Source organism: Peribacillus sp. NPDC097895, from assembly GCF_050277555.1.
In the GTDB taxonomy this organism is placed as follows: Bacteria; Bacillota; Bacilli; order Bacillales; family DSM-1321; genus Peribacillus.
The window spans coordinates 115343-230685 of record NZ_JBNNSH010000004.1; the positions used below are offsets into that span (position 1 = coordinate 115343).

Annotated in this window: 103 protein-coding genes and 6 pseudogenes (2 of these 109 running past the window's edge); 79 read left to right on the forward strand and 30 right to left on the reverse strand. The window is 36.0% G+C overall.

Annotation, left to right across the window (positions count from 1 at the left end):
- On the forward strand, nt 1-520 hold the 3' portion of the coding sequence (locus ACQKMH_RS19675) for an alpha/beta fold hydrolase (protein ID WP_427589106.1). It extends 215 nt beyond the left edge of the window; 520 of the gene's 735 nt are visible here — the last part of the coding sequence; its start codon lies off the left edge, out of view; it ends in the stop codon at nt 518-520.
- 308 nt (nt 521-828) lie between these two features.
- On the opposite strand, the gene ACQKMH_RS19680 is transcribed toward ACQKMH_RS19675, so the two are convergent.
- The 3 genes from ACQKMH_RS19680 to ACQKMH_RS19690 form a co-directional block, all read right to left on the reverse strand.
- Entirely contained in the window at nt 829-1125 is a 297-nt protein-coding gene (locus ACQKMH_RS19680; RefSeq protein ID WP_427589107.1) for a putative quinol monooxygenase, read from the reverse strand.
- Between the two features lie 97 nt (nt 1126-1222).
- Nucleotides 1223-1864, reverse strand: coding sequence for a nitroreductase family protein (locus ACQKMH_RS19685; RefSeq protein ID WP_427589108.1), 642 nt, complete (start codon nt 1862-1864; stop codon nt 1223-1225).
- Between the two features lie 76 nt (nt 1865-1940).
- The gene (locus tag ACQKMH_RS19690) at nt 1941-2369 is read right to left on the reverse strand and encodes a MarR family winged helix-turn-helix transcriptional regulator (protein ID WP_427589109.1); all 429 of its coding nucleotides are present in this window, start codon (nt 2367-2369) and stop codon (nt 1941-1943) included.
- Between the two features lie 449 nt (nt 2370-2818).
- Between ACQKMH_RS19690 and ACQKMH_RS19695 the strand changes: the two genes are divergently transcribed.
- Nucleotides 2819-3460, forward strand: a complete 642-nt coding sequence (locus tag ACQKMH_RS19695; RefSeq protein ID WP_427589110.1) for an NAD(P)-dependent oxidoreductase — start codon at nt 2819-2821, stop codon at nt 3458-3460.
- Between the two features lie 215 nt (nt 3461-3675).
- Here ACQKMH_RS19695 and ACQKMH_RS19700 read toward each other — a convergent pair whose 3' ends face one another.
- Nucleotides 3676-4308 (reverse strand): YczE/YyaS/YitT family protein, encoded by a 633-nt coding sequence (locus tag ACQKMH_RS19700; RefSeq protein WP_427589362.1) that lies wholly within the window; start codon nt 4306-4308, stop codon nt 3676-3678.
- Nucleotides 4309-4846: 538 nt separating this feature from the next.
- Here ACQKMH_RS19700 and ACQKMH_RS19705 point away from each other — a divergent pair.
- The 8 genes from ACQKMH_RS19705 (at nt 4847) to ACQKMH_RS19740 (ending at nt 13393) form a co-directional block, all read left to right on the forward strand.
- On the forward strand, nt 4847-5872 hold the full coding sequence (locus tag ACQKMH_RS19705; RefSeq protein ID WP_427589111.1) for a LacI family DNA-binding transcriptional regulator: 1026 nt from the start codon (nt 4847-4849) through the stop codon (nt 5870-5872).
- Between the two features lie 253 nt (nt 5873-6125).
- On the forward strand, nt 6126-6905 hold the full coding sequence (locus tag ACQKMH_RS19710) for an SDR family NAD(P)-dependent oxidoreductase (protein WP_427589112.1): 780 nt from the start codon (nt 6126-6128) through the stop codon (nt 6903-6905).
- Between the two features lie 109 nt (nt 6906-7014).
- The gene (locus tag ACQKMH_RS19715) at nt 7015-7638 is read left to right on the forward strand and encodes a cupin domain-containing protein (protein ID WP_427589113.1); all 624 of its coding nucleotides are present in this window, start codon (nt 7015-7017) and stop codon (nt 7636-7638) included.
- Between the two features lie 2 nt (nt 7639-7640).
- Complete coding sequence (locus ACQKMH_RS19720) at nt 7641-8336, forward strand: alpha/beta fold hydrolase (protein WP_427589114.1); 696 nt, start codon at nt 7641-7643, stop codon at nt 8334-8336.
- A 92-nt stretch (nt 8337-8428) separates the two neighbouring features.
- The gene (locus ACQKMH_RS19725; RefSeq protein ID WP_427589115.1) at nt 8429-9205 is read left to right on the forward strand and encodes an HpcH/HpaI aldolase family protein; all 777 of its coding nucleotides are present in this window, start codon (nt 8429-8431) and stop codon (nt 9203-9205) included.
- A 168-nt stretch (nt 9206-9373) separates the two neighbouring features.
- Nucleotides 9374-10615, forward strand: coding sequence for an ester cyclase (locus ACQKMH_RS19730; RefSeq protein WP_427589116.1), 1242 nt, complete (start codon nt 9374-9376; stop codon nt 10613-10615).
- Nucleotides 10616-10679: 64 nt separating this feature from the next.
- A complete protein-coding gene (gene hisD, locus ACQKMH_RS19735) occupies nt 10680-11933 on the forward strand; it encodes a histidinol dehydrogenase (RefSeq protein ID WP_427589117.1) in 1254 nt (417 codons plus the stop codon).
- 239 nt (nt 11934-12172) lie between these two features.
- Nucleotides 12173-13393: an MFS transporter gene (locus tag ACQKMH_RS19740; protein WP_427589118.1), complete on the forward strand. Its 1221-nt coding sequence runs from the start codon at nt 12173-12175 to the stop codon at nt 13391-13393.
- 450 nt (nt 13394-13843) lie between these two features.
- Here the strand turns inward: ACQKMH_RS19740 and ACQKMH_RS19745 are convergent, their stop codons facing one another.
- Nucleotides 13844-15580 carry a methyl-accepting chemotaxis protein gene (locus ACQKMH_RS19745; protein WP_427589119.1) on the reverse strand — a complete coding sequence of 579 codons (1737 nt, stop codon included), beginning with the start codon at nt 15578-15580 and terminating at the stop codon, nt 13844-13846.
- Between the two features lie 589 nt (nt 15581-16169).
- Here ACQKMH_RS19745 and ACQKMH_RS19750 point away from each other — a divergent pair.
- Nucleotides 16170-17180, forward strand: coding sequence for an ROK family protein (locus ACQKMH_RS19750; RefSeq protein WP_427589120.1), 1011 nt, complete (start codon nt 16170-16172; stop codon nt 17178-17180).
- 36 nt (nt 17181-17216) lie between these two features.
- Nucleotides 17217-18428 carry an MFS transporter gene (locus tag ACQKMH_RS19755; RefSeq protein ID WP_427589121.1) on the forward strand — a complete coding sequence of 404 codons (1212 nt, stop codon included), beginning with the start codon at nt 17217-17219 and terminating at the stop codon, nt 18426-18428.
- Between the two features lie 350 nt (nt 18429-18778).
- On the opposite strand, the gene anmK is transcribed toward ACQKMH_RS19755, so the two are convergent.
- On the reverse strand, nt 18779-19933 hold the full coding sequence (gene anmK / locus ACQKMH_RS19760) for an anhydro-N-acetylmuramic acid kinase AnmK (RefSeq protein ID WP_427589122.1): 1155 nt from the start codon (nt 19931-19933) through the stop codon (nt 18779-18781).
- Between the two features lie 166 nt (nt 19934-20099).
- Nucleotides 20100-21710 carry a family 10 glycosylhydrolase gene (locus ACQKMH_RS19765; RefSeq protein WP_427589363.1) on the reverse strand — a complete coding sequence of 537 codons (1611 nt, stop codon included), beginning with the start codon at nt 21708-21710 and terminating at the stop codon, nt 20100-20102.
- 303 nt (nt 21711-22013) lie between these two features.
- Between ACQKMH_RS19765 and murQ the strand changes: the two genes are divergently transcribed.
- The 11 genes from murQ to ACQKMH_RS19820 all read left to right on the forward strand — a co-directional run bounded on the left by murQ (nt 22014) and on the right by ACQKMH_RS19820 (nt 31791).
- Nucleotides 22014-22907 carry an N-acetylmuramic acid 6-phosphate etherase gene (gene murQ / locus ACQKMH_RS19770; protein ID WP_427589123.1) on the forward strand — a complete coding sequence of 298 codons (894 nt, stop codon included), beginning with the start codon at nt 22014-22016 and terminating at the stop codon, nt 22905-22907.
- A gap of 32 nt (nt 22908-22939) precedes the next feature.
- Complete coding sequence (locus ACQKMH_RS19775) at nt 22940-23245, forward strand: PTS sugar transporter subunit IIB (RefSeq protein ID WP_427589124.1); 306 nt, start codon at nt 22940-22942, stop codon at nt 23243-23245.
- 51 nt (nt 23246-23296) lie between these two features.
- Entirely contained in the window at nt 23297-24586 is a 1290-nt protein-coding gene (locus ACQKMH_RS19780) for a PTS sugar transporter subunit IIC (protein WP_427589125.1), read from the forward strand.
- Between the two features lie 74 nt (nt 24587-24660).
- Nucleotides 24661-24945, forward strand: coding sequence for a hypothetical protein (locus tag ACQKMH_RS19785; RefSeq protein WP_427589126.1), 285 nt, complete (start codon nt 24661-24663; stop codon nt 24943-24945).
- A gap of 49 nt (nt 24946-24994) precedes the next feature.
- Complete coding sequence (locus ACQKMH_RS19790; protein ID WP_427589127.1) at nt 24995-26326, forward strand: 6-phospho-beta-glucosidase; 1332 nt, start codon at nt 24995-24997, stop codon at nt 26324-26326.
- Nucleotides 26327-26408: 82 nt separating this feature from the next.
- Entirely contained in the window at nt 26409-26738 is a 330-nt protein-coding gene (locus ACQKMH_RS19795; protein WP_230159587.1) for a PTS lactose/cellobiose transporter subunit IIA, read from the forward strand.
- Nucleotides 26739-26762: 24 nt separating this feature from the next.
- Nucleotides 26763-27848, forward strand: a complete 1086-nt coding sequence (locus ACQKMH_RS19800) for a DUF871 domain-containing protein (protein WP_427589128.1) — start codon at nt 26763-26765, stop codon at nt 27846-27848.
- A gap of 67 nt (nt 27849-27915) precedes the next feature.
- Complete coding sequence (locus ACQKMH_RS19805; RefSeq protein ID WP_427589129.1) at nt 27916-28809, forward strand: N-acetylglucosamine kinase; 894 nt, start codon at nt 27916-27918, stop codon at nt 28807-28809.
- Nucleotides 28810-28833: 24 nt separating this feature from the next.
- Nucleotides 28834-29709, forward strand: coding sequence for a MurR/RpiR family transcriptional regulator (locus ACQKMH_RS19810; protein WP_427589130.1), 876 nt, complete (start codon nt 28834-28836; stop codon nt 29707-29709).
- 104 nt (nt 29710-29813) lie between these two features.
- A complete protein-coding gene (locus ACQKMH_RS19815; protein ID WP_427589131.1) occupies nt 29814-30542 on the forward strand; it encodes a GntR family transcriptional regulator in 729 nt (242 codons plus the stop codon).
- Between the two features lie 400 nt (nt 30543-30942).
- Nucleotides 30943-31791: a pentapeptide repeat-containing protein gene (locus ACQKMH_RS19820; protein ID WP_427589132.1), complete on the forward strand. Its 849-nt coding sequence runs from the start codon at nt 30943-30945 to the stop codon at nt 31789-31791.
- Between the two features lie 282 nt (nt 31792-32073).
- Here the strand turns inward: ACQKMH_RS19820 and ACQKMH_RS19825 are convergent, their stop codons facing one another.
- The gene (locus ACQKMH_RS19825) at nt 32074-32754 is read right to left on the reverse strand and encodes a DUF1796 family putative cysteine peptidase (protein WP_427589133.1); all 681 of its coding nucleotides are present in this window, start codon (nt 32752-32754) and stop codon (nt 32074-32076) included.
- Between the two features lie 292 nt (nt 32755-33046).
- Between ACQKMH_RS19825 and ACQKMH_RS19830 the strand changes: the two genes are divergently transcribed.
- The 4 genes from ACQKMH_RS19830 (at nt 33047) to ACQKMH_RS19845 (ending at nt 36898) form a co-directional block, all read left to right on the forward strand.
- A complete protein-coding gene (locus ACQKMH_RS19830) occupies nt 33047-33319 on the forward strand; it encodes a DUF4190 domain-containing protein (RefSeq protein WP_427589134.1) in 273 nt (90 codons plus the stop codon).
- Between the two features lie 320 nt (nt 33320-33639).
- Nucleotides 33640-35169, forward strand: a complete 1530-nt coding sequence (locus ACQKMH_RS19835) for a multicopper oxidase family protein (protein WP_427589135.1) — start codon at nt 33640-33642, stop codon at nt 35167-35169.
- 384 nt (nt 35170-35553) lie between these two features.
- Nucleotides 35554-36009 carry a GNAT family N-acetyltransferase gene (locus ACQKMH_RS19840; RefSeq protein WP_427589136.1) on the forward strand — a complete coding sequence of 152 codons (456 nt, stop codon included), beginning with the start codon at nt 35554-35556 and terminating at the stop codon, nt 36007-36009.
- A 115-nt stretch (nt 36010-36124) separates the two neighbouring features.
- Entirely contained in the window at nt 36125-36898 is a 774-nt protein-coding gene (locus tag ACQKMH_RS19845; protein WP_427589137.1) for a GH25 family lysozyme, read from the forward strand.
- A 47-nt stretch (nt 36899-36945) separates the two neighbouring features.
- Here the strand turns inward: ACQKMH_RS19845 and ACQKMH_RS19850 are convergent, their stop codons facing one another.
- Nucleotides 36946-37125 (reverse strand): small, acid-soluble spore protein, H family, encoded by a 180-nt coding sequence (locus tag ACQKMH_RS19850; RefSeq protein WP_427589138.1) that lies wholly within the window; start codon nt 37123-37125, stop codon nt 36946-36948.
- A gap of 251 nt (nt 37126-37376) precedes the next feature.
- On the opposite strand from ACQKMH_RS19850, the gene blaOXA reads away from it, so the two are divergent.
- Both blaOXA and ACQKMH_RS19860 read left to right on the forward strand, forming a co-directional pair.
- Entirely contained in the window at nt 37377-38171 is a 795-nt protein-coding gene (gene blaOXA, locus ACQKMH_RS19855; RefSeq protein WP_427589139.1) for a class D beta-lactamase, read from the forward strand.
- Nucleotides 38172-38477: 306 nt separating this feature from the next.
- Complete coding sequence (locus tag ACQKMH_RS19860; RefSeq protein ID WP_377358018.1) at nt 38478-39215, forward strand: TerC family protein; 738 nt, start codon at nt 38478-38480, stop codon at nt 39213-39215.
- 118 nt (nt 39216-39333) lie between these two features.
- On the opposite strand, the pseudogene ACQKMH_RS19865 reads toward ACQKMH_RS19860, so the two are convergent.
- Together ACQKMH_RS19865 and ACQKMH_RS19870 are read right to left on the reverse strand one after the other, a co-directional pair.
- A pseudogene (locus ACQKMH_RS19865) lies at nt 39334-39462 on the reverse strand (IS3 family transposase); the annotation flags it as partial.
- 109 nt (nt 39463-39571) lie between these two features.
- Entirely contained in the window at nt 39572-40990 is a 1419-nt protein-coding gene (locus ACQKMH_RS19870; protein ID WP_427589140.1) for a sigma-54 interaction domain-containing protein, read from the reverse strand.
- 319 nt (nt 40991-41309) lie between these two features.
- Here ACQKMH_RS19870 and ACQKMH_RS19875 point away from each other — a divergent pair, with 319 nt between their 5' ends.
- From ACQKMH_RS19875 to ACQKMH_RS19895, 5 genes and pseudogenes are all read left to right on the forward strand, one after another.
- Complete coding sequence (locus ACQKMH_RS19875; protein WP_427589141.1) at nt 41310-42344, forward strand: aromatic ring-hydroxylating oxygenase subunit alpha; 1035 nt, start codon at nt 41310-41312, stop codon at nt 42342-42344.
- A 199-nt stretch (nt 42345-42543) separates the two neighbouring features.
- A pseudogene (locus ACQKMH_RS19880) lies at nt 42544-43392 on the forward strand (BCCT family transporter).
- 445 nt (nt 43393-43837) lie between these two features.
- On the forward strand, nt 43838-44941 hold the full coding sequence (locus ACQKMH_RS19885) for an endospore germination permease (RefSeq protein WP_427589142.1): 1104 nt from the start codon (nt 43838-43840) through the stop codon (nt 44939-44941).
- Complete coding sequence (locus ACQKMH_RS19890) at nt 44913-46424, forward strand: spore germination protein (RefSeq protein WP_427589143.1); 1512 nt, start codon at nt 44913-44915, stop codon at nt 46422-46424. Before ACQKMH_RS19885 ends, ACQKMH_RS19890 begins: the two co-directional genes overlap by 29 nt.
- A complete protein-coding gene (locus ACQKMH_RS19895) occupies nt 46424-47563 on the forward strand; it encodes a Ger(x)C family spore germination protein (protein WP_427589144.1) in 1140 nt (379 codons plus the stop codon). The genes ACQKMH_RS19890 and ACQKMH_RS19895 overlap by 1 nt, the downstream gene beginning before the upstream one ends.
- Before the next feature lie 156 nt (nt 47564-47719).
- Here ACQKMH_RS19895 and ACQKMH_RS19900 read toward each other — a convergent pair whose 3' ends face one another.
- Nucleotides 47720-48859, reverse strand: a complete 1140-nt coding sequence (locus tag ACQKMH_RS19900; protein WP_427589145.1) for a LuxR C-terminal-related transcriptional regulator — start codon at nt 48857-48859, stop codon at nt 47720-47722.
- 267 nt (nt 48860-49126) lie between these two features.
- On the opposite strand from ACQKMH_RS19900, the gene ACQKMH_RS19905 reads away from it, so the two are divergent.
- Complete coding sequence (locus tag ACQKMH_RS19905; protein ID WP_427589146.1) at nt 49127-49879, forward strand: SDR family NAD(P)-dependent oxidoreductase; 753 nt, start codon at nt 49127-49129, stop codon at nt 49877-49879.
- Between the two features lie 53 nt (nt 49880-49932).
- Nucleotides 49933-50676, forward strand: a complete 744-nt coding sequence (locus ACQKMH_RS19910; RefSeq protein WP_427589147.1) for an SDR family NAD(P)-dependent oxidoreductase — start codon at nt 49933-49935, stop codon at nt 50674-50676.
- A gap of 631 nt (nt 50677-51307) precedes the next feature.
- Here the strand turns inward: ACQKMH_RS19910 and ACQKMH_RS19915 are convergent.
- Entirely contained in the window at nt 51308-52126 is an 819-nt protein-coding gene (locus ACQKMH_RS19915; RefSeq protein ID WP_427589148.1) for a M55 family metallopeptidase, read from the reverse strand.
- A 151-nt stretch (nt 52127-52277) separates the two neighbouring features.
- Here ACQKMH_RS19915 and ACQKMH_RS19920 point away from each other — a divergent pair, with 151 nt between their 5' ends.
- From ACQKMH_RS19920 to ACQKMH_RS19965, 10 genes are all read left to right on the forward strand, one after another.
- A complete protein-coding gene (locus ACQKMH_RS19920) occupies nt 52278-53288 on the forward strand; it encodes an asparaginase (protein ID WP_427589364.1) in 1011 nt (336 codons plus the stop codon).
- A gap of 40 nt (nt 53289-53328) precedes the next feature.
- Complete coding sequence (locus tag ACQKMH_RS19925) at nt 53329-54948, forward strand: glutathione ABC transporter substrate-binding protein (protein ID WP_427589149.1); 1620 nt, start codon at nt 53329-53331, stop codon at nt 54946-54948.
- Nucleotides 54949-55023: 75 nt separating this feature from the next.
- Nucleotides 55024-55944, forward strand: a complete 921-nt coding sequence (gene gsiC / locus ACQKMH_RS19930; protein ID WP_318290724.1) for a glutathione ABC transporter permease GsiC — start codon at nt 55024-55026, stop codon at nt 55942-55944.
- 18 nt (nt 55945-55962) lie between these two features.
- Complete coding sequence (locus tag ACQKMH_RS19935) at nt 55963-56868, forward strand: ABC transporter permease subunit (protein WP_427589150.1); 906 nt, start codon at nt 55963-55965, stop codon at nt 56866-56868.
- A gap of 18 nt (nt 56869-56886) precedes the next feature.
- Nucleotides 56887-57879 (forward strand): ABC transporter ATP-binding protein, encoded by a 993-nt coding sequence (locus tag ACQKMH_RS19940; protein ID WP_427589151.1) that lies wholly within the window; start codon nt 56887-56889, stop codon nt 57877-57879.
- Between the two features lie 3 nt (nt 57880-57882).
- Nucleotides 57883-58851 (forward strand): ABC transporter ATP-binding protein, encoded by a 969-nt coding sequence (locus tag ACQKMH_RS19945; RefSeq protein ID WP_427589152.1) that lies wholly within the window; start codon nt 57883-57885, stop codon nt 58849-58851.
- Between the two features lie 45 nt (nt 58852-58896).
- Nucleotides 58897-60648: a sigma 54-interacting transcriptional regulator gene (locus ACQKMH_RS19950; protein ID WP_427589153.1), complete on the forward strand. Its 1752-nt coding sequence runs from the start codon at nt 58897-58899 to the stop codon at nt 60646-60648.
- A gap of 28 nt (nt 60649-60676) precedes the next feature.
- The gene (locus ACQKMH_RS19955) at nt 60677-61753 is read left to right on the forward strand and encodes a P1 family peptidase (protein WP_427589365.1); all 1077 of its coding nucleotides are present in this window, start codon (nt 60677-60679) and stop codon (nt 61751-61753) included.
- A 1-nt stretch (nt 61754) separates the two neighbouring features.
- Entirely contained in the window at nt 61755-62579 is an 825-nt protein-coding gene (gene dat / locus ACQKMH_RS19960) for a D-amino-acid transaminase (protein ID WP_427589154.1), read from the forward strand.
- Nucleotides 62580-63438: 859 nt separating this feature from the next.
- Nucleotides 63439-63735, forward strand: coding sequence for a DUF4181 domain-containing protein (locus ACQKMH_RS19965; RefSeq protein WP_427589366.1), 297 nt, complete (start codon nt 63439-63441; stop codon nt 63733-63735).
- Between the two features lie 674 nt (nt 63736-64409).
- Here the strand turns inward: ACQKMH_RS19965 and ACQKMH_RS19970 are convergent.
- A pseudogene (locus tag ACQKMH_RS19970) lies at nt 64410-64595 on the reverse strand (YolD-like family protein); the annotation flags it as partial.
- Between the two features lie 612 nt (nt 64596-65207).
- Here ACQKMH_RS19970 and ACQKMH_RS19975 point away from each other — a divergent pair.
- Both ACQKMH_RS19975 and ACQKMH_RS19980 read left to right on the forward strand, forming a co-directional pair.
- Nucleotides 65208-65723, forward strand: a complete 516-nt coding sequence (locus ACQKMH_RS19975; protein WP_427589367.1) for an MFS transporter — start codon at nt 65208-65210, stop codon at nt 65721-65723.
- A gap of 307 nt (nt 65724-66030) precedes the next feature.
- On the forward strand, nt 66031-66162 hold the full coding sequence (locus ACQKMH_RS19980) for a hypothetical protein (RefSeq protein WP_427589155.1): 132 nt from the start codon (nt 66031-66033) through the stop codon (nt 66160-66162).
- 636 nt (nt 66163-66798) lie between these two features.
- Here the strand turns inward: ACQKMH_RS19980 and ACQKMH_RS19985 are convergent.
- Nucleotides 66799-67080 carry a hypothetical protein gene (locus ACQKMH_RS19985; protein WP_427589156.1) on the reverse strand — a complete coding sequence of 94 codons (282 nt, stop codon included), beginning with the start codon at nt 67078-67080 and terminating at the stop codon, nt 66799-66801.
- A gap of 323 nt (nt 67081-67403) precedes the next feature.
- Here ACQKMH_RS19985 and ACQKMH_RS19990 point away from each other — a divergent pair, with 323 nt between their 5' ends.
- The 3 genes from ACQKMH_RS19990 to ACQKMH_RS20000 all read left to right on the forward strand — a co-directional run bounded on the left by ACQKMH_RS19990 (nt 67404) and on the right by ACQKMH_RS20000 (nt 69495).
- Nucleotides 67404-68804: an MFS transporter gene (locus tag ACQKMH_RS19990; protein ID WP_427589157.1), complete on the forward strand. Its 1401-nt coding sequence runs from the start codon at nt 67404-67406 to the stop codon at nt 68802-68804.
- 244 nt (nt 68805-69048) lie between these two features.
- The gene (locus tag ACQKMH_RS19995; protein ID WP_427589158.1) at nt 69049-69300 is read left to right on the forward strand and encodes a hypothetical protein; all 252 of its coding nucleotides are present in this window, start codon (nt 69049-69051) and stop codon (nt 69298-69300) included.
- A gap of 15 nt (nt 69301-69315) precedes the next feature.
- Nucleotides 69316-69495 (forward strand): IDEAL domain-containing protein, encoded by a 180-nt coding sequence (locus ACQKMH_RS20000; protein ID WP_427589159.1) that lies wholly within the window; start codon nt 69316-69318, stop codon nt 69493-69495.
- A gap of 458 nt (nt 69496-69953) precedes the next feature.
- Here the strand turns inward: ACQKMH_RS20000 and ACQKMH_RS20005 are convergent.
- Nucleotides 69954-70052 (reverse strand): annotated as a pseudogene (locus tag ACQKMH_RS20005) (IS6 family transposase); the annotation flags it as partial.
- Between the two features lie 406 nt (nt 70053-70458).
- Between ACQKMH_RS20005 and ACQKMH_RS20010 the strand changes: the two are divergent.
- The gene (locus ACQKMH_RS20010) at nt 70459-71223 is read left to right on the forward strand and encodes a hypothetical protein (RefSeq protein WP_427589160.1); all 765 of its coding nucleotides are present in this window, start codon (nt 70459-70461) and stop codon (nt 71221-71223) included.
- Between the two features lie 401 nt (nt 71224-71624).
- On the opposite strand, the gene ACQKMH_RS20015 is transcribed toward ACQKMH_RS20010, so the two are convergent.
- The 5 genes from ACQKMH_RS20015 to ACQKMH_RS20035 all read right to left on the reverse strand — a co-directional run bounded on the left by ACQKMH_RS20015 (nt 71625) and on the right by ACQKMH_RS20035 (nt 77423).
- Nucleotides 71625-73298, reverse strand: coding sequence for a glycoside hydrolase family 13 protein (locus ACQKMH_RS20015; RefSeq protein ID WP_427589161.1), 1674 nt, complete (start codon nt 73296-73298; stop codon nt 71625-71627).
- 52 nt (nt 73299-73350) lie between these two features.
- Nucleotides 73351-74172: a carbohydrate ABC transporter permease gene (locus ACQKMH_RS20020; RefSeq protein ID WP_427589162.1), complete on the reverse strand. Its 822-nt coding sequence runs from the start codon at nt 74170-74172 to the stop codon at nt 73351-73353.
- Nucleotides 74172-75005: a carbohydrate ABC transporter permease gene (locus ACQKMH_RS20025; RefSeq protein WP_230162282.1), complete on the reverse strand. Its 834-nt coding sequence runs from the start codon at nt 75003-75005 to the stop codon at nt 74172-74174. Before ACQKMH_RS20025 ends, ACQKMH_RS20020 begins: the two co-directional genes overlap by 1 nt.
- A 46-nt stretch (nt 75006-75051) precedes the next feature.
- On the reverse strand, nt 75052-76281 hold the full coding sequence (locus tag ACQKMH_RS20030) for an ABC transporter substrate-binding protein (RefSeq protein ID WP_427589163.1): 1230 nt from the start codon (nt 76279-76281) through the stop codon (nt 75052-75054).
- Nucleotides 76282-76430: 149 nt separating this feature from the next.
- A complete protein-coding gene (locus tag ACQKMH_RS20035; RefSeq protein WP_339201775.1) occupies nt 76431-77423 on the reverse strand; it encodes a LacI family DNA-binding transcriptional regulator in 993 nt (330 codons plus the stop codon).
- A gap of 1071 nt (nt 77424-78494) precedes the next feature.
- Here ACQKMH_RS20035 and ACQKMH_RS20040 point away from each other — a divergent pair.
- The 9 genes and pseudogenes from ACQKMH_RS20040 to ACQKMH_RS20080 all read left to right on the forward strand — a co-directional run bounded on the left by ACQKMH_RS20040 (nt 78495) and on the right by ACQKMH_RS20080 (nt 86644).
- On the forward strand, nt 78495-78677 hold the full coding sequence (locus ACQKMH_RS20040; RefSeq protein WP_427589164.1) for a hypothetical protein: 183 nt from the start codon (nt 78495-78497) through the stop codon (nt 78675-78677).
- A 280-nt stretch (nt 78678-78957) separates the two neighbouring features.
- Nucleotides 78958-79683: a ThuA domain-containing protein gene (locus ACQKMH_RS20045; RefSeq protein WP_427589368.1), complete on the forward strand. Its 726-nt coding sequence runs from the start codon at nt 78958-78960 to the stop codon at nt 79681-79683.
- Nucleotides 79684-79706: 23 nt separating this feature from the next.
- The gene (locus tag ACQKMH_RS20050) at nt 79707-80759 is read left to right on the forward strand and encodes a Gfo/Idh/MocA family protein (protein ID WP_427589165.1); all 1053 of its coding nucleotides are present in this window, start codon (nt 79707-79709) and stop codon (nt 80757-80759) included.
- A gap of 62 nt (nt 80760-80821) precedes the next feature.
- A complete protein-coding gene (locus tag ACQKMH_RS20055; RefSeq protein ID WP_427589166.1) occupies nt 80822-81790 on the forward strand; it encodes a sugar phosphate isomerase/epimerase family protein in 969 nt (322 codons plus the stop codon).
- A gap of 134 nt (nt 81791-81924) precedes the next feature.
- Complete coding sequence (locus ACQKMH_RS20060; protein ID WP_427589167.1) at nt 81925-83064, forward strand: ABC transporter ATP-binding protein; 1140 nt, start codon at nt 81925-81927, stop codon at nt 83062-83064.
- Between the two features lie 468 nt (nt 83065-83532).
- Nucleotides 83533-84531 carry an ROK family glucokinase gene (locus ACQKMH_RS20065; protein ID WP_427589168.1) on the forward strand — a complete coding sequence of 333 codons (999 nt, stop codon included), beginning with the start codon at nt 83533-83535 and terminating at the stop codon, nt 84529-84531.
- Nucleotides 84532-84664: 133 nt separating this feature from the next.
- Nucleotides 84665-84847 carry a hypothetical protein gene (locus ACQKMH_RS20070; protein ID WP_133345271.1) on the forward strand — a complete coding sequence of 61 codons (183 nt, stop codon included), beginning with the start codon at nt 84665-84667 and terminating at the stop codon, nt 84845-84847.
- A pseudogene (locus ACQKMH_RS20075) lies at nt 84825-84950 on the forward strand (recombinase family protein); the annotation flags it as partial. The gene ACQKMH_RS20070 and the pseudogene ACQKMH_RS20075, both read left to right, overlap by 23 nt.
- Nucleotides 84951-85231: 281 nt before the next feature.
- Nucleotides 85232-86644, forward strand: coding sequence for a DHA2 family efflux MFS transporter permease subunit (locus tag ACQKMH_RS20080; RefSeq protein ID WP_427589169.1), 1413 nt, complete (start codon nt 85232-85234; stop codon nt 86642-86644).
- Nucleotides 86645-87029: 385 nt separating this feature from the next.
- Here ACQKMH_RS20080 and ACQKMH_RS20085 read toward each other — a convergent pair whose 3' ends face one another.
- The gene (locus ACQKMH_RS20085; protein WP_427589170.1) at nt 87030-87269 is read right to left on the reverse strand and encodes a hypothetical protein; all 240 of its coding nucleotides are present in this window, start codon (nt 87267-87269) and stop codon (nt 87030-87032) included.
- A gap of 491 nt (nt 87270-87760) precedes the next feature.
- On the opposite strand from ACQKMH_RS20085, the gene ACQKMH_RS20090 reads away from it, so the two are divergent.
- The 3 genes from ACQKMH_RS20090 (at nt 87761) to ACQKMH_RS20100 (ending at nt 91724) form a co-directional block, all read left to right on the forward strand.
- Complete coding sequence (locus ACQKMH_RS20090) at nt 87761-88858, forward strand: helix-turn-helix domain-containing protein (protein WP_427589369.1); 1098 nt, start codon at nt 87761-87763, stop codon at nt 88856-88858.
- Between the two features lie 1044 nt (nt 88859-89902).
- Nucleotides 89903-91321, forward strand: coding sequence for a competence protein CoiA (locus ACQKMH_RS20095; RefSeq protein WP_427589171.1), 1419 nt, complete (start codon nt 89903-89905; stop codon nt 91319-91321).
- Between the two features lie 205 nt (nt 91322-91526).
- A complete protein-coding gene (locus ACQKMH_RS20100; protein ID WP_387587461.1) occupies nt 91527-91724 on the forward strand; it encodes an IDEAL domain-containing protein in 198 nt (65 codons plus the stop codon).
- A gap of 279 nt (nt 91725-92003) precedes the next feature.
- Here the strand turns inward: ACQKMH_RS20100 and ACQKMH_RS20105 are convergent, their stop codons facing one another.
- Complete coding sequence (locus tag ACQKMH_RS20105) at nt 92004-92756, reverse strand: hypothetical protein (RefSeq protein ID WP_427589172.1); 753 nt, start codon at nt 92754-92756, stop codon at nt 92004-92006.
- A 1163-nt stretch (nt 92757-93919) separates the two neighbouring features.
- On the opposite strand from ACQKMH_RS20105, the gene ACQKMH_RS20110 reads away from it, so the two are divergent.
- Nucleotides 93920-94954 (forward strand): hypothetical protein, encoded by a 1035-nt coding sequence (locus tag ACQKMH_RS20110; RefSeq protein WP_427589173.1) that lies wholly within the window; start codon nt 93920-93922, stop codon nt 94952-94954.
- Nucleotides 94955-95290: 336 nt separating this feature from the next.
- On the opposite strand, the gene ACQKMH_RS20115 is transcribed toward ACQKMH_RS20110, so the two are convergent.
- Nucleotides 95291-96091 carry a hypothetical protein gene (locus tag ACQKMH_RS20115; RefSeq protein ID WP_427589174.1) on the reverse strand — a complete coding sequence of 267 codons (801 nt, stop codon included), beginning with the start codon at nt 96089-96091 and terminating at the stop codon, nt 95291-95293.
- Between the two features lie 375 nt (nt 96092-96466).
- Nucleotides 96467-96580 (reverse strand): annotated as a pseudogene (locus ACQKMH_RS20120) (AAA family ATPase); the annotation flags it as partial.
- Nucleotides 96581-96794: 214 nt separating this feature from the next.
- Between ACQKMH_RS20120 and ACQKMH_RS20125 the strand changes: the two are divergent.
- Complete coding sequence (locus ACQKMH_RS20125) at nt 96795-97274, forward strand: hypothetical protein (RefSeq protein WP_427589175.1); 480 nt, start codon at nt 96795-96797, stop codon at nt 97272-97274.
- Between the two features lie 298 nt (nt 97275-97572).
- Here the strand turns inward: ACQKMH_RS20125 and ACQKMH_RS20130 are convergent, their stop codons facing one another.
- Both ACQKMH_RS20130 and ACQKMH_RS20135 read right to left on the reverse strand, forming a co-directional pair.
- Nucleotides 97573-97719 carry a hypothetical protein gene (locus tag ACQKMH_RS20130; protein WP_427589176.1) on the reverse strand — a complete coding sequence of 49 codons (147 nt, stop codon included), beginning with the start codon at nt 97717-97719 and terminating at the stop codon, nt 97573-97575.
- Between the two features lie 69 nt (nt 97720-97788).
- Entirely contained in the window at nt 97789-97950 is a 162-nt protein-coding gene (locus tag ACQKMH_RS20135; RefSeq protein ID WP_427589177.1) for a hypothetical protein, read from the reverse strand.
- Nucleotides 97951-98241: 291 nt separating this feature from the next.
- Between ACQKMH_RS20135 and ACQKMH_RS20140 the strand changes: the two genes are divergently transcribed.
- From ACQKMH_RS20140 to ACQKMH_RS20160, 5 genes are all read left to right on the forward strand, one after another.
- Entirely contained in the window at nt 98242-98586 is a 345-nt protein-coding gene (locus ACQKMH_RS20140) for a YolD-like family protein (protein WP_427589178.1), read from the forward strand.
- Nucleotides 98587-98642: 56 nt separating this feature from the next.
- On the forward strand, nt 98643-98930 hold the full coding sequence (locus ACQKMH_RS20145; RefSeq protein WP_427589179.1) for a hypothetical protein: 288 nt from the start codon (nt 98643-98645) through the stop codon (nt 98928-98930).
- Between the two features lie 370 nt (nt 98931-99300).
- Entirely contained in the window at nt 99301-99486 is a 186-nt protein-coding gene (locus tag ACQKMH_RS20150) for a hypothetical protein (RefSeq protein ID WP_427589180.1), read from the forward strand.
- Between the two features lie 63 nt (nt 99487-99549).
- The gene (locus ACQKMH_RS20155; protein ID WP_427589181.1) at nt 99550-100041 is read left to right on the forward strand and encodes a hypothetical protein; all 492 of its coding nucleotides are present in this window, start codon (nt 99550-99552) and stop codon (nt 100039-100041) included.
- Between the two features lie 616 nt (nt 100042-100657).
- Entirely contained in the window at nt 100658-100912 is a 255-nt protein-coding gene (locus ACQKMH_RS20160; RefSeq protein WP_427589182.1) for a hypothetical protein, read from the forward strand.
- Between the two features lie 347 nt (nt 100913-101259).
- Here the strand turns inward: ACQKMH_RS20160 and ACQKMH_RS20165 are convergent, their stop codons facing one another.
- A complete protein-coding gene (locus ACQKMH_RS20165) occupies nt 101260-101526 on the reverse strand; it encodes a CRISPR-associated protein Cas2 (protein WP_427589183.1) in 267 nt (88 codons plus the stop codon).
- A 151-nt stretch (nt 101527-101677) separates the two neighbouring features.
- On the opposite strand from ACQKMH_RS20165, the gene ACQKMH_RS20170 reads away from it, so the two are divergent.
- Nucleotides 101678-101947: a YjcQ family protein gene (locus ACQKMH_RS20170; protein WP_427589184.1), complete on the forward strand. Its 270-nt coding sequence runs from the start codon at nt 101678-101680 to the stop codon at nt 101945-101947.
- 49 nt (nt 101948-101996) lie between these two features.
- Here the strand turns inward: ACQKMH_RS20170 and ACQKMH_RS20175 are convergent, their stop codons facing one another.
- Nucleotides 101997-102161 (reverse strand): IS3 family transposase, encoded by a 165-nt coding sequence (locus ACQKMH_RS20175; protein ID WP_427589370.1) that lies wholly within the window; start codon nt 102159-102161, stop codon nt 101997-101999.
- Between the two features lie 3 nt (nt 102162-102164).
- Between ACQKMH_RS20175 and ACQKMH_RS20180 the strand changes: the two genes are divergently transcribed.
- Nucleotides 102165-102791 carry a DUF1643 domain-containing protein gene (locus ACQKMH_RS20180; RefSeq protein WP_427589185.1) on the forward strand — a complete coding sequence of 209 codons (627 nt, stop codon included), beginning with the start codon at nt 102165-102167 and terminating at the stop codon, nt 102789-102791.
- Nucleotides 102792-103156: 365 nt separating this feature from the next.
- On the opposite strand, the gene ACQKMH_RS20185 is transcribed toward ACQKMH_RS20180, so the two are convergent.
- A complete protein-coding gene (locus ACQKMH_RS20185; RefSeq protein WP_427589186.1) occupies nt 103157-104794 on the reverse strand; it encodes a hypothetical protein in 1638 nt (545 codons plus the stop codon).
- A gap of 223 nt (nt 104795-105017) precedes the next feature.
- Between ACQKMH_RS20185 and ACQKMH_RS20190 the strand changes: the two genes are divergently transcribed.
- From ACQKMH_RS20190 to ACQKMH_RS20215, 6 genes are all read left to right on the forward strand, one after another.
- Nucleotides 105018-105599, forward strand: a complete 582-nt coding sequence (locus tag ACQKMH_RS20190; RefSeq protein ID WP_427589187.1) for a hypothetical protein — start codon at nt 105018-105020, stop codon at nt 105597-105599.
- 1248 nt (nt 105600-106847) lie between these two features.
- Nucleotides 106848-107669, forward strand: a complete 822-nt coding sequence (locus ACQKMH_RS20195) for a hypothetical protein (protein WP_427589188.1) — start codon at nt 106848-106850, stop codon at nt 107667-107669.
- Complete coding sequence (locus ACQKMH_RS20200) at nt 107632-110082, forward strand: DEAD/DEAH box helicase (RefSeq protein ID WP_427589189.1); 2451 nt, start codon at nt 107632-107634, stop codon at nt 110080-110082. Before ACQKMH_RS20195 ends, ACQKMH_RS20200 begins: the two co-directional genes overlap by 38 nt.
- A gap of 544 nt (nt 110083-110626) precedes the next feature.
- A complete protein-coding gene (locus ACQKMH_RS20205; RefSeq protein ID WP_427589190.1) occupies nt 110627-111784 on the forward strand; it encodes a hypothetical protein in 1158 nt (385 codons plus the stop codon).
- A gap of 642 nt (nt 111785-112426) precedes the next feature.
- Nucleotides 112427-114328, forward strand: coding sequence for a DUF262 domain-containing protein (locus ACQKMH_RS20210; RefSeq protein WP_427589191.1), 1902 nt, complete (start codon nt 112427-112429; stop codon nt 114326-114328).
- A gap of 451 nt (nt 114329-114779) precedes the next feature.
- On the forward strand, nt 114780-115343 hold the 5' end (the start) of the coding sequence (locus ACQKMH_RS20215; RefSeq protein WP_427589192.1) for a GmrSD restriction endonuclease domain-containing protein. The gene runs 615 nt beyond the window's last position; only the first 564 of its 1179 coding nucleotides appear in the window; it begins with the start codon at nt 114780-114782; its stop codon lies beyond the right edge, outside the window.

A 115343-nucleotide genomic window follows, 5' to 3' on the forward strand; every position in this document is an offset into this window, starting at 1 on the left:
GGTAGAGCCGGAAGCATACAGCTATTATGCAAAGGAATTAGCGAAAGATGGATATACAGTAGTTATTCCAGATGTGAGGTTCAACTTCGCTTTGTTTGATAAAAACAAAGCTAAAAAAGCAAAAAATGAATATCCATCTGTGGAGAAGTGGTACGTTGGCGGACACTCGTTAGGAGGAGTAGCTGCGGCCGCATATGCGTATGAGAATCCGAGAGAAGTGGAAGGGATTATCTTCCTCGGTTCTTACCCGAGTGACTCTAATGACTTTTCGAAAACGAAAGTTCCTATGCTATCGTTATATGCAGAATATGATGGACTGTCCAAAGTAGAGAAAATCGAGGAGACAAAGCATTTATTGTCTAAAGAGGCAAATATGCATAAGATAGCGGGGGGAAACCACGCCCAATTTGGCCTATACGGAAAGCAAAAAGGAGATAATGAAGCGACTATTTCAGCTAAGGAACAACAAGAAGAAATGATTGTCGTCACAAAAAAGTGGCTTCATGGAAATGGGGAGTAAGTAAGATTCTACATGAGCCTTGAGAGAAAAACAGGGGACTAAAGGAATTGGTTGAGGCAGGAAAAGTCAGCTATAAAGGCTGAAAATCGTAAACTCAATCAATAATAGTTTCAGAAAATTGATTATGAACAACTGGGCGACCTTCTTAAGTAAGAAGGCGTCTATTTTGGTATGTAGTGTTTATCCAAATCCGGGAGCTGTATTACTGGTAATTGTCTATTAAGAAAAGACACTTTTAATCGGGATTAAATAAACAAGGGTTACAGCTTGAGCTGCAACCCTTGTAAGAATTCGATATAGTTTTTATCTTATAAGCTTAAAGGTTGTCCATCATATGCTTTAACATCTAATGGCGCAGTGAGGAATTCTTTAGCTTTTCCAACAAACGAGGTGAAGTGCTCACTTGAATTATGGCTTGCTACCGCTTGTTTATCTTGCCAAATTTCAACCATTGTAAATTGATTGTCTTTCTCTGTAGCCTTGTGTAGGTTGTAAGAAACATTTCCGCTTTCCGCTCTTGAAGCTTCAATTAGTGGTTGAATCTCCTCTAGAAATGCATCTTGTTTTGCTGGGTTAATATTGAATACGGCATGAATGATAATCATTAAACGTCATCCTCTCTTTTGCTAAGCATCAAATTAATTATTTAAAGAAAGTAAAAATAACATACTTGTAAATATAGTGAATGGATTTATTAATAAATTACTTCCATTGAGCGACTTTATTAATTGGAAGACGAACAGATTGATGACCATTATCAGCTGCTTTACCGATTGAAATTAGCATGACTGGTACGTAGCGATCTTTTTCTAATCCAAAAGCTTCTGCAATTTTGTCTTTTTCATAGCCGCCAATAGCATTCGTATCATAGCCATAAGCACGTGCAGCAAGCATAAGTTGCATGGATACAAGACCGCCATCAACTAGAACGACGTCTTTCATCTGTTCATTAGTGATGTTTTCGAAATATCCAGCAAATGAGGCTAATATTCCTTCTTTTACATCTAAAGGCATATACCCCAGCTCTACAGCTTTACCGTAGATTTCTTCAGCGTTCTCAAAATTTTTCAAATCACCAAATACAGCAATTACAGCGGAAGACGTTTCGACCTGATTTTGGTTGAAGCGTGCAAGAGGTGCAAGTGTTGCTTTTGCCTCAGGACTTTCAATTACAAGGAATCGCCATGGTTGCATATTGATTGAAGAAGGAGCTTGTGTTGCTAAGGTAAGTATTTCCTCCATTTCTTCTCTACTGATTTTTACGGATTGATCATAATTTTTTATGGACCGGCGTCCTGTAACAATTTCTTTGAAGTCATTTGTTAATTGTACTGTTGCAGTCATAGTTGAAGTCTCCTCTTTATATCTATAGTAGTATTATTTTTAGTTATGCTTATTTCAAATGGTAATGAAGCGAGAATTAAACCTGGCTTATATTTTTTTGTATGCGTGTCAGCATATCTGTTAACTCTTGACGTTCTTCTTCGTTAAAATCTTTTAGCATCAAAGAGACAAAACGAGCCTTTTCGGCTTGATAGGAAAAAATTTGTTTTCGGCCATGATCTGAAAGACAGACAAGTGTAAATCGATTATCCTCCGGATCTTTGCGTCTTACAATCATACCAGTCGCTTCAAGTTGTTTTAAATGCCGTGTAATCGCTGCACCGTCAATGTTGACCTCTTTTTGAAGAGCTGTTTGACTCATTTCATCAGCTTGATAAAGCTGATATAAGATATCATGTCTTGATTGACTGATGCCCATACAACTTTCGAATTTTGAACTTATCTGTTTGTTAAGGCAGTTCATTTTATATAAAATAAGAGATTCATTAGAACATGAATTTGTCAAGAAACACCCTCTTTTCGGTTAGTGAAAAATAGTTGATGGCTCAATAGTTGATGCGTCAATTAATATACTACAGACCAAATAATATAGCAAGCATTTATGTGGTGCAATATTTTTGCCTACAACTGTATCCCATTTCAGATGCACTAATTCATATACTTTTATGTTTTTCATTTAGCCTTTTTCTAATTCCTTTAACTTTATCCTTTTGAAATTCCAGGCACCAATCTTTCAAGCTCACTGATTCGATTTGTTTTTTACAAATGCACAGGGTACTGATTTTTCATTTACCTGTAATGAAGTTCAAGACATGTAAATCCCTTTCTTTCCTATTGGTTCTGTTTTTGTGACTATGTTATAAAAAAATGACTACTTACAAATATTTAGCTACTAAAATAAAATAAGAATATGCTTAAACATAATCTAAAAAAAATCATTTGGAGGAATTAATTGTGATAATTGGAATCATTGGTGCAAGTGGAAAAGTTGGAAGACTTATTACGAAAGAGGCAATTGATAGAGGTTATGAAGTAACAGCAATAGTGAGAAATGCTTCAAAAATCACAGATACAAATGTTAACGCTCTTGAGAAAGATATTTTTTCTCTTTCTGCATCAGACCTTAGATCATTTGACGTTGTTGTAAACACATTTAAAGCACAGGATGGGGAGGAACATCTATATGTTGAATCTGGAAAAGTCTTGGTTTCAGCTCTTAAAGAAGCTCCAGATACAAAATTAATCGTAGTGGGAGGTGCGGGAAGCCTCTTTGTTGATGAAGAAAAAACAACAAAACTTATGGACACACCTGATTTCCCTGATTTTGTATACCCAACTGCATCCAATGCGGCGAAACAACTTGAGGAATTACAAAATGCAGATTCGATTACATGGACTTATATCAGCCCTGCTGGTTTCTTTGACCCAGAAGGAAAAAGGACGGGTTCTTATCAAGTAGGAAAGGATCATGTCATCTTAAATAGTAAAGGGCAAAGTTATATTAGCTATGCTGACTATGCCATCGCAGTATTGGATGAAATTGAAAAGCCACAACATGTTAATGAAAGATTTACCATTGTCGGAGAAGCAGAATAAATGAAAGAGCTGTGATTTGTATGGATCACAGCTCTTCATTTTATACAGAAAAACGCTAAGCTAGAGGGAGGAGAACCACTTTGCGAAGATTGATTTACGAGTTTTTTAAATCCTATGTCTATAATAGGGTTGTTTACTGTATTTGTTACATATATCGTTATCTTGACTTTAGCGATTCTTTACCTTTGCATAGAGTAGCGAAATGGAATAGGTATTCATGTGATAACTTGAGAATCTTTGTGTTTGCGTTCGGCTGTTTGCAGAAGTTTTCTGAAAAAAGCTAAAGAATATTGAAAAACTGGGCTTTGAATAAACGTATAGATAAAGGTCATGACAAAAACGGGTCCTCCCAAGAAATAACCTGCAATGAGAACCAGGCTTTCTACGATGATCCTAGCCTGGCTAACCGATAACCGTGTCTTATCGGAAAGTGAAAGCATAAAACCATCTCTGGGACCGGCTCCAAGCCCAGCTGCTATGTATAAACCTCCACCCATTCCAGTAAGAACAATTCCAGCTAAAAGGATCAAATAGTCCATCCATGTATGTGAAGCATTGGGAAGAATATCAGACCACAAGAAAAAGTCCGTAATGGGACCAATTAACATGGCGTTCAGAACCGTGCCGATATTAATATATCGGCGGTCTGCCACAAAAGAAACTGCCATGAGAAGCAGACCGCATATTATGCCCCAAGTTCCTATTGTTAAACCATGTTGATCATACAATGCAACATTCAAAACATCCCATGGGTGTAAACCGAGGTATTTTACCTCAACAGCCATTGCGGTTCCCAAACCAAATAGAATCAGGCCAGAAAATAAAAAAAGGTAGCGGTATAAAACCATCATTGTATTCACCTCTCAAAATGTATATGTAATTTAGTGTTTGTCTGAGCTCAAAGATGCAAGATAAAGGAATAGAAAAATACGCCTGGAAGGGCGATGCTTTGTAAGTAAATCTCATACCTCATGTTTCTTATGGGAATATGATATACACGCTAGTAACAAGTTCTTTTTACACGATGGCAACCTTTTAGCCCTGTTGGCATCAACGAAAAAATATTGAGTGTAAATAAAGACAAATTGCTGCTTAATGAAGAGCCACAAGGTACGATCGTATAGATTTGGGAAAGAACTAGTATTATCAATATCTTAAGGTGCTTTCCATACTTGCAACATAATTTGTCAAAGAGAAAAACGACACAATGTTCGAATTATTGAGGTGTTCTGTTAAACAGTTTTTAATCAAAGTGAAATTTTGAATATTATGATATATTATAAAGGAATGAAATTCATAAATGTTTACTTTTGTATAAATTATATAAAAAAGTTAATTTAGTTTTTAAGGATAACAATTACTATATAGAGAAAGGAATAATGAAGTATGAAAAGAATAACAACAGAAGATGTGGCAAAAATAGCCGGTGTTTCACAGTCTACAGTCTCTAGGGTTTTAAATGATTATCCATATATGAAGAAAAGTACGCGTGATAAGGTTCTTGCTGTCATAAATGAGTTGGGATTCACAAGGGACGAAATTGCCAGAAGTCTTGTTGAAAAAAGAACCAAGTCAATAGGTTTAATAATAGGGAGCATTTCAAATCCATTCTTTGCCGAAACTGCGGAAGCCATCATAGAAAGAGCCCAGGAATTAAAATATGATGTAATCATATACAATACTGGACATAAAGATGAAAACTTGGAGCAGGCCATAAATTTATTGATAGGTAAACGCGTGGAGGGAATCATCTTAACAAGTGTTAGTAAAAACTATACTGAAAAAATCAAAAAACTACATGATAACGGATTTCCGGTATTATTATATAATAGTTTCCTGGATATCAAAGATGTTAACTTTATCGTAATGGATAATAATAAAGGGGCAAGGCTTGCTGTACAACACTTATTAAAATTAGGACATAAAAAAATAGCGAAAATATCTGGTCCTTCCAAGTACTTAGCGACTTATGAGCGTACCATAGGTTATAAACAAGAGCTGACGGAGAATGGATATGAAATTGATGAGGATTTAATATTCAATAGTGAATTTTCTTATGACCGGATTTATTCATTTACAAAAAAATTACTGAAAAAAAATGACAGACCCACTGCAATTCTTGCTGCATCAGATCAAATGGCACTCGCAGTTTTGGATGCAGCATCAAGCCTAAACCTGAAAGTCCCCGATGATTTGTCTGTTGTTGGGTTTGATAATATTAGGTTGGCTGCCAATGAATTTATTGGATTAACGACTATATCCCAACAAATGGACCAAATGTCGCTAACCGCTATAGAAAAACTAATTTATCTTATAGAAAATAAAGATGCCTCATCTTCATCCATTCAAGTTTTCCTTAAGCCTGAACTAATTGTTCGTAAAACAACAGGACCAGCCCCAATACGAACTTAAGGGTAATAAGACCGGTTTTGGAATGGACCTTATACGTTCCTTTACATTCCTAAAAAAGAAATCGGTCATTTTTCTATGATTACAAATAGGCATTTTATATTCAAAAAATTAATTTTACTATTTACAAAAGTCAGATAATTGTTTATATTTTTATTTGTAAGCGAGTAAAGGTACCTGATATTCGATTTTGAATACGTATTCAAAACAGAATGCTTAATCCCGGTATTCAAAAAATCTCCTCAAAGAGGTAAAGATGGGTGATGGGTTGGAAGTAAATCAATTATTTAATTTAAGCGGAAAAGTGGCTATCATTACAGGTGCAAGCAAAGGCATTGGTAAAGATTTGGCCAAATTACTTGCACAAGCTGGGGCTAATATTGCCTTGGTCGCACGTAATAAGGAGCAACTCGAAGAAGCTGCACATGAAATTGGACAAACAGGTGTAAAAGTATTACCCGTTTCTTTTGATTTAACAAAGGTAGAAGAAACAGCTATCATAATGGAAGGAATATACAAACATTTTGGCAAGATTGATATTTTAATAAATAACGCCGGAGTCAACGTGGCAAAACCAGCCGAAGAGTTGACCTCCCAAGATTGGGATAAAGTACTGGACATTAATTTGAAAAGTGCCTTTTTTACGAGCCAAGCTGCCGGAACGTATATGATCAACCAGAAAAAAGGAAAAATCATAAATATGTCTTCACAGATGGCATTTGTTGGTTATTACAAACGGGCTGCATACTCCTCCAGTAAAGGCGGACTTACACAGCTTACGAAGGCGCTTGCAATTGAGTGGGCGCCACATCAAATCAATGTCAATGCCATAGCTCCAACCTTTATTGAGACACCGATGACCAAGCCGATGTTTGAAGATGAAACCTTTAAACATGAAATATTAAGTAGAATTCCACTTGGCAGACTTGCTAAAACGGAGGACTTATTTGGCGGTGTGTTATATCTAGCATCACCATGTTCCGATATGATGACAGGTCAAACACTAGTAGTAGATGGCGGTTGGACTGTCTGGTGATTTTTTTGAATACGTATTCAAAGGTAGCCGTCTTTACCCTCTAGATAGAAGTGGCATAGAAAAAAATGAATGTAAAACACATTAGCAAACAAGGAAGGGGAAATTAAAAATGACAGTACAAGAGCCAAAAGTAAAAAAAGCGGTAACGAATGAGGAAATGGAAAATAATTGGATTGTTCGTTTTGATGAAATGAAAGCAAAAGGAATCCCGTTAATGTTCATTGATAGTATCATTCCAGGACATCAACGTATCAACTATACTTTAATAGGGGATACAGCAAGTGAAAATGATAATTTTACACCTGAAATTACGGAGCCGCATGGTTTTCAAATTGGAATGGTGAAAGCCCAGAAAGGAAACGGTCCTGCATACCATACGCATGATTACATTGAATCCTTCCTTCCTCTATCAGGAAAATGGCGTTTCTACTGGGGAAAGGGCCCAGATGAAATTGATGGCGAAACCATTATTGATCAATGGGACTTAATTTCATTACCACCAGGTTTATGGAGAGGCTTTGAAAATATCAGTGATGAAGATGCTTGGATCTTTGCCGTCCTTGAACAACATCAAGTATTTGATGGAAAAGACCCTTACTGGTCGCCAAAAGTGATAAAAGAGGCAGGTAAATATGGATTCCATGCCAATGAATTAGGAAAAATGATTAAACCTGATAACTTTGAAGGTCTTGAAAAGGAAATCGCCGATAAACTAAAAATGGGTGAAAAATAACAATGGATAAAGTACCGCTTATTTTGCTTCCGGGTTCGCTTTGTGATGAACGTCTATGGGAAAAGGTGAATGTATCAAAGCATGCTGAAGTAAAAGTCTGTGATGTGTCGAAGGCAGATACCATAGAAGGAATGGCGAAATCGGTATTGGAAAAGGCACCTGATAAGTTTGCACTGGCAGGCTTATCACTGGGTGGCATCATTTCTCTTGAGATGATGCGTCTTGCACCTGATCGGGTCATGAAATTAGCATTGCTTGATACAAATCCCAATCCTCCTAGCCTGGAACAAATCGCAGGCTGGGAGAGGTTCATTGATATGGAAAATAACGGTCAGTTTCTGGATATCACAATCAAGCATCTTCTACCTGTTTTAATTCACCCCGATCGTAGAAACGATGAAACATTAGCTTCAACGATCATCGATATGGCTAAAAAAATTGGAAGCGAAGGGTATATCAATCAGTTAAAAGCAGTGATGACACGTTCAGATCAACGTCCCATCCTTCAAACCATTTCCTGTCCGACTATGGTTTTGGTAGGAAATGAAGACAAGGTATGTCCTGTTCATATGTCTGAGTTTTTAACAAAAAACATTCCTTCAGCGAGACTTGAAGTCGTAAATCAATCAGGGCATTTGATAACGTTAGAACAGCCTGTAAAAGTAAGCAATTTATTGAGAGATTGGTTGAAGTCTTAATGTTTAGCCAATTGGGTGATCGATATTTCCAGTTGCGTTCATGATCGGATTGGATGAGAGATAGTCTTTAAATGAGAAAGAGAGGGAAGACGATGAAGAAGAATGCCATAAAGGAAAAAATAAAACGTGGGGATCAAGTTCTTGGTGTATTTTTAGGGATAAATGCACCACCTTTAGTAGAAATGCTTGGTTATGCTGGCTTTGACTTTGTCGTAATTGATGATGAGCATGGTGCATTCAGTCCTTCAGAGCTCGAAAATATGATCCGCACGGCGGATTCTGTTGGGCTTGTCCCAATTGTTCGAGTTTCATATGACCCTTCAAGTATTCAAAAGGCTTTAGACCGAGGAGCAAGTGGTGTACAAGTACCAATGATCAATACGAAAGAAGAGGCTCTTGACGTGGTGAATCGGGCTAAATTCCCACCATGTGGAAATAGAGGGGTGTCATATTCGACTAGACCTGCCCGTTACGGAAAAAATAGTGGAAAACCATATTTAGATGAGAGTAATGAAAATGTTATGATAATTGTGCATATTGAAACGCCAGAGGCAGCTAACAATTTTGAAGCCATTGCAACAGTTCCTGGAATTGATTTAGCATTCATCGGTTCCACAGACCTCTCCGTGAACATGGGATATCAGCTTGAAGGGGCGGGTCATCCTGAAGTGCAAAAGGTCATAAATGAACTGTTTAATAAAGGGGAAAAACTGGGTGTGCCAATTGGTACCGTTGCTGGAAATAGCGATGCCGCCAATAGCGCATTTGACAAAGGCGCCAAATATGTTGGGGTCATATTAAATAATGTGCTTACATCTGCATTAAGTGACGTTGTCTCATCAAGAAATGCGGCTCAATCATTTCAATGATTTTCTAAAGATTTCTAATATAATGGTATATTGCAGAGCAACCACAGGGGAATTCTTACTAAAGGCCAAATCTATTATTTTAAGGGTCTACCTTGAAATAAACGGTTTTTTAAATAGAGAGAGTTTATTATTAAAAAATAATTTCTGTACGAAAAAGGGATGGGTATAATGGTAGAAAAAAAGCTGGATTCAATCGATGTTACTTCAAGTGGAAACAAAGTAGATTCAAAAAAAGCAAATCGGACTGTCAAGAAATCAGCAAACTTCATCTTCTATGCTGACGCTGATGACGTTAATATGCTAGATACAAAAGATGACTATGACTATATGAATATAGAAGAAACGAAACAAAAGAAACAGAGGATGAACGGTTTTAACCCAGAATACAATAACATCGTTGATTATATTGTGAAAATCACACGGCAAATCTGGAAAGAGAAAGACATCGGGCTTATTTACGATACGTATAGCACAAGCATATCTGTTCATAAAGGTTTGATAAATAGTCATGGGGTCAACGAGGTCATTTCAGGCACGCTGCAAACATTGCATGCTTTTCCGGATCGGAAAGGGCTGGGATGGAGTGTAATCTGGTCAGGTGATGATGAAGCAGGATTTTTTACCTCACACCGAGGGCGGTCCGTTGCAACGAATCTTGGCGATAGTTTATATGGTCCAGCTACTGGAAAGAAAGTCATGTTCAGAACAAGCGCGGATTGCCTGATTTTGAATAATAAGATTTACGAAGAATGGCTTGTGATGGATACCTATCATCTTATCCAACAACTTGGATTGGATCCGGTCGAGTTCGCTAAAAAAATGGCTAAAAGCACTCAAAATCTTGCTCCTTCTATTCAATTCGGATTTAAAGAGACAGCAGAAATGGGGCTTCCTCCAAAACTATTCACTCCATCTTCTGATGAGTTCGAGATAGGGGAGTTCATGCAGCTTGTATTCAATCGAATTTGGGCTCGGCGCTCATTTAATTTTGTCCGGGAATATTATGAAGAAAATGCGGTCGTACATTATGTCTGCAACAAGGATGTAATCGGAGTTAGTGAAATTCAAGGAATGTTCATGAGCCTTTTTGCCTCCGTACCGAATGGAAAAGTGATTCTTGAAAGGGTAACTTGTAATAGACGCGGATCTGACAGTGATTGGGATGTAGCGGTACGCTGGAGGATACAAGGAGTGCACGAAGGAACAGGGTACTTCGGGGCCCCTAGCGGAAAAGCCATTGATATTGCTGGAATCAGCCACTATAAAATCCGTAATGAAAAAATTTCGGAGGAATGGTTATTGTTTGATGGGATGGAAGTGTTGCGTCAAATTTATTTGCCTGACGAATACGAATCACAACAAGATGGCGAATCCACAATGGATGATGGGAATTTTACCGGCGTATCATGATTGATCAGTTGACGGCTGTGCTGCAGCCGTCTCTTCACTAAAAAATGATTAGGGGGAAAATAGGATGGAATATATGAAGAAAGCGGATGTATTTGAACAGACCTCTTCACATGAAGTAGAACAAACCGTGAAGTCGATTATTGAAAATGTAAAAGCGGGCGGAGATGATGCCGTACGGGAATATGAGAAAAAATTTGGTGATTCCGATCGTCCGGTCCGGGTTAGTGAAGAGGAGATCGAGCGTTGTATCAGGACTCTTCCTGAAGAGGTAAAAGTGCTGATTGACCGAGTCGTGGAAAGAGTATCCGAATTTGCTAAAGCACAGTTGAGCTGCCTGACTCCATTCGAAAAGGATTTTGGCGAGGGGATTAGGATGGGTCATAGAATCGTACCGATCGAAAAGGTGGGGGCCTATGTTCCAGGCGGGAGATTCCCGTTATTATCATCAGGACCCATGGTCGTTGCTCCAGCAAAGGTAGCAGGAGCAAAAAGAATCGTTGCAGCAAGCCCGGCCAATTATGAAGGCGGCATCCATCCGGCAGTTTTATATGGCTTGCTCCGCTCTGGTGCTACAGACATTTTTGCAATTGGCGGGGCGCAGGCAATTGCCGCCATGGCATATGGAACCGAATCCATCCCAGAAGTGGATATCATCGCTGGACCAGGAAACCGGTTTGTAGCAGAAGCAAAACGTCAAGTGTTCGGCAAAGTGGGCATAGATCTCATTGCTGGACCTAGTGAAGTGATGGTTTTAGCTGATGATTCAGCGTCACCTACGAAAATAGCGGCTGATTTACTTGCCCAGGCTGAACACGATCCGTACGCACGGGCCATTCTTGTCACAACGTCCCGAGCAGTTGCCGAAGAAACGGAAAAAGAAATCGAAGGCTTTTTGAAAACCTTCTCACCATCTTCCCCTGCACACGAATCATGGGAAAAAAGAGGGGAAATCATCCATGCCGATTCATTACAAGAAGGACTGGATATTTGCAATGATTATGCCATTGAACATCTACATTTGCATATCAAAAATAGCCGTGATTTGATGGATAAACTAAATAACTATGGATCATTATTCCTTGATGAAGGCAGCTCCGTCGTTTTCTCTGACAAAGTCTCTGGAACGAACCATACATTGCCGACACAGAAGGCAGCAAGATATACCGGGGGACTTTGGGCAGGAAGTTATGTGAAAGTTATGACACATCAGGAAATCAGAGGCCAAGGCATTCAATTCCTGGCATCCCATGCGGAAGATCAATCAGAAATTGAAGGCTTGGAAGGCCATAAATTATCGGCAACTGTCAGGATGACATGAGTGTGCTCTTAATGATAGGAATTGCTGAAAACGCATTCAATTAAGGACATGCTTCTGGTGCAGCCGCCAGGAAGAAACGGATAATCCCATTCTGCCTGAAATTGGTGTCAGGTGGATGGGCTGTATCTGCAGATTAGATTTTAGCCCTGGAAAATATATGAGAATATGTGTAAACATTAATAGCATCGCCTTTCTGTAATAAGGGACACGAAAGGGAGGGGAATGAAAGGGTGGAATATATGAACAAAACTAAATTTAATAATCGAAAAGAAACCATCTTATTCTTTATCATTAGCTTGTTGTTCTTTGTCACCATTACGGCATTTGATCCATTTATCTCCTCTTATGCTAAGGATCTGGGGTTCGATTCAGTTATTATAGGCAGTATAATCGGAATTTCAGGAATTGTGGCCTTATTGACACGACTTCCGATAGGCGTATTTTCGGATATGCTGCATAAACGAAGATTGTTTATCCAAATGGGGTTGCTGGTAACCATTGTAATGTGGACGCTAGCCTTTTTCATACCAAATGCAACAACATTGTATCTTGGGAAAATTTCGGACGGTTTAACTGGTTCCACCTGGGTTATTTACAATGTTATGTTCGCCTCTTATTTTGGTGTGAAGGAAGCTGCAAAAGCGGTGGCGATATTGGGTGTTGCATCGCCTGTAGGCTCCATTCTAGGGACAACCATTGGTGCATTAGTGGCCAATAGTTATGGTTATCGGTATAGCTTTTTAGTAGCGGTGGCCGCCGCCATACTTGCGCTGGCTTTAACATTTTTCACAAAAGACCTAAGTATTAAAGGGGTTAAAGTAAAATACGATAAGAAAATACTTGTGGAGCAAATCACTGATAAAAAAATCTGGGTCATTTCTGTTCTAGCAACGATTGCTTTGATGGTCACCATTGGAACAAGGGATACGTTCACACCTTTAGTTGCAACCGACCTTGGAGCAAACCCACTATTGATTGGCATGCTGGCAAACACTCACCTGATTATATATGGTTTAGCCGCTGGATTATGTGGAGCCCTTTTTTATAAAAAAATCGGTTTAATGAATACAGCGATTTTAGGAGCTGTTTTACAAGGGGTCATCATCATATTGATACCTTATGCTGAAAATTTAACGATGCTTTTTCTATTACAGGCATTTCAAGGTTTCGGTTACGGGCTAATCTTTACGGTGGTCACTTCCTGGGCTGTTGAAAATATACCTGAGATTAAACAATCCACGAGAATGGGCTTGTTCCAAAGTTTATATTCTGCTGGAATGTTTTTGGGGCCAGTACTGATTGGAATTATCATTGAAACATTTTCAATATCAACAGGTTTTTTAATTATGGGTATTTTGTCAATTGTGTCTATTGCGATTATAAAAATGGTTAAACCTGCAAAAAGAAATACATCTAATGAAGAAAGTATGAATAAGGATATAATTATGGAGAGTAATTAACCTAGTTTTCCCAATTTCCAAAATAATATAAATAGGAAGAATGAAAAATCTACCTAGCAATCACAAGGTAGTTTTTTCATTTCCAGAGGATGGAGAATAAAATAATCGAATAACATTAGGGTGTGGAGTTAAATGGAACACCCAATAGTGTTTGAATAAATTTTTTAAGATTTTCTCCAATTAAAATGCAAAATATGGGTGGGTTTTGATAATCCAAGTTTATCAAAGGTCACTATCGTTGAGAAAGGACAGCTTTAAGTAGCAGACCATTGTATAGTCATTTTGTTTCCCGATTTGGTCAAGAAACTTTAAATCTGTTCTTGCAGGTGAGTGCGGTAAAGATAGGTGTTGGTACTGTCTTCCCGTAACACATGGGAAGATAGAAAAGGGATTCTGCTAGACTAGCAAAATCCCTTTTTTGTTGTTGTAGAAGAGTAGTGGATAAAGGTATTACGCTTTAAACTGTTCAACAGATTTTTCTAGGTCATTAGCGAGCTTTACCATCGAAGAGGTTGAGAATGAGATGTCCTCCATGGATGTTGCTTGTTGATCGGTTGAATGTGCCACTTGCTTTGATACCTCAGCTGTTTCCTTTGTTAAACCAGCAAAATCCTCTATCGAAGCATGGATTTCTTGAGAACCTGCAGCCATTTGCTCTGTAATGGCAGATATTTCTTGAATCTGATCACTAACATGCTCATAAGATTTTATGGTCTGTTTAAAAGTTTCTCTAGTATTCAGGACAACCTTTGTCCCTTCTTCAACCTCTTTCGTTCCAGTTTCCATCATTGTCACTGATTTATTAATGATGGATTTAAAATTAAGCAGGGATTCTTGTATATTGATAGCTGATTCCTTGGTACCCACGGCTAATTTTCGTACCTCATTCGATACGACCGCAAAACCTTTACCTTGTTCACCAGCTCTAGCACTTTCAATGGCCGCATTTAGTGCTAGCAGGTTTGTTTGCTCTGCTATTCCTCTAATTAAATGTACGATATTCACGATCTCGTTTGCTTGTTCGTCTAGTTTTTTTATTTCTGAACTTGTTTGCAGCATCACATCTTTTACTTGTAAGATTTGATTGGAAAGTTCATTTAAATCTTCATTTCCAGTGGACATTTGAATAGAAACATGATTTGTTTGTTCGCTGACTTCCGACGAAGCTTCGGCGATTTTTTGTATCCCAATGGTCATTTCCTCTATGACCCTAGATGATTCTTCACTTCTGTGCAATTGTACTTCTGTAGCTCCTGCAACTTGCTGAATGCCTTTAACAATATATTGTGTGGAAGTATCCATTTCTTTGATTTTGTGTTCGATATCACTTGATGCTTCCAAAAGCTGTAGTGATGAGCTTTTCATGGAGTTAACCATCATAATTGTATTGGTAATCATTTCTTCGAATGATTTCACTAAAACTTTGATTTCGTCGTTCCCATTTACCCTAGTATTGTTGATCAGTATATTGGCTGTTATTAAATCCCCATTTGCGATTTCCTTTGCAGCCATGCTGACTTTGTGAAGAGGTCTTAACTTTCTAGTCAAGAACCATATTAAAGCGCCCACCACGATTGCCATTAAGATGACATTGATAATGATTGTTAAAGGAAGGATGCCGCTCAGAACCTTGCTGGCTGTAGAATCCACTTTGCTTGCATCAATATCTACCCCTAATATTCCAATGACCTCATTCCCTTTTTTTATTGGAACAAAGACGGATAAATAGTCACCATATTCAGTATCATGAACGATGGAAGTGGTAGAAACCTTTCCTTTCATAACGCTTTTTACATCCGGATAGGTAGTTGCTGTTGTAGGAGTAAAAATAGGAGATGCCTTTTTATCTCCCTTACTCATTCCATCTATAAGAATTTGAACCTTTTCGCTTTTTTCGTTAATCCCTAATGTATATACATACAACGCTCCAGTTTTTTGTTTATAATCGTTTAACTGTTCACGTATATCCCAATATGTTGTTGTTTCAGATTGATTACTTAAAAACTCCGCATAAGATATTGGATTTATTCCTTGAGCGATGTTGCTTGCTAAGTCTAAGCTGCTCATAGCTATTGTTTTCTCAACCGTATCATTGGTACTCTTATACATTAAAAATAAACTTCCAATCAATGTAACGATCATGCCTGTTAAAAGAACGAAACCTATTTTCGTACTTAGTCTATTCATCTTTGTTACTCCTTCTCGAAGTGATAAATTATCCAGCTTGTTGTATATATCGGAAACAATTAAATAGATTTAAAGAGACCTAACTAAAACATTCACGTTTTTTTCCTCTAGTTGAAATTAAATCGGATTGGGGGGTACTATCAGTATCCAGAAGATCCCTGGTAACATATGAGGGCAAATTTGAGGTATGTTAGGTCAAATTCGATAAGACCTGTAAATGTTAAAGACAAAAAATAAATCGCCAAAAATGTATTTTCTTTGGAACCTATATAAATAGCAACATCGGGAACTAATTTCAACCCCTTCATTAAGGGCAGTCAAATCGAAACCTTCATCAATAATGTGAAGGGAAATAAAAAAATTTTGACAACGAAAATCATTGATGATATGTTGGTTTTGCTTATTAAACCAGTTTAATAAGTTACGATAATCCATGTGAGATGTGGAACATGACAACAATATACGAAAAGATGATAAAAGGTGGGTTTAGACAATGCGGTTATTCGTCTCAGTTAGAATGATGAAACATGCAAGGAATTAGAGTGCATACATATACTTATTAAACAATTTAATTAAGTGGGTGATTTACATGGATGAACAATTGTATACCCCTAAAAACTTGAGGATACGGATACTTCACGGAATTCGATTAACTCTAATAAAGATGGGGAGTGCTACTAAGGTTGAACTTAGCCAGAAGTTAGACATCAGTTTTCCCACTGTCAGCAAAATGATTGTCCAAATGGAGAAGAGCGGGGAGGTACTTGTTGTCGGTTTGGATAAATCCAGTGGAGGCAGGAGAGCCCATCGTTATGCATATAACCCCGAGCATATGTTAGGAATGTCAATTTTATTGGAAAAGGAAGAAACAGCCATTACGATATTTAATTGTTTCGGTGAAGTTAAGGAACAAGGCGTGCATAAAAATATGATCCATGACGATCTGGATTCCTTAAAGAGATTGATTGGGGATACTCTTGCACAATTTCCGAAAATCTGCGCAATCGCACTCGGTGTACCTGGTTCCGTTAAAAATGGGCGAATCATCTATATTCCTGGTTATGAGAAGTTTCTTAATCTAGACTTACAAAGTTGCCTAGAAGAATCATTCACCATCCCAGTAGTATTGGAGAATGATATGAATGCGGCCGTTCTTGGGTATCATAACCGGACTGAAAAATTCCATGAAAACCAATCGATCGTTTATATTTACTCAGGACATAATGGACCGGGTGCCGGTTTGCTGATTAATGGAGATGTTGTTCGGGGAAGCTCCTTTTTCACAGGTGAGATTTCTTTCGTTCCATTGTATGATGATCTTAATTTTCTTCAGGCAGTGAAACAGGAAAAGGAATCAAAAAAGGGCGAGAACATTGAGTCTCTCAGTCGGTTAATTGCGTCGATGACAGCAATCATCAACCCTCATGCGGTTATTTTCAGTAAGGCAGAAATCAGTGTGGAAATGCTTGAACGGCTAAAGAAAGAATGCGCAAAATACGTACCAATGAAGCACCTTCCTAACTTTGCATTAAGTGAATGGCGGGAAGATTATCTTCATGGACTACAGCATCTTGCGCTTGAACACATGCTAAGTTTATAGAAAGAAAGTGATCAATCCGAAAGTGAGGGGAAATTCTTGGCTACTCTCTTATTAATTATGATCTATTTGGCATTTATTAGCCTTGGAATACCGGATTCCTTATTGGGTGTCGCATGGCCGGTTATGCAGTCGGATTTTGGGCAGCCTCTGGAGACTGCCGGTTTTCTTTATATGATCATCGCTGCAGGTACAATCCTCTCAAGCTTAGCTAGCGGGTGGCTTAATGACCGTATAGGGACCGGGAAAGTCACATTAATTAGTGTAATCCTTACGGCTGCAGCCTTGTTAGGCTTTTCCTATGCCCCCTCTCTCTATTGGCTTATCATATGTGCGGTGCCGCTAGGGCTTGGTGCTGGGGCCATCGATGCTGCATTGAATAACTATGTCGCACTCCATTATAAATCTCATCATATGAGCTGGCTTCATTGTTTTTGGGGTGTGGGAGCTAGTATAGGGCCAATCATGATATCTTATTTTATAGCAAATAAAGGTTCATGGAGAGATGGTTATTTTACCATTGCTTTTCTACAATTAGGCTTAGCCTGCTTGCTTTTATTGACTCTTCCCTTATGGTCAAAAGTTTCAAGAAAAAAACAAATGGAGGCTGAAGCAGGGCGTACAGAGTCTTTGCCGGATGAGCGAGCTTATGGGGTGAAACCGTTAAAAATTAAAGGTGTCAAATTTGCATTGCTTTCATTCTTCTTTTATTGCGGAGTTGAATCAACACTGGGACTTTGGGGAAGCAGTTATCTTGTTGGTAGCAAGGGTATTTCCGCAGCTGTGGCCGCGCAGTGGGTTTCTTTTTTTTATGGTGGAATTACACTGGGGCGGCTTATTACAGGGTTCATTACCTTTAGGGTCAGCAACGAGAAGCTGATTCGATCGGGACAAATTACAGCGATAATTGGTATAGTGCTTTTTATTTTGCCATTACCAGTTTACATGTCACTCGCCGGCTTCATTTTGGCTGGACTAGGCTTAGCTCCTATTTATCCATGCATGATTCATGAAACCCCAATTCGATTTGGAAAAAAGCATTCACAATCCATTATAGGTTATCAAATGGCTGTCGCTTACACAGGCACTACCTTTTTGCCGCCTTTGCTCGGGATATTGGCTTCGCATACGACAATCGGCATATTCCCGTACTTTGCACTAGCTTACATGATTGCCATGCTTCTTGGTTCCGAAAAAGTGAATCGAATGATGAGAATCCGTCCCCAAAAACTAGTTGAAAAAGAGCACTAGGTTCTTGATTAAACTCCAGATGGGAACATTACTGTAGTAGAAACATCCTATCTATTCTAATAGGCACAATCACATCAAAGGTTGACGAAATCAGTGGCTCCTGAACTTCCTGCCATAAACTAAAAACGGGGGTTCATTCTTTACAGAACAGCCGGCATATACTAATATCCCAAAATATAATCCGGCCTACAATCGAGATAATTCATCCTTCACCGAAAAGAATCCGACCGACAAACGATTAATTCGTCCCACAATCAAATAATTCGGCCTAATAAAGGGTACTCTTAAAGAAAATTCCCCTAAGATATATCATCTAAGGGGAATTGATTATTTTATAGTATTTTTTTTCTTCATTCAATGTTTGAAGGAGGGAAGGTGATGTTTCCAAGGATGACATCAGTTTTAGCGCCGGTTGCTTTGGGAACGTTACTTGGGTTACGGTGAAAGGTCTCATTTGCAAGCAGGGCAAATGCTACCGCTTCTTTTGCTTCAGAAGAGTATCCCAACTCTTCTTGGGTTAAGACTTGAATAGACGTTCCAAGTAAGGATTGGATCATATCTAATAATGTTTTATTGTAGCTGCCACCGCCGCCAATAATCACTTCTTCTATATCGGTTTTTGGAAAGATGAAATTGCGATAGTTCTCTACAATAGATTTTGCCGTAAACATCGTTACGGTTGCTAAAATATCATGGTTTGGAAGTGATTCGAACATCTTTAAAAGTTCGACTACATACTGCTTGCCAAACAATTCTCTACCAGTTGATTTTGGTGGAGGGCTCATAATATAAGGGTGACTCATACAATAAGATAATAGTTCATCATTAATGTGTCCTTGCTTAGCTAATTTACCACCGTCATCATATTTTATATGGAACAGTTGGCGGCATACTTCATCAATGATCATATTACCAGGCCCTGTATCAAAAGCATACATGTCATCCAGAGATGCTTGCTTGGGTAAGACGGTTACATTTCCAATGCCCCCTATATTTTGAAGTAATCTCCCCTTCGTTTCACTTCTATAAAGTATATATTCAGTAAAAGGAACAAGCGGAGCTCCTTGTCCTCCTGCAGCCATGTCCATCGTACGAAAATTTGATATCACCATAGTGTTCGTATCATGAGCGATAACAGCAGCTTCCCCAATTTGCAACGTTGAGGGTATCCAATTATGTTCCTGTAAAGGCTGGTGGTAAATGGTTTGACCGTGGGATCCTATAAGATCCAGTTCTTCAATTGGAAATCTAGCTTTATTACAAACTTCCTTTACCGCTTCGGCAAATAATTTTCCTAACTTAAAATTCAAACTGCAAATTAACTGCACATTGGATGTTTCTATGGACAAAGCCTGCATAATTTCATTTTCAATAGCTTTTGGAAAAGGATAGGTAATGAACTCAATCATTTCAATTTCAGTCTTTAGCCCACTATTATTCACTCGAACAAGTGCAGCATCAATTCCATCTAATGATGTTCCAGACATTAATCCTACTATGTACATTGTCAATCCACCTACCTCTAATTGTTGTCTTTTCCTTAATAACCAATCATTTTGCAAGAGTATATTATACACAAAAATTCTTGCATGTTTTATCCTTCACCATTGTAAGGGAAATACGCTTATTGGTTACTTTTCGGCCTCTATCATACTTTAATGATGTTGATGATTATTTTACTTTTATTATCATTTGCTTCGTTTGTTTGCTTTCATTATGGGTGCGATCCAAGGCTGTCACAACATATGTGTAAGTCTTTCCTTTTTCTACAGTGGGATCATTAAATAATTGACTTTTCATTTCTTTATGAACTGTTGTCAGCAAGTTCTTAGAATCTTCAATGTTTCCTTTTTTCTTTCCTTCAAAACGATAAATGGCATAATACGATGAATCTGAATGCTTGTGATCGGCAATTTCAAATTGTATGCCATCGCTTGTTTGTTTTACTCTGCCCAAATTTGGAGCCTTTGGGGCATTATCATCTATCCAAGGCATTGGCGGAACCAATGCGGGATATTTATAAATATCGTTGCTTAATCGATCTGCTATCCCCAGTGGATTATTACGAAGGTCTTTCGCACTGAAATGCATGCTTCCATCAAATTCTTTATAGGTCCGATTTAATTTTAACTGGTTTGGCATTTCCTCTGGATTAAACCAGTTTTGGACCCCGTTCGACTCTGTATTAATTTTATAGTCTCCTTGTCCAATATAGAGCTGAACGTTTTTACCTTCGACTTCTTTAGTCCACCAATCAAGGAGTTTTGCATAGTCGGCTACTGGCAACCCTATATTCCAGTATAATTGGGGCGCGATATAATCAATGTATCCATTATTGATCCAAGTCCTAGTATCCGCATATAAATCATCGTAATTCGTTTGTCCTGCAGCAGTGTCTGAACCTGTGGGATCGACTGCTTTGTTACGCCAAACTCCAAATGGGCTAATACCAAACTTCACATATGGTTTTTCAGCTTTGATTTGTTCATTAATATGCTTTACAAGATTGTTTACATTATCCCTGCGCCAATCTTCTATATTTGGAAATTTACTTGCACCATATTTTTGATAGGATCCTTCATCTGGGAAAGGTACTCCAGCAATCTTGTAAGGGTAAAAATAATCATCCATATGGACTGCATCGATATCATAATCTTTAACCACTTCCATAATTCCGTCAATCACAAACTGCTGTACTTCAGGAACGCCTGGGTTAAAATACAATTGTTGTCCATAGGGTATAACCCAATCCGGGTGCTTTCTAGCAGGATGAGATTCTGGAAGTTTATCAAGATCCGTTAGCTCAGCCGTTTTACCTAGAGGCATGGTAATGCGGTAAGGATTAAACCACGCATGGAATTCCATATTGCGATCGTGTGCCGCTTCAACCATGAATGCAAGAGGATTGTATCCCGGATCTTTTCCTTGAACGCCTGTTAAATATTGTGACCAAAGACCATATTCAGAAGGGTAAAAAGCATCAGCAGTCGGTTTAATCTGCATGACGACAGCATTCATCCCCATCGCTTTTTGTTCATCCAAATATTTTATAAATTCTTCTTTTTGAGTGGAAACAGATAATCCAGGTTTGGACGGCCAGTCAATGTTTAACACACTCGCAATCCAAGTTGCGCGCAGTTCCTGTTTTACATAAGTCGTTTGTTGTGGGAGTGGTGTTGACTCCGCACTTGCAATCAAATCAGTTGGAAGGAGAAGGGATCCTCCCACTAATGCAGTAAGTGCCAATGAACCTAATTTTCTCTTTGCAATTCTTCCATTCATCAATAGAACAACCTCATTTCATTTTCTAATTTTTATATGCGATTATTTGTAAGCGTTAACAAATAATGAATATACGCATGTCGTCACGATCAATAGAGAGATGTCTAGTAAAAACATCGAAATAGCTATTTTAATGTAAAACGACATTTTTAGTAGAAATGTAGCAAATAATTCAAGTAGATTACGTATATTCTAAAATTAATTTTTAAAAAAGTATATACAATATTGAAATTTATTTTTAGTAATGTTATATTCTCTATAGATAAAAGATATTTCAAAACCATCACTACTGAATTAAAAAGGATGATATGTATGCTAGAGCATTTAACGACAGAGCGTCGTAATGAAAAGACCATGTGTTTGGATGAAATGAAAACGCTTGAATTTTTAGAGGTGATGAACGAAGAAGACATAAAAGTTGCCCATTGTGTAAAAAAAGAACTTCCGCAAATTTCAAAAGCTGTTGAAATGATCGTTGCAGCAATGAAAAATAACGGCAGATTAATTTACATGGGTGCCGGAACAAGCGGGCGTATCGGTTTATTGGATGCCGTGGAATGTCCTCCCACATTCAATACTGACCCTAGTGAAGTAGTAGGTATAATAGCAGGCGGGGAAAAGGCTTTCATTAAAGCGGTAGAAGGTGCCGAAGACAGTTTTGAATTAGGTCCTGAAGATTTAAAGGGAATCGAATTAACAAACAAAGACGTTGTAGTAGGCATTGCGGCTAGTGGACGCACTCCATATGTCATTGCCGGTTTGGAATATGCCAATCAAGTTGGGGCAGGTACAGTATCCATTAGCTGTAACGAAGGATCAGAGATAGGGAAGATCGCAAAAGTTGCGATTGAAGTTGTAAGTGGGCCTGAGGTTCTGACTGGTTCTACACGTTTAAAAGCTGGAACATCCCAAAAATTAGTATGTAATATGCTTTCCACAGCTTCAATGGTTGGTGTTGGAAAAGTTTATGGGAATTTAATGGTAGATTTACAGCTGACAAATGAAAAGTTAGTTGAACGTGCAAAACGTATTATCATGGACGCTACTGACTGTAGTTATGAAGTTGCAGATGAATTTTTAGAAAAGGCACATTCTCAGCCTAAAGTTGCAATTGTCATGATATTAACAAATGTTTCATATGAAGAAGCATCAAATCGTTTGGAAAAAGCACAAGGATTCATTAGAAAAACGATTTAAGCTTTTAATAAAAAATAATGGGGGAATTAATTATGAAAGTATTATTCGTATGTTCAGGTGGAATGTCAAGTGCAATCGTTGTAAGCGCTTTAAAAAAGGAAGGAGAAAAACAAGGTGTAAATATAGAAGTGTTAGCAGTTGGCACACAGGAATTTGATGCGGAGGTTCGAAACGGTTGGGATGTTGCAATGGTAGCTCCTCAAGTCAAGCATCGTTTTGATGGCTTTAAGGCATCTGCCGATGAAGCGGGTGTCCCATGTGAAGCAATACCTGCTCAAGCTTACAGTCCTCTGGGTGGCCCTAAGCTATTAAAACTAGTAACCGACCTAGCAAAATAATAACCTAACGAGAATTTCTTATCTATCAAACGTAAAAGGGGAAAACAACCAATGGACAAGTTTGTAGCTTTTTTAGAAAATAATCTTTCAACACCGATGGCTAAATTGTCTGAGCAAAAACATTTGCGCGCAATTCGGGATGGTGTGGTTTCTGCGTTACCATTCATCATCTTTGGGAGTTTATTCTTAATCATTGCTTTCCCGCCTGTTTCAGCAGACTCTGCAATAGGTGAATGGGCAGCAAAACACATAGCAGAAATTTTAATACCGTATCGATTAACGATGTTTATTATGACGTTATATATTACTTTTGGTATAGGCTACAGTTTATCTCAAAGCTATAAACTTGATCCGCTTTCAGGAGGTTTACTATCTTTAGCAGCCTTCTTGTTCACAATAGGTGTAAAAATGATGGATGGTGTAGGGTTTGTATTGCCAATGACAAATCTCGGGGGCCATGGTCTTTTTGTAGGAATGCTTGTTTCCATTTTTGCTGTTGAAATTTTACGTCTATGTAAGACCAAAAATGTCACGATTAAAATGCCGGATTCCGTTCCAACTTCAGTAGCCCGTTCATTTGAAGCTTTAATACCGGTTACAATCGTACTGCTTGTCATGACCTTAATTACAGTCGTTTTTGCTGTTGATTTACATTCACTTGTTGATAAAGCGGTTGCACCTCTCATTAGTGCAGGCGATACATTGCCAGGTGTATTGATCCCAGTGTTCTTAATTACATTCTTCTGGTCATTTGGTATTCATGGCGTATCCGTAGTGGGTGCAGTTGCTCGTCCCGTTTGGGAAGTGTACTTAGCGAATAACTCTGCAGCAGTTGCAGCTGGAAAGGTAATTCCCCACGTAGCTCCTGAAACATTCTTCCAATGGTTCATTTGGATTGGTGGGTCTGGTGCAACATTGGGGTTAGTCATCGCCATGCTCTTAACGGCAAAATCTACCTATAGTAAAGCAATGGGGAAAGCAACAATTGTTCCAAGCATCTTTAACATCAATGAACCTGTTATTTTTGGGATGCCAATTGTATTAAACCCAATTTTGATCATTCCATTTATCATAACGCCACTAATTGGTGCGACACTTGCCTATATAGCAACGTCCATTGGAATGGTAAACCCCACTTATGTAATGGTTCCCTGGACATTACCAGCTCCAATAGGTGCCTACCTTTCAACAGGCGGTGATTGGAGAGCCATTGTTCTAGTCATGGTGAATTTAACAATTTCCGTTATTATTTATCTGCCATTCTTTAAAATGTACGATAAAAAGCTTTTGGCACAAGAAAACATGGTAGAAACAACAGATAATAAAAATATCGCTTTATAAGGAACACGCTTAAGGGGAGTTTGGACTAAATGCTCCAAGCTCCTTTTACTATAATAGAGAGAGGGAGGATAAACATGAATTCAACATCCAGAATTCACTTTTTTAGTTACAAAAGTGCCTTTCTATTTTTTAGCTTTATTCTTGTTTTTAATTTTATCTTTAACACAGTAATGAATGCCTTTGAGATAGATAAACAATTTTCACTGTACTTAGGAAATACCTTTGCCATAAGCGCAGGTTTGACGATGGTGGTTTGTTTGGTTGAAGGTAAGTTTAAAAACAAGAAACAAGCGTCACTATTATTCTTGTCTTTACTAGCAGTAAGCGCACTGGTTTGTTATGCCATTATTTATGTGTAATTGGCTAAAATGTTATTAAATATATGCTTGCTTATGAGGTGTTAGGAGAATGGAAAAGAAGAAAGGGCTAAAAGTTGCCACAATTGGTGGTGGCTCTAGTTATACACCAGAATTAATAGAGGGTTTCATTAAACGTTTTGATGAATTGCCTATTAGTGAACTTTGGTTAGTGGATATCGAAGCAGGAAAAGAAAAACTGGAGATTGTAGGAACCTTAGCAAGGAGAATGGTAGAAAAAGCAGGGATTCCAATGGAAATTCATCTTACATTAGATCGCCGTCAAGCCTTGAAAAATGCGGATTTTGTCACAACGCAAATGAGAGTCGGTTTACTTGATGCACGGGTCAAAGACGAGCGTATCCCGTTGGAATTAGGATTAATTGGCCAAGAAACGAATGGTGCTGGTGGATTGTCTAAGGCATTACGAACAATCCCCATTCTGCTGGAAATAGCAGAAGAAATGCAAGAGCTTTGTCCTAATGCATGGTTAATTAACTTCACAAACCCTGCTGGTATGATAACGGAAGCTCTTCTCCGTTATAGTAAGCATAAAAAAATCATTGGGGTATGCAATGTCCCATTCAATATGCATATGTCCATTTCTAACATGTTGGGTGTTGAAATGAAGAGAGTACACATAGATTTCGCTGGGTTAAATCATATGGTATTCGGGATACATGTGTTCGTTGATGATCAAGAAGTAACAGATAAAGTGCTTGATATGCTGGGTGACCCGGAAATACAGATGACGATGAAGAATATTGCTCCTCTAGCTTGGAACAGAAGGTTTTTGAAATCATTAGGAGTGGTTCCTTGCCCATATCATCGCTATTATTACAAAACAAAAATGATTTTAGAAGAAGAGCTGGAAGCATTCAAATCAGGGGAAACCAGAGCTGAAATTGTGAAAAGGTTAGAAGAAGGTTTGTTCGACCTTTACAAAGATGAAAACCTGGACATCAAGCCTCCACAATTAGAGCAGCGTGGTGGAGCTTACTATAGTGATGCAGCATGTAATGTCATTTCTTCTATTTATAATGATAAAAAGGACATTCAAGTGTTAAATGTACAAAATAAAGGATCGCTTACTGAAATTGATTATGATTCAGCAGTCGAGGTAAGCTGTATTGTCACCAAAAATGGTCCAATTCCCATCACAATGGGTAAATTACCCGTCCAAGTGCATGGCTTGATTCAACAAATTAAATCATTCGAAAGAATAGGAGCAGAAGCAGCTGTTACAGGTTCTTATGATAAAGCATTGTTAGCTTTAACGATTAACCCGCTTATCCCAAGTGATGATCTGGCGGAATTGGTTTTACAAAGACTGTTAAAAGCACATGAAGAATATTTACCTAAATTCTTCAATAAAAATGCGTGAATGATTTAGCGTTTATTTGGAAAACAGCTTTTTAATGAAAAAATTACTTTCAAAATCGAACATCAATAGGAGTGTAAATGATATGTCAATGGAAATGAATAATAATGAAATGGAAATTTTTGAAATAATATCACATAGTGGAAATGCGAGAGGATTAGCATTTGAAGCATTGTCAGAAGCGGAAGAATTCAATTTTGAAAAAGCAGATGAACTTATTAAACAGGCTCAGGATGAATTAAACTTGGCCCATAAGACTCAAACCAAGCTTATCCAGGCAGAATTGAATGGAGCTCCCAGTGAAAAGACTTTATTAATGATTCATGCCCAGGATCACTTGATGACGGCAATGAGTGAACAAAAACTAATTGAACATATGATTCGTATTGTAAAAAAGCTAGCCCCACAACAGTAATAAAAACAAAGAGGTGATTAAACAATGGGCAAACTAGGTATTTCCATCTATCCAGAGCATTCCACCGTTGAAAAAGACATGGAATACATTGCATTGGCACACAAATACGGATTCAAAAAGATCTTTACATGCTTGCTATCCGTCGAAGGTGATAAAGAGAAGATTTTAAAAGAGTTTAAAGAAACGATTTTTTTTGCCAACCAATTGAATATGGAAGTGATGGTCGATATTGCGCCTCGAGTATTTGGGGCTTTAGGCATTTCTTATAATGACTTATCATTTTTTGCAGAGTTAGGTGCGTATGGAATCAGATTGGACATGGGTTTTACTGGAAATGAAGAGTCGATTATGACACATAATCCATATGGCCTGAAAATTGAGATAAACATGAGCAATGCAACAAAATATTTAGAAAACATCATGGATTACAAACCTAATAAAGAAAACTTGGTCGGATCACATAACTTCTATCCACATCGCTATGCAGGGTTGAGCTATCCTCACTTTATAAAATGCTGTGAGTCTTTCAAAAAGCATAATATCCGCACGGGCGCATTCGTTAGCTCACAAGCAGCAACATATGGACCTTGGCCTATAACGGAAGGATTATGTACATTAGAAATGCACAGGGAATTGCCCATTACGACACAAGCGAAGCACTTGTTTGCGACAGGATTAATAGATGATGTAATTATTGCAAATGCCTACGCATCTGAACAAGAATTGAAACAACTTAGCATGTTAAACAGTGATCTGTTAGCATTTAATGTGAATCTTCATGAAACCATTACTGTTTTAGAGAAAAAAATCGTCTTGGAAGAATTTCATTTTTACCGTGGAGATGTATCCGATTATCTTATTCGCTCGACTCAATCACGCGTGAAGTATAAAAACGAAGATTTTAAACCAACATTTACGCCAGATATTAAACGTGGTGATATTTTAATTGAAAATGAGCTCTATGGGCAATATAAAGGTGAATTGCAGATTGCATTGAAAGATATGAAGAACTCAGGGAAAACGAATGTAGTTGGCAGATTAGCAGAAGAGGAAGTTTTTCTGCTAGATTATTTGGAGCCATGGGGAAAATTCCAATTCAATTTGAATTAGAATCTTCAAAGGAAAAAAGGGTAGGAAGATTAACATTCCTCCCTTTTTTCATGAATAGGAGAATGATATGAGTTATATTATCGGTGTTGACGGTGGTGGCACGAAAACCGAAGCAGTTGCCTATGATTTAGGTGGTCATAAAATAAGTGAAGGCAAAGCGGGATTTGGAAATTTGCTTATAAATGAAAAACAAGCCATTGCTAACATCATTTCTGCAATAGAACAATGCTTGGCCCCTATTCAAGGAAAGTGTCACTACATTTGCTTAGGATTAGCAGGGTTTGGAGGGGTAGAAAATTCAGAGGGGATAGAAAATGCATTAAGAAATGCATTTAATACCCCATTTACCATAGTAAATGATGGAATTATCGCTCATGCTGCACTACTAAAAGGAAAAGATGGCATTTTGACCATTTCAGGAACAGGTTCTGTAAGTATCGGCATCCATAATGGTACCGAGAAGATGGCTGGTGGCTGGGGACATATACTTGGAGATGAAGGAAGCGGCTATTGGATTGCGATGCAGGCTTTTATAAAAATGACCAAAGAAGAAGATGAAGGATTGAATTATAGCCACTTAACTAAGTCATTCCTTAAAAAACTAGGATATCACAGTGTATTAGAACTGAAGAAGTTCATTTATACTTCAACGAAAGCCGAGATTGCAGCTTTTGTTCCCCTGATTGTTCAACATGCAGATACTGGCGATGATTTCTCGCAAAATATTCTTAGACAGGCAGGTTACCACCTTTCTAAAAATACCCTTGATGTTTGCAGGAAGTTAAAGCTTAGTGAACATGTTACAATTGCAATAAAAGGTAGCATTTTGACTAATATCCCATTAGTGCAAAGCTCTTTTATTAAACATATTCAACTTGAAAAACCAGACGTAAATCTTGTTTTAGAAGACGTAACGTCCACATTAGGTTGCTATTACATAGCATTGAAACATTTAAGGTAATTAAAGATCAAGGGAGCAAATAATATGCACGTTGAAAATGTTTTATTAAAAATAGAAAGCTTATTAAATCAATTGCCCAAATCTGAAAGAAAAATTGCCCAATATGTATTAGAAAATCCTAAGGACACAATAAGGATGACGATACATGAATTAGCTGCTCAAGCCAATGCCAGCAGTTCGGCTGTAACAAGATTTTGTCGTTCCATAAAAGTTAACAGTTTTTCAGAATTAAAGGTATCTTTATCATCTCTTACTTCGCAACCAGAGAAAAAAGGATTCTATGACATTGAACCTAATGAAACGATTGCGTCAATTAAAAATAAAATAGTTTCTAACTCTGTCCAAGCTATACAAGAAACAGCACATTATTTAGATGAAGCCGTGCTAGACAATATAGTTGAAACCATGAGAAATGCAGATGTCATTTATGTCTATGGATTAGGAGCATCATGGCTCATTGCTGAAGATATTACACAGAAATGGTTGCGATTAGGAAAGATTGTGAGTGCCAATCAAGACCCGCATATTACGGCCACGGCGCTTGCTTCATCATCGAAGAATACCGTTTTTTTCTGTATTTCTAATAGTGGCGAAACGGAAGAAGTTCTGCAACTTGTTGATATAGCTAAAGCATATGGGATTAAAACAATTGGATTATCGCGCTTGGGGAACAATGGATTAACTAAAAAAGTCGATATGTCTTTACATCATGTACGTGCACCAGAGGCTAAGTTTCGAAGTGCAGCAACAAGTTCGCTGTTTGCACAATTGCTAACGGTCAGTATTATTTTCTATGCGTATGTTTCAAAATACTATAATGAAAATAAAAGTGGAATTGAACGTTCAAGGGAATCTGTATTAAAATTCACAAAAAGAAATCTAGATACTTCTGAAAAATGAGATCTAATCTTCAGGAATTATTTATCGTGAGTTTTTTACTTGAGATGTTCCTAATCAGGATGCCAGTCAAAATAACATCACGATGAAAGGAAGATGTACGCTAGATGATCCAAAAGAAATCTCCGCTTCCAATTTATTATCAACTTGAAGAGACAATTAAACAATCGATTCAAAAGCATGAGATAAAGCCAGGAGAAATGATCCCTTCAGAAAGAGAATACACTGAAAAATATCAAATAAGCAGAATGACGGTGAGACAAGCCATTTCTAATCTTGTGAATGATGGCTATTTATACAGGCAGCGCGGAAAAGGAACATTCGTTTCCCACCAAAAACTCGACCAACCCCTACAAGGATTAACAAGCTTTTCAGAGGATATGCGTTTAAGGGGACTTGAACCAAGTACACGTGTAATCAGTTTTACAGAGGTCAAAGCTGATCAGGATCTTGCGGCAAAGCTTGAGGTTGAAGCGGGAACAACTATTTTCGAGCTCAAACGTATAAGGCTTGCTGATCGGTTGCCGATGGCATATGAAAAGTTATATATTTCAAAAGAACTTGCCTTCGGTCTCACGGAAGAAATAGCTGCAACCTCCATATATAGCTATGTAGAAAAAACGTTTGGCGTAAAAATCCAACATGGCAGACAGGTGATTGAAGCCTCCATTGCTCAAAAAAGGGAGGCGGAAATGCTCGAGATTGCAGAAGGTTCCCCGGTAATGCTAATTGAACGAAGAAGCACCCTTGATACAAAAAAGCCACTTGAGGTTGTCAGATCCGTTTACCGTGCAGATCGATATAAATTAACAATTAATTTGGACCGATTATCATAATTAGCAAAACGAGTGTTCTAAAACCCCTTATACTGCAGTTCTAGAGATATAGTAGTTCTAATGGATCTAAAAGCTCCTCGAATCAATTGATTCGAGGAGCTTTTTAAAGCGATAATATCAAACTCAACAATAATGGCATTTAATAGTTATTAGCTGCTCAAACTTTGAGAAAGAGGAATTACAATTTATAAAGATAGATTTCTTGATTAAAACCCGCGGAGTGGAAATCAACGGTCTATTTAAATCCTAAAAAACTGTAGACAAACTCCATTATTATCGAGATTGTCTACAGTCTGAATAATCATAATGATGATTGTTTTTATATGGTATTATTCTTGTAGATGAACACTTCTCAAGATAAGCATTTAAAAGTAATTTTTCATTAAAGGATGTGTAAGTATTGTCTAGTCAATTGAATAATGACAATATTCAAAATGAATTTAGTGCAGACTGTAAAAAATGTTTTGGTTTGTGCTGTGTAGCTTTGCCTTATGCAAAATCAGCGGATTTTGCTCTTAATAAAGATGGAGGGACTCCTTGCAAAAACTTGCAATCAGATTATCGTTGTGGGATTCATAAAAATCTCAGAGTGAAAGGTTATCGAGGTTGTACTGTATATGAGTGCTTTGGGGCAGGTCAAAAGGTTTCGCAAGTGACATATCAAGGAAATGATTGGCGAAATAACCCAGCGTCAGCAAAGGAAATGTTCGATGTATTTCCAATTATGCAACAACTTCACGAGATGCTTTGTTACTTAAATGAAGCACTAAACTTAGAAGAAGCTCAACCTATTTATAAAGAATTGCAGGATGCATTGACGGAAACTGAACAACTCACTTTTCTAAATCCAAAATCTATCATGGAACTAAATGTACCAGCTCATAGAGCTATTGTTAATGACTTACTTCTACAAACAAGTGAATTAGTACGTGCAAAAGTTAAGAACAACAAAAGTCAAAGAAAAAAAAGCAAAATAAATAGGGGAAGTGACCTTATCGGTACTAATTTAAGAGGTGCTGACCTTAAAGGAACCGATTTAAGAGGCGCCCTGCTCATAGCCTGTAACCTTAGAGAATCTGACATGAGAGTGACTGACCTTATTGGTGCAGACTTGCGAGATGCTGATTTAAGTGGGGCTAATCTCACGGGAAGTATCTTTCTTACTCAAGCACAAGTAAACTCGGCTAAGGGTGATAGTACGACTAAATTACCACCTTCTTTAAGGATTCCTGAACATTGGTTAGCTTAAATTTGCAATAATCTATTTTAATAATTAATTAAATTAGACTGTAGACAAACGCAATTTTCAAAAAGTTTGTCTACAGCTTGAACCTCGGAGGACTTTTAAAAGGAAGGCCATCTAGTTTGCTCTCATCATTCTTCCCTCAGTTAGAAGCTTCCAGAATAAAGGAATGACAATCTTGGATGATCAAACCAGTAAAGTAAATGAAGTTCATCTTGTCCTATACCTCTGTCTTTCAAATAAGTAGTTTGTTTAAGAACTGCCAAGCAGTATTTATTCTTCTATTTATTACTTTGTTAGAGTTACTCCTTTAAGGACTTCATCCCAAATGGCATGATCATCAGGGTTTTGACTTGGAACCTGTACTAAACAAATCCCATTCAAACCCCAGTTCACTTCTTTTACCCCCTGTAAACCATCAACGCGCTCCATTATCAGGATATTTATTTTCCCCTTTGTTATTTCAGACAAGATAGATTGTAATTCAACGACTTCGTCAGCATTCGCCTTTTCCCATTCGTATCTTATGAATAAAATAGATTGACTTTGAGTAATATGTGTAAAAAATCTCTCAATCCGTTGCTTCAATTTTTCTTTATAAGAGGGATATTGAACAATCCAATCTTGATTGGGAACCTTAGGGAAATCATGGACGGAATCTATATGATAATAGCTATCTTGAATGAAATGTGCCTTGGCCGGTTCAGTACCTCCCTGCTCAAAGACAGTATTTCCTTCATCAACAAAATGTGCCAGTATATCTTTTTCAACCATATTTCCTAACTCCATATAGCCCTCAAATCTATTTTTTAACAATTTATTTACATCGGTGAGATAGGGGGATTGAACCCAATCAAATGGAAAGGAATTCCTTCTTAAATTATGACGTTTTGTGTGTAGTGCAGGACCACACCAAGAACCTAAACTAGCTACAAGGTCATATGATCCCTGTATTTCTCGTAAATTCATATTATTATTACCCCCACCTAATTTTTCTATATTTTACGCGTGCATGACTCCATTTGATTGGATAAGAGAGTAATTATTTGATGAATGTTTTCAAGCAACAATGGTGAAAGAGGGATTTTTTTTGAATTTTACTAACTTTTCTTCCTAACTGGGGCAGATTAGTTGTTGAACATTGAATGAACACGTATGAAAAGAAATGGTTACTTGTGCAGAAATAAAGAGGCCGGATGTTTAATAATAGATAGTCATTTTGAATACAATCTAAGAGGAGAATCGTATAGGGAGGGGAATTATGGAAGGTACTACAAATAGAAAATCTATTTATTCATTAACGCTAGGAATTTTGTCCATCATTATTCCTTATATAGGTTTAGTACTTGGTATTGTGGGGCTATTGCTCTCATCAAAAAGTATGAAAGAGATAGAAAAGTCCAACCAACAAGGTAGAAGGCTATCTTCTTCAGGAAAGATTTGTAGTATTGTAGGTATATGTTTGCAGGCTCTTCTGATAGTACTTTTAACGTTGTCAATCAGTGTATATTTTATTACGGATGTTTCACCATGATTTCCCAAACATGTTCTAAAGTCGAAGAACCAGCGAAGGCTTTTTCATATTGAACTATGAAGTGGTTAGCGGGATAGCTAATTTAGAATGATTTCTAGTAAATGAAACAGGTAATGGCTCAGCAACTTAAATCAGAAAAAGAAATAACGGTGTAAAGAACAGCCAACAGTAAGGGTTGCTGCGGTAATCCTTTTTGTAGCTAATAGGGCTGGATACTATTTTCACCCTAATATTAATTTGAATTGTCATACAGGACTAGTACTTTTAATAAAATTTAGAAAGAAGGTAATGATCAGCAACCGTTCAAAAGGAGCGAAAATATGATTCTCTCTAAATTTGTAGATGAACTCCCCATTCCCCCTATTTTAAAACCTCGATGGAAAGATCCGGTTCATACTTATTATGAAGTGAAGATGACGGAATTTAAGCAATCACTCCATAGTGAGTTAAATGATACAACTGTATGGGGCTATGAAGGCAGCTATCCTGGACCTACAATTGAGGTAGAGAGCGGAGAGAAAGTGTTTATTAAATGGATCAATAACCTTCCAGATAAGCATCTTTTTCCGGTAGACAATACGGTTCATGGTGCCCATGTTGACGTACCGGAAGTTCGAACGGTGGTACACGTACATGGCGCTAGTGTTGAATCGGACAGTGATGGCTACCCGGAGGCTTGGTTTACAAAAAGATTCGAACGAGTAGGACCTTATTTTAAAAAGGAAGTATATCAATATGATAATAACCAAAAATCTGTTACTCAATGGTATCATGATCATGCACTTGGGATTACCAGACTCAATGTTTATGCGGGACTGGCAGGTTTTTATCTTATCAGAGATAAAAAGGAACGTGTATTGAATTTGCCCTGCGGTGAATATGAAATCCCACTAATAATTCAAGACAGGTCCTTTCATGAAAATGGCGCTCTTTTTTATCCAAACCAGCCAGATAAACCGATCGGGGAATTAGAAACATCGATCGTTCCTGAATTTTTTGGGGACACCATTCTTGTTAATGGCAAAGTATGGCCCTATTTAAAAGTGGAACCACGAAAATACCGATTCAGGCTGTTAAATGGATCTAACACACGTTTTTATAGGATAAAGCTTGATTCAGGGCAACGCTTTTATCTAATCGGGACAGATAGCGGTTTAATGGAATATCCGATAGGGGTTAAAGAAATCATACTTGCTCCTGCAGAAAGAGCGGATGTCATCATTGATTTTACTAATCTTGCTGGAAAGAACATTATCGTGACAAATGACGCCCCGGCTCCCTATCCTGATGGAGATCCCGCTAATGCAGTTGGGGTAGTGATGGAATTCAGAATCACTCTTCCTCTTACAAGTATTGACACCAGCGTTATTCCGGCTTATATGATGCCACTTCCAAAAATGAATGAACAGTCAGCTTCCAAGATACGATATCTAACATTAAATGATAATATGGATAAGTACGGCCGTGAATTTATGTTATTGGATAATAAACAGTGGGATGCCCCCGTAACAGAAAATGCAAAATTAGGATCAACCGAAATATGGTATCTTATAAACTTAACTACGGATACACACCCAATTCACGTTCACTTAATTGATTTCCTGGTGATAGACCGAAGACCTTTCGATGTCGATAAATATAATAAGGAAGGTGTCATCCATTACACTGGCCCAGCAATCCCACCCGAACCACAAGAACGAGGAGGGAAGGATACAGTAAGAGCCAATCCGAGACAAGTAACGCGGATTATCATGAATTTTGGTCCTTATACAGGCAGGTATGTATGGCATTGTCACATCTTGGAGCATGAGGATTATGAAATGATGAGACCGTATTTCGTTATTTCATAAAGATGGGCACTGTTTCCTTTATATATTCAAAAAAAGAAAACCTCTGAAATTGAATTTTCAGGGGTTTTCTTCTAATGTTTAAGTAAAACTAGCTAGCTGCTTTAACTTACGGAAATGAGAATTGACATGAAAAACCCCCTTGCCTAATAAAAGTGTCCTGGAGATTGCCAAATTATTAAAACCTGGAGGGCTATCATGAATGATATGGACAAAGGCAGCTGTTAGGGATCATGGATATATGGTGTGTCCCTGCTTTTTTCTTACTGAACTAAAGGGTAGATTAACTCAATAAATAAAAAATGGTAAAATATGAATTGTGAAGGAGAGTGAACATGGAAAAGATTTTGGCACCATTTTCATTAGAATGTTTGGGAGGGTATTTTTATGGAAATTAAAATAGATGATTTAACTGGATATGAAGTGATTGAATTGGTGAGGGAGCACCTTCATGGTATGACCCTGCATTCTCCGCCGGAAAGTATACATGCTTTAAATCTAGAGGAATTGCGGAGACCAGAAATTACATTCTGGAGCGTATGGGATGGAGATGTTTTAGTTGGATGCGGGGCGCTTAAAGAACTTGATGGTCAACATGGAGAGATAAAATCAATGCGAACGGCTTCAGCACATCAAAAAAAAGGTGTTGCAAAACAACTACTTCAATACATAGTTGATGAAGCCAAGCGACGTGGATATCGGCGTTTAAGTTTGGAAACGGGATCAATGGATGCTTTCATGCCGGCAAGAAAACTATATGCAAGTTTCGAATTCCAATATTGTAAGCCGTTTTCCGATTACAAGGAGGACACGAACAGCGTATTTATGGCAAAGGAACTATAAGTTTCTTCAAGAAAAGTCACATATTATTATGGAATGACTTGAACGTGGAACACAATCTTATGCTGTAGAAATAATATGTCAGTGAATTTACGAAAAAGAGGAGGAGAATAATAATATGACTCGTTTAAAGGGGATTGATGTTTCGCACTGGCAAGGAAAGATTAATTGGGATAAAGTTGCAAAGGCAGGAGTGCAGTTTGTATTTATTAAAGCTACCGAGGGAACCAGCTATTCTAAGCTATCCTATTTTCAAGAAAATGCTCCTAAAGCTCTTCAAGCCGGATTAAAAGTCGGGGCCTATCACTATGCCAAGTTTGCCACTGTTGAGGAAGCAAAGGCTGAGGCTGCCTATTTTTTAGAGTCTATCCGTTTTGTTGCTTTAAATTACCCTATTGTTCTTGACCTTGAAGAAAATAAAAAAGAGGCTAAGAAAAAAACACTGACAGATGCTGCAATAGCTTTTTTAGAAGCTATTGAGGAAGCGGGACACACTGCTATGCTTTATACTGGAAAATCATTTCTTGAAAATACTTTAGATGAATCAAGATTATCGAAATACGCTTTATGGATCGCACGATATAACAGCACGTTGGGACGTCACACAGACATTTGGCAGCATTCAGATTCAGGTCAAGTAAGCGGCATCAGCACAAAGGTAGATCTAAATGTAGCCTATCGGGATTTCACAAAAACCGTAAATACCTTTAGGACAGCCAATAGCTCTTGTACATTAAAATCTCCATCTGCAAATTATACTGTAAAAAAAGGCGACACACTTAGCTTGATTGCAAAAAAACACAAAACAACCGTAAAATCCCTAGTTAGCCTGAACGGAATTAAAGACCAGGACAAAATTTATATCGGTCAAAAATTATTGGTGAATAAGTAAAAGCCCTTCTCTTAACGAGAGGAGCTTAATTTTAATTGAAGAGTTCTTTAAAATTCTTTAAGATCTTCAATTCCGACCTCAGATCTTTCCTCCAATGGCCCTCTTAGATGTACTGTAGCTGTTCTACCATCTGCATTTAAATTATCAATCCAAACTGAAGCTCCATTATATCTTACCTCAATGTCAGATGAAGAAGATAGAATCTGTTTCACACGATTAGCATCCACATAAATCCCTCCCTGATGATTAGTCTAATTATTATTAGGAGAATTATTGAATTTTATTCTTTATGAAAAGAAAGCAAAAAAATTAGATACCATAGTAAATTTAACTACAGATGTTCATTAATGTGGGGGATTCTCCCGGTTTTCCGAGAAGGCCGTTTCTAAATTCACATTCGTTTTTTTAATCTTAAAAATATTCGGTTAATCTGATAGAATGGAATAGATTGTAAATAAATGTATCGCGGTGATTATATATGAAAAAACGTAAGGTTCTGATGCTAATTGGTGCACTCGTTCTAATTACATGTATGCAGCAACCTTTTGGAGCTGATGCTGCCAAGGACAAGCCAAATATGAAGAAGCTAGACGTCGATGAGTTTTTTTCAGAAAGTGACGGAACCTTTATATTACGTGATATGAAAAAAGACAAGACTTTTATTTATAATAATGAACGAGCCGCTCAAAGATTTGCGCCGCAATCGACTTTTAAAGTACCCAATGCACTCATTGGATTACAGGTAGGAGCCGTAGAAGATGAATATGACATAAAATATTGGGATGGAGTGAAACGGGAAATCGAAATTTGGAACCAGGATCATACGCTCGGGTCTGGTTTAAGGAACTCTGTAGTTTGGTACTATCAAGCAATGGCCCGAGATATTGGAGAGGATCGTATGGAGGAGTGGGTTCAAAAAATTTCTTATGGCAACCAAGATATTAGTGGAGGAATTGATCAGTTTTGGTTAAGCAGCTCACTCAAAATTTCCCCTATTGAACAAGCGGATTTTATGGAATCTTTATATAAAGAGAATCTTCCTTTTGATAAGGATACCATCAAAACCGTTAAACGAATGATGGTTCAGACTGAAGGGGACAACTTTACACTTTACGGTAAAACAGGACAGGGATCAAACCTGGGCTGGTATGTTGGTTTTATTGAAACAAACGATCGCAATTATGTTTTTGTAACGAACATTTCCGGTACATCAGCAGACGCTAAAAGCATCACAATGGGCATTTTAAAGAAATATCATTTAATGGCACAGTGAGGAGAAATCTATACAAAAAAATCTTGATTATATACTTCAACGAACGCGGATGGTTGCAGGCCTTAATCAAGTTTTTTTTATTAGTCCACCAAGATGAAAAAATCCCAACGTATCCAAGTGGAACTATGTCTGAATAAGAGAATATATTATAGAGCTAACGGGACTGAAGTGTTGAATAAGGAAGTGGATACAATGGAACAATATTGGAATGAGAAAAAGTTCAAGGGTGACTTATGACTGTTAATGAATGCAAAATGTTCAAGATTATGTTTACTGGCTTATGAAGGGATATTTTAGGGGGGCAAAATGGAACTATCTTTGTTATTGGAGTATGGATGGGTTTTAATCATCTTAATTATTTTAGAAGGTTTATTATCTGCTGATAATGCATTGGTTTTAGCCATTATGTCAAAGCATTTACCACAAGAACAGCAAAAAAAAGCGATCAATATTGGATTGCTATTAGCTTTTGTATTTAGGATCGGTGCAATCTTCATCATTTCGTACCTTTTCCACGTTTGGCAAGTTCAAGCAATTGGGGCTGCATATTTGATTTTCATTTCCATAAAACATTTACTTAAAAAGGACCACGGGGAAGATGGAAAAAAGGGCAAAAGTTATCGTATGACTGTTGCGCAAATTGCATTAGCGGATATTGCGTTTGCCGTTGATTCAATTTTAGCTGCAGTTGCTCTTGTTCTTGCTTTGCCAGATACGCCAATGGGTGATATAGGTGGTATGGACGGAGCTAAATTCATTGTTATTTTAATAGGAGCAATTGCAGGCTTGATTGTCATTCGGTTTGCAGCAGGATACTTCGTTAAGATATTGACGGAACGACCTAGCCTCGAAACGGCAGCCATGTTAATTGTTGGTTGGGTTGGGGTGAAGTTATTAATGCATACACTTGCACATCCATCCCTGCACATCATCCCTCACGATTTTGTTGAAGGGCCCATTTGGAACATAATCTTTTGGTCAGTCATGCTACTTATTGCTTTAGGTGGATGGTTTTTATCTGGAAAAACAGAAAAAAACGATTAACAAAATGACTAACGTTATCAGATAAAAAAAGAGTTGAAATCGTTCAATTAATTCCCTATTTTCCTTAGGGTTAATTTTTGTTAGTGTTATGTTTGCTAAATAAGGATTTAAGACGACTTCAAATTTGAAGTGAACCCCAAAATTTTAGACACCAGGCAACCTTGTGGGTATGAACCCGGTAATCTACTGGGCTCATGCCTTTTAATTTCACTTTAATCCGTCGGTGATTATAATGATGGTTATATTCTAACCAGATCTGATCGGATAGGATCTTTTCCCATTTTTTATGTCTCCGCGCACGTGTGGATCATGCCGTTAACAAGCCCACTAATATTTATGATTTATTTTTTATGGAATCAATTATAAAGGTCTAAATCTTTACAGTATTTCCGCACTAACCGTGATGCTTTTGATTGGCTAATGGATAATTGATGAGCGACCTTCCTTGTATTCCTGAATTTTGTATAAGAAGTAACAATCAGGTTTCTTTCAAGTTCTTCTAAAGCTGTATCTAATGAATAATCTTGGAACATTTGATTTGATTGGACTTGGATTGTGCTGTTTTGACTAAGTGGTGTTTCTTGATTTGGTGTTTCTTGAGCATTTTTTTGTTGTAGTATTATTGGTAAATCAGATACCTGAATGATAGCATCACTCGTAACAACTAGGCTTTCTATTAAATTCTCTAATTGCCGTATATTTCCGGGCCATGGATAGTCATAAAAAATATCGAGGACTTCCTTCGAAATAATTCGATTAACTTGATACTTTTTATTGAATACTGAAAGAAAATAGTAAGATAGCGGGATGATATCTTCTTTTCTTTCCCTTAATGGCGGTATTTGTAAATTAACTACATTAAGTCGATAATATAAATCTTCCCTAAATCGTTTTTTCTGCACCATCTCAAATAAGTCTCGATTGGTAGCGGAAATAATACGAATGTCCACTTTCTTTAGTTCTCTGCCCCCGACAGGAAGAAATTCAAGGTCTTGAATAACCTGTAAAAGCTTAGCCTGAATATTTAACGGAACTTCTCCTATTTCATCCAAAAATACCGTACCGCCGTTTGCCATTTCAAGTAGTCCTTTTTTTCCGCCTTTGTTTGCCCCGGTAAAAGACCCATCCGTATATCCGAAAAGTTCTGATTCTATTAATTGTTCCGGTATAGTGGCACAGTTAATTGATAAGAAAGCCGAGTTCTTTCGTAGTCCTCTATTATGAATGTATTTAGCTAACACTCCTTTCCCTGTACCGGACTCCCCTTGAATCAAAATGGTCGCATCAACCATTGAAACCTTATCACATACTTCCATTACATTGTTCATCTGTTGGTTGTTCGTAATTACGTTTTCTCTATAAGAATTCTTTTCGCTTAGCTCTTCTGGTTCCTGTTCTTCTGGAATGCATAACCCTTTATAGTTTGGTTCTTGTGCTGTTGTAATAATAAGTTCAATTTCCTGTTCATCGTTGAGTAAAGGAATAGCTGTTGTAATCATTTCCTTTCCAATATATGAAACTTGTTTTATTGTAACCGGTTTCTTTTCTTTCAAAACAAAGGGTAAAATACTAGGTTTCCAATATCCTTTGGAGAAAATTTCATTATTATGCTTTCCAACTATTTCGCTTAACTGCTTTCCATAATGCCTTTCATAAGCTTTATTTGCGTAAATAATGCAGGCATCTTTATTAAGAACATAGATCTCATTAGGTGAATGATCTAATATTTTTTTCAATATCTCAGCACTCATTTCAATTTTTTCTTCATTATTCATTAAGTTTTGCATGAGTTAGCTCCCTTCATCTCCTTTTAAGATGTAAAATGAGTCAATAATAACTAAAATGAGTCTATTGTGGTTAAATTGAGTCAATTATAAACTGTTTTTATACATTAATGAAGGGCGAATTAGTAAATATCAGAAATAATAGGGAGCTTTCGAATTGGCATTATCCTTGCATAAGGGTTAGGTAAAGCATGCTACAGATATAAGGAAATATGATGCTAATTGGAAGAGGAGGTTTAAGAGTAATACCTGTATCCTTATTCAGAGCAAGTCTTTAATTTTATGTATAATTAAAGGAGGAACTTCCATTATGTCTACAAAAGAAGATATGAAAAAGTCGGAATTCACACTACCTTATAATCAGTATGTGGATCCTGAAGTCATGACGGAGGAAAGGGAAAATATTTTCTATAAAAACTGGATTATGGTTGGGCATACAAGCCAGGTAGAGAAGGTTGGAGACTTCTTTACATTTGATTTGGTTGGTGAGCCGATTATTGTAACACGGGCCAAGGACGGAGAGTTGCATGCTTTTTATAATATTTGCCCTCACCGTGGTGCGATAGTCGAGCGAACAGAGCAAGGCAATAAAAAAATTCTCCAGTGTATGTATCATGGATGGACATTCCATTTAGATGGTAAGGTGAATAGGACTCCAAATTTCAAAACAAATGATATAGAAAAGCCTAGCTGCATGACTTCAATTCGATTAGAAGTACATCAGTCGATGATATTTGTAAATTTAAATCAGGATGCCCCTGCTTTTGAATCAGATTATCAATCTTTTTTAAATAACATAAAAGAATTTACTTTTCTAAGTTCCTTAAAAAAGGTCAGGGAAAACCGTCGAATTGTTCATGCTAACTGGAAATCAATTATTGACAATTATTTGGAATGTGATCATTGTCAAATTGCCCATCCTAGCTTTTCGAAGGCCTTCGATTTAACTAAATATAGTATTATTCCTTGTGACAATTTTTCCTATCAGTGTACAACAGCAAGTGATGAAGATGAAGGTCCTGGTGCACGTTTTTACTGGGTATGGCCCAATACCATGATTAGTATTTACCCGGGTACTGGAAATATGACGACGAGCCATATTATCCCGGTAGATGAAAAAAGTTCATTGGCAATTTATCGTTATTATTTTGCAGATGAAAACTTAACTGATGAAGAGGAAGATTTAATTAAATTTGTAGATGAAGTGCGAGAAGAAGACTTCGAACTAGTTGAGTTATTACAAAGTGGATTACATTCTAGGGCTTGTGGAAGAGGAGTATATTCTCCGACCGAGCACGGCCTGAAACATTTTCATCAATTAGTCACAAAGGCGATGCAAAGCTAGTCTGTAATCGATAAAAGACCTATAATTTGATAAAAATGAAAGCGCTTTATATGTGTTGGTCATTTGTTAGGTGAATGATATAAAAGCTAGAGCTGAAAGTGTAGTTTTCATACGATCAAAAAGCAATGAAAGAGGCGTTCTTATTTTATGAAACAATCAAATGTTGATAAAGCAATCTTTTGGCCGGCTCTAGCTATTCTTGCTGCTTTGTCAATTCCTGTACTATTTCTGTGTTAGCACGTATTTTGGTCTGAAAAAAGGTCTGAAAAGAATGGCTAACATCAATACGTACCTTTTTCTAGCACTTTCTGCATTCGTTCTTTTAGCTGGTCCAACTTTGTTTATAATATCCAGATTTACGGATAGCGTTGGGATATTGTTACAGAATTTCTTTCGTATGAGTCTCTACTCCGACTCTGTTGCCAATTCTAGCTTTCCAGAAGCTTGGACGATATTCTACTGAGTTTGGTGGTTTGCTTGTGCTCCTTATATGGGCATATTTGTAGCGGAAATCTCGAAAGGCAAAACGATAAGACAAGTCATTTTTGCTGAATGTATGAGAGGAACAGTGGGGTGTTGGGCGGCGTTTTCTATAATGGGTAATACAGGTCTTTACTTTGAACTTAATAAACTTGTTCCTGTCATTGACATTTTAGAGAAGAAAGGTGGAGAAGCTGCCATTTACCAGGACCTTCCCGGCGGCAGTATTTCCTTGTTTGCCACTATCATTATCACCCTTACTTTTCTTTCTGCTACACTGGACTCTTCATTAGCAAGCGCAGCATCCAAAAAGTTGTCATTAGATCAAGAGCCAGATGGATGGAACAAATTGTTTTGGGCTTTGGTCATAGAGCTTGGAGGATTTTCAATGATGTTCGGTGGAGGACCACATGCTCTTCAATCAGTAGTAGTCAGTACTTCCGTTCCACTCATCTTAATAATGGCGATGGCACCGATATCGCTCATTAAATGGATAAAAGAGGATCAGGCAGAAAGCAGTAGCATAGAAAAAATGATCAATGAAGAACCTACAAAACTAACATCTTAATGTATCATTCAATCTGGGAGGATATAGGGAAGGTGCGGATGCTTAAAGGATAAAAAGGAACAGGCACTAGCTAAAGCTGGTGCCTGTTTGGCGTTGGCAGATGAAACCGAATATAACTTTGCTGGGATTTGATTGAAAAACCTAAAGGTATAAGTGATTTAACTTAAAGGACCCCAACCCTGCCAGATCTTTGCGATGAAGAGGATTGAACAGGAAAGAACAGGCAGTATTATTAATATTTCATCGGTTTCATCGACCTCATGCATCAATAAATCGACTCCACGGAACAGTGGGAAATCTATGGCGATGATAAATGGCGGTTGACTCAGCGGAGCGTATTAACGGGAGGGGCGTTCCATTACCTATCAGTCCATTAAAGAAATGATGCACCGTATGAATAAAAACAAAAATGCCTCCTCATATTAAAAGAGAGGGGATGTGTCACATGATAAAAAGTATCTCTACTTTTCAAGCAACAATTGTGCTGATTCTATCTATTGGGTTGATGAACCATGTTATCGTTTTACCTTCACTGCTTGGTGCATCCGGAAGAGATTCATGGATCAGTACTTTAGTCACCGGGATGCTTTTTCTATTTTGGCTTCCCATGGTTTATTGGATCATACATAAAACAAAGCAACAGCATATCATTGGCTGGCTTCATACTCACAGTCACCCGCTCGCTGCCTGGTCCATAAAAATCCTTCTTTTCTTATATATTTTATTAAACTTGTTTGTCACTTTATTTAGCACATTTTCCTGGGTAAACAGTACTTATATGATTCAAACGCCAGAATATATACTATTTATACCTTTCATCATCCTATGTTTTATTGCTGCCGAGGCTGGTATCAAAACAATAGCCATTGCCGGGGGATTGGTTTTGCCCCTTGTTGTGGCGCTTGGATTTATGATAATGACGGCAAATATACAGTATAAGGATTACTCCTTGCTTTTTCCTATTTTTGAAAATGGGATTACACCTGTATGGGACGGGGTCGTAATACTAGGTGGAGGTTTTACAGAGATATTTCTTCTCGTTTTGTTTCAACAGTTTGTAAAGACAGAAATAAAGTTCAGGAGTTTACTTTTTTTAGGCTTATTTCTTTTGTTTATCAGTATGGGACCCATAATAGGCTCCATTACAGAGTTTGGTCCGGTACAGGCTGCTAAAATCAGCAATCCTGCATACGCTCAATGGCGGTTACTAACCATGGGTAAGTATTTGAACCGCTTGGACTTTTTATCAATATACCAATGGCTTTCAGGTGCATTTATCCGTGTATCGTTATCGATTTTCCTAATGGGGGAACTGTTTCAAATTAAATCAAAAAAAATAAAAAATATTGTATTGCTTGCTATATCAGTCTCCTTAATCATTGCGCTTTGTATACCAATCGACATGCCAGCATACAGGGATTTTACAGAACGATATTACTTTAAATTGAGTGTGATTAGCATTTTGGTTATAACCTTTTTCATTAGCATAGTCATTTTTTTGAAAGAAAGGGTGAAAAAGAATGGAGCCTCTATTGAACAAGGAAAATAAGGGGAGTTCTTCGGAAATCCAACTAAAAACGGAGTATTTCAATGAATTATTCGGAATGAGCTCGGATGTAAAATTCCAAAAGCATACCATTACATCTGAAAGGAAAACAGATTCGCCCCTTATTTGTACTTTGATTTATTCAGAGGTGTTGGTCGATGTCAAAAAATTGTGGGAATCAGTCGCACGTCTTGAAGGTAATGTATTCATCAATGCCAAATTGAAGGAAAAAGAGGTTATAGAGGATCCGCAGGACGAATTTAAAGTCAGCAGGGTTTTCCCTTCCTCTACAACAAAAGAAGATGTGGAGGAAAACGTATTTTCCGGGATGGTCCTGATGCTATTTGAAGAATTGGAATTATTATTTATGTTTTCCCTACCAAGCATCCCTAATCGAAGTCCCGAAGAAACAAGTAGTGAAATTTCCATCCGAGGTCCACGTGATGGATTTATTGAAGATATCTCTGTTAATTTAGGGTTGATCAGAAAAAGATATAAAACCGCATCACTCGAAAATCAAGCATTTACCATTGGGAAAAGAAGTAAGACAAAAATCAATTTATTATATGTGAAGGATGTTGTTAATCAAGAAACCATTGAAAAGGTAAAGAGGAAAATTACTTCAATAAATACTGATGTCTTGTTGGGAACCACTGAACTTGAAGAATTTTTATCAGGCAGTAAGTTCAACCTGATCCCGCTTTTTGATTACACGGGAAGGCCGGATTATGCTGTAGCCAGTTTAAATAATGGACGTTTTGCCATTTTAGTGGATGGGTCACCAACTGCCTTAATTGGACCAGGTAATATTACATTATTGTTAAAAGCCGCGGAAGATCGTCATACTCCATCTTACTATACAAATTTCGAATATTTCTTTCGCATTATCGGACTAGTGATATCAATATTTCTACCAGGTTTTTATATAGCACTAATATCATTTCAATTAGATCAGCTCCCCTTCCCATTTTTGGCGACGATAACCGTATCTAGATTTGGGTTGCCTATATCACCTCAACAAGAGGCCTTCTTGATTTTGGGTTTATTTGAGTTGTTTCGAGAGGCAGGGATCACACTCCCCAAAGCAATCGGTCAATCACTGGCCGTTGTGGGTGGCTTAATTATAGGGGATGCGGCAATTAGAGGAGGGATTACATCCCCGACGATGTTGGTGGTGGCAGGTACCACTGCGGTAGCAACCTATACATTAATCAATCAATCTTTAGGTGGAATTGTAAGCATGGCCAGGTTTTTTGTATTATTTCTCTCTTCTGTTTTAGGTTTATTCGGATTCTTTCTCGGTGTATTCTCCATTGTCCTTTATTTATCAAGACTGCAGATTTATGGTTTACCCTACTTAGCGCCTATATCACCACTATCCTTAAAAGATCTTCTAGGGGGCGGTGTCTTTGTGAGGCCATATCTCTTTAGAAAGAAACGAGCCGAAATGCTGAAAACTAAGGACAGAACAAAAGGAAATCGCTAATGAAAATAATCCTTAGATTTATACTATTCGTAATGAGCCTTGCTTTTTTAAGTGGTTGCTGGGATGCTAAGGATATTCAAGATATTCAATATATAAGTGCAATGGGAATAGATTATCAAAATGGGCAGTATGTCATTTATGTGCAGGTGACGTCTTTTGCAGGTGTGGCTAAACAAGAAGGCTTGGAACCAAAACCAACACCTGTTTGGGTCGCCGAGGGACGCGGGAAAACAATGAATGAGGCCATGAATGACATTTATAAAAGGTCAAACCAGTATATTTATTGGGCTCATGTTAAATTGATCATTTTCTCTGAAAGCTTACTAAAACAGGGATTGGTCAACGTAAATGATCCCATTTTAAGATTTCAGCAAATTAGGGAAACAACTTGGTTATATGGAACCGATGATTCCTTAGAAAAGATCCTCTTTGTCAATAGTTTATTCGGCTCTTCAGTGCAAACAAGCATTTTCAATCCGGATGATATTTATAAATTAAGATCCTTTGTCGAACCCATCAGGATCCAAAGATTTTATACGCAAAATTATGAAACAGGAATGACAATAAAACTACCGAAGGTTTCTTTAAAAACTGAGGTGTGGAAAGCAAAAGAAAAAACACAGAATACCGTAAAACTATCAGGGGCTTATTTCATTAAAAATAATCAACTAAAGGGGGAGATAACAAATAAACATCTTGGGGGGATGAGATGGTTAACAAAATCAACGGTAAGGTCCCCGATTGGAATAAAAATCAACAAAAACAAAAATGTTCAAATATCTCTAATGAGGCCAAAATTCCATATAAAGCCAATCAATGTAAATAATAAAGTTGAATTCGATATTTCAATTGAAGTAGAAGGCGCCGTAATGGATATGGAAGAAAACATCTCCTTAAACCACCTTAAAGAAAAAATACAGAGGGCATTAGAGAAAGAAATTAGGGATACTTACAAATATGCTCTTGAAAAAAATATAGACATCTATAATTTAGAAGGAGTGATCTACAGAAAGGATTTGAAAAAATGGAAAGAAGTTTCTAAAGAGGATTTTAGCCTTAATGAAGAATCCATTCGTAATATTCAGGTGGATGTTACTATCGAAAAAACAGGCGATTATAAATATGAGTACATGAACTGATACCTTCAGAAGTGGATCGTAGGCTGCCATGACAGAATCTTTCTTCAAAGCCGTTTCCAATGATTATGATATGGCAGCTACTGTAAATGATATATTCAACAACTAACTATGTAAGGGTTTATTTTGACTTACATCACGATTAAAGGAAACTCGATTTTACTTTAATAGACCTAAGCGAAATCCATAGACTACGACTTGTGTACGGTTCTTGGCTTTAAACTTTGTCATTAAACTGCTTACATAATCCCTTATAGTATGCTCGCTTAATTGTAATAATTCGGCCATCTTTTTATTGTTATACCCCTCCGCCAGCAAGTTTAAAATCATGGATTCCCGTTCCGTCAATTGTAGATCGGTATCCATGGAAACCTCATCATCCTTTCTTGATAAATATAAACCTAACCGTTTTCCGACCTGTTCAAGTAAAGTTAGTTCATCTTTTGAATAATCGAATTCCTCTCCTAATTGATCAAAGGTCAGCCAACCGAAAACTTGCTGGTCATGAACAATCGGCACAAATATGACAGATGAAAGGTTAAACAACGTTATATGTTCCTTTTTAATATAATGATTGGGATTCTTTAAAAATACAGGTTTTTTTGAATTGAAAACAAAGGATTGCTTCAAGCTGAGTTGTCCTCTCATGCTTTGAATCTTAGGCAGCTCCAATCCAATGGTGCCGTAAAATTGATTGGACCAAGGAATATAAGCATAAAAAACACATCTTTTATAGTGAAAAAACTCTTCACATTTTTTTAGGATATGAGCAAAATCCTTGATTCCTGATGAGTTAATTAAAAGCTCATCTAATTGGTCTAATAGTTGCAGTCTTTTAAGTTCAGCATTTTCTTCGTGGGTTTTTGAAAGTTGCACTGGTTCGACATCCATCCATTTGTTATAGCTATGGATGAGGTGAGAGAAAATGGATAATAAGAACATTAGAATGGAAATGGTATGGGCATGTTTCAGGTTGGCCATTAAGGTAACGATGGACTTTTCAAAGATCAACCGGAACATGCTAAAATGGTTCACATTTAAAATGGGCAACTGTGATTGAAGCCAAGTTTCCAAATACTTATCGTATGTTTCATTTATGTCTTCGATGTTTGGAGCGGATAAAAATAGTAGAAATGATTCCAGTAATGTTTGTATCATCTCACGTTCATTTTCTAATATAAGGGGCTCTAGATTCAAATAAATATTGATATTTTCTTCAATCTGTTTGTTATGACTTTTTATGAATAATATGAATTGCTGAAACGATATCTCTTCATAAGCATGAGAGTGCTGGGTCATACGAGTCTCTTCTCCTTAAACAAAATACCCCTATATAAGGGGGATACTTACCCTATTATTATACAGCATATTATAGGATAGTATTTCAAATTGCGAGGAGTAAAATAAAGGCATAGACAGACAATGAAGCTTTTTTTAGCGGCATTCCATTTAAAGGGATGGACAATTGTTAAGTCAGCTTCATTTGCTTGTATAGGAATACTTGTCTAGTGAGAACCTCTAAGGATGGCAGTATCAGAATATAAGTAAAGGAGATCTGGTGAAATCATGAGACTTGAAAACAAAGTGGCAATCATTACTGGCGGGGGTACAGGGATTGGGAAAGAAACAGCTTTACTTTTTGCCAAAGAAGGAGCCAAGATCGTCATTACTGACATAAACCAAGAATCAGGTGATCAAGCAGTGAAAGACATTCAGGCAATAGGGGGAGAGGCCCTATACATCCGTCATGATGTCAGCAAAGAAGAAGATTGGAAAAAAGTTGCTAAGGAAACCATCGATACTTTCAAGAAAGTGGATGTTTTATTCAACAATGCGGGTATTTATATCATTAAACCAGTTGCAGAGATTGAACTGGAGGAATGGAATCGTCTCATGTCGATTAATGTGACAGGCGTATTCCTGGGAATGAAACATATCATGCCACTGATGGCCGAACAAAATAAAGGTTCAGTCATTAACGCATCATCCATTGCAGGCTTGATTGGCGCTCCAGGCCATGTTCTATACGGTGCAAGCAAGGGAGCGGTCAGGGTTATGACAAAAGATGCTGCCATCGAGTATGCTCCAAAAGGAGTCCGTGTAAACTCGATTCATCCAGGATACATCGATACCGGAATGGCAGACTATGCATCCGAACAAACGGGTAGTACAAAAGATGAATTGGGTAAAGAATTCCCGTTGGGGCATCTGGGAAGCGTCAAAAATGTGGCGAATACGGTGCTTTTCATTGCCTCGGACGAATCTTCCTATACAACGGGTGCCGAATTTGTGATAGATGGCGGAGCAACTGCTCGCTAAAATGCCTACCATTCCAGTAGATATTAGAAACTAAAACTAAGGAGTGTTTTAATATGAGATTAGAAAATAAAGTGGCGATCGTAACAGGGGGAGCAAGTGGGATTGGAGCCAGTACGGCTCAATTATTTGCAGAAGAAGGAGCTAAGGTCGTCATTGCAGATTTTGCCGATCATGGACAAGCTGTATCAGAAGAGTTGAATGGAAAAGGGTATGATACTCTTTTTGTTAAAACGGATGTGACGAATGAAAATGACATCAAGAATATGATCGAAGAAACCGTTAACAAATATGGAAAACTGGATATCATGTTTGCAAACGCTGGGATTGCCAGGGACGGAAATATTCATGAGTTAAGCTATGAGCAATGGCAAAAAACCATCGATATTAATTTATCTGGTGTCTTCCTTTCCGATAAATATGCGATAGAACAAATGCAAAAACAAGCTACTGGAGGCGCCATTGTCAATACAGGCTCCATCCATAGCCATGCAGGGAAACCGGGGGTAACAGCCTATTCTGCTGCGAAAGGCGGGGTCAAACTATTAACACAAACATTAGGTTCGACTTATGCGAAAGATGGCATTCGTGTCAATGCCGTTTGTCCTGGATATATTGATACACCACTTATTGCGGAAGCACAAGGTGAGATAAGACAAGGTTTGATCGATTTACATCCAATCGGCCGTTTGGGCAGAGCGGAAGAAGTGGCTAAAGCTGTTCTCTTCCTTGCAAGTGATGATGCTTCATTTGTTACAGGTACAAGTCTTATTGTAGACGGCGGTTATACAGCTGTATAATAAGGGCACATATAAGGATTATTCGCTGGTTCTCTCAAACAGTCAAAATCATTTGTTGCGATATTTACATGTAAAATAGAGCTTCTTCCATATGATGAGTGGTGTTCGTTTACTCCAATCATACGGAAGGGCTCTTTTTTACAAATAATGATAAGAAAAATCTTCACGAAGGTATAAGGATATAAAGCGTATTTATAGTGATTAATTCCAAAGTCCTCACTTTTTAGATTCATATATATCTATGTAAGAGGGAATATCCAAATTGGACAAAGAGGGTAATTATGCTGCCTGATTTAGCTACCGCAAAAGTCGAGCAGTTGAAAAGCCAATACGAACAGTTAAGATAAAAGAAAAAAACGTGTATATTTCATTTATCTATTAGGCTACTATTTGGAACAATTTATGAATTATCCTTATTTCACTTCGGACAGATTTTTCCGCTTTGGAGAAACTGTCTTTTTTTATCATATTTTTAAACGGATATTTTACTTAGAATAGACCGATTTGTATGAAAAATTTTTTATAAGAGCGTTCATGCCTTAGAACGGAGTATTTCCTTTCCGAGGCTCTTCACTCCTAGTTCCCTTCCTAATCCTTCGCTGGGAACTGGGAGTGGGAAAGAATATCTTACTTAGTTTAGTCCACCCGCAATTGCAATCAGACTGCGAATATACCGAAAAGCAATGATGAAGTCATCTGTCTCAAAGCGGTGGGTTGTAGAGTTCACTCTTTCGACGATTGGCAGAATTTCAGCCGCATCAGCCAGACCTGGATGTAGATAGGTGATTTCGACTAGGAAAGGACCTTGCAAAGAGACAGATTGAACCTTTGGAAGGCATGAAAGAGATGCAATCGTCTTTTCCTTAATCAGGCACCGCGCTTTTTGTGGGCTTAAGTTTTTTGCCGTTTGCCGGTTGATGGTGTGTTTGACGACAGCCGTTTCAATTTCCGGAATGAAGTCCAAAGCCTCTTTGGCTGCATATTGACAACCCGTGACAAGGACAACAGGTACTCCGAAAACCCCAGCGATTCCAGCATTCAGTGCGATTTCTCCCATGTCCTGGTGATTGATTCTGATATTCCGGATTACTCCTCCATGAAAGGTATGATTCAAAATACCGAGGTTTCCCATCCTAGAGTGGTAGCCCAAAAATATAGCAGCATCAAACTCCGGATTAATACCTTCCATCATCGCAAGCATTTTCGGAGAACCAGTGATATACTCCGCTTCCGGGTGCATGGCTTCTGGGATCAGATTGCGCATCGTTCCATGTGAATCATTCACGACAACTTCTGTAGCCCCCCACGACAAAGCACCTTCGATACATGAATTTACTTCTTCAGTCATCAGAACTCTTGCTCGATCATGTTCCCGTCCGTCTCGTGCAGTATGTTCACGATGAACGACTCCGGCTACTCCTTCAATGTCCGCAGAAATGAAAACTTTCATAACCATTACCTCCTATTTCAACCTATTTATTAATAATTCTATATCTTTATTGTTTTTCCTTCTTCAAAAAATAGGTTGAAATGGGTTGTATTGTATAATACAATTGACTAAAGATTCTGAAAATATATTTTTAGAGGAGAGGTGCAAAGTTTTGTATTCTTCAAAACTAGTGGATGTATACCGTGATGGAAGGGTAGAAAGCTCACATTCTGGACACATAGCTGTCGTTAGTTCGGACGGCAAATTGTTATATTCGCTTGGCGACCCAAATCGAGTAACCTACGCTCGGTCTTCTGTGAAGCCTTTACAAACGATTCCGGTAGTGGAAACAGGGGCTGGAGACCGCTATGGGCTGAGTGAATCGGATATATCGTTATGTTGCGCTTCACACAGCGGGGAGGCTCAGCATACCGATCGGGTACTGTCCATTCTTGGACGAGCAGGCATTGAAGACACTGCTTTACAATGTGGAACCCATATTCCACACGCGCAGGATACATATAAGAAATTGATCGCAGCGGGTAAGGATCTTACTCCTTTATATAGCAATTGCTCTGGTAAGCATACAGGAATGCTGGTGACCGCTAAACACTTGGGAGAAACGCTGGAAGATTACTATCTCCCCAGCCATCCAGTACAACAAAGAATTTTGAAAACCATTTCTGAGGTGGCTGATTATCCGATTGAAAAGATTGAAATGGGAACAGATGGCTGCGGCGTACCAGTGCATGCCCTGCCACTGGAACGGTTTGCCTATGCCTTTGCCAGAATGGCTCGCCCTGATTATTTGGGAGAAGAACGAGCTATAGCTGTAAACCGAATTACCACTGCCATGATGAAGTATCCGGAGATGGTAGGCGGGACAGGTCGCTTCTGTACCGATTTTATGAAAGCCGCTGGAGGTCGTTTATTTGGCAAAGCGGGAGCGGAGGCTGTCTACCTGATTGGAGATAGGGAAACGGGAGTTGGCATCGCGATAAAAATAGAAGATGGAAATGGACGAGCTGCCTATCCAGTAGCGCTGGAGACGCTAAGACAACTCGACTTCATCAATGATAAGCAGCTTAACAACTTAATGCATCATTACCGCCCTGTTCTGAAGAATGCCCGCCAAGAAAATGTGGGTGAATTGGTTCCATCCTTTACGTTACACAAGTGCTAAGGGGTTTTTTGTAAATAAAAATGATCAAGGGGGAAATAAAATGATAAAAAGAAAATACCTGGCCACCGTGCTTACTGGATTAATGGCCGTAAGCCTCGCGCTTGCAGGTTGTTCCAGTCAGTCCAGTTCGTCTGATGAGAGTCAGAAGCCGAAAACAGGGATAAGGCAGAAAGAACAACCGCTCGCGAAAAAAGACGGAAACAAGCTTACAATTGCAATCAAGGATAACCTCGTAAGCATGGACCCGCAGGACACAAACGATACGTTGTCCGGTTCCGTCCAAGCAACTATGTATGAAGGGTTGATTGGCTTCGACAAAGATATGAAAATGATTCCTGTATTGGCGGAGAGCTATGAAGCAAGCGATGATGCGAAAGTATTCACCTTCAAATTGAAGAAGGGAATCAAGTTCCACGATGGTACTCCATTTAATGCGGAAGCCGTGAAGGTAAACATCGATCGGGTCGCCAATCCGGATAATAAATTAAAACGATACAGCATGTTTGCACTGGTTGACAAAACAGAAGCCGTAGATGAGTACACCTTTAGAGTGACGTTAAAGGAACCGTTTGGAGCCATGCTAAATAACTTTGCCCATCCTGCGGCGAGAATCATCAGTCCTGAAGCTTTGAAGAAATACGGGAAGGAAGTCTCCATGCACCCTGTCGGAACAGGTCCGTTCAAATTTACGGAGTGGGATCCAAGTGACCATTTGACTGTTGAAAAGAATCCGGACTACTGGGAAAAAGGATTTCCGAAGGTAGATAACATCAAGTTTAAGCCTGTTCCGGAAAACGGAGCGCGTATTGCGATGTTACAAACTGGTGAGGCTGACTTTATTTATCCGGTTCCGACCGAACAGGCGGAAACCATCAATGGAAAAGACGGTATTGTTGTGGAAAATAAACCTTCCATTGTGGCCCGCTACATGACCATGAACACGAGTAAGAAGCCTTTTAATGATGTTAAGGTACGTCGGGCGATTAACTATGCGATTAATAAAGAAGCGTTCTTAAAGGTTGTATACCGTGGATATGGAAGCGAAATGGATTCGGTCATTCCGGCCGGTCTTCAATTCTATTCCAAGCAAAAAACTTACCAATATGACCCGGAAAAAGCTAAACAACTGTTGAAAGAAGCAGGATATGAAAAAGGTTTTGAGACAACCATATGGGGAGCAAACAACTCAGATGCGATGAAGTCTATGGAGTTCCTGCAACAACAATTGGGACAAGTGGGCATCAAAGTAGATGTAGTACCAATGGAGGCGGGTACACTTACGGATAAAATCTGGTCCGTTCAGGATGCGAAAGATGCCGGAGTCGAGCTCTACTATGGCGGCTGGTCTTCTTCCACTGGGGATGCTGATTGGGGTATTCGTCCGTTACTGGCAGGAGATGCAATTCCGCCGAAGTCCTATAATGTAAGCTATTACCAAAATGAAAAGGCGGATCAGCTAATTAACGCCGCGTTACAAACGGCAGATCCTGAACAGCGCCAAGCAGCTTACGCTGACGTACAGAAAATGATTTGGGAAGATGCACCTTGGGCATCTCTGATAGTCGAAGATACAATCGCAGGGAAAAAGAACTACCTGGAAGGCGTTTACCTGCTTCCTGATGGTTCTTTGAGTGTAAAAGAGGCAGAAATTAAAAAGTAGGGAAATAGTGGGCGGTCGCTAATTGACGATTGGCGATCGCCCTACTTGAAGATAGGAATCAGAAGGAGGCGGGGTATGTTTCGTTATAGTGTAAAGCGTTTATTGGGCATCGTTCCTATTCTGTTGATCGTTTCCATTTTTATTTTCATGTTTGTCCATATGATTCCTGGCGACCCTGCACGGCTTGTCGCTGGCCCGGATGCAGGTCCACAGGATGTGGAGCTTGTGCGCCAACAGCTTGGTCTGGATAAACCAATCACGACACAGTATATCACCTACATAAGCAATCTGTTCCAAGGCGAATTGGGTATATCCATGAAAACGAAGCGACCTGTATATGATGAGATTGCACAAAGATTTATGCCTACTTTTTGGCTGACAGTTTGGAGTATGGTCTGGGCAATCGTATTCGGTCTGTTAATTGGTGTAATCTCGGCAACAAAGCGGAATAAATGGCAGGATTACACAGGCATGTTTAGTGCAGTATCCGGCATTTCGATACCGTCTTTTTGGCTAGGTTTAATGCTGATTCAATTATTTTCAGTTAAGCTGGGCTGGTTTCCAACAGGAGGCAGTGACTCCTGGAAAGCGTATGTTTTACCGTCCATTACCTTAGGTGCTGGAGTAGCTGCCGTCATTGCCCGCTTTGCACGTTCTTCCCTGATGGACATTTTAAAAGAAGACTACATTCGTACTGGAAGAGCAAAAGGATTGAAGGAAAACGTGGTGGTATGGAAGCACGCTTTAAAAAACGCAATGATTCCCGTGATTACCATGACAGGATTGCAGTTTGGATTTTTATTGGGAGGATCCATCGTGGTAGAGACAGTATTCAGTTGGCCAGGATTGGGACGGTTACTAATTGATTCGGTATCATTCCGCGACTACCCAATGATACAGGCGGAAATGTTACTTTTTGCTTTGGAGTTCATTTTGATTAATTTACTAGTAGATATCCTGTATGGGGTAATGAATCCGCAAATTCGTTACGAATAGTGAAAGGGGGAATGAAAATTGGCAAATAGCGGTGTAGTTATTCAACCGAATGAACATGTTACTCAACAAGAAGTAGAGAAGGTACGCACCCCGTTTTTGGAGTTTTGTAGGAAGTTTAAAAAACAGCGATTGGCCATGATAGCTGCGTGCTTTATTGTTTTACTGTTTTTAATCGCCCTGTTCGGTCCTGCTATCGCTCCCTATTCTGCGGTGGAGCCGGACTACGATAATATTTTGAGTCCTCCCTCTATGGAACACTTGGCTGGAACGGATGCTTTCGGTAGAGATATATTCAGCAGGATTCTCGAAGGAACGAGAATCTCTCTCTTAGTTGGATTGACTTCCGTGTTAGTGGGAGCCATTGCTGGAACCATCCTTGGTCTAATCAGCGGTTACTATGGAAGATGGATAGACAGCCTCATCATGCGGTTTTGTGATGTATTATTCGCTTTCCCCGGAATTCTGCTTGCGATTGGTATTATTGCCATTTTAGGGCCGGGTCTGGGGAATGTCATTATTGCAGTAGCAATTTTTAGTATTCCGATTTTTGCACGAATTGTACGAAGTAGCACTCTCTCAATCAAATCTACCGTGTTTGTCGAGGCAGCACGATCCATTGGATCACCCCCGCGACGTATTATTTGGAAGCATATCTTCCCAGGTACAGTGTCCAGCATTATTGTGTATTTTACGATGCGGATAGGAACCTCGATTTTAACGGCTGCCAGCCTTAGCTTTCTAGGATTGGGTGCCCAGCCTCCTTCACCGGAGTGGGGTGCGATGCTTAGCTCCGGCAGGGACTTTTTGAATACAGCCCCGCATGTCACCTTTTTTCCGGGATTCGCCATTTTCATTACCGTACTTGCCTTCAATCTGCTGGGTGACGGTTTGCGGGATGCCCTAGATCCGAAGTTAAAAGATTAATAGACAGGGAGCGATCATATGAACAACAACAAGCTATTGGAAATATCCAATTTAAAAACCTATTTTTTCTCAGACAAAGGTCCTGTACCTGCAGTTAATGGTGTTGATCTGTATATAAACAAAGGAGAGACACTCGGAGTCGTAGGCGAATCAGGCTGCGGAAAAAGTGTAACATCCCTTTCTATCATGCGTCTGCTCACAGATACACCGGGAAAAGTGGTAGATGGTTCGATTCGATTCGAGGGAAAGGATCTTTTATCCCTGTCAGAAAATGAAATAAGAGAGGTACGCGGTAACGAAATTGCAATGATCTTCCAGGAACCCATGACCTCATTGAACCCGGTCTATAAAATCGGACAGCAGATTGGCGAGGCTGTACAGCTTCATTTAAAGTATGACAAGAAAAAGGCCAGGGAACACGTGATCAAGATGTTGAAATTAGTGGGAATCCCTCGTGCAGAAGAGATTATTGACGAGTTTCCGTATCAGTTGTCTGGCGGTATGAGGCAGAGAATTATGATAGCTATGGCGATGTCCTGTGACCCAACGCTGTTAATCGCAGATGAACCGACAACCGCTCTTGACGTGACGATTCAAGCTCAGATCCTGGAACTAATGAGGAAGCTGAAAGAAGAAAAAGGGACAGCTATTATGCTGATTACACATGATTTAGGTGTTGTAGCAGAAATGTGTGACCGCGTCGTGGTTATGTATGCTGGAAAAGTAGTAGAGGAAGCCGATATATTGGAGATCTTTGAAAATCCAAAACATCCTTATACCAAGGGGTTGCTTAACTCCGTTCCAAAGATGGGTCAGAAAACGAATCGGCTTGAATCCATTCCCGGCAACGTTCCTATTCCCACGAATATGCCAAAAGGGTGCAAATTTGCTCCACGCTGTTCTCAAGCAATGGACATTTGCCAGGAACAAGATCCAGATCTGCTACAAATCGCCGAAGGGCACCGATGTCGGTGTTTCCTGTATCAGAGCGAATTGGCAAAGGAGGCGTAATAAATGGCAGAGCTGTTAGTAGAATCCAGGAATTTAAAGAAATACTTTCCCATTAGCAAAGGATTGTTCGGGCAGAAAAAATCAAATGTCCGGGCTGTTGATGGGGTTTCCCTTTCCATTCAAAAAGGAGAAACACTGGGATTAGTTGGGGAAAGCGGATGCGGAAAGTCCACAACAGGGCGAATGATGATGCGGCTATTGGCACCAACGGAAGGCGAAATTTGGTTTAACGGGAAAGATATCAGCAAGTTAAACGACAAACAGTTGCGAGAAGTCAGAAAAGACTTTCAGATGATTTTTCAGGATCCTTACGCCTCCCTCAATCCTCGGATGACGGTCGGAGAAATCATTGCAGAACCTTTGATTGTTCATAATATGATGGCAAGAAAAGAGAGAGAGAAACGGGTTCACGAATTATTAGAGTATGTCGGCCTTACTCGTTATCACGCAAACCGCTATGCCCATGAATTTAGCGGAGGTCAACGACAACGAATAGGAATCGCAAGGGCTCTTTCCGTAAATCCGAAGCTCATTGTGGCGGATGAACCTGTTTCTGCGTTGGATGTCTCCATACAGTCCCAGGTACTGAATCTCATGCAGGATTTGCAAAAAGAACTCGGGCTGACTTATCTCTTTATCTCTCATGACTTGAGTGTGGTGGAGCATATCAGCGATCGTGTAGGCGTCATGTATCTAGGAAAAATTGTGGAAATGGCTCAGAAGGAATCTCTATATAAAAGTCCATTACATCCCTATACTCAGGCTTTAATGTCCGCAGTTCCCGTAGCCAATCCGCGTATGAAGAGAGATCGGATTATTCTGGAAGGGGATATTCCTAGTCCATCGAATCCCCCAACAGGATGTACGTTTCATCCTCGTTGCCGGTCATGTATGGAAATTTGTAAAACAACTGTTCCTGAACTGAAGGAAATCGAGCCTGGTCATTTTTCCGCCTGTCATTTGTATGTATAATAGGAATGATGATTGGTTTCTTTAAAGTTAGGAGTGAAAGATACTTTGGTTGATAAAGTAGTAACGATTATTTCAATTCAGGATGAATATTTGTCGACGATCTCAAAACAGATGATAGGGATTGCTGGGGATTTAATCAAGATTCGTCCGATTTCCATTAAAAACTTGGCGAGGGAAACGATTTCGGAAGATGAAATCGTTTTATTAGGAGCCAACTTCATTCACCCACTTGTTCGGCCTTTCTTGCCAAAAGGGGTAAGGACTATTGAGGCTAAAAGAGGGCTAAATTTTGTAAACATAAAAAAACTACTTTATGCTCCACAAGGAAAGAACATTTTAGTCGTAAATGATACGAAGCATACCACGGACGAAACGATTCAAGTGCTTCGGGAGACTGTATTTGAGCATAACTATTACGCATATGATCCCGATACTCCGATTCCGGAGCAAATCGATTATATAATTACCCCCGGAGAGATGCAGCTCGTTCCCGAAGGAGACATGAAAGTGATCGATATTGGCTATCGTGTTCTTGCTTTGGAAACCGTTTTTGAAATATTTGAGGCACTGGGATTAGATTGTCAGCAATTTTTTCTGGCCAATCGCTATATGAAATCCCTTGTCGCTTTATCCAATGGAAAAACTACTTTTACGATTGACTCTACTTTTAGCAAATGGACAGAGTATACAGGCGGAAAAACCGCCAAGTATTTCTTTAAAGACGTGATCGCACATAGTCAAGCGATGAACGATGTTTTATACATTGCAAGGAAGCTTGCTAAAACGAGTGACCCTGTGCATATATTCGGAGAAACCGGTACGGGCAAAAGAATGCTTGCGCAGGCGATGCACAACGATTCTCGGGTTAAGGCTGGACCCTACCTCAATATCAATTGTGCTGCAAGGCCAATGGACGTGCTGGAAAGGGAATTGTTTGGAACAGAATCCGAGGGACAGACATCTCCCGGCCTGTTTGAATTGGCTAATGGAGGAACGTTGTGCATTGAAGAAATTGATGAATTACCTGTTTCCTTGCAAGGCAGACTCCTGCAGGCACTTGAGGAAGGTCAAATTTTTAGGATAAATGGGCATTCTCCGATTCCTGTTCAGGTAAGAATCATTACGACCAGCGATACCGATCTTTCAATGTCAGTGGAGGAACACAAATTTCGTAAGGATTTATTTTATTATCTGGCCGCCTTAACCTACAAAGTTCCGCCTTTGTCAGAGCGCAAGGAGGATTTTGAGCCACTCATTCAAACGTACCTGCAGTCCCATTTGCATCGGGAGGATTTGGTTATTCCGCCCGATATGATAAGACTTCTACAACAATATCCTTGGCCAGGGAATGTAAAAGAATTGTTTAATGCGCTCTCATATATTGCCTGTTTGGAAGAAAAAGAAATAACTTTAGAGTTATTGCCATTTTATATGAAGGGTAGACTTCAAAAAGCAGCCGTGGAATCTATTCCGCAAGAAATGGCCGAGAGTGAATTAAATGAGCTGATTGTGAATATTGAAGAGCATGGTTTCCTGGAAGAAAGCCTGTCGATTCTCGAGGTGTTTGATCAAGGGAAGAAGCAACATACATCTTATGGCCGTGCTATCGTAAAGAAAAGACTTCAGGAAAAAGGTATTACTCTTTCCGAACAGCAGTTAAGATCGCGATTGGATGTGCTCAACCAATTAGAATTATTGAATGTACGTCAAGGACGGTCAGGAACGACTATTTCAAGAAAAGGAGAGTTGTTCCTTCAAACGCTATATACGAAAAATAAACTAGTCAAAGGTCAGTAAGCGCAGAAAAGTTTTGGTGGTGTAGATGATGATTAGAGTACGGCTTCGTGACCTTGGTATAAACATTGGAAGATATGAAACGGGAACGAATAATGCAATCACGGATGTTCCCGGAGTCAGGGTTGGACATACGACTCTTTCCTATAAAAAAGCAGAAGATCGAATCGTTCAAACAGGAGTAACCGCAATCCTTCCTCACTCGGGCAGTTTATTTCAAGAAAAGGTGTTTGGAAGCTCCTATGTGATCAATGGATTTGGCAAAACTGTGGGGATGATTCAGTTGCAGGAACTAGGTGTAATAGAAAGCCCGATTCTTTTAACCAATACATTTTCTATCCCGGCGGTCTTGGAAGGCACCATTCGTTATCTCCTCGACCAAAACCCTCAAATCGGTGATACAACAGGTACTGTTAATGTCATCGTAGGAGAATGCAATGACGGATACCTCAATGATATCCGTGGATTACATGTCAGACCGGAACATGCCCGTCAAGCGATTCAGTCTGCCAGCTCGGGAATGGTGGAGGAAGGTTGTGTTGGGGCGGGAACCGGGATGTCCTGTTTAGGATTTAAGGGTGGCGTAGGAACAAGCTCGAGAATTGCTTCCTTTGGAGAACAGTCATATACCATTGGAACGCTGGTGGTCAGCAATTTTGGCGAAGAGAAAGATTTGCGTGTCCCTGGTGGCGGCTGGTTACACGATTCAGGAGAAAAGGAAAAAATGCCTGATGGATCAATCATGATCATTCTCGCAACGGATGCGCCACTCAACGAGAGACAACTTGGTCGATTAGCTAAACGGGCAGTTTTCGGACTTTCTCGAGTCGGTTCTTATGCGGCCCATGGAAGTGGTGATATCGTCATCGCTTTCTCTACGGCACATCGAATCCCTCACGAACCGCATCAAGGAAATATATCCTATTCGTTTATGAGAGAGGACGGAAAGTGGATTTCCCAGCTGTTTGAGATGACCGTTGAGGCTGTGGAAGAGGCGATTTGGAATTCTATTTGCAAGGCGACTACAACTGAAGGAAATAAGGGAAGAGTTAGAGAGGCGATTCCTTATCATATTTTGTTGGAATCATCTACTAAGGAGGAGTTTTGAAATGATTTCGGCTTATTTTAACGGGAAATTTGTTGAACCAAATGAGTCGGTCATTCCTATTGATGAGAGAGGCCATCAGTTTGGTGACGGTGTCTATGAGGTTATTAGAATTTATGATAGCAAACCTTTTATGATGGATGAGCATCTGGATCGATTGTATCGAAGCGCTGATGCTATCAAATTACGTATTGATCCTAATCGGGAAGCCCTCAAGAACACCATGTTGGAGTTGATTCAAAAAAGCGGTTTAACGAATCTGGACCTTTATGTGCAAGTGACAAGAGGAATGGCACCGAGGAATCATCTATTCCCGGATGGTCCAGTATCTGTTTCGATGACTGCCAAACCTTTTCGAAGCACTCCGGTTGGGGATAAAGGAGCAAGTGTCATCTTGCATCCTGATGAGCGTTGGGAAAACTGCTACATCAAATCGCTGAACCTGCTACCTAACATTTTGGCCAAGCAATTGGCGTATGAACAAGGGTTTTTGGAAGCGATTCTGGTTCGAGATGGTAAAGTGACCGAAGGAACGAGTTCCACTGTATACATCGTAAAGGATTCCTCAATAATCACTACACCACTTTCCAAACATATTTTATCCGGAATTACGAGAATGGTAGTGAAAAACCTGGCAGGGTATCTCAGAATTCCATTTGTAGAAAAACAGTTTACGCCGGATCAAATGGTCAAGGCGGATGAAATATTCATTACAAGCACAACATTAGAAATCACACCAATCGTTCGCGTAGACGACAAACAAATCAAAGACGGCACGACGGGCACGGTTACAAAAGCATTGCAGGAACAATTCAAGACAATCTTCTAAATCGTGAAATCCCCTTTGAGCAAAGACTCGAAGGGGATTTCACGATTTAGGCGTGATAAACGTTATGTAATCGCACTCTTTTTTGCTGGAACTTTTTCTCCATTGGTGGGACTTGCAATAGGATTTCCTATCCATCTCTTAATAATACTTTCAAACATATCCAAAACTCTAGATGAGATAGCCAAAAAGCTTTATGAATAAAAGGATATTGCATAGTTTGTGTCAACTCAACAATAAGTTTTATAGAATTAACAGGTGTGTTAGTTTATAAGAAAGCCACAATTTGATGGTTTTTTGAATGTGTGGTTCATAACATTATCGTACATTCAATGTATTTTCGATATAATAATTGAGGAATTATTAAAGTCTTCGGATGCTTTGATTAGAATTCTTTGTCTATTAGAACGTCGTATAGGAAAAAGAACATTACTTAAGATGGAAGAAACCATTCTAAAAGAGCATGAACTTATTCAATATTTTTATAAACTACTTTGTGCTGTAGAAAAAAATATAAAAGTTATTAGATAGTTTCTAAAATAAGAAGCCTTAGTTCAAGATGAATTAAATATCTGTATTATCTACTTTTATATTAAAGACTAAGCTAAAGTGAATGTTAAAAATAATTAAAAAGAAGTTACTATGATATCTAACAGTAATTCCTTTATGTTTTTGAAAGCAAAAATAAATGACTTCATTATTTTTTACACATTAATATTACAAAAAAGTCCTTATCTGTACTGGCAGAAAGGAACTCAGGAAAGACTTTTAAATTAATTAAGGATATAATTGGTAGTTAGGGCAGGTGAGTTTTTTGTTAAATTACATCATTTTTATTATAGTTTTTTTTATCATTGCAATAGTGTTTGAACGTTGGTTGAAGAAGAAATTTAAGATCGAAAAAAGTAAGTGGTCTTTTTATAAAGGTGTCAATCCATTTCAGAGATGGACTGAAATGGCTATGATAATAGCATTTCTTATATCAATATGGTTTGTTGATAATCTTATCCCCTGGCTTATTGGCTACTTTCTTATTTCATCAAGTTTTCGTGCTTTCATGGAATGGAAATATAAAAGAGAAGAAAAAGAATACATCTTAACTTTATACTCTATGTTTATTTATCTTTTAGTGTTGGTCATAGGATTTAATTTAATTTAATATTATCTAAATAAAAACAGCCCCAATAAGGGCCTTTTTTTTACTGTGTCCATTATTTAGGGTTGATTCGGCAATTAGCGGTCGAAGACGGCTTAGACATTTCAGTTTTTGGGGAAACGGTCCGAGATCTGTTTTCCATTCTAGATGCCTCTTTTATGGAGGAATATAAGGAAATGTTTTACCCGCGACCATGGCTGCTCAAATTGAACATTCCATTAAACGTGAAATTTCAGCTCGAATTGAAGAAGATGAAGTTTTCTACACGTCACTTAAGAAAAAGTTGAAGATCTGTTAGGATGCTTTAAAGAGCGTCAAATGAATCGATGAATTATTAGAAAAGCTTTATTCTGCTCGAAATGAAATCTTGAAAAGGGTAGACGGACAAACTAAGAGTGGGTTAAAACCGGAAGAAGAGCCTTATTTTAATAAACTAGTAGAGGTATTTGATGGTCAAAAAGAAATCGCTGTGGTAGTTCACCAGTTTATAGAGGATCGGTCGATACCGGATTAAATCTGTAAAAATGATTATAAAGTAGGTATGGATGTTTCCCATCTGGTTAGATGGGAAAGTCCATACCGGAGGAGATTGACACTTATCTAGCTCTGTAAGCATCAAAATAAAGATGGATTTTCTTGAAAACCTCGATTTTCCTCTAAGGCCGTTTCTAGCTAAGTTAATGTATTTCCTTGATGTGTGATAAACGAATGGAGAAGATCTTTTGATTATTATCCTTTATGGATAGGGTTTGTTCATTAAGGTTAAGTTTATACATATTGCCTTTACATGTTTCTAAAAAACCATCTTTAAAATAAGTGATTGTCATTATCCCATTTTTTTTTAATGATTTTAATATCATCTGATCAGCTCCTTCCTGTTTGGCGTTATAAAAGTTACTTTTATGCTAGAAATCATTTATTTATGATGATTAGTAAAAAATACAACGTATCATAATATATAGTATACACTAATAACTGAAAGCGTTTTCATTAATATTTGAACGTTGTGTGAAAATATCAATATTTTTCTGTTGGATATTTAAAACTCACATAATGGCCTTAAGTCGGGCGTTGTTTCAGATAAACAATTCGTAAGATACTTATTAAAGGTTATATTGCAAAGTGACAATAAAGTCAGAAACACCTCGCTGGATTTCAACGAGGTGTTTCTAATCTCTTTGGTTCACTTTTCGATAAAGGGTCATTCGGGTCATACCGGTTTTGTCAGAGTTTCAGAGATTGTAGCTCCTTGATTAATTAGGTAAAGAGAGTAAATCAATCTTCTCATGACCCATTTTTATCTTCCTAAAGTTTGTTGCATAAGGGGACTTTATTAATCTTATTTCGTGGCAGTAAAATAAAAAAGTTATTATGTACAATGAGGTCATGTAGAAAAAAAGATAGATAACTGCTCATATGATCTGCAATAGAAAGGGGAGTGAGTTTAATTTAGGAAATAAGAATTTGGCCTCTATATTAAATGGTCTAGTGGTTGTCCAAATGGTTTCTATAACAGTGCTGCATATCTAGTTAAACGGTTTATAAAATCCCATACACAAATTATTGGATTGTCATTGGCAACCCTGGGTCAAATCATTATTAGGTTCGCTGGAAGTAACATCACGATGATTATTATTGGATGGACAGTAGCGTCACTAGGTAGGGGTATAACAGTTACTTTGCCTTTTGTAATGCTTTCAGATACAGTCGACTATGGCGAGTGGAAGAATGGTGTTAGAGCCAGCGGATTTTTGACAGCAGTGGGAATTTCTTTCTGTATTAAGTTGGGTGCGGGATTAGGCAGCTTTATTCCATCATTAATTTTAGGTGCTGCTGGTTATGTAGCAAATGCGGAACAAACGTCTCAATCATTAGCTGCCATCAAATTTTGCTTCACTTGGTTACCTGCAATTTTCTTTGCTGTAGGAGCAATTATTTTGTTTAAATACGTTAAATATAAAAAAATGAAAGCAAGATTAGACAGGAATTAGAGGCAAGATAGAAACAAACGCTTAATTTTTTTACGACTAAATTAAGAATGCATCATCTCTTAAAAATTTTTTGGAGATGATGCCTTTTTTATTAAGTTCATAAGTTTTGATGGGGATATTTTTGAATCATTACAAGAGCGGACTCTAAACGGGTTTGCTCTTATTTGGTGATTGAAATATGTTGTCCGCGGTCTGTACGGGATGTCTTTATGCTAGTTAGCGATGTGCTACATCCAGGTGAGGCGCATAAAATTTGGAGGCAAGTGTAAGCTAACATACGTATATAAGCTGCGGGAGGTGAGTAAGTATGAGTAATGATGCAGGCGGTTCTAAAAAAAATAAACGAAATGATGCAAACCATGTGAATGCTGAAACGAAAGCCAATCAAAGACGAATTTCAGAAAAGAATAACCAGGAGTATAATGACAAGAAAGAATAATGGGAAGGTTCAGTAGGGACTGATTTTTTTAATTCCACTATAAATTTCTTCTCATATAACAAATAAAGAATATAGAAAAAATTTTAACTAGAGAACTGATATATCGACATCAGTTCTCTTTATTGATTTATCACTCGAAAAAGAGGGGCATATTCAAGACCATGCACCTCGTTAGAATATATAATATTTAAAGTGATCTCTATAAATATAAGATAGTTTCCTTTTGTCCTAGAGTTACTGCCTAATTGAAACCATATTTTACATATGCTCTAGATTTATGATGAGAAAGAGAGTGTGGCAAATTATATCAGTAATCTTTGCGTAAAATATCTATTTTACGAAATATAAGAGTGACTAGAAGGAATGTTACGGTTTATTTGATATCCCACAATATTAAGAAGAGGTTAATTAATGGTCTCAAATTTTGAAATGGCTTGTTTTAATTCTTCGCACACCTCTTCGTCTTGTCCCTTTACTAATCTTACACGCACCCTCGATAAAACCACTTTACTACCAATACAACTTAAAGCAAAAATGGCGTAAGCTCTGATTTCTTCATTTAGGTCATCAATACATGATCGATAAAGGGTCAAGCAATCTTTCGTCAAGAAAGAATTGAGCTATTTCTGTTCCCCATTATCTTCTACCCTCATGTTTACTTTGAATTGCTTCGACTAAATGTGATACTACCTGATCATTAGTTAAATTTCTTAACACATCTACTGCATGATCAAATACTCCATAACAATTATCTATACTGAAGGTCATCATAATAGGTTCAATACAACTAACATGAGGATGTTCCTCAAAATACTCAATTGCACTTGCATACTCATCTATCATTTCCTCAGTTAAATCATCATCATCGGGAATAGGAGCGTATTTTTTAAGTATAGAAAGTACTTGCTCTTTGTTCATAATTTTCACCTCTGTTTCCTTGTATCTCATATACATCCTTAGTTCACATAACGACACAAGAAGAAAGCAGGGGACCTACCAACCAAAAGAGCTATTGTAAGCAAAAAAATGAATATTTTTCTGTTTTTGTATCAAAATAATTAATGTCCAAAGACTTTTCGATTTCTGGTGAAGTTAGTCTAATGTTGTTGGAACTGTTTTCATAAGAAGACAAAAATTTATTTAGGGTATTATAGGAAAAATAACCAAAATATACCTGTACTCCAGTTTGCCTTTATTTCTCATTCTTGCATAATGATATCCCATGGAGATGACATGATAAAATGAAATTTAACAAGAAAAAAATCAACGTTGTAGATATTCAAAAAGCGAAGAAAAGTGTGTTTGCTACAGGGGTAGGAAACGCTATGGAGTGGTTTGATTTTGGCTTATATTCTTATTTAGCTGTTATCATTAGTCAAAACTTTTTTAGTGCTGTTGAGAATGATGAGCTAAAATTAGTGTTCACCTTTGCAACATTTGCGATTGCCTTTTTAATGCGCCCAGTAGGCGGTATTATATTTGGTAAAATCGGAGATAAATTAGGAAGAAAAGTCGTTTTAACAACCACGATTATTTTAATGGCTTTTTCAACATTACTAATCGGTTTATTACCTACATATGATCAAATCGGTATATGGGCACCTATACTCTTATTAATAGCTAGAATTATTCAGGGGTTTTCAACTGGTGGCGAATACGCTGGTGCAATGGTCTATATTGCAGAATCTTCTCCAGACAATAAACGTAATATGCTTGGAAGTGGATTAGAAATTGGTACGCTCATTGGTTATATATTCGCTTCAATACTTGCCAGTACACTCTTTATCACTCTATCTGATCAACAGATGGCCTCATGGGGTTGGAGAATACCGTTTCTACTCGGCTTACCTTTAGGGCTTATTGGGTTGTACTTAAGAAAAAGTTTAGAAGAATCACCGATTTTTGAAAATGAACTTTCTGATGATGAAGTACAAGAGGAAAGCTTCCTATCTATTTTTAAAAATCACAAAAAAGATATTCTTGTATGTTTTGTAGCTGTTGCATTCTTTAATATTACAAGCTATATGCTATTATCATACATGCCTTCTTATTTAGATGAGATTATTGGATTATCTAGTACAGTAGGAACCCTATTAATTACGATTCTAATGATTATTATGGTGCCACTTACTTTAATGTTTGGAAAGCTCAGTGATAAAATTGGAAATAAGACTGTTTTCTTAATCGGTTTAGGCGGATTATCCTTATTATCTGCCCTTGCTTTTTATTTAATAAACTTGAATGCTTTAGTATTTATTTCGTTAGGTATTCTAATTCTAGGAGTTCTGCTTTCAATTTATGAAGGCACAATGCCTGGATCGTTACCAACCATGTTCTATACTGATATTCGATATCGAACATTATCAGTGACCTTTAATGTCTCGGTTTCAATATTTGGTGGAACTACCCCATTAGTTTCCACATGGTTAGTTCACCAAACGGGGAATAACTTAGCACCTGGTTTCTATCTAACAGCCGTGAATATTATCGGATTTTTAGTGATATTATTCTTGTTCAATAGTACCTCAGGAAAATCCCTAAAAGGTTCTTACCCAACAGTTGCTTCTAAATCTGATTATCAAGAAGCTGTTGAAAATCCAAAAGATTCCCTATGGTGGAAAACGGAACAAAGAGAAAAATAAATGGAATTAAAAAGCACCCATTCAATGGGATGACTACTCGAAATACAGACACTCAAACATGAGCGTCTGTATTTCGGGTTTTTGTTTTACTTATTGAGGTGTTCACGAATAATAAAGTTGTTTAAAAATAGAAAAAAGAATTAAAAGAATTAATCTACTTTAAAGCGAGGTATTCCTGAATGACATTTCCCCATACTTGATGGATGAAGAGTGGAAAGTCGAGGATTTACTGGTGATTTTGTTCATGGACTTTCTGAAAAGGATTAAAGAAATGGGAAACTCGAGCCAAGCCATGAAGGCCATTTTATTGAACTTTGAGGATTACTTGATAAGTGGACAAAAATTTGGAACAGAAAGAATAATTTCACACAACTATCCTTTTAAGGGTCTTTTGCCCGTTGTGATAATTCCGATGAAAATAGAAAAAGGAGCCAGACAAGCACTTTACAAAATAATAATAATCCTCAAGGTACTCAGTATAATAGAAAAAAGGTAAAGGAGTTTATTTCTAATGGAGAAGCAATTGCCTGGAACGCTACTGGAACCTGAAGTAATCGCTGAAATGGTACTAAAAAAAGCCCTTGCCGATTACAGGAAAGCCCAAAATGAAAAACAAATCGATGACACATTAAAAAACCGTAAAAAGGTAGAGTTTTTCCGATTAATAAATGAATTAAAACGCACAACATAAAATGCAAACAGAACTTAATAAAAAAGATAACTCCTAACTTCATTCTTTATTTAACAAGGTAAAAGGAACTCAATAAAGGAAATAAAATAAGAATAATGGATCAGGTAATGCTGCGTATTAACATCCATGTCAGTAGGTTCCTATATTCTTCAGGTGAATCAAACTCGAATAATCGATAATATTACGTAACTATTTTAGACTCACAAAAAAGGCAGAGCACAGTTCTTGCTTGCATTCCAAGTTAGAAAAGGAATTACCATCTAGCAAGTAAGAACTGTTCAGTTATGCTATAAAGGCTATAGAGTAAATGGTTTCCTGAAAGAAACTAATGTTGCTGTATTCTACAATCCCCTCAATTGTTAATTTCCAACATTCCTTTATAAAAGGGTTCTGGTGCAAAAATCGCTCGTTAGAAACAAAGTGTGATTCCATTAAATTGCTAACTTATGAAGCTAATCCTAACGTTTATGGATTTGTGCAGACTTCACCCCTTGATGAACCTGTTTCTTTTTAATCATATGCATGGCTTTTATGCCACTCAGTTTGTAAGTAGCTGAAATAAAATAGCCCAACTAGAAATTATAAAGAACATGGGAAAGGGTGAAGACCTAGGTATGGAAAAACAATTGCAAGAAAGTAAAAAAAACATTATATTTCAAATCGTTTATACAAGGATTTTAATTGAAATATGAAACGAGATAAATTTGGGGCATCCATTAAATTTGGTGCTTTTTTTATTAGGGAGAGATTATGAAATCAGGAGAGGTTAAAGAGAAGACTGTAAAGAAGAAAGATTGTCTATCCTTTGGTTAAGCGTTTTTTATCGAAGTATATTCTTTGTAAACTAGGCATACATTCTTACATGTTCACTAACAGTAAACGTTCCTTAATAGTCTTGGAATAAATACCGGTGAATAGTCCCTTTTGTCGAATTTAGTAGTCAAATAGGAGGGAATGAAGAGTATGAAAATATCAGACGTTGGATTTAAAGGTCAAGTTTTTGGATTTATAAAGTTCACACCTTTTGTGGAAAGTTTCTTGTCCGGAGATTTATATATGAATAATTTCAAAAAGTATATTGATATGGAAAATGCTTCAGGAGAAAAAGGTGTAGGAGACAAATTTGAAGCAGCACATGTTTTTACGGAATTAACAATGAATTTCTTTACTCAAGATACCCAGGAATTAAAAATGTCGGGACGAACTAAAAAGATGAATTTCAGAAAAAATATAAATGAAAAAAGACCATTATATTGTATGTTTGCAATTGTCGGCGATATGTTAAAAGTGGTTATGGAGGATGAAAAGTATTACTATACCAAATTTGATTTACCTAAAGAACAAATCGATAAAATGATCAGCGAGTTCGGAGATAGATTAATTTTTGTTACCCCATCGCAATTTATTGACAGAATTACTAAAACACTCAATGAAAAAGGGTATGCTTACAGAGGTGGGTTGGTAAAATATGATGATTATAACATCAATTCCACAGCTAGGATGAGCTCTTATAAAAATCAAGGGACAGATATTTATTTCTGGAAAGATAAGTACTTTGAAAATCAATATGAATATCGCATAGTTCTCACAGATCAAGAAGTTGACGAAGCTTTAATTGTGAATGTAGGTGATATTTCAGACATTAGTACTTTATTTAATGCCAATGAATTTTTCAGTGATAAATTTGAAATAAGATTACGAAAGAAAGGAAATCTAAGCATCCATTAAATGGGGTGCTTTTATTTGTAGGTGGGAAAAAGATGTTGAACTTTTTAAAGAATGAAATAGAAGAGTTAAAATAATCGCAAAGTCTCGGGTTATTACATCCACATCGTAAGGCAAGAAACATGAATGATAATAACCCATTTAAATTCACTAGTATTGTTATCGGTAATTTAAAATGAAAAAAAAGAAAAACTTACCTAATGGGTAAGTTTTTCGGATTTAAAGTTATTTTTTATTCCTATACACATGCCTTTTTAATCTGAAAGTATCCGTATATCTAGCTTTAGAATATTAATTGTAAGTCCTCGCACACGAACCTTACGATGCATATGCTTAAAAAGAATAGGTTCATCAAAAGGTGAACTCTGCATAAAGTCAAAAACGATCAAGGTTACTTTTTTTCGTTACTTCGAGAGATAAACGCGCGCTTCATAAGGTTTTAATGTATTAGAAGAAATTTCATCACTGTTTTGATCCGCGTAGTTATTGATTAGCAGTTGGCTAGCTTCACAGCTAATGTGTTCTGGTAATTCAAAGTAGGCTGCTTCCCCTGTAAAGTTGCAAATAACAAGTAATGTTTCGTTATCTAAAGTACGTATATACGCATAAATTTGCTCATTTTCTTTTAAAATAAGATCATATGCACCGTACACAATTACGTCATATTTTTTTCTTAACTTAATTAGTTTTTGATAGTAGTAAAAGATAGAATTCGAGTCTTCTAATGATTGTTTCACATTAATTTCTCTATAGTTTGGATTTACTTTTAACCAAGGAGTACTTGTTGTAAAACCAGCATTTTTACTATTGTCCCACTGCATAGGAGTTCTAGCGTTATCACGGCCTTTAATATAAATGGATTCCATTACTTTAGCTTTATCCTCTTGACCCTCTATAACTTTTTCACGGTACATATTCAGAATTTCAATATCCTTATAATCATCAAGACAAAATTTAACATTTGTCATACCTATTTCCTCACCTTGATAAATATAAGGCGTTCCCTGCATCATATGAAGGAATGTTCCAAGCATTTTTGCGGATTCTACTCGGTAAGATGTATCATTGCCAAAGCGAGAGACCATTCTTGGTTGATCATGGTTGTTTAAATAAAGGCTATTCCATCCTTTTCCTTCCAATCCTTTCTGCCATTTTGTCATGCATTCTTTAAGATCGTCCAGATTTAAAGGCTTTACATCCCATTTTCCGCCTGGTCCTGAGTCTAAATCCATATGTTCGAATGTGAAAATCATATTTAGTTCAGTACCTTCACTATTCGCATACTTAGTGGCATCTTCAACGGATGCCCCAGGACATTCGCCGACTGTCATCATGTCATATTTCGAAAGTACCTCACGATTCATCTCTTGTAGATACTCATGCACACGAGGACCATTCATAAAGAAATCGCCACCCCAGTCGTATCGCTTTCCGCCTGGAGTGCTGGGCAATCCTTCCGCTTTGGAAATGAGGTTAATCACATCCATTCGAAAACCATCAATGCCCTTATCAAGCCACCATATCATCATGTCATGAATTTCTTTTCTTACTGTAGGGTTTGCCCAATTTAAATCAGGCTGTTTTTTGCTAAACAGATGAAGGTAGTATTCATCTGTTTCTTTATCATATTGCCAAGCTGGACCACTAAAAACTGATGTCCAATTGTTTGGCTCTTTTCCATCTTTGCCGGGGCGCCAAATATAGTAGTCTCTGTACGGATCATCTTTTGATGATCGGGATTCAATGAACCATTTATGTTCATCTGATGAGTGATTAACAACTAGATCCATCATTAATTTCATATTGCGTGAATGTAATCCTTCCAAAAGTTCATCCCAGTCATTCAGGGTACCAAACTCATCCATAATGTCTTGATAGTCACTAATATCATAGCCATTATCATCGTTTGGAGATTTGAAAACAGGTGATAGCCAAACGACATTAACTCCTAATTCATTTAAATAATCAAGTTTTGAAATAATTCCACGTAAATCTCCAATTCCGTCCCCATTACTATCCATGAAACTCCGAGGATAAATTTGATAAACAACACTTTCTTTCCACCATTTTTTCTCCAATTTCATCTTCCTTTCACTTCTAAATTGTTTCTTAATCAGTCTCATATTTCCCTTATTTAACAGCACCTTTTGTCACACCACTAATAATCCATTTTTGAGCTATGATATAAACAAGGACCATAGGGGAGAGTGCCATTAAATAGGAGGCAAATGCTAAGTTATAATTTGTTGTAAACTGTGACTGGAATACATATTGAACAAGCGGCAATGTCATCGAATCACGATCACTTAAAATAACAAGTGGTAACATAAAATCATTCCATGCCCACAAACATGTTAAAATTCCGACTGTTGCGTTTATTGGGCTTAATAATGGAAAAATAACTTTCCAAAATACTGTCCAAATACTTGCTCCATCTACATAAGCTGCTTCTTCTAATGACTTGGGAATCGAACGTATATAGCCCACATAAATAAAAATATTAAAAGCCAAACCGTATACAATATACAGAAAGATAAGTCCTGTCATATTATTTAATCCGAATAGGCTAGTTTGCTTTACAACAGGCAACATAATGATCGGAAAAGGTACAAACATCGCACTAACAAAATAGTAATAAAGCAACTTAAAGAATCGTCTATGCATATTCCGTGCAATGGCATAAGCCACCATCGAATTTGTCAGTAATGTAAGAGCAACTGTAAAAACTGTAACGATAAAGCTATTTTTAATAGATTGAAAAAAATTCGTCAGGCGAATGGCTTCAGCGAAGTTTTCCCATCTTAATGTATAAGGCAGAGACAAAAGGGATTTACTCATTTCATCTGGTGACTTGAATGCTGTCACGACTGTTAGGTAGAGGGGAAATAAGATAACCAGTGAGCAAAAAATTAGCAGTATGGTTATAGGCCAATTTACTTTTTTACTTTCCATTACATATCCACCTCACGTTTTTGAAGGAATTTAATTTGCAGGATTGATATAACCACAATTAAAATAAAGTAGATCACAGAATTTGCTGCCTGATAAGCGAACTCCCCCCCTGAGAAGCCCCCTTTATATATCAATACCGAAATGGCTTCCGTGGATTGACCTGGACCTCCATTTGTCATTGCAATAATATGGTCAAATACCATCAAAAAGTTTTTCATCGCAAGCACCATATTTATGGTGAAGAAAGATGCAATAAGTGGAAATGTAATGTGTTTAAAACTTTTCCATTTTCCCGCACCATCTAAACTAGCAGCTTCGTACAATTCAGTTGGAATCGTTTGTAATCCTGCTAAATAGAGAATGGTATTAAATGCAACGGCTTGCCATACAGCCACAATCACAATTCCAACCCATGCTAAATCTGGGTTACCAAGAATATTTTGTGTTAAAGATGTGATGCCCAACTTTTCAGCAATTTGAGGGATAAAAAATGCAAATAAATAATTAAAGATAAACCCAACGATTAATACACTTAGAATATTCGGCACGAAAAACACAGCTCTAAGTGTATTTTGAAATTTAATCTTTGCATTAAGTCCTATGGCAATTGCCAAACTAATGATATTTACGAGTAAAGTGGAAACAATGGCAAATTTAAATGTAAAGCCATAGGAAGCCAAAATGCGTTGGTCTTGGAATAAATTCACATAGTTTTTTAAGCCAACAAAATTAAAATCCCCATACCCTTTATAATTTGTAAAACTATAAATCATTCCTTGAAAAACTGGAACTGTATGAAATACAAAAAATATTAAAAATGCTGGAAGCACCATCCAGTAATAGGCTTTGGATTGTTTAACCACTCGTTTTTCCCCCTTGTTATTCTCTCGCTTTGACTTTATTCCACTCATCATCCAGTTTTGAAAGGAACGGTTTGACTTCTCCTTTAATTAGAAAATCCTGTACTAAATTGGCTGCTTGCATACTAGCAGGGAAATAGTGTTCCGGAAAACTAGTGATTTTTTGTTGTACAAAATAAGGGTTTAACTCTTTTAAAGCTTCATCATTTTGTAAAACATTTTTAACTGCAGAAAAACTGTTTTGTTCTTTAATGTAATACTGTGAATTTTCCTTTTCTAATAAAAAATGAATAAACATTAACGCTTCTTTTTTATGTGGTGTATCTTTTGACATCGTTAATGCAGTATCTACACCTGATACGAGTTTGTTTTGAGATGAATCATTGGATGCAGGTAAGGGAAAGGAACCGAGTTTTATATTTGGGTTAATTGCTTTAATTGATGAGATTGCCCAGCTACCTTGGATATACATAACTGATTCACCATTTGCAAACGCCCGATTGCCTGCATTATAGTCACGGCCAAAATTATCCTTATGACCATAATCGAGCAATGTAAGCATTTTTTCTAAAGTTTCCTTGTAATGCTCTGTAAAAGTTGTTTTATTGGAATTGCGATCCTGGATAAAGTTGTCACCTTGCAAGTTTCCTGCTAAGGCATTAAATGAGACCATTGCAGTCCAAGCATCTTTATACGTAAAATAAAAAGGTAATTCTCCTTGTTTTTGAATCCGTTTTGAAACGTTAATTAGCTCATCCCATGTTTTGGGAACTTGTAACCCTAACTCTTTAAATTTATCCTTGTTATATAAAAGCATATTTGCATTCGTCGCAAAGGGAATTCCATTATCCTCATTATTCGTTCTACCTAATAAATTAAGCATATTAACATAGTCTGGTATAACTTTATTGATGGCTGAATCCTTTGAAAAATCATAAAATAATCCTTCTTCTGCAATATCGCCATACGTAGTATTGCCTCCGATCGCTAAAAGGTCTGGTACATCTTCTTTCACCAATCTCGTCCGTAATACCGTCTCGGAATCAGGAACGTTATTCTGTTCAATATCAATATTGGGGTGTAAATTTTCAAACCTTTCAATTAAATGATCAAATGTCGCTACAGCTTCCGGCTTATTTTGAAAAAATTCAATATGGATTTTTTCATCAGCTGTTGTTTGATTAGTACATCCTGTAAGTAAACTGGCTATAAATGCTGTAGTACAGAGGTAACGCCACTTATTCTTCATATACGTATCTCCCGTCTGAAAATTTCGTCTATTTTATGCATAAGTAAACGTTTACTCTAATGGAATCATCAATGATAGTAAACGTTTACGTTAAGCTGTTTATAATTGGAGTGATAATAGTGTAATCACCCCAACTTGTAACTTAACCTTTATTCGCTATATGAATGAACTGTATCACGTTCAGCAATATGATGAGGATAAAGCTGGTTTATTTTTAAAGATGGATCCAATAAAAGTTGAATGGAATCTTTACCCATCTTATATAAGGGCTGCGCTACCGTCGTAAGTGGGGGAATGGCCTTCTCAGCTGTAGCTGTATTATCGTATCCTATAATGGATATACTTTCCGGTACTCTGATTCCTTTTTTATATAAAAGTGATAAGGCTCCTACAGCCATTTCATCGCTTGCACAAAATACAGCTCTTACTTTTGGGTAACTTTTCAATAAATCGTCCATCCCCTCAATACCACTCTTGAAAGAAAAATCTCCATACGTGATCATTTCATTGGTCACTGTTATTCCCACGTGATTTAATGCGTCTGTAAAGCCTTTTACACGTGGAATTGTCGAAATGATATCGCTTTTTGTTCCTGCAATCATTCCAATATGTGAATGCCCTTTTTCTACTAAATAGGTCGTGGCATCGTAAGCAGCTTGATAATCATCTACTTTAATAAAGGGAAGGGGATAGTCTGATTGTGTTGCCACTAATACAACCGGTACATTGTTTGTTTCAATCGCTTTATAGTAATCTAGTGTGATAAATTCACTGACGATAATAATTCCATCCACCCGTTTTTCATACAATGCCTGCAAGTAGTTGATCGTTCGTTTACCATCATGATTGGTTTTACATATCATTACACTGTAACCAAACTCATGAGCTTGTTCCTCAATTCCGGCTAAAACCTCACTTGCAAATAAATCAGATACATTGGGAACGAGTACACCTATCGTTTTTGTTTTGCGATTAATTAAACCTCTTGCAACGGCATTAGGTTGATAACCAAGTTCTTTGATTACCTTTTTTACTCGTTGTTGTGTTTCATCCGAGTAGCCAGGCAAATTATTTAAAATACGAGAAACAGTCGCAACGGATACATTTGCTTGCTTTGCTACATCTTTAATGGTAATCGACATGTTTTACCAACTTTCTACGTAAACGTTTTCTAAAAAACCTTAACATATAAATAAAGCGTTTTCAATACAATTTATTTCAAAATTTGAATATTCTAACTTCCGTCAAACGACTTGTTTCATATGTAAACATTTAATCCGTTAATTTTACGATTATGTGAATGAAAAATATATGAAGCATATATTTTGAAAAAAGGGTTAATAGAGGTGGATGTAGATGTAAATAAAGGTTTTCGAAAACAAATGCCCCAGATAGAAAACGAAAACATAATATGATGTTACACACATACACAATGATAAATAAACAGTTGCAAATAGTTGGAGTGAAGAGAGGTTAACATAAGCGAAATCAAAAAACCATTCACAGAAAACCGAAATTACCAACACAAAATAGGCGACTATTTCTGCCATCTTTGGGGAGAGAAACAGACTCGTTGGAGATGGGAAATGAAAGAAAACATAGGAAGCACAGCCTATAAAAAGAAGAGTCTCCAGGATAGAAGATGTGTCTTTAGAAAGCCGAAGTTCGTGGATAAAAGTAAGCGCGACTTCCGAAAGTTCACGTGAGATAGTTAAAAGATTGCTAATGCTAATTGTACAGGTAAAACAACATTCTTTCAGCTAACGGGCGCGGGTTATATTCAAGAAGGAAGAAGCATAGTAAATCCGGACTGATCATCAATCGAATAAAAAATTTTTACCTTTGAATCTAAGTCCCAGATAAGTAAGTCTATCCTTTGATTCGAAGTAGCTATTTGTGCAAGAATAGTTCCCTTTTTTTGTAGTAACAGAATATCTATAAAATAAATAAAATTCAAAAATATCTGAAAAATCATTGAAAAGGTTTTACACATGTGCTAGTGTGTTTTTAGAAAACGTTTACGTAGAAAGTTGGTGGAAATTACTATTATTGATGCAGCAAAGAAAGCCAGTTTTATCTGTTTCTGGCATTCAGAAAAGTGATTGACGAGATTGGTTATCTGGCTAAGGCTGTTGTACTAGATATATTGCTTACTGGTTCTCAAAGTATCGAAACAATTAACAAGTGAAGTTTTAACAGGAATTGATGTTGGGATGATTGCCGGAACAAAAGGAGATGTCATTTCGACAATTCCTCGTGTAAATGGATTTAAGGACGCTATAAATGATGTTGGTGTTACGGTAACCATTCAAATGAGTACATATGGGTATTATGGTCTTCAACGTGGAATAGAAAGGGTGGTTCAAGTTTGGACTATCCAACATTTACAGCCGTAATCTGTTCAAGTGATGTAATGGCTGTTCCACAACTCACGGGCATTGACAGCCGTTATCCGCTATGAGGAAGACTACAGTACCATTAACGTAAACGTTTACGTTGTTTTTAACGACTTAATTCAGTGCAGGCCATAGAGTGATAGGTTGGCAGGCAGACCTCTAAAGAAAATACTTTAGAAAGCGGTTGGGCAGTCAAATCGACAGCTTATGTATTGTGAAGTTGGAGATTTACGGATAATAATTTCAATACATCAAATCAAAATGAGAGGGAGTATTTATGATGGTAAAAGTAACTGTATGGAATGAAAATCGACATGAACAAAAAAATCCAGTTGTTAGAGAAGTCTACCCTGAAGGTATTCATGGTGCTATTGCAGCATTTTTAAAAGAAAGCGGATTTGATGTAAAAACAGCTACATTGGATGATCCCGAACACGGTTTAACAGATGCTGTATTAGAAGAAACAGATGTGCTGATTTGGTGGGGGCATTTAGCTCACGATGAAGTAGACGATGTAATTGTTAAAAAGGTAAAGAAGCGTGTATTAGATGGAATGGGCTTAATCGTATTGCATTCAGGCCATTTCTCCAAAATTTTCAAAACATTAATGGGTACAAGTTGTGATTTAAAATGGCGCGAAGCAGATGAAAAAGAGCGTCTTTGGGTAACAGATCCTAGTCATCCGATTACTGAAGGCATTTCAGAATATATCGAGCTAGAACGCGAAGAAATGTACGGGGAACATTTTGATATCCCGGCTCCAGACGAATTAGTCTTTACGAGTTGGTTCGAAGGTGGGGAAGTTTTCCGCAGTGGTTGCACATATAAAAGAGGCAATGGAAAAGTCTTTTATTTTAGACCAGGCCATGAAACGTATCCAACATATCACAATAAAGATATTCAACGTGTCATTATAAATGGCGTGAAATGGGCACACCCAGTTGACAGAAAACGTCCTATATACGGAAATGCAACACCACTGGAACGAATTGCAGTGAAAAATTAAGGATAATAAAGGGGAAACTGATTATGAAAACAGTAAAAGTAGGGATTATAGGTTGTGGAAGTATCGCTCAACTTCGTCATTTACCAGAATATAAAATGAATAAAGAAGTAGAGATTGTAGCAGTTTGTGATATAAATGAACAGCGCGCCATTGAAGTTTCCAAGCAGTATGATGCAAAAGTATATAAAAATTATGAAGAGTTACTCGCAAGCGAAACGGTAGATGCAGTGAGTGTTTGTGCACCAAATTATTTGCATGCGCCCATATCAATCGCAGCTTTAAACAAAGGCGTTCATGTATTGTGTGAAAAACCAATGGCTACGTCAAAAGAAGAAGCTCAGGCTATGATTCAAGCAGCAAAAGAAAGTGGCAAAAAACTTATGATCGGTCACAATCAACGCTTCGTTTCATCCCATCAAAAAGCACGTCAGCTTATTGAATGTGGTGAAATTGGAAGAATATATAGCTTCCGTACCGCATTTGGTCATGGAGGACCTGAGCAATGGAGTGTTGACGGTAAAGAGAGTTGGTTCTTTAAAAAGAATGAAGCGTTTATTGGAGCCATGGGAGATTTAGGTGTGCATAAAACAGATTTACTTCGTTACATTCTTGGTGAAGAAATCGTTGAAGTAGGTGCATTTGTGCAAACGAACGCTAAAGATTTTGCTAATGTCGATGACAACGCAGTATGTGTGTTAAAAACAGAAAGTGGAATTATTGGAACGCTCGCATCTAGTTGGGCGTACGTGGGTCAAGAAGATAACTCCACGATTATTTACGGTGAGAAAGGAATTCTTCGTTTAGAAGATCATCCAACGTATTCCTTAATCGTTCAATACGCAACAGGTGAGGTTGCAAATTATGAGCTTGGCAAAATTCAATCAAACGATGAGGGCGGCCAAGACAACTCACATGTGATTGAACAATTCGTAAATGCTATCGTAGAGGATAAAGAGCCAGCCGTTTCAGGAGAGGAAGGGGCAAAATCTCTATCTGTTATTCTAGCCGCTTTTGAATCTCATGAAACCAAACAAATTGTAAGTACCTTTTTAGCGATAAAAGAGCCAGCAGTTTAAAATCTGCTTTATAAAAATATCTTACCATATTAAGAATTTGGGACCTATAGGAGGAAAACAACGTGAAATTGGGTGTATTTACTGTTCTATTTGCAAACTATTCATTTGAAGACATGCTAGATAAAGTGCAAACAGCTGGGTTACATACCGTGGAAATTGGGACAGGCTGCTATCCAGGAAACCATCATTGCCCGTTAGATGAATTATTAGAAGATGCGAATGCGAGAGAAAGCTATAAAAAGAAAGTAGCGGATCGTGGATTGACGATTAGTGCATTTAGTTGTCACGGAAATCCTATCTCACCAGAAGAAGGGTTTGCAAAAGAATCCAAAGAAACCTTACGTAAAACGATTAAGCTGGCCTCTTTACTTGATGTACCTGTTGTCAACTGCTTTTCAGGAACAGCTGGTGATCACGAGGGGGCTAAATACCCAAACTGGCCGGTTACTCCATGGCCAAATGAATATGGTGAGATCTTAACTTGGCAATGGGAACAAAAGCTCATTCCTTATTGGAAAGAAGTAGGAGAGTATGCAAAAGAGAATAACGTGAAAATCGGATTAGAATTGCACGGAGGATTTTTAGTTCATACACCTTATACCTTGTTAAAACTTCGAGAACAAACATGTGATGCAATTGGAGCGAATTTAGATCCAAGTCACTTATGGTGGCAAGGAATTGATCCAGTGGCAGCCATTAAGATTTTAGCCAAAGAAAATGCCATTCATCATTTTCATGCCAAAGATACTTATTTAGATCAAGAAAATATTAATATGTTTGGGTTAACCGATATGCAACCATATGGAGAAGTTCGCTCGCGGGCATGGACGTTCCGTTCAGTTGGTTGTGGACATAGTTTAAAAGAATGGTCAGATATGATGAGTGCATTACGCACATACGGGTATGATTATGTGGTAAGTATCGAGCATGAAGATGCGATCATGTCTATTGATGAGGGATTCGAACGTGCAGTGACAAACTTACAAACGGTTTTAATTGAGGAATCACCTTCACAGATGTGGTGGGCATAACAAGTTAATTTTATTGAAAGATCGTTGTGGTATGAATCTACTTGATCCATATCACAATATTTTTTCAATATCAAATTATCATAAAATTCTAGTCTATAACAAATTAAAAAATCTGAATCAAGAAGGAGAAAACAATGGCCGAGTTAAGTTTAAATCATATTTATAAAATCTACGATAAAAACGTAACAGCAGTGAAAGATTTTAACCTTCAGATTGAAGATAAAGAATTTATTGTCTTTGTTGGTCCATCTGGTTGTGGTAAGTCAACTACTCTTCGCATGATTGCAGGACTTGAAGAGATTTCAAAAGGCGATTTTTTTATCGATGGTAAACGTGTCAACGACGTGGCACCAAAAGACCGAGATATTGCAATGGTATTCCAAAACTATGCTTTATATCCCCATATGAGCGTCTATGACAATATGGCATTCGGTCTGAAATTACGTAAATTCGCGAAAGAGGAAATTGATCGTCGTGTACAAGAGGCTGCCCATATCCTTGGTCTAGAGCAATACTTACAGCGTAAACCAAAGGCCCTTTCGGGTGGGCAACGTCAACGTGTTGCTTTAGGTCGTGCAATCGTTCGTGATGCAAAAGTATTTTTAATGGATGAACCTTTGTCCAATTTGGATGCAAAACTGCGTGTCCAAATGCGTTCTGAAATTGCTAAACTACATCAACGCTTACAAACCACCACAATTTATGTAACGCATGATCAAACAGAAGCGATGACCATGGCAACTCGTCTTGTTGTTATGAAAGATGGAATTGTTCAACAATTGGGTGCACCAAAAGAAGTATATGACGAACCTGCAAATGTATTTGTTGGCGGGTTCATTGGTTCTCCTGCGATGAACTTCTTTACTGGTACCTTAAAAGAGGGTATCTTCCATATCGGACCGATACGCATTGAGGTGCCAGAGGGAAAAATGAAAGGATTACGTGAGCAAGGATATATAGGTGAACAAATAATTTTAGGTGTACGTCCAGAAGATTTTCATGATGAGCTGATTTTCGTTGATGCCTCACCGAATACAACAATAAATATTAAAGTGGAAGTGGCAGAATTAATGGGTGCTGAAATAATGGTTTATTCACAAATTAATGATCAGAACTTTGTTTCGCGCGTGGATGCTCGTACAGAAGTGAAAGCAGGTCAACAAATGAAATTAGCTATAGACATGAACAAGGTACACTTCTTTGATAGTAAAACGGAGACTCGTATTTCACTTCCTATGAAAACACATAAAAGAAGAGAAGCTGATGTCTTATAACAGATGTATGAACTACGAGAAATAAGTTTTTTAATTTCAATTAAAAATATAGATAGTGAGGATTAATGGTAGAAAAAAATTGACGTTCTTCTTCGTCATGGACTCCAATCTCGATCTGGTGCTGAAATTTGTAGGAAAAGCATCATCTTTTAACAGTGACATTAATATTGTGAAAAAGGAAAAAAGGTAGTTGAGAAAAGTAAAATCGGGGGAATGGCCCTGACAGTTAGACATGGCAAAGGAGTTTAAATTTACTGCAGATGGGGACGATGAACAAAGGGCTATCGTAGCTCTAGAAAAATTTCTATTGAACAAGGAAAGATAGGAGTTAAACTTCTTAATTACTATATAAAAAAGTAAAGCTGTATAGTCGATAGCTAGTACAAGATTAACGAATTTAATCTTAACTTGCCGTAAGGTGAAGGCATACAGTTCCTTGCCAACTTGAATGAAAATGGGTGAGTATTGATGGATGAAAAATGGTTAGTGGGTGCAGATATAGGCGGTACAACTATTAAAATGGCATTTATCAATCAAAATGGTGAGATTATATATAAATGGAAAATTCCTACCAATATAAATGAAAAAGGGAAAAATATTCCTAAGGAGATGGCTAAATCAATAGATCAAACATTAAGTGACTTGGGGCAAGAAAAACAGAAGTTAATTGGTATTGGGGTTGGAGCACCCGGTCCTGTTAACTTGGGGAATGGTTCTATTGATGTCGCAGTTAACTTAGGGTGGAATAACTTTCCTTTGAAGGATCTTCTTGAAATGGGAACATCTTTGCCAGTCATAGTTGATAATGACGCAAATGCAGCAGCCATTGGGGAGATGTGGAAAGGTGCTGGACAAGGTTCAAAAGATTTATTATGTATCACCTTGGGAACGGGCATTGGTGGTGGAATTATTTCCAATGGGCAAATTGTACATGGAATAAATGGGGCAGGTGGCGAAATAGGGCATATTACCTCTCTCGTAGAGGATGGGGCACCTTGTAATTGTGGGAAAACGGGATGTATTGAAACCATAGCATCTGCCACAGGTATTGTTCGTTTAGCGATTGAAGAATTATCTTTTACTGAGACACCAAGTAGACTGAGGGATTTTTACAATGAACATCAAATATTATCATCTGAGCTAGTATTTGAAGTAGCGAATGAGGGTGATGAATTAGCTAATAGAGTGATTGGGAAAGTTACCCTTTATTTAGGATTAGCATTAGCTCATCTTGCGAATGGTTTAAATCCTGAGAAAATTATCATTGGTGGAGGAGTTTCCAAAGCAGGGGATGCACTGTTAGTACCTTTAAAAGAGCAATTTACTCGTTTTGCTTTTCCAAGAGTATTGCAAGGAGTGGAGTTAGCCAATGCCACGTTAGGAAATGATGCAGGAATTATGGGAGGCGCTTGGTTGGTGAAAAAAAGATTACTAAACAGGAATGGAAATACACCTTTATATTTGTGATAGCACAATGAAAAGGTATAAGAATCAGAAAATAATAATTTTATTTTTTACTATTTAAAGAGCATCGGTATTTTCAAAGTGCTCTTTTTTAATTTCAGCACAAAACTTATATTCTACAAGGGGATACAATGTAATGACGAAATGGGTAGGGAAGACTAAAGATAAGAACACTCTGGCCATTCATCAAGCCACTAACGAAAAACAAGGTAACCTACTTTATAAAATGACATTATCCTTAGTTGATAATATTTATACAAGAAGAAACCGAGAAACGAAAAATTACTTGAAAGATGAGATCATATATAACCAAGGATAAAATAGTCTTGGTCCTACGAATGTATGACAGTAAGGAATACTCCATTAAAGGAATTATTTCACAGGTTTTTTTATACAGAGCTATTCTGAAACGGACCCTATAAACAACATAAGGAGCATACACTTTGCTCCTGTGTTCCCCATCATCTCTCTACTTATCTGCTACTTTTCGGTCTGTGACAGCAACCCTATGACTAGGCCAATAGAAAGTACATCAATTGCAGCCTGTTCTTCAAAGGAAATCCACTTTTATTTGTAGGGAAAGTAAGTATTTAATGCCGACTTTATTGCTTATATTTTTAACAGCAAATAACTGGATATCTGATATGAATTCGTGTAATCTACAAAAGTATGTTTTTTTCCAAATCGGAAAGGGGGACCATAATTGAGTTCAACAAAAAGTAAACAGTCAACAATTGTTGCCCTTTTGCTTGCGGGTACATTTATTGCGATCTTGAATCAAACATTAATGATAACCGCGATTCCTCCTGTAATGGAGGAAATGAATATTACGGCAAATAGTGCACAGTGGCTAACTACCGTTTTTATGCTTGTTAATGGGATCATGATCCCTGTTAGCGCGTTTTTACTGGAGCGCTTTACCACCAGACAGCTCTTCCTTTCAGCCATGGGGATTTTTGCTATTGGTACATTGGTAGCGGGGCTAGCTCCAAATTTTGGAATGCTGCTGCTAGGAAGGATGATTCAGTCGAGCGGAGCAGGAATTATGCTCCCGTTAATGCAAACAGTCTTCCTAATGATTTTCCCTGTTCATAAACGGGGTGCAGCCATGGGACTGGTCGGGCTGGTCATTTCCTTCGCGCCGGCAATTGGGCCCGCTTTGTCGGGCTGGGTTACGGAGACCTACTCATGGAGGGTGTTATTCTTTATCATACTTCCAATTGCTATTATTGATATCATAGTTGCGTTCTTCGCTTTAAAAAATGTAACAGAAGTTACACGGCCAAAAGTGGATGTGCTTTCGATTGTTTTATCTTCTGTAGGTTTCGGTGGATTATTGTATGGATTTACAGCTGCTGGTAATTATGGCTGGACAGACGGGAGTACCATCATATCCCTAGGCATTGGAACAATTTCACTTGTTTGGTTTATCAAAAGGCAATTGCGATTGAAGCATCCAATGCTGGAGTTCCGGGTGTTCACGTATTCATTATTCCCGATTGCTATCATTATTGGAGCCATTACCTTTATGGGGCTGATTGGTGCCGAAACGCTCATCCCGCTATTTATGCAAAACATGCGAGGATTTACTGCCTTTGAAGCTGGATTAGCGATACTACCTGGAGCACTTATTACCGGTATAATGTCACCGTTCATTGGACGTATTTTTGACCGGATTGGGGCCAGGTGGTTGGTTATTGGCGGATTACTCCTCATAACCGCTTCCTCCTTTACTTTTATAGATGTTGGTCCTTCGACAAGTTTTACATTTATAATGGTAATGTACAGTATTCGGATGTTCGGATTAGCCATGGTTATGATGCCTGTTTCAACGGCCGCCTTAAACCAGCTGCCTAAACGGTTAATCGCCCATGGAGCAGCAATGGATAATACGATGAAAATGATTGCCGCTTCTGTAGGTACTGCAATACTTGTTACCGTAATGACATCAGCTACCGAAAATGCTCAGCAGCGTCACGAGATAGTCCATCCTGATATGTATGGCGCACAAATCTCATTTATTGTCATCGCTGTACTTTCGTTAATTAGCTTCCTGATTTCTTTTAAAATAAAGGATCAAAAATCAGCAGGAAAAGAGTTCGGGGAGAGGAATTAAATATTTGAATATGAGTTTTTTAAGCTTGAAAAGAATCACAATATAGATTTCATCTACTTGTGATTCTTTTTAAACTAAATATCCTTTTTTCGCCGCCAGGCTCCTCACCTTATTGAACTTCCTCAGTTTAATACGTTTTTCTCGTAAAAACCAGCTTATTCGCAGGGGGTACATTTTGAATGTATGTTAACGGATATATGAAGTAACTTAGGGACATTAAGGCATTGTGAAATAAAAGAACAATGGAATTTTACCATGTTATGAACATTTTCCAACTCCGCCCCTGGAGGCTTTCCTCCCATGTCCTATCATTCCTACGTCAGGCCTATCTAAGGGATTCTAAAAAAGAGGGAGAACATCCAGATGATTTGTTCTCCCTCTTTTATCATTTTCTTTCTTTATAAAAAGAAGTAAAAATACATGAATTAAATGTAGGTGTAAAAATATCTTTTATTAAATATGGACTATTTTTCAAATCCTTAATCTTTAAACCATTTTCGAAACTGGATCTTTTAAGAGCGCGCCATTCAATAGAGTCCAAAATCAGCAAAAACCCCTCTGAATATGAAGATTCTATATATAAACTCCCCAAACCACAAATGAATCGCATGGCGTTATTTTTCAAAAACTTTCTCCAAATATATCTCTGAAGTGGAAAGCTGCTCATGGCCCAGACTCTTCATAATCTGATAGACATCCACTCCATTTAAGTGAGAATGATGGCAAAAGCATGCCTAAAGGTATGAGGACCTAAATAAATCCTATCTTTATTTAGGTGTACTATAATTAGTAGATAATCAGATTCAACAATTATAATAATATTTTCGGATTCAAATATTAAATTGATAATGATTATATAAGAGGAATTTAGAATTATCCTTATTTAAGTCAATATGAATAAATAGTTAATCCTGAGATATATAGACATATAGCAATAAAATAAAAAGGGTGAATAGACAAATTATGAATAAACTAATCCATGTAAAAAACATTTAGACTGTATCTTATGAAATGGGGGAAACGGTTTTTGTTCTCCTAACATGTACGGAAGAAGATGACCCAGAGAGTTTTTACTACTTTAAACAATATGAGAAAAAAGAAGGCTTGATTTTGGAAGTGATCGAGCACCCACGTCTCCAATATCGTGTGAAATTTGGCCAGGCGGAAGCAGTCTTGTATCATGAGGAATTGACGAATGGGAACCAACGGAATGTTCCAAAAACCGGAACGGATAATCAAGAAGGATGGGAGGGGGATAAAGTGGAATGGTATACACAAAAAGAAGTAGCTGATTTATTAGGAGTATCCAAGGCAACGGTCTACCATTATGGAAAGCAGAAGAAAATCATGAAAATTCTGGACCCACATCGATTACATAAAGAGGCACGATATGAAAAAGCGGAAGTGGATCGATTAGTCTATGAAAAGCAATCTTTCCCTACAGGTATGAGCCCAAATGAAGTTGCAAAGAAATTGGGATTATCTGTACAAAGTGTTTATAAGTATATTCAAGATGGTTCAATAAAAGCTGAATCCGTCCCTTATGGTGATGAAAGAATCACGTATGTAATTTCAGAAACGGCCTATCAGGAAGCAGAGAAATCACTCAAACCATCTGAAATACAGCGACCAAAAAAACATGAATATTATGATTCGAAAAATGATATTGTTTTGTATCAAAGATTTCATTCGACTAAAATACCAGAGGCACGTGTGATTCGTAATGAAGAAAAAGTATTTGGTTTCTACTTACCCAATATCCAAAAGTGGTTGACGTATGAAGAAGGAATGAAAACTTATACTTTAAAGCCATCATACTCGATCCACCAACCTACTTTGGATTATAAAGGATATGTTGAGTTTCAGGTACCAAAAAATGAAGTTGTATTTTATCCATTCCTTGACTATTTATATGAAATTTGGGGTATGGAAAACGTAAGAATGAGAGAACAAGATAGTTCAGTTTTAATCTTCATTCGGGCAGGGGAGAGACCATTAATATCTGAGGTGTTTGGTATTGCTGATATCTTACCGTATTTAATCAATGGTGAAATGCATCATGAAGATGATACTTTGATATTGCGTAGTTCCAATAGAAAAACTAGTTTTGAGTTACCTATCGAATTGTTAGAAACAATTTCAGATTTAGCTGAACAAGAAGGAATTAGTATTAGTAAATGGGTTGAGCAAAAATTATCTTCGATAATAAAATAACTATAAAAAATTTTTTATGGCGAAAATGGTGCAAAGGCAATCTCACCTGGATCCTACAGGCTATACTTTACGGCCCTTAATGATTTGATTCTGTCTTCGGAAAAGGTACAGAGTCGGCATTATCTAAATTCCGGAAAGAAAAATGATAGGTACAAGAAGGCAGGTAACCCACCTTTCAGTAATTTATTTACTTCATAACAAAATGGATGAATATTTAAGCCCGACTGGCGGCAACCGGTCGGGCTATTTGATGTTAAAAACATGTGCGAGGTTGTCGGAGGTTTCTTCTTAAACTAAACACTGGATTATACGTTTGGAAATTTACAAAAATGGTAATATATATATTCTATTGTGATTTTCTAACCGAAAAAGTGAGATTTATACATGAGAAAGGAGTTTATTTTTTGAGTCCATATGATTTATTATTAGAGCCTATTTTAAACTTTTTAACCTGGTCTTCAAAAAATTGAAGAGTATTTAATAACAAATAAGAAGAAGATATACTTATGTTTATTTAGGCTAATGATAATTGTTCCGATTTATTTGTTTATTTATATAGTCTCATATGTCTTAGTATCTCTTTTTGGAACCACTGATCTTCATAACAAAGGGCCTATTGTTAAGTTCTATCTCTCTATTATTCTTCTTTTACCTTTATTACTATTACCATTATTAAATATCCTACGAGAAGAGAATATTAGCGACAAAATAATGAAATTTTTTCTAACTTTCTTAATCACAACAGATAGCGTAGGTATAGATTTTCTTCCTTTAAAAGTTGCATTTCATATGTTTAGGGGAGCGGTTTACGGTATGTAGCGCCTTTGGTAACACCTGTCCAATCCATGGCTGTATAGCCATATTTTGTACGATAATTCTAACACAACTACACAATAGTACAATTACACAATTTCATATTTTCTTCTTTATCTAATAGATAGTCATTCTTGTTACACCTGATTTTAAATTTTAAATTTTCAATTTATTTTTTATTTTATAGTTTAAAATTAAATAACAAATATTTCTAAAAGAAAGGTGATTAATTTGTTAAGATGCATTACATCTAATGAGGATACTTTAATAGCATCAAATTGTGACGTTGATACTACTAAAATACTCTCTACTAAAAAGAAGCTGCTTTGCCCGAATTGTAAAAGCACTGTTATTTATAAGCCAGGAAAGGTAAAAAGACCTCATTTCGCACATCATAATTCAGAATGTGTTACAGATTATCATGAGCCAGAAACTGACTCTCATGTAAAAGGAAAAGAGATTCTATATAAATTACTTAAGAGTCGATTTCCAAGAGCTGAAATAGAATATGAAGTATATATTCCAGAAACCCAACAAATTGCAGATGTATTTATAAAGCACACTCATGGGGATTTTAAAGGATTAAGGTGGGCTATTGAATTTCAGCATAGTCAACTTAGTCTTACTGATTGGGAAAGTAGGCATAACCTTTATAACACTGCTGGAATACAAGGATTTTGGATTTTAGATAAAACTACGTATCTTAAATTTTCTAGAGCCAAGGATCATACCGGCGCAAGAAAAAGAAACGAATTAGAGAAAAAGCTTTATGGTGAGGTTGGGATTTGTTACTTCTTGGATGTAGAAAAAGAGGAGCTAACAATCGATTTTAATTTTGAAACAGTAACAGAAAATAATGTCTTTAATCGAAAAAGGGTAACAACAAATTATACTTATCATCGTCCTGAAGAACATGCTGCTCCTATAAACAAGATTAGATTTAGAATGAACGATGAATTTAAATATAGTGTAATGCTGTTTGATGAGATTGAGGACAAAATGAATGATAGGCTTGTATGGATTATTAAGAAACTAAAGCGTGAACACGAAGTGCTATTAGAAGAGGAATTACAATTACGAATTCCTGAAAAAAAAGGTTTTGTCAACACTATTTATCAAGATGGTGAAGCGCATATTGCTCGCAGATTTATTGAAGAGAATGAGAGAGACATAGCTGAAGATATTAGGGATTTATCAGATAAAGATTTCTTTGAAAAATATAAAGGTCTTATTGATAAGCTAATATTAAATATTCAAACGTTTAACGCATTGGAAAAAAGCCAGCAATTAAAACATAAAATAATTGTTGATCTTAATCATTCATGGGATATGTATAAAATATCCTTCCTAGTTGCTCAAGCAACTCATTCTTTAGAAGGGTATTTAACAATGAAAACCCAAGATAAAATTTCGTTAGTTGAATATGCATATAACACATATAAAGACGTTTTTGAAAAACTTGCTTCTCGTCATACCGAATTGACTAACATTGCCTTAAAGAAAATAAAGTGGTTTTTAGTACCATATGACAAGAACCCTAATGCCATTGACTATGCACTTGTTTATCGCCACTGTAAAACAACGAAAGAAATTGACGAATATTTATATCAAATTAATGAAAAGGTTATAAATTATAATCCTTTTTATTAAGAAGAGCATGTTTAAAACATGCTCTTACTTCTTTTCTTAATGTTATAGATTGTCATTCTCGTTACACCGGTTCTTTCACTTATACTTTTCACTGATTCATTTTCATTTAAAAAACGGAATATTTCATTGGAACTACTTGAATAAATATTTGAATATTCTGAAAACTGTTGGTATAATAGAAAAAAGGTCAAGGAGTTGGTTTCCTATGGAAAAGAATTTGGCTAATACACCACCACAACCTGAAATAAACGTCATGGATTCTGAATTTGCTGAAATGGTGTTAAACAAAGCCCTTCTTAATTTCCGAAAAGAGCAAATCCGAAAAGAGATTGACCAGTCATTACAGGATCAAAACAAAGAAGAATTCCTACGATTAACAGAGGAATTGAAAAACATTTCTTAAACTGTTGTTTATAAAATGAACTTAACTTATTTGTAACTTTAAGAAGTCGCCAAAACGCTGTCACTTTAGGAGTTATTTTGCACTATAAGTAAATAGAAAAAAACCTAATTTCTCAACATTTTATTGGGAAATTGGGCTTTTAGTTACTACGGAAAAACGCCCGATTATGGAATATTGGTCATAACGAAAAAATGGATAAAAATTGAACCTAAGAGATAGCTTGATGAAGTTTGAAAAGGTGTTATCCTGGCAAAAATATATAGGCTATCCAGGATGGACTTAATTAATATTCTCTTGGAATTCTAACGCTTCTTCGGCAGGTAATTTCTTTATTATTTCTTTTTCAATAAATTTTTTATAATCCCCAACATGAAAAATAATTTCTTTATTTCTTAAAAACTTCTTTGATTTCCTACTTAATCGCTTCAAATTAATATTTTTTATTATTAAGTCCTTATGTTTAAAAACTAAATCAGCAGTATTTATGTTTGTCCCTGTGAATAAAAAGAACCACATAACACATAAACCTTGTAACAAAGTAATATCTTTTCTTGTCTGCTTATTTAATATTTTTATTCTTTTGCAATATTTCTTGTATTCTTTTAAAACCACTAAGCAAAGAGCTATTTCATCTGATTTAACTGTTTGTAGATAAGGCGAATTGCTGTCTATTTGTGTAAAGTGTAATGAGAGATGTAACTTTACCGCAGCCAATTTATTAATTACATTAGGAGGAGCATACTTAATGTTGTTTTCCATAAAACCTAATATATCATCATATAAATCTTTTGATGTGTTCCCATCTTTAATAAACCTGTAGGGTAAACCCTTTACAGTTAAAAATCGTAGAGTTCTAAAGTATGCTGGAGATATAAAGTTTTGAAAACACTCCAAATAAAACTTACTTCGTTCTCTTCTAATTGTAAGTGCGTGAGCCATTATTACTCCAACTATTGCTATGATTATTGGTAAAACCAATTTCCAATCAATACTTATCGATTTCAAATAAATGCTTAACGATTTCAAATCCACTTTCTGATTTCTCCCCATCTCATTTCTTTTTCTCAAAACTCAAATGTTCTTTAAGACAAAACTTAGTTACTAAAAGCTCCATGGCAATTACCTATTTTATGGATGCACTATCACCTAAAAAGGATACAGCTAATTTTATTATATGGGTTAATAGGGTTATATCAAAGAGTAATATACATATTTTTGCATCCAACTTGTATGCAAGAGTGTCTATCCCACCGCATTTTATATTCTTATAGAGATACAATTGATTTGGTACTGGCGTTGTTATATACAATGCATCAGTGAAGGAAGAAGTTCAGTGAGCGTTCGTGATATATGAGAATAAAAGATAATAATTTCAAGAATACAATTTCTAAAAATACTGAAGGATAGTGTCATCTGATACAATATTTTATTTATTAATGTAATGTTAATTCCCTTTAGAAGAGAAAACGTGTTTGTTTCAATCACAAGTATGATAGGGACACCAGTTGAAAATACAAATTAGGAGATGTTACATTGAATGGGTAGAATGTCCCCACCAATCATTTAATAAATATTTTTGTAACAAGTCTGCCTGCTTACTTTAAGTACATTTTTTTACAAAGCCATCAATAATGAAGTTCTTGTTGCGCTGTATCAGTCTATTACGCAAAAATAGAGTTGCTTGTTCAACTAAATGGTCCGATTGCGGAATAAAATTAAAAAAGTGCTCTTTATCAAAAAAGCAACCTGTCAACATTTTTCAAACCCAATATTTGTTCCAAAACTCGTCCTTTTCTGAACACACCACTGTTCGATTTGAAAAGGACGTGTTACTTTAGGATTTATTTTGCACCTTTTTTAAGTGCTATTTTGCACATCCAACTTTAAAACCCAGCTACCTTCACATGAGAAGATTAGCTGGGTTTCTTAATTAGTTTACATCCAATTATTTATAGTGTTCATTTAAAATAAAGTTCGATTATTTAAAATAAAGTTTGATTAATCCTGTTATTATAGGTTTTATAGGTTTTTTTCTTTAACAATATGGGCTGTTTAGCAAAATTGGATTATACTTTTTCCAGTGAATCCTAATTGTAAAAGAAACGTATAAAAGTAAATAAGATAGTACAAAATCAAGGTATGAGATTGTTATTTGATAAGATTACTTGCTAAAAGAAGAAAATGAGGGGAACAAAATGGAAGATAAAAAATCAGCAAAAGAAAGATTTTTAGATGGATTCTTAGGCGGAGTGGAAGATTGGGATAAACATTTGGCAGAAGCAATAAACAACGAAAATCCTTATCTGAAAAATAAAATGCTTAAAATACTAGAAGAACAAGAGGACTTTGGAAATGCAATAAATTCAGGTTTAGGGCGAGAAATGTGGTACAGTAATGACTTTTTTATTAATAGTCTAATTCTGGATTTTATTACAGATGCAGAAGACGACCTGGTTAATGGGCTAAAACAAATTTGGGTTGGAATGCTTGGCAAACCGGGAGTAGATGCAGAAGCAATAAACATGGTTGCGGAATCTGAAGGCTATTTAATTAAAATGCATTTTGAAATGGAATTAAATATTCATCTTATTTCTGATTTGGTTGCTTACCATGTTTATGGTATGCAAATTAGAGATATGAGTGAAAGGGTTAAGCTACTTCCAGAAATGGCTGAATTATTATTGTATTTGATTGACAAGAAAGCGCTACTGAAAAAAGCTACAGAAGTTGCACAGGAGGATCAGGTGGATCTTAAATCTCCTAGATCTAGATTACATATAGCATCAGAATTGTATGAAGCAGGCATGAAATTTGTATTAGGTCATGAAATTGGTCATCATTTCTTAAAACATACAGAGTCGAATGGAAGAAACATTGTATCAAAATTCATACCGACGGATGTTACTTCTAATCAATTGCATTTAGATGAATTTGCTGCAGATAATTTTGGCTTTGATCTATTAATTAGAGGGCTGAAAGAAAGAAACGACAATAATTTATTAGCTCCGTTAATAGTAATATTAATGCTGGCTATATATGATAAAACCCCTGAAGAACCTAGTCAGGATCACCCTTCATTGAGGGATAGGTATCAAAACCTATTAAGTAGGGTGTCTGAACACAATGAAAAAGCAGCATGTGGACTTCAACAAATCTTTAATAATGTAGCTACTTGGATTAATTATAGTTTGCGTGAGAGTGGTTACTGGAAAACAGAATGGTGGAAATAGAAAAAGAAAGGGGAATATCCCACTTTCAAACTACCAATTGTTTCACTAAAAAGCATGTGCTAATCTGCCGGGGCTTTAGGTCAATAAGAAATAATCAAACTTTATTAAAAAAAATTGATACTTAATTAAAAGTAAACCGTCATTTTGATCAATCTCATTTCAAAATAACGGTTTTTTAATTGTTATTGTATACGGAGAGAAGAGAGTTTTTTATCAATCTTTATTTTAAAGCTACATATAGAACTATTCGGATCCGACTACTAAAAAAGCGACTGCTCTTTGTTCAGCAATCGCGCCCGTTTCTTGAATACCGACATAACTCATATTAGTTATTTTTCAGAGCTCTTTAACTTCATCATAAATAATTTTCAGCGTTTTCCCGTTAATCTTTCGTTTATTACTATTTTCATCAAAGCCTGCATCAGGTAAGGCAATACCTATTGGGATGTATCTAAAAGATACATTATTACTAACCAGATTAATTGCTTTAAACTTCTTATTAAACTGTCTTACTTCCTGAAGTTTCAGCTGACCATAGACTTTATATCTTGGATGAACTTGAACGACAGGATCAATGATGTCATCTTTATTAGCTCGAATATAAGAAAAATCGCTCTCTTTTATAATGTTATATTTAGGTAAGTAACTACTTACCTTCTTGGATGTATAAAACTGTTTTTGTAAAGTCAAATCTATAATTCCAACAGTGGGTACATAAATCCAAGCGTGAGGAGCAGAAACGTTATTATTAGGTGTAAGGTCGTAAAAATGTTGTGGCTCAAACTTCTCATCTTCAGAAGATATAGTTAAGCTACCTTTTACTCCAAAATTCCATATGGCAAGTTCATCAAGTAAATTTGTTAAGGATATTGTTATTTCAACACATTGTCCGTACTTATTTTCTTCGATAACAAGGTTAGCTATATATTCAGATATTTTCTTAACTTTTTCTTTCGCATATTCAAAGTATTCATCACTATAACTTTGAATTATTAAAAACTCGGCGTAATCCTCTAGAGTAATTATCCCTTTCTGTTCAGCTAACAGAAAAGCATCGTCTAAGTGAAAACCTATTTTTTTATAATCTATACCATTACTTTCAAATTTGCCCTTTAATTGGTTCAATCTTTGACTCATCTAAAAACTCCTTTGCCCTCTTTACTTGAATATACCATAGCTAGATCAAATATTACTTTAAAAATAAGGTGCAAATTGAAATATAAAAGAAGAGCTTCGTGTCTAGAGCGATGTTCTATAAAAAATCGATCAAATTAGCTTTGATGTTCTTCAACAATATGGCTAGATTGCTGAACAAAGTTAAAAAAGCACACATATTATTATTTGTTCCAAAACTCGTCCTTTTCTGAACACACCACTGTTCGATTTGAAAAGGACGTTTTTTATTGCTGTCACTTTCGTCGGTACTTTGCACTTATTTTAAGTGTTATTTTGCACACTAAACGTTAAAATCCCAGCTATTTTCACATATGAGGATTAGCTGGGATTTTTTCATTATTTACGTCCAATCACTAAGCTATTTCTTGCAGCTTCTACGACCTCTGAAGTAATGGATGTCAGGTGATTGATTTCGAGAATACGTTCCATTTGAGTAAATAACCGATTTATGAAGGTAGCTGGGTTTTAAAATTACTTCAAATTGTGGCTTTGAAATAAAGTTTAACTGTTTATAAAAAAGATGAACCGGAATTTCCTATCTCTTTAAAGATTGCAAGACCACTTACTATTTTGTAAATGGTCTTTTTAGTTTTTAGGAAAATAAAAAAGACATCAAATTATTCAAGAGAGTATAATTGTATGTATTAAAAATAAGGAGTTAAAAATGGATCTATTAGAATTATTTCGAATGTGGGTAAATCATCCAAAAGAGGGAAGTGGTAGAAGTAGTTTAGATAAAACAGATGAAGATTGGAAAAAGTTATTACAAAATATTCGTAATTGGGAGAACAGTGAAGATAAAGAAGAAAATGAGTTTGCAAAATATCTACTGTATACAGGGAAAATAAGAAGAGTTCATTTAGACCTTGAGGAAGTGAATTATAATAATCATTATGTTTCATGGACATCAGCTGAAAAATTAGAAGATTTATATTGGTTCGATTCATCGTGTTCTCATACAATAATTACAGCAGAAGCAACAAAAGATAATCCAGGAATTAGTGTTAAAGGATTTATAGAAGCTATGAAACTTGATATTAAAAATTTCGAATTAAACTCACCGGCTATCAGAGCAGAACAAGAAGTGATTTTTCCATTACAAGAAAAATTAATATTAAGCATTGAAAAAATAAAAATAAAATAGAGATGAAAAATCACATTAAATCCTTAGGAACAGAAGGATTTTTTGACGTTAAATAATAGTTCTAGTAACCACTTATTCTTTTGAATTGGTGGTTATTTCTATTATAGGGAAAATATAACCCTTCATTCAAACTTATTTATAAACGAATGGTTTAATTGAACATATTTAAAGCGTGTTTTGATTTTTTTTCAAAACACGCTTTTTCTATTTACTATTTTATCAAGGTTTATAGAGTTAATTAAATCAAACTTTATTTCAAAGCTACACAAATAAAAAAAAGAACCTCTAAAGAGATTCATTAAGGTGTATCTACTAATTTATCCACTAGCCTCCCATTTTCATCGAAAATGTAAACAGATGGAGGCCAAGTCATCCAATCTTCGGCTGCAGGAATCAAAAAATATGCACAGATAAGGATTAACGATAACTTTGATGAAATTTTCATTTACATCCCCCTATTTAATGTTTTCCTATATTTTACTATAAACTAAAAAAACTCCCCGTAGGGAGCTTTCTAATACCAAAACAAAATCCAATCTTTCCTAATCCACGTTTTCCTTCCATCTCTAAACCTTACTATGTAATATTGGTCATTTCCGATACCAACGATTATCCCTACTGTGAAACTGTTCCACCTGTTCTTTGCCTTGCCTACATAAACTTTCGTATTTAACATTTGAATTCCCCCTCTTACTTAATCAAGTGGAGTATATTCTATTAAAGTAAACCGTTTAAACTCTATAGCCCTTTTAAAAAAAACTCCCCTTATCTATTTAGGTGGATTTTATTCTATTAAACTAAAACGTTTCTAGGGTCTAGCCTATAAAATTTTAAATTATAATAATCGGTTCCAGAATTGAGGCATTGATGCATCGTTCGTATTCACATCACTTGAACAGGCATTTTTTTCTGTCTTTAACTAGAACGTTAGTTCGTATATAATAAATAAAAAGGAGGGCTTCTTCTAATGGGTACAATTCGTGATAGAGGTATCATTAAATGGCAAGCAGCATTAATGTTACCAGAACATAAAGCATTACATAAAAGAAAGGATAAGGACGATTATTTCTTAAATAAAAAACCTATCCTTGATGAATACCAGGTTGAAGAATTTGAAAACAACATTCATTATGCAATGGAATATCATTTACCGATAAGCTTTAGATTGCATAACGAGGGAAATCCAATTGAACTGCATGGATACTGTGTGTATATTGATCCTGTCACGAAAGAGTTAAGTATTCAGAAGAAAGATAGTTCCTTCGAGAAAATTAAATTTAATGAAATTATTAGTGTGATCGTTGAGGATTAAAAAAAGTACTATTTAAATTCAGGAAGTAAAAGGCACAGAGATTTAGGAGTATACAAATGGAAATTCAGATTGAGGATCAATTGTTTGCGAACGGTGCTAAGTTCTTACAATCTGGTAGTTGTTCAGTCATAACAACTGACTTTAGAAAAGAACCAGACTGGACTGCTGCTATATCAGCTTATGAGTGGATACAAAAGATAAAAAACTCTGTTCGCTATCCAAACGACTTTCAAATTGTTAGTGTTGTTTACAACAGAGAAAATGACATTACAGATTTAGTAAGAAAGGTACGCCTAAAATACAAGATGATTTACCTTTTTAAAATTAATCAACTAAAAATATAATTTAGGGATCTCTTTAGAGGTTATTTTTTTGTATCCAACGTTCAAATTGTTTTAGGATAGTTTGTGGTAAAATGTAGGAAATCATTACATTGAGGGATGAAAATGAAAATTTTATTTAGGTTATCTCTAATTTTAATATGTTCATTGTTTTTGATGAAAATGGAAATGTAGTAGATAAATTAGTAGATGAATCTAATTGAATCTCTTTAGAGGTTATTTGTTTGTTTTAGTAGACGTTAAATATCAAAGTACATTTTCAAAGTTTGGGAAAGTGTCTTTTTTTATTTACACCTTCTTAATTGTGTTATTGTGACTTTATAGTGTGGATTTTGAATTAAGATTGATAAATGAGCATAAAGGGGCATTATCTATGGGGACAATTATTGATTATTTCATAAATGATTTTTTGAAGGTTATTGGGGGATTATCCTTTTTTGGATTACTGGGCGTTGGTATAGTCTTCATATCTCGATTAATGGCAAAACAAGTTTTTGATAAAAGGATGGCAGACTATCAAGGGGGAATAGCAAAAGAGTTAGAAAAAATAAAATTATAGCAACAAAAAAACTTTAAGGACTTTGAGTTATTTACTTCAAAAAAACATGAAAAGTATCCGGAAATGCATTTCCATTTAGAATCTGCGTTTGGTGAAATTTTAGAATTACATGTACAAGGTTTACGTGGTTTTGTTAAATCTCTTAGGTACGATCTCTTTACCGAGAATGAATTAAAATTACATTTTGATGATATAGGGATGACCATTTTCGACCAAGATAGGATTTTAGAAGGATGGAGAGTCGATAAACAGTCTGCAATTGTGAAAATTAGGAAAATGGAAAGACTCTTGAATTACCAAAGAGCAGAGGATAAATTGCGCGAGGCAAATAATTTTTATTTTTTAAATCTACTATATATATCGGATGTTGTTAGTGAAAAGTGTAAGGACTTGTTAGCAAACCTACATAAATATATGAACTATTTAGATCCAGACTTATATAAGACTCAAACTTCTGAAAGGTTAGAAGAAATAAAGAAACTTAGACAAACTATTCTTCCTGAAAAACGAAATTCAGTTAGAATTGAAATGCAAAAGGAACTTAGAATAGAATAATAACCTCGTTAAAATGTATGGTTCTTAAAACCCCTTGTCTGAAAAGTCAGGTTTTTTTAGTGGTTTTTTATGTGCCGTTATCCTTATCGAACTAACAGGTGCGTTAGCTGAAGATCGGAGCTGTCTTTAAGGCAGCTTTTTCTTATGGAACTAAAGGGGCAGGTTAGAGTTATCACTGAAAATTTAAATGAGAAAATTCAAAATTTACTCCAAATTACATCTGAATTAAGAATGCATACTGGAATTTATTGTAAAAATAAAGGCGACCAAGAAATGCTTTTTAATAACATTAATAGCGATGTTTATAAGATCAATCATCTTTGTGTTGAAATACAGAATTTAATAAAGAATTGAGTTCTACCAGCTCGCTGGAGGATACTGAATGAACGGTTAATGCCGTCGTTTGGTGTCCTTTTTTAATTTGTCTAAAAGGAGAATGAGGATGAATCATTGAGCAAAAAAGATAAAACAGTTGAAAGGGACAAGCGTCTAAGAAGCCGAAATCAAAGCAACCTGAGGAAATGAGCGAGGATGGAATGGAAAGAACTTATGGGGCAGAATTAGCCAACTTACGGCCGTCATAGAGGCGGCGCATTTAGACAGAGGGGTAATTTAAATGAATGAGCAAATGAAAAATTGGGAAGCTGAACAGAAGGTTATAGAATGGATTCATGATTATTATTTTATGATAAGAGAGATAGCAAGACTGAATCGATTGCTAAACACACCTCATCTCGGAAGTCAGAAACTAACGGCCACTTATGGAATAGAAGCTACTTTACCTAAAGGAAATGTAGGTATTAGCCAGGCTGAATTAAGGCAGTTGGATATACGTGAAAGGAGACTTATCAAATATGAAATGATTATATAGTTTTTAGAGACGGCTACGGATCTATTGGAAGATGAAAAACAATGTGTCGTCTATGATTGCATGATTGAAGGCATGAAGTACACAGCTATTGCAAATCATTTGGGTTTTTCAAGGGATACGATTAGAAAAGTCAAAGATGACATAATCCGCAATATCGCCTCTAAAGTCAAAAAAGACTGCTTTCTGCAAAAGTTGAAATCTATTAAAATGGCAGGGTAGAATGGAAGCCAGGACGGGGAGTAGGGAATTTTATCCAGCAATGAACGGAATTTGGTAATTCGTCACCTTTCGGTGATAGATTGTATAACCCTCTCACCAGTTTAAAGGAAGAAGAGGGGTATACATTATTATTTAAATAGGGTTTTCAGAGTATCTGATTTTCCAATAACGTTAGTTCTCCATTTTGCCTCTGCGGTGAGTTGACTAACAAATAATCTATCGTTTGAATCGAGAAAAGGAATTAAACTATCAAAAAGCTCTGAGGCTTTTAATGTTGTTTTGACAACCCAAGCTGATTCAGTAATCTTTTCACCTGAGAATTCTTTAATCTTCTCAATTAGTTTATCGTAATCTTGTCCTGGTGCTAATAAATCGTATGTGATAATATATGCCATTACTTTTCACCTCCTTTTTTTACAATATTCGTTAAAAAAGATACTAAATCCTTTAATTCCATCATTAACTTGTAAATAAATTGAAGGGATTAACGTCTTCTTGTCGAAATAAGAAGGTCAAAAGGGAGATGATAGTATCGATAAAAACAAATTGAGATATGCTATATTAAAAGAAATTGATCGTGGAAATAAAATATTGTCAGAGAAGGATTTTGAACTAGAACAAGAAGCATTCGATGAAGCAGTTAACTTTCTTAGTAGAGAAGGATACTTAGACGGGATATTCTATGCAGATAACAGACCACATTTATTTGAGGGAACTGTATCTTTAACGGAAAAAGGAGAAATTTACCTTTCTGAAAATAGCGTCCTATCAAAAGCATACAAAGGACTTAAAGAGATAAGAAGCTGGATATTTTGAAAAGCACCCCCTTATGAAGTGAACCCAAAAAGTTAGACACTTTATTTAGTTAGGCAACCTTGAGGGCATGAACCCGGTAATCAACCGGGCTCATGCCTTTTAATTTCACCTTAATTCGTACTTTGCAAAAAGGAATTTCAGATTTTTTTATAGTGAGTGAAGAACAACAATATTCTTTAGAAGAAATGGTTCGTATGAAGTTCGAAGGAGATATTCAATGATAGATAAACTAGCTTCAATTGATTTAGGAAAAGTATTAAAACCATATATTGATGTAGGTTGCGGAAAGGCTATTTTTGATAAAAGTATAAACCCAAAGAAAAGATATTTTTTAGAAAAAAGATGGGGAGAAGATAAAAATATTTTATCCGTAATTATGACTAATCCTAGTACAGCCGATTCATTGGGAAATGATGAAACGGTAGATTTTTTAATAGAGTATGCAAAACATCACAATTATAATGCATTATATGTAGTAAATATAATACCTATAATAAATTCTAGTACGAAAAAGCTTAAATCAATATACAGTGAATCAATCATTTCTCAAATTGTTAAAGAAAATACGGCTTTAGAAAGTATAAAATACGCATTAAAAAATTCTAATAGTATAATATTAGCTTGGGGAGAATTCGGACATAAGTATTTTAAAGATATTATTGAGGAAGATGAAATAAAGAATTTATTTTTAGAAAAAGCTAATCTGTGTGAAGTGTTTGATTTTGGAAAAAATAATAAGTTTCCTAAGCACCCTAGACCGAATAATCCATCTCGATATGATTTTACTGTTAACACTGTACTTAAAAGTGCTGGAATTCAATTGGAGAGTTGGATTAGCAATTAAATTATTTTTATGTCCATATTATCAAACAGAGAAATTAAATTATATGCAAAAAAATAAAGGCTTTTATTTCTTCTAAATATACTGACCTGCAAGAAGCAGCATTAACACAAAAGTATTTTATTTATATATAAAGTAAGACCACTGTCTAATATATGCCAGTGGTCTTTTAATCTTCTTTAATAGAGGATGTGAGGCAGTTAGATTTTACTGAACAACCCTTTTCTAAATTGCTTAAAATCTTATACAAATTTCTATTTTTTACTTAACGACTTTAAAGTTTTACCCATATTTCCTAATTCATTCATTACATTTTCAGAGTTATCTTTATTTTTAAAATAAGCAATCATCTTTCCAATTATTTTTTTCTACATCTCTAATTCTTGTTCATTAACAAATGGGCTATTCTTATTAACTATACGTTTACAAATAAACTGCCAAAAGTTATTACTCCCCAAATGTTCTCGTACCTCATTAACCAGTTGAGTGAGACCGTAAAATTCGTATATTTTATTAAATGTTGGGTTCAATAACCATTGAATTTTTTCAGTATAACGCTCACGGTCTAAATAACCACCACTTAAATAATCAAGCAGACACTCATCTTTATGTGAAGTTTTAAAATGACTTGATCTGAAATGAACGTTCATCTCATCATTATAGCGTTTTAAAAATTCTATCGGTTTAATATAAGGTAAATTTCTATTTGTTTTTAGGTCATACACTAAATATAACAAGTCAAGTAGTGTTTCATTTGCTAATAGTTCTGCTTTATCATTTTCAACCAAAAAACCATGTGCTGTTCTGTTTCGTATAAATTCAAACTGAAATTTAAAATAAGGAAATGGGTTAAATTCAATACTTTCTACTAATTGGTGAAGTTTAGTCCCCAATGTAAAGCTTTTTACATCATTCGGTAATAAGCCTAACTCCTTACAGTAATCGTAAAAAATCCCTTCAATTTGGATGACAACAATGTTATTAAACGCTAAGTACTCTCCATTATTAAAATGTTGAATAGCATCCTTTAAAATAGGGAATCTGTGTGAGATGACGTGATTTCCCTTAGTACTTTCTAGTATATGTTCGGGAATATCTTCTTCTTCAATATATTCTTTTAGGAAACTAAGATAATCATTTACACTTTTTTCTCTTATTTTCTCTATTTTTGTTGTTTGATATTTATGCTGATTTAACATTTTTTCAATAGTGGGGGCATCTAATTTGTGAGAAGACTTTCTTAACTTTTCTATCACTTTTGATGTTTCCATATAAAACTTTATATTTACACTATAGTCACATTCAGGTTTAAATAGTTCCTCATGTTTTTCAATTATAGAAACTTCATATTCATAACTACATAAAGTTTCTGTTTTAAGTTTTGTACAATTTGACAATGCCTTTCTTCTTATTGTTTCATCATCATAATTTTTTAAGATTCCTTTTCTTTCCTCTTCTAATAAAGCAATATAATACTCGTGTTTTTTTATATCCGTTTCTAACTTCAATATTTCTTCTGTAGTTATGCACTCTTTTTCTTCTATTAATTTAGAAAAGTCTGTAAATTCTTTTGTAGCTTTATCAATATCCTTATTTATTTCATCTATACGGTCTCTTCTCCCCTCAAGTAGTTGATCTAATAGCACAATCTTATTTTTTATCTCTGAATCTAATTTAGTTATTTTATCGGTTGCCTCTTTTATCTTTTTCACATATATTTCATACTCTTGTTTAGGTATTCTAAGGAGTCCTAAAATCTCATTATAAAATTCTTTATAAAAGTCAATTTCATTTTTAGAAAAAGAACTTTTTTCCAACATCTCATTCACCTTTTTATAAACTATATGAAAGCTAGTATTATTGTCTAATTCAAAGAAATCTAATAAAAATTTTCTAGAGATTTTCCAGCTATCATCATCTTCAAACATATAATTATGTATCGCCATGTTATCTAAATCTAGATATCTGATAAATTTATCTCTTAATGATGTATCTCTTATCAACATTTTCACCAACCCTAGTTTTTTTTAAGAGCTATACTTAAAATATATCACGAGTTTTCTTATATTCGAGATATATTTCCACCGATTTTATTTTTTATATAGAGGTGCCAAAATAGATGGAATAACAAAAAGTTTCAGCTTAAAAATTTACATTATCAGCCAAAGGTATTATATTAACTCTATTAGCTACAGTATTACTTGAATTAGGTGAAAGGAAGATACAAAAATGCCTATATTATATGGTGAGGTAAATAGAACTTATATTGAAAGTGTTTTAAATGAATTATTAGAGGGTGAATTCCATTCTTCAATAAGAAATAAACTGCTTATTGAAGATTTGACTTATGATACTGAGTGTACTCCCTTTAAACTGATAGGTGGCTATCCAGAAGACAAAACTCAAGCCTCTTGTCTTTCACCACGTGAGGGAGAGACTCTAGTAAGAAAAGTGATATTTTTTACTGAATCCATCAGTATAGCCATAAATCATTATTTTGGAAAGGTTCCTCAATCACCAATGTTTAATGAAATCGTAAATATTTATACTAAATTTGTCGTGATTCACGAGTTAGTACACGTACAACAATTTAAAAATGGTTTAACAATAGAAAAGTATAATTCAAGCACATATGACAATAGTGAAGAAGAAGAGGAAGCAAACAAAAAAGCAGAAGAACTGTTAGCTAGTGAGGGACCATTTCAAAGAGAAGTAGTAAAATTTATAATAGAAAACAGAAGTGTTTACAATGATGACGTAGGAGAATTACGTAATATATATATCCAACAATTTCAAGTTCATAATTCCTAGTCGAAAAGGTTTTCTCTCCCTACCTTAAAAGTAAAAAGTTATAGAAAATCCCCCTTCATTCTCTGTCCTTAAGAAGAATATCATTTCTGTAGATAACAATTGATGACTACTAAAAAAACACTTATCCTAATATAGATGGACTTGTATTTAAGCTGATTGAATATAAAGAATTCTATAATGTTATTAAAATGTACTGGGAAAGTGGAATGGATAAAAGTGAGATAATTAAAACTATAATTAATAAAAATGATCGAGCGTAATGCTCGGTCTTTTTTTGCATAAAATCAATATTTTTTTCAATAAAACAAAAAGTACTTTAATGGTCCTTTTTCAGTTTATTTAACTAAGCACCCTATAGTTTAAGCAGCGTTTGACCAAAATGTTCCTGTGTGATGTTTATGCTGATGGAGCAGTGTACGACCCACATGCACTTGATAAAATGGTAATCGTTTAATTGTCTGTGTAATGTATAGTTCAATAGTTTAGAGGACAAGGATAAGTTCTAGTTCTCTAAACTATTGAATTTAAGAGTAGTAGGAGTGAATAGATATATGTCAGAGTTACTCGGGATAGAAAAGTTTCGAGCTGTTCTTCGTGAAGAAGACTATAGATTCTTTGTTGCAAAGGTTGCAGTATTTCTTTTGAAAGATAAGGTTAGAAATAATACTGAATTATACAAATCAGTAAATAAAATCTTGTTGTCTCAACAATTAAGTCCAATATCGTTTAACTTTATTAGGACTAATATTTAAACAAGATTATGTATTAAAAATAATGAGTGAGTGGACATCCGCCTATCTATTTAGAAAAAACATAAAATGAATAGTGATAACTTGTGAGGGTTTGTTTTCACTGAAGGTTCCCAAAACTCGAAAAGGCCGTGAAACAAAGGAACAAATTTCAAAAGGGCTTGCTATATAAGGTTCTTTAGCTTTTAAATAATGCCCATAATTGTAAAACAACATTTCCAACTCCAAAATTAACTGTGAGAAAACCTCTGCCTTTCTATGTAAAATTATTGTTGCAGAAGAAGTGACTTGCCTGTGTCTATCATCTGGATCTCAAAAGAATAACATGTTAATAATACTGTAGGTAGATTATAACAAATATAGTAAATTAGACTTTATTTAAAGTAATAATAATGGTAATATTTAGATATTATTAATTACTATATTCATAAATATTAACTTTAAAGATGCAGTATTTACTGTTATAAAACTTTAAATGAGTTAGAAGAAGGTGGTCTTTATGACGAAAAACCTATTTAACAGTCAAATTAAACATATAAATGAGAATGCAGAATTTCATTTTATAAATATAAAGTCATTAAATCCAAAAATGGTTGAATATATTAATGGGAATTTCGTAAGTATTTGCAAGGGTGAAAATAATGAAAGACCTTTACAAATAATAAAAAAGCGTGCTTATAAGTTTTTTGAGAATAAAGATGAAAGAACCAGAAATGGCGCTACTGCAGAATTTTTTCTGCACTTGTATTTAAGAAGTTTAGACTATAAACAAGAGTGCATGTTTTTAAATATGGAAGAGACCTCAATTAAAAAGGGTTTTGATGGTTACTATTCCAAAGAAAGTGAAGAGTGGATTTTAGAGAGTAAGTCTGGTAATGCTAGATACAAAACCGTATCACACCCAAGTAAAATTAAAGAAGCGTATGATAGTTTAAAGAAACAATTGAGTGGAAGTTCAGATAATGATCCCTGGCAAAATGCATATCAGCACGCTAACTCTAGAGACGTTGGAACCAAAGATTCTATACTAGCTATATTACAGGACTTTTCTGATGATTATATTGTCGAAAAATACTACTCTCCAGAGAAGTTTAATATCATACCTGCTGCAACAGTATTTCTAAATGGTGTGTGGGAAGATATTGAGATAGAGAAGCTATATGCTCAAGTGCTAAAGGCTGTCCCTTCCTTTAAATATAAAAAGTTAATAATTATTTGTTGTACAAAAAAATCTTTAGATTTATTTATGGATTTCTTAGGTGTTCCTAAAAGGGAGGATAAAAATGAACAGCAAAGAAAAAATGCAACTAACGTTAATTAATAAAAAAATACCAATATTTAAAGAATGTATAAAAAAATTAACCCTTGGTGAAGAGCTAAACAATAGAGAAAAGACTTATATTTTATCAGTTGCTATATTCTTAATAAAAAATTATGAAGCTGATAAAAGACATACTTCTTACATTGAATTTGCCTATTATATTATCTTGCGGTATGCAACTAAGTATCAGGATTATAGACCTCTAAACGATTTTGCTATAAATTTTGGTTTTTATCCAATTGCGAAAGATATACAAAGCAAGGGGTTGATTCCGAATGTTAAATTAACTGATGAGATAGCTAACATACAATTAGATAATTTTATAAATGGAAATTATGTTGAGACATTTGAACAGCAAAATACTAGGTTAAATTTATTAAAGGATGATTCATCAAATATCAGTTATGTTGCTCCTACTTCATTTGGAAAAAGTTCATTGGTTATAGAACATATTAAAAAGTATTTAGGTGTAAACAACAGGATAGGAATTATTGTCCCTACTAAATCTTTGCTAATGCAAACATATAAAGAGGTTAGGAAAGCTAATTTGGGTGGAAGAATAATCATTCATGATGAGATGTACCGAGATGATAAAAGATTTATTGGAGTATTAACACAAGAAAGAGCTCTTCGATTACTTGAAAAAAATAAAATATCATTTGATATATTATATATCGATGAAGCTCACAATCTTTTTGAAAAAGAAAGTAGAAGTATTTTGCTTTCAAGGCTTATTCGATATAATTTAAAAAGGAATAATAATCAAAAAGTCGTTTATTTGTCTCCACTCATTAATGATAGTAATAATCTAAAGATGGATTCTCAACAGGAAATAGTTGAGCAAAAGATCCAATATAATATGAAGGAACCTGTAATATTCGAATATAGAGAGGATAGAAATATATTCCTTTATAACAGATTTACTAATGAATTTTATCCAAATGGGCAAATAGAAGATAGTGGAAATGAATCTGGATATATTACATATATTAAAAAGAGAATGGGAAATAAGAACTTTATTTATCATAGATCACCAAGGAGAATAGAAGAATTCTCCAAAGAATTATATAGCAGTTTAGTTTTCATAGATAATCAAAGTAGTATTAATCACATTATAAAAGAGTTAGAAGAGTTTGTTCATAAAGATTTTTACATCATAGAATTACTAAAAAAAGGTATTATATATCTTCATGGAAGAATGCCCGAAATTATCAAGGAATATTTAGAATATCATTTTAAGAACAACCCGGAATTAAAGATAGTTATAGCTAATAAAGTAATATTAGAAGGAATAAATTTACCTATAGATACACTTTTTATAATGCATACTAATTACTTAAAAGAAAAAGAATTGACTAATTTAATAGGTAGAGTAAACCGGTTAAATCAGATTTTTGGTGTCGAATCAAATCAGTTATCGAAGTTGTTACCTCCAGTACACTTTATTAATAGCAGATATAATAAAAAGGCTATTAAAATGCAAAACTTAATAAAAAAATTAAGAAGCAATATTTTTTCTGATGAAATAAAAAACCCAACATTAGCTGAATTCGATTTTAATAGTATTAAGGATGAAAATAAAATAAACAAAGTTGAGGAAATTAGGAAAAATGAAAACCTAATTTTATCTGAGCCTCAAGATGAATTGGAAAAAGTAAAACGTGTTTTTGTTAAATCTGGATTGGAAGAAATGATATATTTAAACAAAACTTACTTGACAGAAATCATAAATAGGATTAGTAAAGTCCGGTCTTCTAAAAAGTGGGAAAATTACGATATCATAGACAAAGTCTATTATTTTTTTATTGATAAATTTGATAGAACTACGATCTTCGATTTTGAAGTTTACCGACTTATTAATGAAAAAGCACGAAATTTCTATCGCATGCATATTATCTTAAAACAGAAAAATTCTTTAAAAGATAATATTGTGAATACATTTACATATTTCAAGCAAAGGATTAAACAAGGAAATGGGGATATGTATATCGGGTCAAGTTATGGAGAAAAGGCGATTTCAACATCCTCCTATCCGGAAAGTCTCAATAAATTGTTTGTTGATTTAAGAACCAAAACTAATGCCGAATTAATTAATCTAGCAATCATAAAACTTAAATTGGAAGATGATTTTATTGGTTACAGATTAAATAAACTTATAATAGCATTATTTGATTTAGGATTAATTACTGAAGAAGAATATAATGATTTTGTTTATGGTACTAATAATAAAAAGACAATAGATTTATTGAAAACAGGATTAACACTTGGATTAATTTCAAAATTACAAAAGGATAAACAACTAATAAATATTAATTTTGATGAGTATAATAACCTAGTTGTTAACGTAGATTTTTTAGAATACAAAAATAGTCTGAATGGATTTTACCGTTTTGAAATAGAAAAGTTCTTATAATTCGGTGAATAAAGCAATCAGATACATTCACCTCGATATTTGTACTTTTCTTTGAGTTAGCAGGTGAATACCTAGATGAAGCAGGTACTTGTCATGCTATTGGAGTTATTTTAGATGGTATTGCCGATCCAGATATTGGTGCAAACTCTAGAGGAGCTAGGTATAACTCGGCTCTCAGATATTTAAATTACAATAAGCAAAATAATTTTCCTTATTTAATTGCAATTGTTTCAGAAGATAAATATATTGATATAAAAACAATATATGATTTGTAAAACGAAATGCTCTTATTTATATTAAAGTTACGAATATCCTTTAGCGGTTTGACAGCGAGTGATTAAGGAAAATATGCAGTCAAGCCTCAGATAAATAATGACATGTTATTTTATAATAAAATTTTGATTTTATCTACTTGTTAACTATAAGGACCGATATACGAGTGACTAATTCATTAGCTTAATCTGCTTTAATATTGTAAAGTGGCGTGATAATAAGACGTATAAACTATGAGTATTTACATTTTAATAAGAAGGATGGGACTTAGATGATAGCTGTAAGTGGCTACATAGAAGAGGATATATTTATAGAGATAAATAAAAAGATTGAGGTTATATTGGGCTTTTTTATAGACGTTTGCGAAGACAGTTCCTACGAGGAACACATGCAATTCATATTTCCACCAGATTTTTTCGAAGAAAAAACAGAAGAATGTAAAAAGATAATTCGAGAATTGTACCAATACTCAAGAGATACATTTGCACATTACCTTTCACCTATAAAAGAATATGCTTTATATAGCCTATTTGATTGGTACTTAGAGGTGACTGAGGAAGATCTAACCTTTACTGCAACCAGAACACATCCAGAGGCTGATAAAGAATATATGAAAACCTACGGCATTGAAGATTTTAAAGAAATAATATTTGAAGATCATGATTTTTTGGATGTAGACCTCTGGATTTATTTAAATGAAACAAATCGGGAGTTATTGGAGCAATTTGACGTAAATTTAGAAAAGTACAAGGATTTAATGCCTAATGACAAACGAGAGGAATACATAGAAGCTGAAAAAGAACATGTATGTACAAATCTTGAAATTGATGAAGAAGAACTTATTCTACATTTAATACATTCAGCCATTCAAAGGAAACAATTGAATGTTCGAAGGCTTTTGAAAACATCAGAAACAGAATTAAGTGATGATATTGCAGATTATATGTCTGCTAAATTAAATGAGTTAAATATAAACGTAGACAGAGAGAAACCTGCGGGTTTTGCGTTAAAAAATGTAGGCGAGCTGGACTTTTTTATTCATCGAACGACTAGGGGAAAGTATGAGAAAATTGCAATTGGTGAGAACAAAGAATGGGGAACTTACAAAGCACAATTTAAACAGCTGATTGGATATATGGATAGAGATATTAAATTCGGCTTCACAATCATTTTCAATAAAACTGTGCGTTTAAAAACAGTTCTTGAAAGTAGAAAGAAAATTTTAGAAGAGTTTTCAATAGAAATTGATGGAAATACATTTTTTCAGGTAAACAGAATGGAAGAAATGAAAGGCTTAAAGGATGTCGTTATAACATATCACAAAAACCCTGAGGATGAATCAGAATTTAAAGTATATCATTTTATCATAAATGCTTTTTTACCCGAACGTATTGAGGTAGCACAACAAGCAAGGAGAAAAAGAAAGTAAATCGATTAGAGAGTCCTTTAACGAGAGGGGATTGTAGTAAAAACGTTTAGGTCAATAAGGTTAAGTAAGTTACTTGCTTACTTAACCTTATTTTAGATCAAGGATCTTCTCTGTTAAACGGATTATAATAATTGGTTTATCTGAAGAAATTCTATTTAAGGAAAAAAGTTTGGATATCTGGTTTTTTAGTTTTATTATCAACACAATTTCACCACTTTTACTCTTTTCAAAAGAAAATTGTTTGTGTATTTTATTGTTCTTTTCGAATTTTTCTTCAGCATAAGAACAAATCTGGAAGTAACCTTTGTCTACGTAACTGTAGCCTAAGACATTAGAAATACCTTTTCGTTTGTATATTAAAGGGTCATTTAAATTTTCTATATAGCAATTTTGAATAATATATGGAGCTGAAATAACAAATAGAAAATCGTAATTTTCCCTATAAGCATATCTCATAAATTTGACTTAAGTATATGAAGCTTTACATAATATACAAAATAGTGCTGAGGAGCGGAAGGAGACAAGATTTTTTAATTGATTTACATAGAAAAATAGTAAAAAGAGCCATACATATTTCGGTAGATTATACTCTGTTATAATATTACAAATAAAACAATCATCATAAACAACTAGAGGTGACATATGAGTATAAAATCTTATACCCAAGTAAAGCAAATCCGTGTACAAGACATTGTTGATGGAATTAATGCTCAAGTAGATAATACAAATGTAGCACTGAAGATTAAAGTACCTAAAATCCAACGTAATTTGGTCTGGTCACTGTCCCAGAAAGAAAAGTTTATTGATACATTAAAACAAGGTTTTCCATTTGGCTCTCTATTATTATATAAAAAAGGTAGTGAAGACTATTTATTGGTAGATGGGCTTCAAAGAACGTCTACCATTCTAGAATATAGCTTAAAGCCTACACATTATTTTTCGAAAAATGAGATAGAAGATCATTATATTACATCCTTGCTAAACATTTTCCCAACCCTCTCGAGTACTGATGAGGAACAGGTTAGAGAAAAAATTGAGCAGTGGGTAAAAGGGAAAAACGGATTTACTGAGATTGAGAAATTTTCTTCTTATAATCTAGTTAAATTCCTGGAATCTCAGCTTTTATCTAAAAATATTACTCTTTCTAATGAATTATTCGAGGAAATTATGGACATACTCTCACCGTTCATTGATTCTGTTAAGTCGTCCTCAGATATATCAAAAATAGAAATGCCTGTTGTTGTTTATCATGGTGAGGAATCAAACTTGCCAGAAATTTTTGAACGAATTAATTCCAGAGGAACAAAATTGAATCGTTATCAAATCTTTGCTGCTACTTGGGAAAAAGAGTTTCAGATTCAGAACAGAAGTATCATTGACGCCGTCAAATTAAAATACGAAAAACTCATTGAGAGTGGATTTGAGATCGATAACTATGACAGCGATGATCTTTACCATACAGATACCAAATTCACACTATTTGAGTATCTATTTGGAATGGGTAAGTTCATACAAAAAGCTTATCCTATGCTATTTGGTCGGCCTAAGGAAGGTAACGAGGATAATACAGATTCAGTAGGATTTAATATCATTTCAATTTGCCGAGGAGTTGCATCTCAGGAATTGAATAGTTTAGAAGATAGAATGTTAGAAATTGATATTAAAAGCTTTGAGACAGCAATTTTACAAGCGATTGAATTTGTTGAACAAGCTCTTAGCCCTGTCCTAGCTTTTCAGGCTCACCGTGCAAAGAGACATGTAACAGGTGATTACAAAATATTTCACGGTGAGAGTCAGATTGTGGCGCTGGTTGGGAGTGTATTCCATATCCGATTCGATCAAGATCTATGTGAACGACCGACATGGAAACAGGATAAGGCACGTTTATTAAACACTTTACCTGCTCACTACTTATATGATTTATTAAGGGATTATTGGCGTGGTTCAAGTGATTCCAAACTTAAACAGATGATAGTCGATCCTATCAAAAATGAAACAGGTTCTCTTATTGATAACCTACGTTACGGACGACCTATTCCAAAGGAACAATGGGGTAGTATCTTAATGGTTTGGTTTGAGGAACAACTCGCTCGGAAAGAGAGCAAGCGAATAAATATTGGAGATAAAGAGATTCTCTTTCTTAAATACTTATACAAAAACCTATTAACATTCGATGAGGCTTATAGTTTATATGAAATAGACCATGTGTTGCCGATTGAACGTCTACGAGAAGCAGCAACTCAAATAAATGGTCTTCCAATAAGTTGTGTGGCAAATCTTGCGTTTATACCAAAAGAGTATAATAATAGGAAAAAGGATAAAACTTTTGATGAATATTTAACATATTTAAAAGAAAAGTGTGGTTATACAGAAGAACAAATTCAGAAGCAAAGAAGTTTATTTGATAGATTATTATTTATTTCGTGTGCCGACCTAGTAATACCAAAACAAAAGAATGCTGATTATATTACCAAAGAATGGTACACTATTGTTCTTCGTAAACGTTTTGAAAGAATGAAGGATCTTTTTCTAGCAAATATATAAGAAGAGAAGAACTGTATATAAATTGTTGAAACTGAGAATTTATGGTTTCTGATAAGGAGTAAAGGGTGAGGTAACTCATCCTTTTTTATTATGGAAGTAGAGAGGGGGTATTTTCCACATTATTAGACCTTTTATCTGTGAGGGCAGTACATAGTAGGTATATCCAAACGTCACGATTATTTCAATCCGTTAATCAATTAATGAAATATCGATTTTATCAATAAATAAGGTAGCAGCTACCTGTATGAATGCGAATTTATCACTAATTGATATATATTTTGAATGGCAGCTAAATTAGCGGTTGACTTTTCTGAAAATTTACAATAGTGTAGTAGTTAGTTGGTAGCAGCTACTTATAAAATGACTTAAAAACTGTGTTTTTAATGATTTAAAGATAGCAGCGGTAATTATATCATTTTTGAGTATGGGAAAATTCAAGGGGGTAGTTGGTTTGGTAAAAGTTATAAATCCAAAATTAAAAGCGTATGCGTCGTATGACCCAACAAAGGTGACTAAACAATTATCAATCACGGAACTTTGTGAAAAAATTGATGAAGGTAGTTTAGTTTTACCTATCTTTCAAACGTATTTACGGTGGACAAAGCAAAAAGCTGTTGAGTTATTTAATTATCAACTTATGGGGAAAGCACCAGTTGCTCCAATTTCAGTAAACCTTATAAAAAACCCAAGTAATGTCGTTAAGCAAATTGCTTTCATTGACAGAAAACTAATTTCTGAAGATGACATAGAGGGTAAAGAATCGGTAGCAGATGGACAACAAAGAATTTCAACAAATTATCGTGCTTATAAAAATGACCCAGAGTTTAATGATATAGTATTAGATGTTGTAGATGGGGAATTTATTATTGTAAATAAAATTAATAATTATCAAATCCCAGTTGGCATTCTTTATAACGAAGATGACGATGTTTTCTTCAATTATGTAGATGATAACAAGTTTCTAAGTTCAAGAGAAGTAAAAAATACATTATTATTAATTAGACAGAAGTTCCAA

Bases quoted from the DNA above. Each gene is read 5' to 3' on its own strand.
- ACQKMH_RS19680 (WP_427589107.1), bottom strand. From the start codon at position 1,125: ATGATTATCATTCATGCCGTATTCAATATTAACCCAGCAAAACAAGAT.
- ACQKMH_RS19685 (WP_427589108.1), bottom strand. From the start codon at position 1,864: ATGACTGCAACAGTACAATTAACAAATGACTTCAAAGAAATTGTTACA.
- ACQKMH_RS19700 (WP_427589362.1), bottom strand. From the start codon at position 4,308: ATGGTTTTATACCGCTACCTTTTTTTATTTTCTGGCCTGATTCTATTT.
- ACQKMH_RS19705 (WP_427589111.1), top strand. From the start codon at position 4,847: ATGAAAAGAATAACAACAGAAGATGTGGCAAAAATAGCCGGTGTTTCA.
- ACQKMH_RS19710 (WP_427589112.1), top strand. From the start codon at position 6,126: ATGGGTGATGGGTTGGAAGTAAATCAATTATTTAATTTAAGCGGAAAA.
- ACQKMH_RS19715 (WP_427589113.1), top strand. From the start codon at position 7,015: ATGACAGTACAAGAGCCAAAAGTAAAAAAAGCGGTAACGAATGAGGAA.
- ACQKMH_RS19720 (WP_427589114.1), top strand. From the start codon at position 7,641: ATGGATAAAGTACCGCTTATTTTGCTTCCGGGTTCGCTTTGTGATGAA.
- ACQKMH_RS19725 (WP_427589115.1), top strand. From the start codon at position 8,429: ATGAAGAAGAATGCCATAAAGGAAAAAATAAAACGTGGGGATCAAGTT.
- ACQKMH_RS19730 (WP_427589116.1), top strand. From the start codon at position 9,374: ATGGTAGAAAAAAAGCTGGATTCAATCGATGTTACTTCAAGTGGAAAC.
- hisD (WP_427589117.1), top strand. From the start codon at position 10,680: ATGGAATATATGAAGAAAGCGGATGTATTTGAACAGACCTCTTCACAT.
- ACQKMH_RS19740 (WP_427589118.1), top strand. From the start codon at position 12,173: ATGAACAAAACTAAATTTAATAATCGAAAAGAAACCATCTTATTCTTT.
- ACQKMH_RS19745 (WP_427589119.1), bottom strand. From the start codon at position 15,580: ATGAATAGACTAAGTACGAAAATAGGTTTCGTTCTTTTAACAGGCATG.
- ACQKMH_RS19750 (WP_427589120.1), top strand. From the start codon at position 16,170: ATGGATGAACAATTGTATACCCCTAAAAACTTGAGGATACGGATACTT.
- anmK (WP_427589122.1), bottom strand. From the start codon at position 19,933: ATGTACATAGTAGGATTAATGTCTGGAACATCATTAGATGGAATTGAT.
- ACQKMH_RS19765 (WP_427589363.1), bottom strand. From the start codon at position 21,710: ATGAATGGAAGAATTGCAAAGAGAAAATTAGGTTCATTGGCACTTACT.
- murQ (WP_427589123.1), top strand. From the start codon at position 22,014: ATGATATGTATGCTAGAGCATTTAACGACAGAGCGTCGTAATGAAAAG.
- ACQKMH_RS19775 (WP_427589124.1), top strand. From the start codon at position 22,940: ATGAAAGTATTATTCGTATGTTCAGGTGGAATGTCAAGTGCAATCGTT.
- ACQKMH_RS19780 (WP_427589125.1), top strand. From the start codon at position 23,297: ATGGACAAGTTTGTAGCTTTTTTAGAAAATAATCTTTCAACACCGATG.
- ACQKMH_RS19785 (WP_427589126.1), top strand. From the start codon at position 24,661: ATGAATTCAACATCCAGAATTCACTTTTTTAGTTACAAAAGTGCCTTT.
- ACQKMH_RS19790 (WP_427589127.1), top strand. From the start codon at position 24,995: ATGGAAAAGAAGAAAGGGCTAAAAGTTGCCACAATTGGTGGTGGCTCT.
- ACQKMH_RS19795 (WP_230159587.1), top strand. From the start codon at position 26,409: ATGTCAATGGAAATGAATAATAATGAAATGGAAATTTTTGAAATAATA.
- ACQKMH_RS19800 (WP_427589128.1), top strand. From the start codon at position 26,763: ATGGGCAAACTAGGTATTTCCATCTATCCAGAGCATTCCACCGTTGAA.
- ACQKMH_RS19805 (WP_427589129.1), top strand. From the start codon at position 27,916: ATGAGTTATATTATCGGTGTTGACGGTGGTGGCACGAAAACCGAAGCA.
- ACQKMH_RS19810 (WP_427589130.1), top strand. From the start codon at position 28,834: ATGCACGTTGAAAATGTTTTATTAAAAATAGAAAGCTTATTAAATCAA.
- ACQKMH_RS19815 (WP_427589131.1), top strand. From the start codon at position 29,814: ATGATCCAAAAGAAATCTCCGCTTCCAATTTATTATCAACTTGAAGAG.
- ACQKMH_RS19825 (WP_427589133.1), bottom strand. From the start codon at position 32,754: ATGAATTTACGAGAAATACAGGGATCATATGACCTTGTAGCTAGTTTA.
- ACQKMH_RS19830 (WP_427589134.1), top strand. From the start codon at position 33,047: ATGGAAGGTACTACAAATAGAAAATCTATTTATTCATTAACGCTAGGA.
- ACQKMH_RS19835 (WP_427589135.1), top strand. From the start codon at position 33,640: ATGATTCTCTCTAAATTTGTAGATGAACTCCCCATTCCCCCTATTTTA.
- ACQKMH_RS19840 (WP_427589136.1), top strand. From the start codon at position 35,554: ATGGAAATTAAAATAGATGATTTAACTGGATATGAAGTGATTGAATTG.
- ACQKMH_RS19845 (WP_427589137.1), top strand. From the start codon at position 36,125: ATGACTCGTTTAAAGGGGATTGATGTTTCGCACTGGCAAGGAAAGATT.
- blaOXA (WP_427589139.1), top strand. From the start codon at position 37,377: ATGAAAAAACGTAAGGTTCTGATGCTAATTGGTGCACTCGTTCTAATT.
- ACQKMH_RS19860 (WP_377358018.1), top strand. From the start codon at position 38,478: ATGGAACTATCTTTGTTATTGGAGTATGGATGGGTTTTAATCATCTTA.
- ACQKMH_RS19870 (WP_427589140.1), bottom strand. From the start codon at position 40,990: ATGAATAATGAAGAAAAAATTGAAATGAGTGCTGAGATATTGAAAAAA.
- ACQKMH_RS19875 (WP_427589141.1), top strand. From the start codon at position 41,310: ATGTCTACAAAAGAAGATATGAAAAAGTCGGAATTCACACTACCTTAT.
- ACQKMH_RS19885 (WP_427589142.1), top strand. From the start codon at position 43,838: ATGATAAAAAGTATCTCTACTTTTCAAGCAACAATTGTGCTGATTCTA.
- ACQKMH_RS19890 (WP_427589143.1), top strand. From the start codon at position 44,913: ATGGAGCCTCTATTGAACAAGGAAAATAAGGGGAGTTCTTCGGAAATC.
- ACQKMH_RS19895 (WP_427589144.1), top strand. From the start codon at position 46,424: ATGAAAATAATCCTTAGATTTATACTATTCGTAATGAGCCTTGCTTTT.
- ACQKMH_RS19900 (WP_427589145.1), bottom strand. From the start codon at position 48,859: ATGACCCAGCACTCTCATGCTTATGAAGAGATATCGTTTCAGCAATTC.
- ACQKMH_RS19905 (WP_427589146.1), top strand. From the start codon at position 49,127: ATGAGACTTGAAAACAAAGTGGCAATCATTACTGGCGGGGGTACAGGG.
- ACQKMH_RS19910 (WP_427589147.1), top strand. From the start codon at position 49,933: ATGAGATTAGAAAATAAAGTGGCGATCGTAACAGGGGGAGCAAGTGGG.
- ACQKMH_RS19915 (WP_427589148.1), bottom strand. From the start codon at position 52,126: ATGAAAGTTTTCATTTCTGCGGACATTGAAGGAGTAGCCGGAGTCGTT.
- ACQKMH_RS19925 (WP_427589149.1), top strand. From the start codon at position 53,329: ATGATAAAAAGAAAATACCTGGCCACCGTGCTTACTGGATTAATGGCC.
- gsiC (WP_318290724.1), top strand. From the start codon at position 55,024: ATGTTTCGTTATAGTGTAAAGCGTTTATTGGGCATCGTTCCTATTCTG.
- ACQKMH_RS19940 (WP_427589151.1), top strand. From the start codon at position 56,887: ATGAACAACAACAAGCTATTGGAAATATCCAATTTAAAAACCTATTTT.
- ACQKMH_RS19945 (WP_427589152.1), top strand. From the start codon at position 57,883: ATGGCAGAGCTGTTAGTAGAATCCAGGAATTTAAAGAAATACTTTCCC.
- ACQKMH_RS19955 (WP_427589365.1), top strand. From the start codon at position 60,677: ATGATTAGAGTACGGCTTCGTGACCTTGGTATAAACATTGGAAGATAT.
- dat (WP_427589154.1), top strand. From the start codon at position 61,755: ATGATTTCGGCTTATTTTAACGGGAAATTTGTTGAACCAAATGAGTCG.
- ACQKMH_RS19980 (WP_427589155.1), top strand. From the start codon at position 66,031: ATGAGTAATGATGCAGGCGGTTCTAAAAAAAATAAACGAAATGATGCA.
- ACQKMH_RS19985 (WP_427589156.1), bottom strand. From the start codon at position 67,080: ATGAACAAAGAGCAAGTACTTTCTATACTTAAAAAATACGCTCCTATT.
- ACQKMH_RS19990 (WP_427589157.1), top strand. From the start codon at position 67,404: ATGAAATTTAACAAGAAAAAAATCAACGTTGTAGATATTCAAAAAGCG.
- ACQKMH_RS19995 (WP_427589158.1), top strand. From the start codon at position 69,049: ATGGACTTTCTGAAAAGGATTAAAGAAATGGGAAACTCGAGCCAAGCC.
- ACQKMH_RS20000 (WP_427589159.1), top strand. From the start codon at position 69,316: ATGGAGAAGCAATTGCCTGGAACGCTACTGGAACCTGAAGTAATCGCT.
- ACQKMH_RS20010 (WP_427589160.1), top strand. From the start codon at position 70,459: ATGAAAATATCAGACGTTGGATTTAAAGGTCAAGTTTTTGGATTTATA.
- ACQKMH_RS20020 (WP_427589162.1), bottom strand. From the start codon at position 74,172: ATGGAAAGTAAAAAAGTAAATTGGCCTATAACCATACTGCTAATTTTT.
- ACQKMH_RS20025 (WP_230162282.1), bottom strand. From the start codon at position 75,005: ATGGTGCTTCCAGCATTTTTAATATTTTTTGTATTTCATACAGTTCCA.
- ACQKMH_RS20030 (WP_427589163.1), bottom strand. From the start codon at position 76,281: ATGAAGAATAAGTGGCGTTACCTCTGTACTACAGCATTTATAGCCAGT.
- ACQKMH_RS20035 (WP_339201775.1), bottom strand. From the start codon at position 77,423: ATGTCGATTACCATTAAAGATGTAGCAAAGCAAGCAAATGTATCCGTT.
- ACQKMH_RS20040 (WP_427589164.1), top strand. From the start codon at position 78,495: ATGATTGCCGGAACAAAAGGAGATGTCATTTCGACAATTCCTCGTGTA.
- ACQKMH_RS20045 (WP_427589368.1), top strand. From the start codon at position 78,958: ATGGTAAAAGTAACTGTATGGAATGAAAATCGACATGAACAAAAAAAT.
- ACQKMH_RS20050 (WP_427589165.1), top strand. From the start codon at position 79,707: ATGAAAACAGTAAAAGTAGGGATTATAGGTTGTGGAAGTATCGCTCAA.
- ACQKMH_RS20060 (WP_427589167.1), top strand. From the start codon at position 81,925: ATGGCCGAGTTAAGTTTAAATCATATTTATAAAATCTACGATAAAAAC.
- ACQKMH_RS20065 (WP_427589168.1), top strand. From the start codon at position 83,533: ATGGATGAAAAATGGTTAGTGGGTGCAGATATAGGCGGTACAACTATT.
- ACQKMH_RS20070 (WP_133345271.1), top strand. From the start codon at position 84,665: ATGACGAAATGGGTAGGGAAGACTAAAGATAAGAACACTCTGGCCATT.
- ACQKMH_RS20100 (WP_387587461.1), top strand. From the start codon at position 91,527: ATGGAAAAGAATTTGGCTAATACACCACCACAACCTGAAATAAACGTC.
- ACQKMH_RS20110 (WP_427589173.1), top strand. From the start codon at position 93,920: ATGGAAGATAAAAAATCAGCAAAAGAAAGATTTTTAGATGGATTCTTA.
- ACQKMH_RS20115 (WP_427589174.1), bottom strand. From the start codon at position 96,091: ATGAGTCAAAGATTGAACCAATTAAAGGGCAAATTTGAAAGTAATGGT.
- ACQKMH_RS20125 (WP_427589175.1), top strand. From the start codon at position 96,795: ATGGATCTATTAGAATTATTTCGAATGTGGGTAAATCATCCAAAAGAG.
- ACQKMH_RS20130 (WP_427589176.1), bottom strand. From the start codon at position 97,719: ATGAAAATTTCATCAAAGTTATCGTTAATCCTTATCTGTGCATATTTT.
- ACQKMH_RS20135 (WP_427589177.1), bottom strand. From the start codon at position 97,950: ATGTTAAATACGAAAGTTTATGTAGGCAAGGCAAAGAACAGGTGGAAC.
- ACQKMH_RS20140 (WP_427589178.1), top strand. From the start codon at position 98,242: ATGGGTACAATTCGTGATAGAGGTATCATTAAATGGCAAGCAGCATTA.
- ACQKMH_RS20145 (WP_427589179.1), top strand. From the start codon at position 98,643: ATGGAAATTCAGATTGAGGATCAATTGTTTGCGAACGGTGCTAAGTTC.
- ACQKMH_RS20150 (WP_427589180.1), top strand. From the start codon at position 99,301: ATGGGGACAATTATTGATTATTTCATAAATGATTTTTTGAAGGTTATT.
- ACQKMH_RS20155 (WP_427589181.1), top strand. From the start codon at position 99,550: ATGCATTTCCATTTAGAATCTGCGTTTGGTGAAATTTTAGAATTACAT.
- ACQKMH_RS20160 (WP_427589182.1), top strand. From the start codon at position 100,658: ATGAATGAGCAAATGAAAAATTGGGAAGCTGAACAGAAGGTTATAGAA.
- ACQKMH_RS20165 (WP_427589183.1), bottom strand. From the start codon at position 101,526: ATGGCATATATTATCACATACGATTTATTAGCACCAGGACAAGATTAC.
- ACQKMH_RS20180 (WP_427589185.1), top strand. From the start codon at position 102,165: ATGATAGATAAACTAGCTTCAATTGATTTAGGAAAAGTATTAAAACCA.
- ACQKMH_RS20185 (WP_427589186.1), bottom strand. From the start codon at position 104,794: ATGTTGATAAGAGATACATCATTAAGAGATAAATTTATCAGATATCTA.
- ACQKMH_RS20190 (WP_427589187.1), top strand. From the start codon at position 105,018: ATGCCTATATTATATGGTGAGGTAAATAGAACTTATATTGAAAGTGTT.
- ACQKMH_RS20195 (WP_427589188.1), top strand. From the start codon at position 106,848: ATGACGAAAAACCTATTTAACAGTCAAATTAAACATATAAATGAGAAT.
- ACQKMH_RS20200 (WP_427589189.1), top strand. From the start codon at position 107,632: ATGAACAGCAAAGAAAAAATGCAACTAACGTTAATTAATAAAAAAATA.
- ACQKMH_RS20205 (WP_427589190.1), top strand. From the start codon at position 110,627: ATGATAGCTGTAAGTGGCTACATAGAAGAGGATATATTTATAGAGATA.
- ACQKMH_RS20210 (WP_427589191.1), top strand. From the start codon at position 112,427: ATGAGTATAAAATCTTATACCCAAGTAAAGCAAATCCGTGTACAAGAC.